Consider the following 115,343-nt stretch of genomic DNA (forward strand, 5'->3'; position numbering starts at 1 on the left):
AAGAAGTTCTTCCCAGCGGATTTGATAGTCAAACAGAAGTAATTGTAACTCCAAATGGAACGCTTTACGGCACCGTAGATATTTTTGGAGGCGAAAATGCAGGTTTCTACACTTCGCAAGACGGTGACACCTGGACAAATATTACTCCAGAAGGGATTTTTCCAGCTTTTGGGAGAACGGTTATGGCCTATGACCCTTCAGATGAAAACAGAATCTATTTCTTTTCATATGATTTAAGCAATTTAGGCGAAGCGTATTTATGGAGATATCAAGCCGATGCTGCAACTCCTGAGGAGCAATGGGTTGACCTTACCGCCAACCTTCCCACTAATATTGGAGGAAGAGCTGGCAATCTAAATCTTCAAGGAGGGTACAACATGATTATTAAGGTTCATCCAACCAATCCAGACCTGGTATTCTTGGGTGGCACAAACCTTTATAGATCTACAACTGGTTTTACAACACCAACCGGGTTTGAAGGCTGGATCGGAGGTTATACTATTTTCAGCGATAGCTTTGCTGTTTACCCTAACCACCATCCCGATCAGCACAATCTGGTCTTTCTACCTTCCAATCCAAACAAGGCAATTTCCGCCAATGATGGAGGGGTACAGGTTACAGAAGACATCACCACAACTGCTGAGCCCGTCAATTGGACTTCTTTGAACAACGGATACCTTACCACACAACCTTATGCAATCTCCATTGATCCCGAAGGGAACAGTCAAGATGTGGTAGCCGGTTTTCAAGATAATGGAACTTGGTTTACCGATTCTACCAACGGAAACGACCCTTGGATTGAGGATTTTGGTGGGGATGGATCATTCAATGCGATAGCTGATGGTGGCCTTACGCGATATGTTTCATCCCAATTTGGAAATGTATATCGGTTCAATTTCAATGAAACAGGTGATTTTATTTCCTTTACCCGGGTTATTCCGGCAGGCGCCAGTGGTTTTGATTTTGTTGCTCCTTTTATACTAGATCCGGTTAATGACAACATTATGTACATGCCGGCAGGAGATCGCATGTGGCGGAACAACAATCTGGATGAAATTCCACTCTTCTCCAATGCTCCGGCTACGGTGAATTGGGTAGAGCAAAGTCAAACTGCAACGCCAGATGGTTCATTGATCACCGGACTTGATGTATCCAGGTACCCTGTGGCCAATAGACTCTACTATGGTACTTCAAGTGGTATGATATTTAAAATGGAAAATGCCAATATTGATGACCAACCTGCTGTAGATATTTCATCTGGAAAAGGTCTTCCAACTGGAAACATCAATCAAATCTATGTTAACCCGAATAATGCAGATCAAGTTTTCGCGGTTTTCTCCAACTACAATATCAAAAGTCTTTTCATGAGCAAGGATGCTGGAGAGACCTGGGAAAGTATCAGTGGTAATTTGGAACAGAATAGTGATGGAACCGGAAACGGACCTTCCGTTCGGTGGTTTGCCATCAGTGGAAACAATAACATCTATTTTGCAGGAACAAGTACGGGGCTTTATGCTTCCTTCTATTTGAATGGGGACCGAACCCGTTGGTTCCGCGAACCTGCCATTGTGGGTAACGTAGTGGTTCCACAGGTAAGAACCCGAAAGGATGGTTTTGTAGCCGTGGCCTCTCACGGAAATGGAATTTACAATGCGAAGTTTTACGCATCGAAATCTCCAAAATCAAAATTAAGTGTTGCCTATCTTCTACCCGACATGCTGTTGCCGATTGGTAGTGCAGACAAAGAGGTTAATGTAAAAGATCTTTTTGTACACTCTAGAGGAAGGGATATTTCAATAGAATTGACAAATTCCAACCCAGATTTGGTGACCGCCGTTCTTGAGGATGACACGATCCGCCTTTCTTTTGCTCCGAACATGGAAGGTTCTGCAGCCATTGGATTGATTGCCACATCTGGAAAGGAGCAAGTATCTGAAGGGTTTACCGTAACCTTGACAGAATTACCAATCTATGAACAAAATGAAGGCATTGTAAGTAGTGGCCCTTCCCAGTTGTTCCTAGATTTTGGTGGTGCATTGGCACAATCCGCAGATGACTTTGTGGTACCAACCGGAAGTCAGTGGACCGTTAACAGTATTGTAGCGTTTGGAGGGGCCAACAACAGTCCATCCCTTACGAGTGCATCTGTTGTGATTTATGAAGACAATGGAGGTTCTCCTGGGGCAGTGGTTTACGATAGTGGTGCATTTGCCCCATCTTCAGAGCCCAATCAGGCCAATCTTAGTTTAGATCTTCCTGAAGCCGTGGTGCTAACAGAGGGCACGTATTGGCTATCTGTTTATGTAAACCTAAACTTCTTGCCCGATGCAACTCAGTGGTTTTGGTCTACCCAAGCAGGTTTGATCGGCTATGAGGCTAGTTTTAGGGATTCCGGAGATTTGTTTGGTGCCGGAGCTGTAGATTGGACATCAAGATCATTAGTTTTTGGCGGCCTTCCGGAAGACCAGGTCTTCCAGATTTTTGGAAGCGTAGACAATAGTTCTACGATGGACACTGCGGTTGAAATAGCTCCGTCGGCATCTTCTGACCAAGTTGCACAGAACCTGGCCACCGTGGAAACGAATGTTATCACTGCTGTCTGGCCCAATCCTTCAGCTAGCGAATTTTATTTTGCACTCAAGGATAGCGAAGACGCTAAAGTAACCACACAGATTTTCAACATGGTAGGGCAAATGGTTTTTGAAAGCAAAGATTCAAGCAGTTCAGACCCTATTATCTGGAATGCTTCAAATAGTCCTTCAGGTATCTATTTTGTGAAAATCATTGGAGCTAAGACCAATGAGAATTTCAAGGTTATTAAAAGATAATCAACTACTCAGTTAATATATAGGGCGCGATACTATCGCGCCCTTTTTTAATCCAACAAGCTCATTTTCCCGTATATACATAAATGTATATCCCCATGAAACCTTTTATCATGTTGCTTTTCCTTATTTTGACCCACTCCTGTAGCGATAGTGATCAAATAGCGATTACCGAATCCGTGCAAGAGGAAACCAAAGGAGATGAAAACCAAGAAATAATTGTAGATCAGCAGCTATTGGGACCAAACGAAATTGTACTTAGAATTAAAATTCTTGGCTCCGCTTCCCAAGGCAAAGAGATATGTGGACTTTCCAAAGAACACGTTTTTCATGTTGAGGTTATTGAAGTTGTAGAGTCTGGGGGAAGTGTATCCCAAAAAATTTCCAAAAACCATCAAATGGATGTCGCCTTTCTATTTCAACCTGAGCAATTTGAAGCCGACATCTCCTTGGAGGTAAAGGCTAAGGAAGGCTTGTGTCCAGATGCCTCTTCAACCTATTTCACAATAATTGAACACAAAATTTTGGAGTAGCCCACTTTTTCTCCTTACATTGGAATATTCAATTGTTCACTCAAAATGAGGAAAGTATTCTGTGTTGGGGAGTTACTAATAGATTTTGTTGCGGAAAAGCAGGGCAATGATCTTTCCAAGGCTACTGAATTCACAAAAAAAGCTGGCGGAGCCCCTGCCAATGTTGCATGCGCTATCTCAAAACTTGGAGGAAAAGGTGTTTTTATAGGCTGTGTTGGAGAGGACCCTTTTGGACAGTTTTTATTGGACACCTTAAGAAAAGAAGGAGTGGACATCTCACTTGCGCAGCGTTCCAAAATATTTACCACGCTTGCTTTTGTTTCGTTGGCAGAAGATGGTGAGCGGGATTTTGTCTTCAGTCGGGGTGCTGACAAGGAATTGGTTTATGACCCAACCCTTAGGAAGGGTTTTAACGGCAATCTATTGCATTTGGGTGCAGCCACTGCTCTTTTGGGAGGCTCTCTTGAGATGGCTTATGGAAAGTACCTTTTTGATGGTCTCACCAAAGAAATGTTCATAAGTTTTGACCCCAACTTTAGGGGAGATCTTTGGAAGGACAACGAGCCTCAGTTCATTAAAAAATGCATGCCCTTTGTTGAGAAATCACACCTCTGCAAATTCAGTTTGGAAGAAGCTCAATTGCTTTCTGGGAAAAAAGACCTTAATGAAGCCTGTGACTTCCTTCATGAGGTTGGCACCAAAATCATAGCAATCACTTTGGGGAAAGAGGGAACACTGGTCAGTGCAAATGGTCAGAAACAAATTGTCCCGAGCATAAAAGTTGCCCCCGTTGATACTACAGGGGCCGGAGATGCCTTTATCGGATGTCTTTTACAGCAAATTGCGGACCTTGGTAACTTTAACCGGGTGTTGGAAGATTTTGATCTCTTGACTAAAATGGTTGAGATGGCGAACAAAGCAGGGGCAATTACCACCACCGGCTACGGAGCAATCAGTGCCTTGCCCACAAAGGTACAATTAGAGGCCTAAAAACAAGCATTAGTTATACCTCACTTTCCTAAGGATTCTTTGTGATTCCTTTAGGGACTGATACACTTTTTCGCTGTGACCTTTTAATAACGGTCTTGCTTTTTCCATTTGCTCTTTGGCTTCTTCAAAACCATTTAGATAGCATATTAGGTACGTGGCAGGTAAATGCGTAAGATCCATCTGTTCCGATTCATTGAGCGCTATACTTTTTTCGAGCTTTTGCAAGAGCGTGTTGTTCGTATTGAATACGTGGTAAAGTGTTTTTTTATCGTACTGTGGAGGCTCAAAAACCAAATTACTACTAATAGTATACTTGCCGTTTTCTGAAAATGTAATTATCATTTCTTCCAATGGATAATACTTTTGCTGTGATCCCAAGCCCAACTGAACGTACTCCAGTGTGGTAAAAGAGTCATCATCATAGGTAATGGTGATTTCATCCAATGCTGAATAAAACAGTTTCACCTGCTCATTGATAAGTTCAATGTCCACTCTTGAATAGTAGATTTTGTTTCGTACTTTTTTTTGGTTACCGGCCCAACATACCACAAATTGCTCTTTAAAGACTTTATAGTCGCTGGTAAGGTCTGGGTGACTGTTGTTGATAAAATCGATTACAGCATCCAAGGTCATTTCAATATTGTTCTTGGCATGCTTCTCTATGGTGGCTACCGCTTCAGAATTAATGTCCTTGAGTTGAATATCAAATGCTTTGGGCAAGCTGATGCTTCCTTCCCTGAAGAAGACGGCACCTCCATAGTATTTCCAAATGTTCTTTCGAAGTGCGCAAACCTTTCCATTTGAACGTATAGTGACCAAGCCTACTACCTTTCCCTCAGGTAAATGGGGAAACGGAATGTTTTCATAAGAAATCAATGGCGGGTTATCCAAATACGCATTGACCAGATTCTGGATCTTACTGTCATCAAAGAAATCGACTCCAACAATTTTATTGTCTTCATCCTCTACACCGATTACAATAAACGAGCTGTTCTTTGGATTGCTGTTTGCGAGTGCGCAAACGTGTTTTAAGAATTTAGCCTTGCCTTCTTTTTCACCTATGGAAATAAATCGCTTTTTATCATAAAAGCTGTTCTCATCATTGTGCGCCAATAGATTTTTAACCAGTAGGCGTTTATTGATCATGGCTCTTTCTTCACAATGGTGCTACTGGCCTGCGCTGTTGGCATGACTACCAAATCGGCTATATTTACATGATAGGGTCTGGTGACCGCAAAAAGAATAATATCTGCTATATCTTCAGGCTTTAAAGGCTGATATCCTTTGTACACCTTTCCGGCTTTGTCGGCATCTCCTTTAAATCTAACTTCACTGAACTCGGTCTCTACCAAACCGGGATTTATAGCACCGACTTTTATGCCGTATGCATTTAAATCTATTCTCATTCCCTGGTTAATAGCATCCACGGCATGTTTGCTTGCACAATACACATTCCCTTTGGGATATACCTCTTTTCCCGCTGTGGAACCAATATTTATAATGTGGCCAGATTTGCGTTGAACCATTTGCGGCAAGATGGCTTTGGACATATACAACAATCCTTTTACGTTGATGTCCAGCATGGCATCCCAATCGTCTAGACTCCCTTGGTCAATGGGGTCCAATCCGTGGGCATTCCCTGCATTATTGATCAAGATATCAATTTCAGAAAACTCTTTGGGAAGGTTCTCCACAGCTAAAAAAACAGCTTCTCTATCCCTGACATCAAAATTGAGGGTATGGACTGCCTCTTTTCCCAAATTCTCTTGTAGTGCATCTAGTCGCTCTTGTCTGCGGCCACATAATATCAGGTTATATCCTTCTTTTGCAAATAACTCTGCGGTTGCCCTTCCAATACCACTGGTTGCCCCAGTAATCAATGCCGTTTTTTTCTTTTCCATATGTTTCCTTTCTAAGGCACCTCATGGCCCTGGCTAACAGCCAGTAAATCAAACCAATCTTGCAATTCCAAATCTATTTCAGATGCCTTGATGGACAATAAAATCCTATCCTTATTTGCCGTTCCAATAACGGGGTGGACCATTGCGGGATGTTTAAGCATCCAGGCCAAAAGAATTTGACTTTCCTCGGCTTCATATTTGTGAGCGAGATCCCGTAGCTTTTCCTTGATTCGCTTGGTTTGAAGATTTTCTTCGCGATAAATACTTCCAAGCGGGCTCCAGGCCATAGCCATGCGGCCATTGGCAATGCAGTCATCAAAAGCACCATCATACATAGGGGTATCATGGGTCAGGGAAAATTCCACCTGATTTGCGGCTACTGTAACGAATTTTTCCAACATTGCAATTTGCGATGGGGTAAAATTAGACACCCCAAAACGCTTTATCTTTCCACTTTCAACCAGGTGGGCCACCGCTGCCGCTATCTCTTCGGGTTCCATGAGCGGACTGGGCCTGTGCAAAAGAAACAGGTCCAAATATTCCGCATTTAATTTCTTGATGGACTCCTCGGCCGACCAAATTATGTAATCCTTGCTATACTCATAATGCTTTAGGCGATTCTTGCGCCCTGTTACCATCTGAATACCACACTTTGTAACCAACTGGACTGTCGATCTCTCAATTCCACTTTCCAAAAAGGCTTTGCCAAAATCACCCTCTGTGGTATAGTCCCCGTAAATATCGGCATGGTCAAAGGTAGTGAGACCGTGTTCAACACAATAGTTCATCAAATCGGCCATTTCCGGCCCGGAAAGCTTCTTCCCCCAACTTCCCCACGTCATGGTTCCAGAAATAATTCTGGAAAAATTATCAGTTTGCTTCATATGCGCTCAAAGTATAAAAATAACCCTTAAATCCTTCATAAAACTGGGGTTTCACGGATTTTTTTAACCATTAATTAACAGACCGTTTTTAAATTAATTTTCATTTTGCACTTCCTATAAAAATGCTCATATTAACACTTTACAATAAAGCTTTATATGGAAGAAAACACTACTATTGATATTAGTGCTGTGAATGAAAAAATTGCCCAGGAGAGTGCTTTTATTGATTTGCTCACAACGGAAATGAACAAGGCCATTGTTGGTCAAAGGCACATGGTTGAGCGATTGCTAATTGGACTGTTGGGCCAAGGACATATTCTTTTGGAAGGTGTGCCCGGGCTAGCTAAAACATTGGCCATTAACACGTTGGCAAAGGCCGTTAAGGGAAGTTTTAGCAGAATCCAGTTTACCCCGGATCTTTTACCGGCCGATGTCATTGGAACTCTCATCTACAACATGAAGGAAAATGACTTTTCGATAAAGAAGGGGCCCATTTTTGCCAATTTTGTGTTGGCTGATGAAATCAACAGGGCACCCGCAAAAGTTCAATCTGCTCTGTTGGAAGCCATGCAGGAAAAGCAGGTGACCATTGGTGATGAGACTTTTAAACTGGATGCGCCATTTTTGGTTATGGCTACCCAAAATCCCGTGGAGCAAGAAGGAACCTATCCGTTGCCCGAAGCACAGGTTGACCGTTTTATGCTGAAGACGATTATAGATTACCCAAAGCTGAACGAGGAGCAATTGATCATACGGCAAAATCTTAAAGGTGCCACAGAGCCTATTAAACCTGTGGTGACCCTTAAGCAGATACTAAGTGCCCAGCAAGCGGTGCGCGAGGTATACATGGACGAAAAAATTGAAAAGTATATATTGGATCTTGTGTTTGCCACGCGATATCCAGAGAAATACAATCTTGAAAATCTTAAGCCCCTAATCAGTTTTGGTGCTTCGCCTAGGGGAAGTATCAATTTGGCCAATGCCTCAAAATGCTATGCATTTATTAAAAGAAGGGGATATGTTGTTCCTGAAGATGTAAGAGCCGTTGTTCACGACGTCTTAAGACATCGTATCGGAATAACATATGAGGCAGAAGCTGAAAACATCACTTCAGAAGAAATCATTAACAAGATTGTAAACGAGGTAGAAGTGCCTTAGGGTTCAATATTTCTTGTTAGAGCGACTGACCAGCTTAATTTATAACAAGAGTACAATATTCCTTGAACCAAGATGGATACAAAAGAACTACTTAAAAAAGTACGTAAGATCGAGATAAAGACTCGCCGTCTGTCCGATCATATCTTTGGTGGCGAATACCATTCCGCTTTCAAGGGCAGGGGAATGACGTTCAGTGAAGTTAGACAATATCAATTTGGGGATGATGTAAGAACCATTGATTGGAATGTTACCGCGCGTTACAATGAACCTTATGTAAAAGTTTTTGAGGAAGAACGGGAACTCACCATGATGCTTATGGTGGATGTGAGTGGGTCTGAGCTCTTTGGAACCAACAAACAGTTCAAAAAAGAGGTAATCACCGAAATATCCGCAACTCTTGCTTTTTCCGCTCTACAGAACAATGACAAGGTAGGCTTGATTCTATTTTCTGATGAAGTGGAATTGTTCATTCCGCCAAAAAAAGGAAAAAGCCATGTGTTGAGAATCATTAGGGAGCTATTGGAGTTTTCACCTAAAAGCAGTCGCACCAATATTGCTGAAGCTCTTAAGTTTTTAACCAACGTACTTAAGAAAAAAGCAATCGTTTTTGTTCTGTCGGATTTTATTGCTGATGATTATGACAACACATTACGCATAGTGGGCAACAAACATGATGTTACGGGCATTCGAGTTTATGATGAGCGAGAAGAATCAATTCCAAATTTAGGAATGGTACAAATGGAAGATGCCGAAACAGGAACATTGCAACTTGTAAATACACGTTCCAAAAAAGTAAGGCTGGCCTATGGCCAGTTCCATAAAGAAAAAGTGGAATACTTTCAAGATTCGTTCACCAAATCGGGAAGTGGTGTAATTCATTGCCGGGTAGACGAAAGCTATGTAAAAAAACTATTGGGTTACTTCAAAAGAAGAGGATGATAGGGATAGAACGCATAAGATTATTTTTAAGACTGAGTGCTTTGCTTCCAAAGCAAGTTGCACTTTTGTGCCTTTTCCTTATCCCATTTCTTGGTGTTTCACAAAGTGAGCCCAGAATATCATCAGAAATAGATACCGCATCCATAAAAATTGGAGAGCAGGTTCAATATAAGATTACGGTTGAAGCTGATTCTACCGACTTGGTACATTTTCCAGAAGGACAAACTTTCTCTCCCTTGGAAACGGTTGAGGCCCTAATGATCGATACCACCAAAAACAATGACCGTGTCATCTTACAGCGAATCTATGCCCTAACCCAGTTTGACAGTGGTGCTTATACTATTCCTCCCCAACGTATTTCCATCAATGAGCAGCCGTTTTTTACTGATTCTTTTCGGATAAAGGTCGCCGACGTCGTGGTCGATACTACAAAACAGAAAATGTTCGACATAAAGCCGCTCATTCAAGTGGAGCGCAGTTACGCAAAGCTTTGGATGACGTTACTATGGGTTTTCTTGGCCTTGCTGATCGTAGGGGGACTGCTTTATTGGTTCGTTTTCAGGAAAAAACCTTTGACCGAAGAAGAAAAAGAAGCCTTGCTCCCTCCATATGACAGGGCCCTTTTGGAGCTCAAAAAATTGGAGAACTCAAGATACCTCATCCAAGATGAATACAAAAAGTACTATTCAGAACTTACCGGTATCGTTCGTTCCTATCTGGAGGAAGATGTAAATGTCTCCGCTTTGGAAAGCACCACCTCACAATTGATCACCAAACTGGAAATGCTCAAGGACGCTGGAGAACTCAATTTAGAGGATGATACCATAGAACAGTTTCAAAAAATTCTACAAACCGCGGATCTTGTAAAATTCGCCAAATCAAAACCTGCCCTCACAGTAGCGGAACAGGATAGAAAATTGGTGGAGCAAATTGTAGAAAAAACGCACGATGCGCTCCCTGAACCAACTGATGAGGAGCTCCTACAAAACGAAGAATATCTGGAAGAGCTCGCCCGGAAAAAACAGCGTAAAAGAATATACTGGGCCGCAGCCATTTTTGCCGGTTTGATTTTTCTTGGAGGTGGGCTTTCAATCGGCTACTATGGATATAAGCAAGTACGGGACACAGTCTTTGGTTATCCGACAAAAGATTTGTTGGAAGGGGAATGGGTAGCAAGCTCCTACGGATACCCTCCAATTGAATTGGAAACCCCTGATGTGCTTGTTCGGCAAGAAATAAAATTGCCTCCAGAGACCGAAGAGTTAATCAAAGAACTACAGACATTCAGTTATGGTAGTTATGTAGGGGTGTTTTCTGTGGCAACAAGTTCTGTTACGTACAAAGAACAGAACGAACCCAATTTTGAAGCTGCCATTGGGTCAATATTGACCACATTTGAGGGTGCTGGCGTTAAAAACATTATCACCAAACAGGAAGAGTTCGTTACCAAATCCGGGGTAAAAGGCCTAAAAACCTTTGGTACGGGGAACTTAAAGACTCCTTTGGACAATGATTCAAAAAAGGCCAAATACAATATCCTCACCTTTGGTGGAAAAGGCTTCATGCAGCAGGTGGTGATTACATGGGAAGAAGGTGATGATTATGCAGAAAAAATGGTGGCCAGGATATTGAACAGTTTAGATGTAAAAACACAGGTATAAATGTTTGAAAATATAGAATTTGCAAATCCTCAGTTTTTCTGGTTGCTATTATCGCTTCCACTGGCTTTGATTTGGTATCTTTTCAAACATAAAAAAGAAGTAGCTTCCTTAAAAATTTCAAGTGTTCGGGGGTTTTCAGTTAGTACGTTGGCGTCAAAATTAAGACCAGTACTTTTTGCATTGCGGCTATTGGCTTTGGCTTCCATCATTACCGCATTGGCCAGGCCCCAAATTGAAGATATTTCAACACGAACAAAGACCACCAAGGGTATTGACATAGTAATGGCCATTGATGTATCCTCCAGTATGTTGGCCCGTGATCTAAAACCCAATAGACTTTCCGCTCTAAAAGACGTTGCTGCCGATTTTATAAAACAACGCCCAAACGACCGTATTGGACTTGTCGGGTATGCGGCAGAGAGCTACACTAAAACCCCCATTACCAGTGACAAATCCATAGTATTGAATGCATTAAGGGAAATCACATACGGCGAATTGGAAGATGGCACCGCTATAGGCATGGGACTAGCCACCTCTGTAAACAGATTGAAAGAAAGCAAGGCAATCAGTAAAGTAATCATTCTCTTGACCGACGGAGTCAATAACTCTGGTTTTATTGAACCAAAGACCGCTGCAGACATAGCGGTGGAATATGGAATAAAGACCTACACCATTGGGTTGGGCACCAACGGAAACGCGCTCTCTCCTGTAACCTATAACAGGGACGGGACATTTCGTTACGGCATGCGCCAAGTGGAAATAGACGAAGACCTCCTCAAAGAGATTGCTGAGGTCACCGGAGGAAAATATTTTAGAGCTACCGACAATGAAAAATTGGAGGAAATCTATGATGAGATCAATAAGTTGGAAAAAACCGAAATAGAAGAGTTTAAATATTACAAGTACGAAGAAAAGTTCAGGCCGCTTATTCTTTTGGCAGGGGCTTTGTTGTTAATAGAATGGGCATTGCGAAATTCCATCTTTAAAAGCTTTATTTAGCATATGATTCAGTTTGATGAGAAAATATACTTTTACCTCCTGGCCATTGTTCCAGTAATGGTACTTGCATTTTTCTTTTTTCAGATCTGGAAGAAAAGAGCCCAGCGGCAATTTGCCGACTCAAGATTGCTGCGAAGATTGGCACCAAACCGGTCCAGTTTCAAATCGGCCGTTAAGTTGATTTTCCTTCTGGCCGGGCTTACCTTTCTTATAATCGGACTTGTAAACCCGAAAATTGGAACGAAGTTGGAAACCGTAAAGCGTGAAGGCGTGGATATCGTCTTTGCTGTGGATGTTTCCAAAAGCATGTTGGCCGAAGATATTGCACCCAACCGGTTGGAGAAGTCTAAGAGATTGGTGTCTGAAATCATCAATCAATTGGCAAGTGACCGAATAGGAATAATTGCCTATGCAGGACAAGCCTATCCCCAACTGCCTATTACCACGGATTATGGTGCGGCCAAAATGTTTTTGCAAAGCATGAACACGGACATGTTATCTTCACAAGGAACCGCAATTGATGCAGCCATAGAACTTGCCAGTACCTATTATAACGATGATGAGCAGACCAATAGGGTGTTGTTCATAGTCTCTGATGGGGAAGACCATTCAGAAAAGTCCACTATTGCAGCTGTTGACCTCGCCATAGAAAACGGCATCAGGGTCTACACCATAGGTGTAGGAAAGCCTAAAGGCGCTCCTATTCCTATCAAAAGAAATGGAGTGGTGGAAAGCCTGAAAAAGGACAGCCAAGGTGAGGTGGTCATAACAAGACTTAATGAGGCGGTTCTTTCAGAAATTGCCGATGAAGGAAATGGAGAGTACATTGATGGTTCCAATACGGAAAGAGCCGTAGAGTACATCAAAGAGGAATTGAACCAAATGGACAAAAAAGAATTTGAGGCCAAACAATTTGCCGAATACAAAGATCAATTTCAATGGTTTTTAGGTGCGGCGTTTTTATTTTTATTTTTGGACATTTTCGTTTTGGACAGAAAAACCCAATGGTTGAAAAAATTGAATCTATTTAATGAAAGCCATTATGAATAGATATAGATTGATATTGGTTTTACTTTTTCCCGGGCTTTCTCTTTTTGCCCAAGAGGAAATTGTTGATAAGGAGGCCGAAAAAGCTTTAAGAGCTTCAACAAACCTTACTTGGGAGGCAAACAAGGAGCTTTCATCCAACGATTTCACTACTGCTGAGTCTGAATACAGAAGGGCTATTTCCAAAAGCTCTAAAAATTCTACCGCCCCATTCAATCTGGGCAATGCCTATTACAACAGGGAGAGTTATGGCGAAGCATTTGGTCGCTACAAACAAGCTGGGGAAACAGCCGAGGAAAAACCGGGCAAGCACAAGGCCTTCCATAACATGGGCAATGTGTTCATGAAGAACAAGGAATATGAAAAGGCCGTTGAAGCCTACAAAGAAGCCCTTAGGAACAATCCCAAGGATGAGGAGACCCGTTACAATTTAGCTTTGGCCAAAAAAATGCTGGAAAAGGAACAGGACGAACAGCAGAATGACGATAATGAAGGGGGTGAGGACAACAAGGACCAGCAGGACCAAAAAGATCAGAACCAAGACCAGAATAATCAGGGGGACAATGAAAAACAGGATGAAGGAGAGCAAAATGAGGATGAGAACAAGGATAAGGGAGATGAAGGAGAAAACGGTGAAGATGAGCCTGAGGAGAATCAAAAAGGAGACGGAGACGAGAAAAAAGAACAGGAAAAAAAGCCAAATGAAGGCGACCAACCAGAAGATCAAAAACAGCAGCCCAAACCCAATGAGCTTTCAAAACAACAGATTCAGAATCTGTTAGAGGCCATGCAAAATGAAGAAAAGAAGGTGCAGGAAAAAATGGAGGCCAGAAAAGTTAGGGGTAAAAAAATTAAGAACGAAAAGGATTGGTAATGCACATTTTGAGGGGCAAATTCTTACTTACATTATGTAGCATCCTGCTAGGGTTTCTATCCTATGCCCAGGATGAAGAAGTTTCCTTTCAAATGAACCTGAGCAAAGAAAAGCTGGGAATCAACGAGCGTCTCAGGGTGGAATTTACCATGAACAAGGATGGGGATAACTTCAGCCCCCCTCCGTTTGAAGGTTTTAAAGTTGTCATGGGGCCCTCACAATCCATTAGTTCCTCATGGATCAACGGAAAACGTAGTTTTTCAAAGACCTATTCCTATATTCTTGTTCCAACGGCAAGAGGTAGATTCAACATTAAGCAGGCCACTATAGAAATTGAGGGTGAAGTATATAAAACCCTTCCAAAATCCGTGGAGGTGACCGCAGCAGTTGATAAGCCAAATGACCAAAAAACAGTGGACGATGTTGCAGATGAAAGTCTTCATTTGGTTGCCGAAGTTTCCAAAGGAAACCCTTATCTCAATGAAGCGGTAACCGTTATATACAAGTTATATGTTAGTCCCAGCATCAGTGTAACCAATTACCGCCCGTTGGATAATCCCAGATACAACAACTTCTGGAGCCAAGAAATTCCGGTGACCAAGCATACCGCACAAAATGGAACATACCAGGGAAAACCCTATCGTTTTGTGGTTTTAAAACGTGTGGTTCTTTATCCCCAGAAACCGGGGAAATTGGAGATTGAACCATTGTCTTTGGAAATTTTTGTGGACGTTCCCACCAACCGAAGGGATTTCTTTGGAGGGAGAATCTACACCCAAACCAGTAAGAATGTTTCGGCCGGAAGACGCACCATCAATGTAAAACCCCTTCCAGAAAGTGGAAAACCTGCAAATTTTGGCGGTGCTGTTGGCGATTTTACCTTTTCTGTTAACGCAAGCAAGGCACAGCTGAATGCATCAGAATCGCTTCAGGCTAGGGTAGAGGTGTCAGGAAAAGGAAATCTCAAGCTTTTCCAATTGCCAGAACCCGAGCTCCCCAGCGCACTTGAAGTATATGACCCTGAGTTTGAAGAAAGTGTGCGCACCTACAGCTCTGGAATGGAGGGCAAGGTGGCAAATAAATACACCATAGTACCCTCGTTCAGGGGAAAATATCCGATTCCTAGCATTTCATTTAGTTATTTCAATCCAAAAACCAGAAAATACGTCACCCTCAATTCTGAAGAAATCAATATTGAAGTGCTTGAGGGTCCAACACGTTCGTCTGATGACACCAATTTAAGCGGCACACCGAATAAACAGGTTGTGGTACAAGCCGGAAAGCAATTTCATTTTATAAAGCTGCGGCCCAATCTGACCAACATTGGGACAGATTACTTTTTTGGATCTAAAACGTTCTATTGGTTGTTGTTTGCTCCATTGCTGTTAATCCCACTGACCATTTTCTCATTTAAAAAGAGAGAAGCAATTGCTGGAGATGTTGAGGGAAATAAAATCAAACAAGCCAACAAGCTTGCCAAAAAATACCTTTCAACCGCCAAGAAAGAATTGGGTAACAAAGAGGCCTTTTATGTTGCCTTGGAAAAAGGACTTCATAACTATCTGAAGGCAAAATTAAAAATAGAGACTTCAGAGTTCAGTAAGGAAAAAATAACCACAATCTTGACGGAAAAAGGTGTTGGAGAGGAAGATGTGGAAGGGTTCATTGCACTATTGAAAAGCTGTGAAATGGCACGCTATAGCCCATTTTCCAATGTGCAAATGCAAAACGACTATGACAAGGCCAGTGAGGTAATTTCTAATTTGGACAAGAACTTATGAGCATGAAATCACTGATCGTACTTATTTTTTCCTTCTCATCGTTCATTGGGTTTTCCCAAAACAATGACTTGTTCACTAAAGCTACCGAACACTACAACCAGGGAGAATTCTCAAAAGCTATAGAAAACTACGAGCAAATCCTTAAAAATGGAAAACATTCTTCAGAACTCTACTTTAATCTGGGGAATTGCCATTATAAGCTCAATGCAATAGGACCAAGTATTTACTACTATGAAAAAGCCCTGTTGTTAAGTCCTAATGACAGCGAAATTCTAAATAATTTAGGCTACGCCCAGAACATGAGACTCGATGCCATTGACAAATTGCCCAAAACAGAAATTGCGCAGGCGTATAGTAGCTTGGTTAATCTTCTGTCTTTTGATCAATGGGCCTATTCGTCGGTTGTTCTCGTTGTTTTGTTTGTGTTGGGTTATCTAACATACTTTTTTCTTCGCAATGCCAATCAAAAAAGAATTGCGTTCATCGGCAGTATATTCTCTTTGGCCTTGGGTACGTTATGTGTTCTCATGGCTTACCTGCAATACCAGGAATTCAAAAATTTCAATCCCGCCATTGTTTTTAGTAAAGAAGTAAAAATCTCATCTGAACCAAATGATAATAGCGAGGTCATATTTTCGCTTCACGAGGGCACCAAAGTCAACGTCATGGACCAATTGAACGAGTGGAGCAAAATTAGAATCGCAGACGGACAGACGGGCTGGATGAAAAACAACAACATTAAACTGTTGAAGTCCTTTTAAATATTATTTAACAATAACTAACAGCTTTACTATTATTTTTGTCACAAAACAGACCAATGCTTAAGACTTTTGCATTTCCTCTTGTTGCACTCATGCTAATATTTTCCATATTGGCTCCTTCCATTATAACCTTAGTGGATAGGGATTGTGCAATTGTTGCATTGGTGGACAAGAATGATGAAGAAAAAAAACAAGACAAAGAATCTGAAAAGAAGTTCAGTGAAAAGGACTTGTTTTTAGGCAAAATAGAAACTTCAAGCAATTACTTTCTTCAAGGGAAGAAATCGGTACAAAAAGGTTACATTCTCAAACATTCCGATTACAAAGCGGAAATTCTACTCCCTCCGCCAGAACAATTGATTTAACAGCCAGACTTAATTAAAAAATCAATTTTTCACTCGTCTTCAACAGAAAAAAATAGTTGAGGGCATATTTAATCTTTTATCATGTTCAAGTATATAAAAAATGACTTGCCAGCCAGTATTGTGGTATTTTTTGTTGCGCTACCACTCTGTCTTGGTATTGCACTTGCCAGTGGGGCACCATTATTTTCAGGCTTAATCGCCGGAATTATAGGTGGAATAGTAGTTGGAGCCTTAAGTGGTTCCCAAATTGGGGTCAGTGGTCCAGCTGCTGGACTTGCTGCTATTGTATTGACAGCCATCGGAACACTTGGAGGTTTTGAGAACTTCTTGGTCGCCGTAGTGCTTGGAGGTCTCATCCAAATTTTGTTCAGCATATTGAAAGCCGGTATTATCGCTTACTATTTCCCGTCATCTGTAATTAAGGGAATGCTTACGGGTATTGGTATCATAATCATCCTGAAACAAATTCCGCATTTTTTTGGTTATGATTCAAATCCTGAAGGAAGTTTTGCATTTATGCAACTAGATGGAGAAAACACTTTTAGCGGAATTATTAGCACTTTTAAATCCATCAGCCCTGGAGCAACGCTTATTGCCACAGTGGCCTTGGCCATACTTATCCTTTGGGATAAAGTACTGACCAAAAAAGCTAAAATATTTACATTGATACAGGGGCCATTGGTAGCAGTGGTACTTGGAATTTTATACTTTGTAATTACCAAGGACAACGAAGCGCTGGCCATTTCCAAAGACCATTTGGTCACTGTTCCAATTCCAGAAAGCATGGAATCTCTTGGCACATTGTTGAGCTTTCCAAATTTTGCTGTTATCGGAAACTCCGAGATTTGGGTCACGGCCTTCACCATTGCATTGGTAGCCAGTTTGGAAACCTTGCTTTGTGTAGAAGCCACGGATAAACTAGACCCCTACAAAAGAACTACACCAACCAACAAGGAGCTATTTGCCCAAGGGGTTGGAAATACCATTTCTGGACTGGTCGGGGGGCTTCCTGTAACCCAGGTTATTGTTAGGAGTTCCGCAAACATTCAATCTGGAGGAAGAACCAAAGCCTCAGCCATTATCCATGGATTCTTTTTGTTGATTTCTATTATCCTTATTCCAAAATTGCTAAACATGATTCCGCTATCAGTATTGGCGGCTATCTTATTCATTGTAGGATATAAATTGGCAAAACCTGCCCTTTTCAAAAAGATGTACACTCTTGGATGGAAGCAATTTGTTCCCTTTGTGGTAACAGTACTCGGAATAGTTTTTACTGACCTTTTGGTTGGAATTGGATTGGGATTGGGAGTTGGTATTGTGGTCATCCTTATCAAAAGCTACCAAAACTCACACTTCCTTCATATTGAAGACAAAAGTAATGGCGTTCATAAAATCAATATGACCTTGGCCGAGGAAGTTACTTTCTTTAATAAAGGTGCCATCTTAAAAGAGTTGGATAGTCTTCCTGAAAATTCATATCTTCAGTTGGATGTGAGAAAGACCCGATTTTTAGACAATGATATTGTTGAAATCCTTGAGGATTTTTCCGAAAAGGCTAGAAATAGGAACATCAACATCAAGCTGATATCAGAACGTGGGGAGGTAGAAAACCCAGACAGTTATATCAAATTTTTCAAACTAAGACCAAAATCTGCTTAAAACAATATATTATGATTACACAAACAAAAGAGACCCAGGCGGCGTTAACTCCAAATACAGCTTGGGAACTACTAAAAGAAGGTAACAAACGTTTTGTTGACAGCAATCAAGCTGATCGTAACTTGTTGGAACAAGTCTCGCAAACAGCTTCCGGACAATTTCCATTTGCTACCATATTAAGCTGCATTGATTCCCGTGTATCCGCCGAACTTATCTTTGATCAAGGGGTTGGAGATATTTTTAGTGCCAGGGTGGCCGGAAATATTGTGAACGAAGATATTTTAGGAAGCATGGAGTTTGCATGCAAACTGGCAGGAACCAAAATCATAGTAGTCTTGGGGCATACCGCTTGTGGAGCTGTAAAAGGCGCTTGTGATGATGCCAAAATGGGAAATTTAACTGAGCTTTTGAGCAAGATAAAGCCTGCGGTCAATGCCGTTTCTGAACCTTCAAACGAAGAAGAACGGAACTCCAAAAATATTGGGTTTGTAAACGCTGTTGCTGAAAAAAATGTACAGCTGACCATTGATAATATCAGGGCTCAAAGTTCTGTATTAAAAGAAATGGAAGACAACGGAGAAATCCTGGTTGTTGGGGGCATGTATGATATTTCTACAGGAAAAGTGCATTACATGTAACTAAATCCATTCTTAATAGAACAAAAGGCCAGTGTTTAACATTTCATTGGCCTTTTTTAGTTTTTTAAAATTGCTATCTTAACAGCACTACTATTAAAAACCGCTCTGGTATGTTTAAACATTTTAGAGGTGACTTATTTGGGGGTATCACCGCAGGAATTGTAGCGCTTCCCCTTGCATTGGCTTTTGGTGTAAGTTCAGGGCTTGGACCAAGTGCCGGACTCTACGGGGCCATCTTCATTAGTTTTTTTGCTGCCCTTTTTGGCGGAACAAATACACAGATTTCTGGACCTACAGCTCCAATGACCGCCGTAAGTATGGTAATCATCGCGGGAATATTGGCTGTGCACGATGGGGACATTCCAAAAGCACTCCCAATTATATTGGCCGTGTTCCTTTTGGCGGGACTAATGCAGATCGGATTGGGGCTAATCGGTTTGGGAAAGTATATCAAGTATATTCCATATCCTGTGGTTTCTGGTTTCATGACAGCAATTGGAGTTATCATCTTGGTTACACAAATTCTTCCTGCTGTTGGATACTACCCAAAAGAAGATGTTGAGTATGTAAGCCAGTTTAAAGCAATCGCTGAAGAGGAAATCTTGGAAAATATCCTAAAAGAAGAAGCTGGGGAGGGTATTCTAGTATTGGAGGATTTTGAAGAGACCATAAGAAGAGCTGGTCAGATTACAGAAGAAGATATGCAGAAAGAAGCCAAAACTTTAGCAGCCAGCGATGCTTCTGGAGTGATTGGCACCATAAAAGTATTGCCTAGGGCACTACAAAATATAAATTGGTTAGAACTAGGACTGGCACTGGCCACGATAATAATTATCTATGGGTTTAAAAGAATTACAACAGCAGTGCCAAGTACTTTGGTGGCCTTAATTGTGGTATCAGGAGTCGCCTTTGGATTTGGACTTGACTATAGGCCTATTGAGGAAATCCCAAGTGGGCTTCCTATTCCAAACCTTGAAATTTTTACAAAATTTAGTATTGCATCCATTACTCCATACTTCTTTACAGCACTTACCCTTGCTTTGTTGGGAGCAATAGATTCTCTATTGACCTCCGTTGTGGCCGATAATATGACCCAAACCAAACACAAACCTAATAAGGAGCTTGTAGGACAGGGAATTGGTAACAGTATTGCAGCCTTTTTTGGTGGAATTCCAGGTGCTGGGGCCACTATCCGAACTGTTGTAAACATCAATTCTGGAGGTAAGACCAGGCTATCCGGAATGATAGCAGGTATTTTGTTGCTGGTCATTCTTCTAGCGTTGGGACCTGTGGCTTCTCAAATCCCGGCAGCCGTACTGGCGGGAATTCTGGTTACCGTAGGTATCGGTGTAATGGACTATAGAGGCCTAAAGGCAATTCCGTATCTCCCAAAGGACATCAAGCTGGGGCCATTAAAACTCAGCTCAGAGGTCATCATTATGTTGGTGGTTCTTGTACTTTCCTCAGTATGGAATTTGGTTTATGCGGTGGGAATTGGTTTAGTGATAGCCTCCCTTATGTTCATGAAAAAAATTGGAGATCTTACCGCTAAACGTTCCGATGTGAAACCCTTAAACGAAGAAGCATGGGCGGATGAGAAGGATTTCCCGAGGAAATTGAAGGAAGAGGTCTTCATCAAACACATTAAGGGGCCATTATTTTTTGGTTCTACCAGCGAATTTCAGCAATTGGCAGAACAAATACCAGATACGGCCACTCATGTAATCATAAGAATGGACCGTATGCAGTACATGGACCAGTCTGGTCTTTATGCCATGGAAGATGTGCTTCAGGATCTAATCAAAAATAATGTTACCATACTAATGGTAGATATTCTGGACCAGCCAAGATATATGATGGAACGTATCGATATTATCCCTGATTTGGTTCCTAAAGAGCATATTTTCCCCGATTTCAAGGGTTGTATGGACTGGGTCGAGGAAAATGTGGAAGATATTTATCCTTGATCAGCTTAAACATCAACCTTGAACCGAATTCTATTTCTGCAGAAGTTCCCCAATGATTCTGGTCCAATCTATTTGGAGACCTTGGAGGGAAGGTTCCCGGTTGAACCTTTTAACACCTACAGCAACTTAGTTTTTCTGGCCATCATAATTTATTGGGGCATCAAGGTTTACAAAAATCCAAGACAACATATTTTCCTGGCCTGGGTAATTCCTGTTATTGCAATTAGCTACGTTGGAGGAACCATTTATCACGCCACCCGAAGCCATGAATTTTGGTTAAGACTGGATTGGATGCCCATTATGTTATTGTGCATTGCACTAATGATATACTTCATATTTAAATTAGTGGCCATATGGTGGCAAAGAATACTGGTTATCGTTCTTTTACTGACCGCTTCCGTCGTTCTGCGTATGCTCCCAATCCCAGCTTCTCTCAGGATATCTATAGGGTATACCATTACTGCCCTTACCATACTCTTCCCAATAGGCTGGTATCTTTATAAAACTAAGGGAGAAGGGCTTCTATGGGTAGTTATGGCCTTTAGTTTTTTTGCAATGGCGATTTATTTCCGGTCCATAGATCTTTCACAAACTTCCTTTCCCATGGGAACGCATTGGTTATGGCATTTCTTTGGTGGTGTTGCAGTACATTTTCTTATAGCCTACATATTCAGGGACAATTTGTTAAATTTGCCTCCCAATAGCTTTGACAATGATCGAGACGATAAAAGAACATTTGGCTGAAGTAGAGCAATTCACTTCATCCTCTAAGGATGAAATTGAGGCCTTCCGAATTAAATATTTAGGAAAAAAAGGACTGCTCAACGAATTCTTTGCAGAGTTCAAAAACGTGCCAAATGGGGAGAAGAAAGAGTTTGGACAAGTAGTAAACCAACTTAAGAATGCGGCAACCGAAAAGGTAAACTCGCTTAAGGCTGCCTTGGAGAATCAAGCTGGATCAGCTGGCAAATATGGTGATCTTACACGCCCTGGAGAGCCAATTCAGTTAGGAGCCAGACATCCTATTTCCATTGTTAAAAACCAAATTATTGATATTTTCTCTCGTATTGGGTTCAATGTTTCTGAAGGACCTGAAATTGAGGATGATTGGCATAATTTCACTGCTTTGAACCTACCTGAATACCATCCAGCAAGGGACATGCAGGACACTTTCTTTATACAGACAGACCCGGATATCTTGCTCCGGACGCACACCTCATCTGTTCAGGTGAGGTACATGGAAAAAAACAAACCGCCAATTAGGACCATTTCTCCTGGAAGGGTATACCGGAACGAAGCAATTTCTGCCCGCTCCCACTGTTTCTTTCACCAGGTGGAAGGTTTATACGTGGACAAGAATGTTTCCTTCGCAGATTTGAAGCAGACATTGCAATATTTTACCTCCGAAATGTTCGGAAAATCCAGGATTCGCCTACGCCCCTCCTACTTCCCATTCACGGAACCCAGTGCCGAAGTAGATGTGTACTGGGGCCTAGAGACCGAAACGGACTATAGGATGACCAAGGGAACAGGCTGGTTGGAAATCATGGGGTGCGGTATGGTGGACCCCAATGTGCTTAAAAATTGTGATATAGATCCAGATGTATATTCAGGTTTTGCCTTTGGTATGGGGATAGATCGAATAGCGCTGTTGCTACATCAAATTTCTGATATCCGTTTATTGAGTGAAAACGACGTAAGGTTTTTAGAGCAGTTTAAATCCGCTTTTTAAGCTCGCTTTCTCCTTATTTGCTTATTAAATGATTCAAGAAACGTCCAAGCGTTAAGTATACGTTGGATTTCTGTCTTCCCAAACCTTTTAGTTCCTCTATATCGGGTTCAAGGTAAAGCGTCTCTCCTTTCACAATTGAAACAGGGTTATAAAGCGTATTCATATCAGTCAATGGGTTGTCCTTCACAATTACCATTTCTGCTTGTTTGCCTATGGCAATAGATCCTATTTCATCATCCATTTGTAATGCTTTGGCGGCTTCAATGGTACCAGACTTTATAATATCCAAAACCGGAATATCCAGGTCATTTAGGATTTTAATTTCGTCCAAAAGGGTTAATCCAGGTACCGTGAGGCTGGGACCGGTATCGGTTCCCAATAATAGATTTACATCTTCTTCATGAAAAACTTGGGTAAGTAATGCCATACACTTGTATTTTCCAACATTCCAATCATAAGTTCCTTTATTACAATTTACCCATTGTTGTAATTGTTTTTGACCGATGAACTCTATAAATGGATTGATTTTCTCCTCAGGCAAACTGCTAAGAAAATCATCTCCCTCAACCGTGGTCCTATAAATGTTGCGAAAAGGGGACATGGTAATGGTCAACCTTGCATTAGCTGCTTTGAATTTTTGTGCAATTTTTCTCCCTTTTGGAACGCTCAACTCATATTCCAAGGGTCCTTGAACAATCTCCTCTATATGCTCAAAGGAATTGAGATTGAATGACAACAGTGTATCTATACCTATTCCATGTGGAGGGTGACCGGCAACATATAGATCATTTGCGTTCGCTGTCTGCATTACAGCAGTAAACTGATCGTAGTTTAGCCCATCATAGATTTTGATGAAATCGTACCCTTTCTCTTTATAATCAGTAATGGCTTCTACAGCTTCTTCGGGGGTATCTATATTTTTATGAAAAGGTCCCGTATCGTTACCAGAGTTGATTGTTGGCGAAGCCGTTATCAACCTTGACCCCGGATAGCTGCCAAGTTCCATCTGTTGTCTCCACCGAAGGTGCATTGGGAACCCCATCATGTTCCTTACCGTGGTGACCCCATGGCCTAGGTACATGGCCAAATCCGAACGGTCAAAAATATGGGTATGCATGTCCATAAGTCCAGGAAGTGCAAAACCACCTTTGGCATCTATTTCCCTATACCCTTTTGGAGTTTCAACCGAATCCGGTAAAATTTGAACAATCTTACCTTCTTCCAGCAATATTTTGGCATTTTTAATCAATGCTCCGGGCGCTTCTGTTGAATCGGCCTCCACGTTGACAATATTTACATGGGTAAAGGCCAATTTGGAAACACGTTCCCCTATTTCTTCTGAAGGGTCTCCAAAATCATATTTGGATATCAACATGGATGAGACAAGGAAGAGGATAATTGCTGCAATTATCCCTAATAAGGTCTTTAAAACAATTCTGAATATTTTCTTTACCATTTCATTTTTTGATTGATGAACGCGGCAAAGCAAAGAAATCAATTGCTGATTTAGGTACGAAAACATGTTTCCGAACCAATTAATGGTACGCTGAAGTTCGGAGATAAAACTAAGAATTGGAATCTCTAAACTGCGAAGGTGTCATTCCGGTATGGTTCTTAAAAAAAGAATTGAACGAAGATTTTGAGCTAAACCCAACATCGTACATAATCTCCGAAATGGTCTCTCCCTCATCCTTGGGGTTTTTTAAACGTTCTTTGGCCAGCTCTATTCTAAACTCATTAATGTATCCAATAAAGTTTTTGTCCAAAAATCCATTTATCAAAAAAGAAAGTCTTCGTGCTGGAATAGAAACTGCTTTTGCAAGCTCATTTATATTGAGGTCAGGGTTGATATAAATTTCTGAACTTCTCATGAATTCATCCAAACGGTTTAGCTCATCATGTTCTTCTGCATTAGGTTTCTTGGGTGTTGTATTGACTTGTTGATTCTGGATAATGTTGACATCATTCCTAGAAATCCCCATGAAAATCTGAGGCTGTTTCAATCCTTTGTAAAACACCCAATTAATGAGAAAAAGCAGCATGAGGTGGATTGATGAAACCCCTTGGGTGATATCAAGCCCAAGTACAAATTGATCTACAATATCCAGCAGAAGGGTAAGGCAAAAAATGACCATGAAATTCTGAAGCCACCTAAGTTCTATCTGTCCTTCTTTGGACTGAACCTGCTTTAGAATGTTGCGATACTTAATAAGCCCTTTTATGGAAACTGCTATGTAGCCTATCAAACTTAAGTACATAATTGCCCCTGCATATTCACATACTGAAATTTTGGACATTGCCATGACAGCTAGAAAACCAAAAGGCAGTAGATGGATTAGTTGCTTGTATTCAAATTCCGATTCTTTATAAATCAGGGACCTTGAATAAAAGTATAGCAAAGGGCCATAGGCAAACCCATAGATGCAGGCCATGGAACCAAAGAATTCCCACTTCATTCCAAAATTTGGGGCCAACAGTCCAAAAAATTGAATCGCCATAACCAGAAAAAAAGCGGCCAGCAAAAAATTGGCTCTTCTTTTAAAACTACTATCACCAAACAATACCAAAGCAAAGATCAGGCTTTGAAAAAGTAGAATTGCAGGAATAATATCTCCGATATAAAACACCATAAAAATCAAACAGCTATTTCAAAAATACTACCTTATTGTGATGAGTTGGCTGTAGAGCCATCTCCAGATTGAATAAATTTTTATCGTTCTTATTACAGGCTCTGCACTAAATCAAAAAACCGGACTCGGGGTTTCAGTTCTCCTGAGTAGAAATTTTATACGTTGCATTGGAAATCAAAGCTACACTTAACCAGTAGGTACTTAAAATAATAGGGCCAGCCAGTGTGAAGGGGGATTTGAATTTGTTTACTGCAATCATAGAGTCAGAAAACATAAACAACACCACCACCAGAGCTATCAACGCATAAGCATGTCGTTTTTTCTTTAGAAAAAGACCTGTCCCCTGCCAAGCCATAAACAGGATGACCGCAATATACAGACCTACAGGTATTAAAAAACTCCCCAAATCGGGTTTTAGCCAGAGAAATAGAATCAATCCAATCGCCAGGAACGCAAAAAGAGAAATATAGTTGAAATAAAATCCTTCCAGTCTTATAAATGCCATGGCAAACAGTAAATGGGCCATCAAAAAAGAACCTAATCCAAAGACAAAGTATCCCTCAAAAAGAAGAAATACATCTCCCAACAAACAAAAAATCAGCGCGATAAAAACAGTATTCTTAAACTTTGGTTTTGCTGTTTTTGAAGCAAAAAACAAGATGGAGATTACCAATATCGTGGTCAATGGCTTCAAAAACAAATAAAGCATTCTATAGCCAGAATATTCAGAATATATAGCCAGCAGAGCAGAAAATGCTATCAGGATGTTGATGGCTCTCACCATTCCTTAAAGGGCTTTTTACTAAGCTGCGAGTTGTAATATTTTGAGATCCCTGTTACTTCCTCCCCCAGCCATTCAGGTTTTTGAAAAACCTCATCTTCATGTTCCAGTTCCAGTTCTGCTATAACAAGACCCCTATTCTCTCCCATGAATTCATCCACTTCAAAAATGTGATTGCCATGGCGGACTTCATAGCGAATCTTTTCCAGGATAACGTCTTCACAGAGATCAATGAGATTTGTTGCTTCTGTACCTTTAATTTCTGTTTCCCACTCGAACCGAGTGGTCCCGGAGTCGCTGCTACTCCCTTTTACGGTCAAGTATCCTTTCCCGTCCTTGATTCGGACTCTCACGGTCCTATCCGGATCCGTATTCAGAAATCCCTGGACGATTCGTGTGCTTGACGAGGCTTCCTCCTTATAGTCGTTTGATCTGACCAAAAATTTACGTTCAATTTCCAAGTGTTCCATCAAACTAAATATACCCTAAATTTGAGTATGGACTTTGATTTTCCCTTAAGAAAAATCATTCATGTAGACATGGACGCGTTTTACGCTTCGGTGGAGCAACATGACAATCCTGAATTAAAGGGGAAACCTCTTGCCGTTGGCGGTGGGTCAAAACGAGGTGTGGTTTCCGCAGCAAGCTACGAAGCCAGAAAATTTGGAGTGCGCAGTGCCATGGCGGGTTACATTGCAAGGAGAAACTGTCCCGATCTTATTTTTGTTAAACCACGTTTTGACCGATACAAAGAGGTTTCCATGCAAATCAGAAAAATCTTCTTTGAGTACACGGATTTGGTGGAACCCCTATCACTTGACGAAGCCTATTTGGATGTCACTGAAAATAAAAAGGGAAATCCTTCGGCTACATTGATTGCCAAGGAAATTAGGGAGAAAATTTTCCAGACCACTGGATTGACAGCCTCTGCCGGTATCTCCATTAATAAATTCATTGCAAAGGTTGCAAGCGATTACAACAAGCCCAACGGGCAAAAAACAGTGAACCCGGAGGAAGTAATACAGTTCTAGGAAGACCTGGACATAAGAAAGTTCTATGGGGTTGGAAAAGTTACAGCCGAGAAGATGTACAAATTGGGCATTTTTACAGGAACTGACCTGAAACAAAAACCGCTTGAATTTTTAAATGAGCAATTTGGTAAAAGCGGAAAATACTACTACTATGTGGTTCGTGGCATCCATAATAGTCCGGTTAAGCCACATCGCATTCCAAAATCTGTTGGTGCGGAGCGTACTTTTTTTGAAAATTTGAGCAGTGAAATCTTTATGCTGGAAAAGTTGGAGAATATTGCCGCTGAACTGGAACGTAGACTCCAAAAATCTAAAATTGCGGGCAAGACCATCACCTTAAAGATAAAGTACAGTGATTTCACGCTCCAGACCCGGAGCAAAACGTTGCAGTATTACATTTCCAACAAAGAATTGATTCTGGAAACAGCAAAAGAACTGTTATATCAATCAGAGCTTCAAAACTCCGTACGGCTTCTTGGAATTTCCCTGGCCAACCTAAATACCCATGAGAAAAAAGAGGAAATCAAAAAGGAATCTGTTTCGGTACAGCTAAAATTTGATTTTTGAGGGTAACAAACTATTGCCCAGGCAATTATTTCTTACTTACTTTGTAGATATGCCACGCCCCAAATTGCACCAACATATCATAACCACCGCTGGTAATCTTTTCTACACCAATGGGTACAACTCCACGGGAATAAATGAAATCATTGAAAAGTGTGGTATTGCCAAAGCAACGCTTTACTCCCATTTCAAATCAAAGGAAGATATCTGTATAGCCTACCTTACCCAACGCCATGATAGTTTTATGGAGGCTTTGAAGGGCTATGTCTCCAGAAGAAAAAAAGGGAGTAACCAGTTGTTGGCCATTTTTGATTATTTAAGGGATATGTACCGTGAAGGTAATTTTCATGGATGTTGGGGATTGAAGATGTTGGGGGAACTGGCCCCGGGACAAAAGAAGATTCTGGAGGTAATTCAAAAACAGAAAAAGGAACTATTGCTGTTCTTGGGGGAAGTGGTGAACGACAACATTGTGAACATTTCCAAAGCGGAAACGGAAAAAATATCAGGAGGTATTTATCTGCTATATGAAAGTGCCTTTACGGAAAGTCATCTATTTAAAAATGACTGGCCCATTTATACGGCCAGGAGTATTGCATCCTCACTTTTTGCAAACTCGGAGTTGGTATAACCAAAAAGAGCCCCTTAAAAACAGGAGCTCTCTTATACATAAATCTTCTTACTTACTTTACAACCAAAGTATTATCAGTTGACGTAGGGTTCAGCGGACAGAAATAAACATACTCGCCTTTTACCAATTTGGTGGGCTTGGATGTTTGGGACGCTCCCGTTTTTACCGGCTTAATCACATAAGCAGTCTTGATATGGTTTTCGGGCTTACTCACGTCGTGTCCCTTTTTTACCAATACAAAACCAACATCATGTCCAACACCATTGTTGGTAATATCGAACACATATGTTCCTTCGGAAACAGTGATTTGTTTTTGAGTGAATTCACCCGAAGTCTGTTCCAACGCTAAGGTTCTTACCGGTGCTTCCTTCATCATTTTGTCTTGTGCGCTTGTTGAAAACACCACACCGACAGTTAATACTAAAATGGCAATTGTTTTTTTCATTTCTATTTAATTATTGGATTAATAATTTTTTAGGCTTCAACAGCCTGCAAGGGTTGTGCTACCGGAAAATCCACAGGAATCTCCGTAGTATTGTTGATATAGTTGGAAATGGTTTTGTCCCCAACCAAAACAATCGTATCGATCAAGTTCTCCTTGCTCCATCCGGCTGCAAAGAAGTTGTCCAAAACATCAGCATCTGTCGCTCCTCTGTTCTCGGTCATGTTTTTGGCCAAACGCGCCAAGGCATCCAACTTGTTATCAAAAGAGGCCTTACCAGATCTTAGTTCTAAAATTTGGTCATCTGTAAATCCGTTCATTTTTCCAATGGCGGTGTGGGCAGACAAACAATAAAGACATCCATTGACTTCGCTTACAGCCAAATTAACAGCTTCCTTTTCTTTGGCTTTCAAAGATGTCTTGGCATTGCTAAAGGTTAAGTAGTTGCCTAGTGCATTTTCAGAATAGGCATAGGTTGCATATAGGTTTGGTACAAACCCTAAGGCTTTTTCAAGATTATCAAAAATTGCCTGGTTACCGGAACTTACTTCTTCTTTCTTGGGTACATTAAATGTGCTCATAACTTTAAATTTTTATGTGTTAATAATGATTAAATATGTTCTACAAAAGGTTTTTCTGCTTCGCAGTAGAAATCATGATGATACTTTTGATCGCAATGGTCCATGGCCATTAACGCTTGCGTTGCAGGTTTTCTGGAGGTTCTAAAAATTTCAATTAGATTGAAAATGGATTTTTCCATGGTCTTTACCTTGTTTTTAAATTACAGGGCAAAGATGTTGTGAAAATCAGAGGAGGTGTTAGGAGCAATTTCCCGACCGCTTGCCGAACTTTCCCTTAGGCCGGCACCAATAGGTTTTCTCTATATTCCGAAGGGGTCATCTGGGTCATTTTTTTGAAAAACCTGCTAAAATGGGCAGGGTCGTTGAACCCGAGTTCATAACCAATTTCCTGATTTTGCTTATCAGTATAATTGATGAGTCGCTTAGCTTCCAAGGCAATCCGTTCCAGAATTATTTGTTGTGGTGATTTTTGTTTGTAAATAGAGAAAAGGTTAGAAAGCGTCTTAGGGGATTTAAAAAGCATCTCAGCATAGTCGCTCACCTTTCTTTTGGTTTTATAATGAAGGTCTACCAAGAAATTAAACCTACGGATGGTATCAATTTGATCATTGTCCAAACTCTTTACCATATGTTGTTCTTTGGCCAAACGGGTACTCATAATAATAAGCCGCTTCAAGAGCATTTGTAGCATATCTCCCTGAATGTTGTCCGGAGTGGCAAATTCCTCAACAAATACATCGTACCACAGATTGAACTTTTTCAACTGCCCTTCGGGGATGGTGATAATGGGAAGGTCCTGGGTTCCAAAAAATAAGATGCCATTACAGGATACTTCAGTGTCATGGTCAAAAATGCAATAGAATTCGCGATTGAACAGAATTGCCGAAAGAGGAGATGCTGTTTTTGAATAAGAAATGTGCTGAAGATATGTTACCGTTATCATCTGGTTGGGTAAGATATCCAGCTCTAGTCCATCAACCGTTATGGTTATGGATTCTGCATTTCGGTTCCAGAGGAACTTGATGGTGTTTGCGGTAATAGAAAATCTTTCCTCATCCTTTCTGATGTCGTTGGTCAACCCTAAAATAGACCCTAGTTTATCATCTTTATATTCGTATCTCATCTGCAGCTGATCTGTAAGTTCTTGCTAAAAAAACATCATTTTCGGAGGTTTAGTCATCTTTATTTGTTGATACTTACACCCAGTTAACTGGCTTTTAGACCTCTAATTCTTGAACAATACTGTTAATAAATTGTACGGTTTTTAATGTTTTAATAGTATTGGTGTATGGAAAAGTTGAGATTTTACGATGAAGCGGCATCTAATTTTTACTCTGGGGAAAAAATTACTTGCTTTCCGATAACCTCCATGGATTTTTACGCCCAGCGCTTCCAAAAGGTTTGCAAGAGCCTTCATGATGTCAAAAACCTTAGCGATTTGGCTGAAAAGGAAAAATGGGGAGGTATTATTCCTTTTGAGGATGAAATTCTGGATAAAGAGCATGTGGTGGTGGTTACCGATGCGGAACTCAATATTGTTTATGCCTCCCAGAACATCACCCATATGAACGGATATCGGCCGGATGAAATCCTAGGTAAAAAGCCAAAAATGTTTCAAGGTGATGGCACTTGTAAGCTAACCACCCAAAAAGTTTCAGAAGCCATAAAGAAGCGAGAAGCTTTTGAAGTTGTGCTTACCAATTACAGAAAAGACGGAACTGCCTATCAGTGTTGGATCAAGGGGTCTCCCGTTTTGAACAAAACAGGTAAGGTGGTCAACTTTATTGCCTTTGAAAAGGAGGTGGCTTAACGGCTTCTCTTAAAAACTACAGGTTTCTATCTCAGTAACCCTGAGTGTGTTCACCATACCTTTATCCTTTATAGGCATAGCGGCCAAACTGATCAACATATCTCCCACATCCAAAAATCCTTTCTTACAAGCAATTTGGTTTACATCCTCTATGGTCTCATCCGTGGAAACGTACCTATCATAATAAAAGGCTTTAACGCCCCATAATAGGTTTAACTGGGTTAAAATTCTCTTGTTGGATGTAAATACAAGAATATGTGCACTGGGTCTCCAAGCAGATATCTGAAAGGCAGTATATCCACTATTTGTCAATGTTGAAATGGCTTTTGCTTGAATTTCATTCGCCATCAAGGCTGCATGGTAGCAAACAGATTTGGTGATATATCTTTTGGTACGAATATGCGGCGGGGTCTGGGGAACCTTGATCAAACTTGATCCTTCAACACTGGTCAGGATACTGGTCATTTTTTCAATGACCTGGACCGGATAATTCCCTACCGAAGTTTCTCCGGAAAGCATTACGGCATCCGCACCATCCATTACCGAGTTTGCCACATCATTCACCTCTGCTCGGGTGGGAGTAAGACTGGTAATCATGGTCTCCATCATTTGGGTAGCAATGATTACAGGAATCCTGGCCTTTTTGGCACGCAAAACCAACTTTTTCTGAATCAATGGCACCTCTTGAGCAGGTATCTCCACACCCAAATCTCCCCTAGCTACCATTAAACCATCGCAATAGGCTACGATCTTGTCAATATTTTCAACCGCTTCGGGTTTTTCTATCTTGGCAATAATTGGAATCTTATGGTCTGAGTGTTCATTGATCAGGTTTTGAAGGTCCATTAGATCCTGACTATGACGAACAAAGGAAAGTGCAATCCAATCGACCTGTTGGCCAATGGCAAAAATGGCATCTTTGATATCCTTCTCCGTTAAGGCCGGTAATGAAATATCAGTGTTTGGAAGATTAACCCCCTTTTTGGATTTTAAGGGCCCTCCTTGAACCACAGTGGCCATTACCTGATCTTTTTTGTTGGTGGATTTGACCTCAAAAATCAGTTTTCCATCATCAAGAAGAATTCGTTCTCCAGGATTTACATCCTTAGGAAAGCTTTCGTAATTCATGTAGACCCGCTGGGCAGTACCCTCAAAAGGTTCTCCCGTTGCGAATGTAATTTCGTCTCCAGGAGAGACCACGGCCTCACCTCCCATAACTCCTACTCTAAGTTTTGGGCCCTGCAAATCTGCCAATATCGAGGTGCTTACCTCCAGTTCTTCATTAAGCTCTCGTATTATCTTGATGCGCTCAGCAACATCATCATAGGAAGCATGCGAGAAATTTATTCTAAAAACATCTACTCCTGCCCTGATCATCTCCCTTAGGGTCTCCTTCTTGCTTGTTGCAGGTCCGAGTGTTGCTACAATTTTCGTCTTCTTTCTAGTTGGCATTTCTAAAAGATTAAATTTCTTTTCGATTTTAAGGTTTGCACATCAACAGGGTATGCAGTAATAACTTTAGCAATCGTATTGATTGCCTTTACCTTGGCCACAACCATGGACTCGCATACACCATCCATTTTAAAAAAATAGTCAACTTCTTTATGTTCATCCACTAAATGGTCTGTCCTGAACACAGTACTGTTTCCAAAAAAACCCTCCGATGGAACTACTTCCTCCACGGTGCATTTATTGGAAATAAGTGTCCAATAGACATCATTTAGCTCATCGTCCCAATCAAATAATGAAAACATCCTGTTTTCACCAGTCTGAAGGTCATTGGGCATCCTTTTCAGATGCAGCCTACAACTGGAATTTATGGCATATGTAAGTGCATAATCCTCCAAATTGCTATGTATGGCAATGAGCTTAAAACTGTCATCGTAAAAGTCAGCTGATATCTTGTGCGTTGTCAACATCTCCTTAACACGAAATGTAAATATAGGTTTAATCCCAATGACAGCCTAGCTTTAATGGGACAATGCTCCTTTAAAGGCTACGAAAACGTTTTAGTTTACCTTTATTTAACTTACTGATTTTCAATTTTGCTCTGCAAAGCAAAATAGGCTCTTTTTGATGCTTTTTCTTCGGCCTTCTTTTTGGAAGTTGCCCTAGCCTTGGCCATTACCCTATCTCCAATGGTGAGTTTCACGGCAAAATGTTTTAGTTCATCATTCCCAGTGTCCTCATACACATCATAATTGAAGGTCTTTTTTTGCTTTTGGCACCATTCAATCACCAAACTCTTGTAACTGATTACTTTGCCTTCGAGCTGTTCAATATCCACATAAGGCTCTATAACCCTTTCATTGATGAATTTTTCGCAATAGGAATAGCCCTTGTCCAAATAAATGGCCCCCACAAGTGCTTCAAAAACATTTCCATGGATATTCTCTCCAAAATGGGATTTTGGAATCCTACTTTCCACATATCGCAAAAGATCAAGATCCTTGCCCAATTCGTTGAGGTGCTTTCTGCTCACGACCTTTGAACGCATCTTGGTAAGGTATCCTTCATCACCCTCTGGAACCTCATTATAAAGGTGTTTGGATATTATGGTTCCCAGCATGGCATCGCCCAAAAACTCCAATCGTTCATAGTTCATTGGGTTACCCTGCTCATCCCTTTTGTTCACGGATCGGTGAAGAAAAGCTTTTTTGTAGATTTTGAGGTTTTTTGGTTTGAACCCAAGGATTTTCTTCATCCCCAAAAAAAAATCCCCATCCGTTTTTGGATGGGAATTGAATATTTTTGAGGTGAGTTTCATGTTACAAAACTACCCTATTTTTTTGAACAAAATACAAGCATTGTGGCCTCCAAAACCAAAAGTATTGCTCATGGCCACATTTACTTCTCGTTCCTGAGCCTTGTTCAAGGTCAGGTTGAAAGAAGCATCTATCTCTTCATCCACCGTACTATGGTTGATTGTTGGCGGCACCAAACTATGGTGCATGGCCAAAATTGAAGCAATGGCCTCAATGGCACCTGCTGCACCGAGCAAATGACCTGTCATGGACTTGGTAGAATTGATATTGATGTTTGGGGCATGTTCCCCAAATACCTTGGAAATAGCCTTCAACTCGGCCACATCTCCCAATGGAGTGGAAGTTCCGTGCGTGTTGATTGCATCAACATCCTCCGGGCTCATTCCAGCATTCTTTAAGCAATTCTCCATAACTTTTACCACACCAATACCATCTGGATGTGGAGCGGTCATGTGATATGCATCACTGGATAGACCTCCCCCTACAACTTCGGCATATATCTTGGCTCCTCTTGCTTTGGCATGCTCATATTCTTCCAATATAAGTGCACCAGCACCTTCACCTAAAACAAATCCGTCCCTAGTGGCATCAAATGGTCTTGAAGCAGTTTCAGGACTATCGTTTCGGGTTGATAGGGCATGCATGGCGTTAAAACCACCCATTCCAGCAATGGTCACGGCAGCTTCACTACCACCGGTTACAATAACATCGCAATGGCCCAATCTGATGTAATTTAATGCATCGATCAAGGCATTTGCAGAAGAGGCACAAGCGGAGACCGTGGTATAGTTAGGTCCCATAAATCCATGTTTAATGGAAATATTTCCAGGTGCTATGTCCGCAATCATTTTTGGGATAAAGAAGGGGTTGAAACGAGGAGTTCCATCTCCATTGGCGTAACCAATGACCTCGTTCTGAAAGGTTTCAAGACCGCCTATTCCAGCTCCCCATACAACACCTACCCTGAACTTATCCACTTTTTCCAGATCAATCCCAGAATCTGCTATGGCTTCATCGGAGGATACAAGTGCATACTGGGCAAACCTGTCCAGTTTTCGCGCTTCTTTCCTATCAAAATAATCCTGTGGATTATAGTCCTTTAGTTCACAAGCAAACTTTGTCTTGAACTTTTCGGTATCAAAATACGTGATGGGCGCACAACCGCTCTTACCGTTCTTTAGTCCCTCCCAATAAGCTTCCAAATTGTTTCCAATAGGTGTTAACGCACCCATTCCGGTAACTACTACTCGCTTTAACTGCATTGAACTATTTTTTTACCCGTTAGAACCTAAATTATAAAAAAAATATCCATGTGATCATCATCACATGGATAATTTAAAATCTTTAGTAAAATATCATAGAATTACTTCGCTTCTTCTATATAGCTAATGGCTTGGCCAACAGTTGCAATGTTCTCCGCCTGATCATCAGGGATCTGAATGTCAAATTCCTTTTCAAACTCCATGATAAGTTCAACAGTGTCCAAGGAATCCGCCCCAAGGTCGTTGGTAAAGCTTGCTTCTGCCACAACTTCATTTTCATCTACACCTAGTTTATCAACGATGATTGCCTTTACTCTTGATGCAATGTCTGACATAATTATATTGGTTTTAAAAATTTAATCGTTGGCAAAAATATAAAACTTTGGATTAAATACACCATTTGTCGATAAAATGTACCTTAAAATAAACCTCTTAAGGCCCAGTATATTACTTTAGCCGTCAGAAATAGGTCGCAAAACACACCTTTTCTTTACAACATGAAACGAATTGTTATTCTAGCTTCCGGCAGTGGGTCCAATGCAGAGAACATTATCTCTTTTTTTGGAGATAGCACCGAGGTAGAAGTGTCCGCTGTGCTCACTAACAAAAGCACCGCCGGGGTACTGGAGCGCTGTAATCGGCTCAATATACCGGCTTTTTATTTTAATAAAAAAGCCTTCACTGGTTCGGACACTGTTATACGACTGCTGAAAAGTCTTAAGCCAGACCTCATTGTCCTTGCTGGGTTTCTTTGGAAAGTTCCCATTTCAATCATTGCTGTTTTTCCAAACCAGATTATCAATATACATCCTGCTTTGCTTCCCAAATATGGTGGAAAGGGCATGTATGGGGAAAAAGTGCATCAAGCCGTGAAAGAAAATATGGAGACCGAAACGGGAATTACCATCCATTATGTAAATGAGAATTATGATGAAGGTGCGATCATCTTTCAGGCTAAAACCGAACTCACTATACATGATAGTGCAGAGACCATAGCAAACAAGGTACATCAATTGGAATACGAACACTTTCCAGTAGTAATAGAAAAACTTCTTTTCCCAAATGGCGAAAAAAAATAAGTTCTATGTGGTATGGAAGGGCAAAAGACCTGGCATTTTTGAAAGCTGGGATGATTGCAAGGCCCAAATAGAAGGTTTCAAAGGTGCCCAATACAAATCTTTTTCAACCTTTGCCGAGGCCAAAAAGGCTTTTAACGGCAACTATCTGGAATACAAGGGCAAATCCAAAGGCAAAACCGAACTATCTCCAGAGGAATTATTAAGAATAGGTGAGCCCAACCTCAATTCTATAGCTGTTGATGCAGCATCTAGCGGAAATCCTGGAAGAATGGAGTATAGGGGTGTGGACACCAAAACCAAAAAGGTTCTTTTTCATCAGGGTCCTTTTCCTGAAGGAACCAGCAATATTGGTGAGTTTTTGGCACTTGTCCACGGACTGGCCTTTTTAAAGAAGCAAAAAAGTGATAGGATCATCTATTCAGATTCCCGGATTGCTATTGGCTGGGTGCGAAAAGGGAAGTGCGGCACCAAATTGAAAAAAAATCAAAAGAACTCCGTTCTATTTGAGCTCATTGCTAGAGCTGAAGACTGGCTAAAGAAAAACCGTTATAACACTCCAATTGTTAAATGGGAGACCAAGGCATGGGGAGAAATTCCTGCAGATTTTGGAAGGAAATAAGCTCAAGTGAGACAAATTATATAAATAGTGCAAAATGGAATTGCTAAACCGTATATTTGCACCAAAATTTAGGTAATGGGCAAGCTGCTGATCGTTGGGTCACTTGCATTTGATGCTATTGAGACCCCGTTTGGAAAGACAGGCAAAATTTTGGGAGGTGCTGCAACATTTATTGGCCTGGCCGCCACACAATTCAGGGTAAAATCTGCCATAGTATCTGTAGTAGGGGATGATTTTCCCCAATCTTATCTGGATTTGCTTGAAAACAGGGATATTGATATCTCGGGAGTGGAAGTTGTAAAGGGAGGCAAGACCTTTTACTGGGAAGGCAAGTACCATAACGACCTCAATTCCAGAGATACTTTGGTCACCGAACTCAATACATTGGCCGATTTCAATCCAATTGTACCGGATGATTTTAAAAATGCCGAAGTGGTCATGTTGGGCAATCTACATCCCAATATCCAGATGAGTGTCATCGAGCAAATGGAAACCCGACCTAAACTTGTTATTCTTGACACCATGAACTTTTGGATGAACAATACTTGGGATGAGCTGATGGCCGTCATCAAAAAAATTGATGTCATTACCATCAACGATGAAGAGGCCCGTCAAATGACCGAAGAATATTCCTTGGTCAAAGCGGCTGCCAAAATCCAAGAGATGGGACCCAAATTTGTTGTGATCAAAAAAGGTGAACATGGAGCTCTTTTGTTCCATGATGGACACATATTTTTTGCCCCCGCTCTTCCTCTGGAAGAGGTTTTTGACCCCACTGGAGCTGGAGACACTTTTGCAGGTGGGTTTTCTGGCTATTTGGCAGAAGCGGGGAACATTACGTTTGAGAGCATGAAAAATGCAATTATTCAAGGCTCCAACTTAGCATCTTTCTGTGTGGAAAAGTTCGGAACCGAAAGGATGGTGGAACTACAGAAACATGAAGTGGATGCTCGATTGGTGCAGTTTAAAGAATTGACACAATTCAATATTGAATTAACATAAATACCTGCCCTGAAAAATTTCAGGGCTTTTTTTATTTTGGTCTGTTATGAGTGATTCGATTAAGCACGAATGCGGAATATCACTGATCCGTTTGCTTAAACCTCTGGAATACTACAAAGAAAAGTACGGTACAGCTTTTTACGGAGTAAACAAAATGTACCTGATGATGGAGAAACAGCACAACCGGGGACAAGATGGTGCCGGTTTTGCAAGTATAAAACTGGATATGAGTCCAGGGCAGCGGTACATGAGCAGGGTACGTTCCGCAAATCAACAACCTATTCAGGATATTTTTGCCCAAATCAATGACCGCATCAATACCGCTCTTTCCGAAAATCCCGAATATGCAGATGATGTTCAGTTACAAAAAAAGAACATTCCTTATATAGGGGAGTTGTTAATGGGCCATGTTCGCTATGGAACTTTTGGAAAAAACAGCATTGAAAACGTGCACCCCTTCTTAAGACAGAACAACTGGATGCACCGTAATCTGATTGTTGCCGGTAACTTTAACATGACCAATGTTGACGAACTCTTTGGCAACCTGGTAGAACTGGGTCAGCACCCAAAGGAAATGGCGGATACCGTTACCGTAATGGAAAAAATCGGGCATTTTTTGGATGATGCTGTTGCCAAACTCTATAAGGAGATCAAAAAAGAAGGCTACAATAAACGTGAGGCTTCACCCTTGATCGCGGAACGATTGAATGTTGCAAAAATCTTGAGAAAGGCTTCAAAGAACTGGGATGGTGGTTATACCATGGGAGGTCTTTTAGGGCATGGGGATGCCTTTGTGTTTAGGGACCCATCTGGAATACGGCCAGCCTATTACTACCAAGATGATGAAGTTGTTGTGGTCGCTTCAGAAAGACCAGTGATCCAAACCGTTTTTAATGTAAAGTTTGATGATGTGCACGAGCTGGATCCCGGCCACGCCATGATCATTAAAAAAGGGGGCGGTGTTAAACTGGCCGAAATACTGGAACCAAGGGAACGTAAAGCATGTTCTTTTGAACGTATTTATTTTTCAAGAGGTAGTGACCAGGAAATCTATCAAGAAAGAAAAATGTTGGGAAAACTTGTTTTTCCACAGATACTAAAGGCCATTGACCATGATATGGCAAAGACGGTCTTCTCGTACATACCCAACACAGCGGAAACATCATTCTTTGGTCTGGTCAAGGAGGCTCAAAATTATCTGAACCGAAGAAAGGAAGAACAGATTCTTGCATTGGGACCCAATACAACACGTGAAGAATTGCATAAAATCCTGGATGTACGTCCTAGAATAGAAAAAGTGGCCATCAAGGATGCGAAACTCAGAACCTTTATTACCCAGGACAGTAGTAGGGATGACCTAGTTACCCACGTTTATGATGTCTCCTACGGGTCGGTGAATAAAAATGATAACCTTGTAATTATTGACGACAGTATTGTACGAGGTACTACATTGAAACGTAGTATTCTCAAAATTTTGGACCGCCTCTCGCCAAAGAAAATCATTGTGGTTTCCTCTGCCCCCCAAATACGATATCCTGATTGTTATGGGATAGACATGGCCAAATTGGAAGACTTTGCTGCGTTTAGGGCAGCAAAAGCACTCCATGAAGATCATGGAACCACGCATGTCATCAAGGAAATCTACGAGAAATGCATAGCCCAGACAGCGAATAAGGACAAGGATGTTGTAAACTATGTAAAGGAATTCTACGCGCCATTTACGGCAGATCAAATTTCCAAAAAGATAGCTGAGATATTGAGTCCTCCAGGAATCAATGCGGAGGTTGATATAATCTATCAGAGTATCGAGGGGCTTCACCAGGCCTGTCCCCAAAACCTTGGGGATTGGTATTTTACCGGAGATTACCCCACACCAGGAGGGAATCGGGTTGTCAATCGGGCCTTCATAAACTTCTACGAAGGCAAAAACCAAAGGGCGTACTAATTTACATTTCTATAATCTTAAGTTAACACATGCATTTCGTCGATGATATGTGCAGATTACCGTGTTTTTGCGTGGCAGGTGAATGTCAAACTTACTTTAGTATTGCCATAGCATAAGTAGGTTAAGTTCATGGTAAGATTTGGGGCAAAAAAGGTGGAAGCTATTCCACCTTTTTTATTTTAAGCTATTTCGTGTCTTCCTTTCCGTAATCCTTTTCCTTAACATTAGTACTCACAAACGGCAATCATGGCAATTCATCCAAATTAAAAGGGTTTCATCTAAAAAGCTTTTTCAAAGGCACCCCCTTGGCGTACATTTGGAGGACCATAGCATAAGTAGGTTAAGTTCATGGTAAGATTTGGGGAAAGAAGGCGGACAGTGTCCGCCTTCTTTATGTTTGAATCCCAAGTATTTAAGTGAATTTGTGAGATAAATCTTCTTTTCATCTCGCTTTCAAATCCAAAAAAAAATTCAAAACCTTTTGTTATTTCTCACAATACCAGTATTTTAGTCTCGCCATAGCATAAGTAGGTTAAGTTTATGGTAAGATTTGGGACGAAAAGGGCGGGGGCTTCCTCGCCCTTTTCTATTGTACCCTTTTTGAAAAAGAGAAGGGCGCCATTGGCGCCCCCACAATAATCCTAAACCCTAAAAAAAAATTATTTTACGAAAATGGATAGTCCTAACGATTCACCTGTTCCATCTATATCCATATCTAGAACTTGAACAATTTCTCCGCTGTCCTTATTGATCTTCCATACTTTTGCTACTATCATATCAAGACCAAAATCAATTTCCACTCCTGTAACAAAAACATCATCCCCAAAAACCTGAATTGACACAAACCTTGTAATGGATTCTTCGTTTAGGGTAACCCATTCTACACCATTTTTCCAAATCATGCCCTCTACTCCTTGATGACCTGCCACATAGATATCCCCATTATCCACTGCTACTGATCGAGCCTCTGAATCATCCGCTCCATTGCCCAGAACTACACTTTCCCCTTCACCACCGGTCCAATATTTTGCTACGTCCACTCCATCGGCATTTTCTTCATATCCCACGACCAGATATCCTCCATTGCCATCAGGTTTTATAGAAAATGCATCGGCATAGTATTCGCCACTGTTCAGCAAAACTGGTGTTTCACCTCCATCCCAGACCATTACATGTCTAGTAGGCCCATCGCCCATTCCCAATATATAAGTTCCTGTTTCATCAACAAACATATCAGCACCTCTTGTATTGGTATGCATTCCAGAAGTCAAATTGACAGGAGAACCATTTTTCCATGCAATGCCTATTTCATTTTCTTTAAACTCCTCTACAATACTACCAACAACCCAAACGTCCTGCCCATCAATATACACAGCATTTCCTCTACCATATCTTATAGGAACGTTGTTTAAAACCTCCTTTGTCCCATTTTTCCAGAGCCTAGGTTGCGAATCACCCTCAACATATTCGTGCCCTGTGGCAAATATGTCCTCTCCATTGCCCACAATAGAGCTTACCCCGGCATCCCCCGCTCCATTCAAAAGATATAATATGTTTCCATTTTTCCAGACTGTGGCAAAGTTATCGCCTTGCCTAATTATTTCTCCTCCAACATATATGTCCGGGTTAACGGTTACTGTAATTTTAGCTGTAAGCTCTCCAATGGTAGCGGTAACCTCTATCGTGCCCACATCTACAGCAGTTATGGTTCCCTCACTATCGACCGTGGCTATGTTTGCATCACTGGTTTCCCATTCTGCCGTCTCTTCAAAGTCATCAATATTGTTTATGAGTATTGTTTCCGTGTCCTCGCGAAAAAGGACCAAACTGGTCTTGTTCAGTTCAATAGCGGAAGGCCCCTCTTTGGTGACCACAAAATCCGAAGCACTGGTAGCGGTCTTGTCACCCACCTTTACCGTGATCTTGCCCGTGGTGGCTCCATCGGGAACGGTGACCACCAACCGTGTGGTGCTCGCGGTTTGGATCGTGGCCGCCTGTCCGTTGAACTTGACCGTGTTGTCCCCTTTGGCGTCTCCAAAGTTCATTCCGTCCAAAACCACGGTGGTGCCCACCGGCCCAGTGTTTGGTTCTACCTTCTCTATTATTGGGACTTTGGTCTCTGGGGTTTGGGAATCATCGTCCTTTCCGCAGGAAAGGAACAGCAATGTCATTGACAATATCACCACCACCAAATATGCAATTTTTTTCATGGTTTAAACTTTTATGGTTTAGACCTTAAAGGAAAAACAAGGACGGCAATTAGGGAGAGGGGAATTTATGGATGCCCCTTTTCAATTGACGGATGGAAAAATTGAGACATAAAAAAGCCGGGGCAATCCCCGGCCTTTTTTGATACTAAGATTGTTGTGGTTTACTTATTCGCCATATAATCTTCTGAAACTTTGTCCCAGTTGATCACATTATAGAATGCCGAAATATAATCTGGTCTTCTGTTCTGATAATTTAGGTAGTATGCATGCTCCCATACATCCAAACCTAAAATAGGGTATCCCCCACAACCTACTCCTGGCATAATGGGATTATCCTGATTTGGAGTGGAGCAAATCTCAACCTTACCTCCTTTTTGTACACACAGCCAAGCCCATCCAGAGCCAAATCTAGTAGCCGCAGCTGCGCTGAATTTCTCCTTGAATCCATCAAATGATCCAAAGGCTTCATCAATGGCTGCAGCTAAATCTCCGCTTGGGGTTCCACCGCCATTCGGGGACATTGCTTCCCAGAACAGGCAGTGGTTGTAAAAACCTCCTCCATTGTTTCGTACCGCTCCATTGGACATGTCCAGGTTAGACAAAATGTCCATTATATCCTTTCCTTCCAAATCGGTTCCCGCTATAGCACCATTTAATTTTGTAGTGTATCCATTGTGGTGCTTAGTATGGTGGATTTCCATGGTTCTTGCATCTATATGTGGCTCCAAGGCATCATATGCATAGGGTAATTTTGGTAATTCAAAAGCCATAATCGTATTGTTTTTAAGTTATTAATGACGATTGTAAAAATACGGCTTTATCGTTTATATTTTGTGTTGTTGTCATTAAGTTAAAGTTGGTAATCCGTAATTTGCGTAAAAATGGTTTTGGAGGATTCCTATTTTAGAATATATAGCGCTTCGGCAGGTTCGGGCAAAACCTATGCCCTTACCAAGGAGTATCTCAAACTCCTATTGTCCAGTAGTTCTCCGCTGAAATTCAGACAGATCTTGGCCATCACTTTTACCAACAAGGCGGTAAATGAAATGAAAGGCCGAATTCTGGAAAATCTCTACGCTTTTGGGAAAGACCAAACTCCAAAGAAACAACTTTCCTTGTTCCAAGAGCTCTGCCAAGAGCTTTCTTTGGACCCTACTGAGCTTCGTAAAAAATCCAATGCCATACTCAAGCGGATATTGCACAATTATTCCTTTTTTGAGATTTCCACTATTGATAAATTCAACCATAAGATCATCAAGACTTTTGCCAGAGATCTTCAGATATCCCAAAATTTTGAAGTGGAGCTGGACACAGAACTTCTATTGGAGGAAGCGGTTGGAAGGTTGTTGGAACGTGCTGGAAGTGACAAAGAACTTACGGAGGTGCTAATAGCCTTTTCTCTTGAAAAGATAGATGACGATAAAAGCTGGAACATTGCTTTTGACCTTGTGGAAATTGGGAAGCTGCTCTTCCAGGAGAACCACACTGGCCACATTGAGCCACTACGCACAAAATCCATCAAGGACTTAACACAGATAAAACAGAACATTGCCCTTAAAATCCTTTCCAAAGAAAAAACGATTGTAGCATCTGCCGAAAATGTGCTCTTGGAATTAGAAAAAAGTGGTTTTGAGTTTTCTGATTTCCCTCGACAAACACTTCCCAATCACTTTAAGAAAATTGCCGGAGGTGAATTCAACCCAAAAAATCTCTACAACAACAAACTGGAACAAAATCTGGTCGAGGGCAAAATTCTAAAAGCGAATGATAGTAGAGATGTTTCAAAACTGTCAACAGCATTGTTGGAAGCGTTTTTAAGAATCAAAAAACATATCTATGCCCGAAGTTATTTGAAGAATATTTATGGAAATATTGTTCCATTGACCGTGCTGGCTGAGATTGCCAAGGAAATCAAGAATATTGAAATCGACAGGGACATAGTCCCTATAAGTTCCCTAAACACCATCTTGTCCAAAGAGATCAAGGACCAACCGGTTCCTTTTATTTATGAACGAATGGGGGAAAAATACCGTCATTATTTTATTGACGAGTTTCAGGACACCTCACAGACCCAATGGGAAAATTTGATTCCACTTATTGGTAATGCCCTCGAAAGTGAAAGCCAAAATAATGAACGGGGGTCCCTCTTTTTAGTGGGTGATGTAAAACAGGCCATCTATAGATGGCGAGGTGGAAGGGCAGAACAGTTTCTGGATCTTATAAACAAAAAAGAGCTTCCTTTTGTAGTTCCTCCAAACATCCACTCATTGGACACCAACTGGAGGAGCCACGACCAGATTGTAACCTTCAACAATTCCTTTTTTGCCAATGTTGCCCCCGTTCTGCAGAACGAAGATTACCAGCAATTGTTCTTGAAAGACTCTTACCAAAAAACCAACAAGAGGCCTGGTGGTTATGTACAATTGACCTTTTTGGATAGCGATATTTTGGACAAAGAAGAAGTCCATTGCGGTCATGTCCTCGATACTATACAATCTCTTATCTCCAAAAAATTCAAGTATTCCGATATCTGTGTTTTGGTAAGAGACAATAATAAAGGAATGGCACTGGCCCATTTTCTGGCTAAAAACAACATACCTATTATTTCGTCGGATGCGCTTTTGCTTCAAAACAATCAAAAAGTAGCTTTTTTGATTGCGCTGTTAAAGGTGGTTGAAAATGCAAAGGACAAACAAGCGGCCTACGAGGTCTTACTATTTCTGTCCGGCGAAGAAAACAAAAAACACGAATTTATTTCGCAACATCTTGATTCCATCCAGGAATTTCTGCATAGAGCCTATGGTTTTAACCTGATGAATTTAAAAGGACAGCCGGTATCCTCAATTTTGGAAGCGGCCATCATCCTTTTTGAGCTTGCCCAAGATGCCCCGGCCCACCTTACCTTTTTAATGGATGAAGTACTGAATGTTGAAAAGAGTGAAGGGCCAAGCATTCATTCGTTTTTGAAATATTGGGAAATCAAAAAAACCTCGCTTTCCGTTGCGTCCCCAGATAATCTGAATGCGGTAAAAATAATGACCATTCACAAAGCAAAGGGGCTCGAATTTCCCTTTGTCATATTTCCTTTTGCCAATTCGTTGTTGGATGACAAGCGAAAGAAAAAGAAATCATGGGTCCCGGCCCCACAAAGTGAAGAATCCTTCGGTTTGGATCAATTTCTCGTCAATACAAATAAGGAAATGCTAGAGTATTCCGAATCAACATCCATATTATATAAGGATGAAGAGGAAAAATCGGTGCTCGATGCCCTAAATGTTTTGTACGTGGCACTTACCCGCGCAGTTTTGGGGCTTTATGTGATTACTGAAAGAGGAAAAGAATTGGCTGCCGTGGCCCAAGCATCTTCCTATTCTGATTTGTTCCAGTTTTATGCTCAGAGCCAAAACCTGGCCCAAAATGAAATAGGTGCCTATTCCATAGGCTCCATACCCGAACTAGAAGATTCCGAGGATGAAATGCCGATTGCAAAGAACCCAATTTCGTATATAACCCGACCAAAACAGGACCACGGCTTTAACATTTCCACTTCTTCCATTCGTCTTTGGGACGATGAAAGAAGAGCCGCTATAGATATGGGCAACTTGGTTCATTTTGCCTTGAGTAAGATCAAGACGGCCAAAGACATCCAAGAAGTGATGAGCAATCTCTTGGTGTCCGGGCACGCTCAAAAAGAGGTTTTGGATAAAATCCAACAAAAGATTCTTGATGTGGTGAATCACCCAGACCTCATAAAATATTTTGGAGAAGATCTGGAAATCATGAACGAGCAAGAAATTTTAACTGCAAATGGATTGGCCTTGCGCCCGGATAGAATTATGATTTCAGGAAACGAAGCCTCAGTTATTGATTATAAAACTGGGAGTCCTTCTCCATCCCATAAGGCACAAATCCTTCATTATGCTGAAATTCTAAAACAGATGAATTTTAAAATCAAAGATTCCATTATTGTTTATATTGATCAAAAAATTAATCCCGTTTTCGTTTAAACTAAAAATACTATGTACGGTAAAATAAAAGAACACCTGAGCAAGGAGCTGGAAACCATTAAAGAAGCCGGTCTTTTTAAAAAGGAACGTATTATTACCTCTCCACAGGGTGCAGTCATAAAAATCTCAACTGGGCAGGAAGTCATTAACTTTTGTGCAAACAATTACTTGGGACTTTCGTCGCATCCAGATGTAATACAAGCTGCAAAGGATGCTATGGACACCCATGGATTTGGAATGTCCTCGGTACGATTTATTTGTGGAACCCAAGACATCCATAAAGAGCTGGAAGAAAAAATCGCAAGTTTCTACGGTACAGAGGATACCATATTATATGCAGCCGCTTTTGATGCCAATGGAGGCGTCTTTGAACCGTTGCTTACCGCAGAAGATGCCATAATTTCTGATTCACTAAACCATGCCTCCATTATAGACGGAGTGCGTTTATGCAAGGCAAAGAGATATCGTTATGCCAATAATGATATGGGTGATTTGGAAAAACAGTTGAAACAAAGTGTTGAAGATGGTTCTCGATTCAAAATCATTGTAACTGATGGAGTCTTTTCCATGGACGGTCTGGTTGCACCTTTAGATAAAATCTGCGATTTGGCGGATAAGTATGATGCCCTAGTTATGATTGATGAGTGCCATGCTGCAGGATTTATTGGGGAAACCGGTAGGGGAACCTTGGAAGAAAAAGGCGTGATGGACCGAATAGATATCATTACCGGAACCTTGGGAAAAGCCTTGGGTGGAGCCATGGGAGGCTATACCACAGGAAAAAAGGAAATCATAGAAATGCTCAGACAACGGTCCAGGCCATATCTCTTCTCCAATTCCCTGGCTCCTGCAATTGTTGGGGCATCCATTAAGGTTTTTGATATGTTGAAAAAAGACACTTCCCTACGGGATAAGCTTCAAGAAAATACAGAATACTTCAAAAAGGGTATGAAAAACGCTGGTTTCGATATTATAGATGGTGATTCCGCAATTGTACCCGTGATGTTGTACGATGCCAAACTGTCCCAAAATATGGCAGATATGCTCTTGGAAGAAGGAATCTATGTCATTGGCTTCTTCTATCCGGTGGTCCCAAAGGGAAAAGCCCGGATTCGTGTGCAATTATCCGCTGCCCATGAAAAACATCATTTGGACCATGCGATAAATGCATTTATTAAGGTAGGAAAAGCACTAAAAATCGTTTAAATGCGCAAAAAGTTCTATGTAATGCGTTAAAAAAAAAGAAAAATTGATTTTGTTAATAGTTCTTAACAACTTACATTTGCAGCTGATAAACACTTAAACTTAAAATTTTGAGCATGAAACATCTTAGCAAATTATTGGTTGTTGCCCTTGTCTTTGTAGGGTTTAACAGCATACAAGCGCAAGACGAGAATAATCCATGGCAGATTAGTTTTGGGATAAACGCAATCGATACGTATCCTACTAATGACGAGAACAATCCTTTCGCAAGCGAAACTTTGTTCAACGAATACTTCAATGTCTCTGACCACTGGAACATCTTGCCTTCAGTTTCATATGTGTCTGTTTCCAGATATATAGGAGATGGTTTCTCTGTTGGTGCCAGAGGTTCTTTGAACAGAATTGAAAAAAATGGTGACCAAGATGTTGACGACCTTTCTCACTATGCTATTGATGGTACTATTAAGTACAACTTCCTAAAGAATACAACTATCGATCCTTTCGTTGAAATCGGTGGTGGTTATACTTGGGTTGATGAAATAGGTGCCGGTACTGCAAACGGTGGTGTTGGTGTAAACGTTTGGTTCTCTGAAAACATTGGTCTAACTGTACAGACCAAGTACAAGCATGCTTTCGAAGATTACCTAGTAAGACATTTCCAACACTTGGCTGGAATTAGCATCAGATTTGGTGGTACTGACACTGATGGTGACGGTATCTACGACAAAGATGACGCTTGTCCAGAAGTTGCCGGTTTAGAAGCTTTCAACGGATGTCCTGATTCTGATGGTGACGGTATCGAAGATGGTAAGGATAGCTGCCCTAACGAAGCTGGTCCAAAAGAATTGAACGGTTGCCCAGATGCTGATGGTGACGGTATTGCTGATAAAGATGATGCTTGTCCTAACGAAGCTGGTCTAGCTGCTTTGTCTGGTTGCCCAGATGCTGATGGTGACGGTATTGCTGATAAAGACGATCAATGTCCTAACGAAGCTGGTCCTGCTGGAAACAATGGATGCCCTTGGCCAGATTCTGATGGTGACAGCGTTCTTGACAAAGACGATCAGTGCCCACAAGTAGCTGGTACTGTTGCTAACAACGGTTGCCCAGAGGTTACTGAAGAAGTTCAAAAGCAATTGAACGATTACGCTAGAACTATCTTGTTCGATACTGGTAAGTCTTCTATCAAAGCAGAGTCTACTTCTGTAATGGTTGATATTATCCAAATCTTGAACGAGTATCCTAACGCTAAGTTTACAGTTGAAGGACACACTGATAGTGTTGGTAGAGAATCTACTAACCAAAGACTTTCTGAAGAAAGAGCTAACGCAGTAAGAGATTTCTTGATTGACAAAGGAATTGGATCTGATAGATTGTCTGCTGTTGGATATGGTGAGGCTAAGCCAATCGCCACTAACAACACAAGAGCAGGTAGAGCTCAAAACAGAAGAGTTGAAATCAACTTGATAAAATAAGAAGAAAACTAAGTTTTCTTTTCAAAAAGGCCCTGCATAAATGCAGGGCCTTTTTTATTTTTATTGCATGCACAAAAGTTTTCTTGAATATGTTCTGGACGATTTGCAAAAACAGGAAACAGATTTTGCCACATGCACCTTTGTATTACCAAGCAAACGATCTGGAACTTTTTTAAAAAAATACCTTTCCAACATACTGGATCAAAATATCTTTGGGCCAGAGGTGTTGTCCATTCAAGATTTTGTCAGTCAAATCTCAGGACTAAGTCCCGCATCCAACATAGACCTCCTATTACTACTCTTCGATGTCTATAAAAAATCCAAGGTCGATTCCCATGATGATTTTGCCTCCTTCCTAAAATGGGGCAATACCCTACTCCAGGATTTTAATGATATAGATGGCTATTTAATCCCCCCAGGGGACATTCTAAACTATCTGTCCGCAATAAAGGAAATAAACCATTGGTCAGCACAAAAGAATCAAACAGACCTCATAAAAAACTATCTTCAGTTGTGGAACCAGCTGGAATCTATATACAATGATTTCAATTCTTGTTTACTAGCTCAGAAAAAGGGCTATCAAGGTCTTATTTCAAAGACTGCGGTTGACAATCTCAATATTTTTGCCAAGTCTCACAAAAACAAGCCCATCATCTTTGTGGGGCTCAATGCACTTACCAATGCAGAGTCGCAAGTGGTTCAATACTTCTTGGAACAAGGTAACAGTAAGGTCTATTGGGACATTGATTCTTATTTCTTTAACGACCCCGTGCACGATGCCGGACTCTTTATTAGAAACTATAAACACACTTGGGGCTACTACAAGGATGCCAACATTGCACCCCAGAACAACTTTCTTTCCCCTAAAAACATCTCCATAACCGGAGTTCCTAAAAGCATTTCGCAAACCAAATATGTGGGGCAGCTATTGCAAAAGCTGAAAGTGGAGGGACTTCTGGATGTGAGCCGTACAGCACTTGTTCTAGCGGATGAAACACTTTTGCCACCCATGACCAAAGCAATCCCCTCTTCTATTACCGGTGTTAACATTACTATGGGACTGCCACTTGAAAAAACAGTACTTTATTCTTTCTTTCTTTCGCTTTTGGAGTTAAACTCAAATCCTAGTGATAGAGGTTGGTTCTATGAGGGAGTATTGAACTTTATGTCAAATCCCTATACACAGTTTCTTTCCACATCTGAGAAGACGGATTTTGCCCGCTCGCTGACTAAAGAAACAAAAGAAAAAAACTGGCTGTACATTACTAAAAAGGAACTTAAGGGCTTTATGGAAACAAGCAATGTGCTTGAGTTTATATTTCCTGAAAAAGAGATTTCTTCCACCCAATGGATCGACAACTGCCTTCAACTCATACAGCGGCTTAAACAACTATTTGAAAAAGAAGAGAACCCACTGGAACTGGAGCAACTATACAGATTCTTTACTCTTTTCAACCAATTAAGGACATTCACTGCAAGTGTAAGCTATGTTAGCGAACTCAAATCCGTGAAAAGTTTGTTCAAGCAACTTGCATCCATGGAAACCCTGGATTATATCGGGGAACCTCTAACAGGCCTTCAAATTATGGGAATGCTGGAGAGCCGAAATCTGGATTTTGAAACGGTCATCATCACTTCTGTCAACGAAGGGATTCTTCCTTCAGGAAAATCAAACAACTCTTTTATTCCTTTTGATGTTAAACGAGATTATGGACTGCCCACCTACAAGGAAAAAGATGCCATTTACACCTATCATTTTTATAGACTGATTCAAAGAGCTAAAAACATTCACATCATTTACAATACAGAACCGGATGTTTTGGAAGGAGGTGAAAAAAGTAGATTAATAAGCCAGTTACTAACCGATGAAAACCTCGCTCCATACATAACCCACACCGTTACTTCACCTGAAGTATCCATTGAGGCCGCTCAACCCATAGAGATTGGTAAAAGTCCACAGCTAATGGAAGATATCAAAGCCTTTGCACACCGTGGATTCTCTCCCACCTCCTTAACCAACTACATTAGAAATCCCATTGAATTCTATACCAGAAATATCCTTAACATAAACGACCTGGAAGAAGTAGAGGAGAATATTGCGGCCAACACCTTCGGAACCATTATTCATGATAGCCTAGAAGAACTTTACACCCCGCTTATAGGGAAAATTCTAAATTCTGAGCATCTCCAGTCGCTTAAAAGAAACATTCAAGATGTGGTACAATATCAATTCAGGAAAAACCTTCCTGGAACAGATATTACTAAAGGAAAGTTCCTTTTGGTCAACAACGTAATCATAAAGTATCTGCAAAACTTTCTTTCGTTGGAAGAAGGACTTGTTCAAAAACATCAAATAAAGATTTTGTCCTTGGAAAAGAAATATGAAACCCTTCTCTCCATCCCAGAATTAGGATTCCCTGTAAAGCTCAAGGGTACCCTGGACCGTGTGGACGAAATTGACGGAGTTCCAAGGATAGTGGACTACAAAACAGGGCGGGTGGAACCAAGGCACGTAAAAATTTCAGACTGGGATGATCTAATTGCTAATTACGACAAAAGCAAGGCTTTTCAACTGCTGTGCTATAGCTTTTTATATGCCAAAGAGTATCAAACCGACAGCGTTGTGGCCGGAATATATTCCTTCAAGAATCTTAAACAAGGTTTTTTAGCTTTCAACAGTTCCAATTCTTCCTTTGTTGAAAGTGAAACCCTTACCTTATTCGAGACCTATCTGAAGCGACTCGTTTTGGAAATCTGTGACGTCAATATTCCATTCGTGGAAAAAACCGATAGCTAGCTACTTCAAATCAGGGCGAGATGGACGCACCTCAATCTTACTGGGCAACGTTCTAGGGTGCATCAGCAATAGGTCCACTACCAATTTTCCAATATCCTCAGGCTGTATCTTCCATGTATCTTTATCGGAAGGTTCATTATTGTTGAAATGGGTCGATACGGAACCGGGCATAATGGTTGTGGCCTTAATGTTGTACTTTCTTAAGTCCAGCATAGCTGCTTGGGTAAATCCTACCACTCCATACTTGGTGGCATTATATCCTGCCCCTTGGGCAAAGAAATTAGTGCCAGCCAAGCTTGCAACGGTCATATAATAGCCTTCGGTTGTTTTCAAAGCTTCAACGGAGGCCTTTAAGGTGTGGAAAACTCCATTTAGATTGGTGTTTATCATTTGGTGCCAAGCCTCTTCTTTCATTTCATCAATTGGGGCAAAATGGCCCACTCCGGCATTGGCAATTACTACATCTAAACGGCTCCAAGTTTTCAATACTTCCTTGATGGCTTCTTCCTCATCTTTCAAAACTGAAACGTTAGAACAAAGTCCAAGAACGTTCTCCTTGTTGTTCAACACCTGAACTGCCTTTTCAACACCCTCTTTGCTTCTTCCGCTTATGGCCACCTTCATTCCTTGCTGAAGCAAACTTTCCGCTATTCCAAAACCTATTCCCTTTGTTCCTCCTGTGATGTACGCAACTTTCCCCGCTAATTCCATAATGTTTTCTCGTTTTAGTGACTATTTGTCGTCAAAATTAATAGTGCCAAACAAAAAACCATCCAAAATTGGATGGTTTTTGCCTTGAAGAATATCAAATTCAAAATATTCGCAATGGGAACTTCTTATTGCTTAATTACGTTTTTCAAACCAAAGGTTTTTTACCCTACCGTTAGATACCAATGCTCCTGTAATAACCCCTTTCTCATTTCTTTGGATTTTCACAATATTAAATGTGCTTTTTCCTCTTAGCACATCCTTCTTGATCATATCCATTTCAAAATCCCCATGACGCAAATGGTTTCCGGTTATCTTGTTGCCCTCTGTTGAAATGTAGTAGCTTGTTCTTATCTCAGGACTGTAATATTCTCCCGCGTAGGAAAGTAAAAGTTCATCAGAATAAACCTCCGGTTCGAAAGCTTCAAAACTAGTGGTCAAATGGGAATCGGTATTCAATACCATAATCTTTCCTCCGTTCTCAGCCTTTTTAAACCTGACCCTACTGGATTCATCGAGTAGAAATTCATCTTTACTTAAAGGAATGAGTACACTTTTGTTGTTTTCACTACGAACATATCGGAGCGTATCCTTCTCTAAATAAATTTTACGGTGGATATTGTTTTTGTCATCCCAATAATCACCTACATAACCATTCAACACTTTGTTTGAAAGTTTCCTGGGCCTCTTCTTTGCGCTTCCAGCTTCAGTTTGATTCCGAGCGGCGCCTTCAAGCAACAGCTTGGCAATTTTGTCTGCTTTTTCGGATGGTGAAGAGGTTGAAAAATTGGTTATGATGGCAATATTCAATTTCTCTGAGGGAAACGCGCATACAAAAGACCGATATCCTCCGATGGAGCCTCCGTGCTTAATACGTTTTATTCCCTTTAGCGAATCAACTTGAACACCAAAAGCGTAGTTGCTATATGACCCATCATTCAGTGGGTCAAGAGTCTGTAGCATTTCAAAGGCCTTTTCCCAGCTTGGTGTCGGACTGGAAAAATTCTCCAACCATTTCAATAAATCTTCGGTTGAAGAATGCACATTACCTGAACCCACATATCCCCAAAACTCTATGGCCCTTTTAAAACCATCCTTTTCCTTATGGTAAGAAGTGGCATTATTGGGAACTACATTATCATAACTTCCTTCCACATAGGTGTTAGTCATCCCTAGCGGTTCAAAAACAGAAGTTTTCATCCATGCTGAAAATTCTTCACCAGTTACTTCTTCAATAATCTTGGCCATATACATATAACTTGTATTGCAATAGAGATATTCGTCTCCTGGTACAAAGTTCAGGTCTCGCTGGTCTTTCATTATCCTATAGAGGTCCTCATTGGTACGGGAATCATCCTGTCTCCATCCTGCCAGTGCAAACAACGCATGAAGGCTTCTCAAGCCACTCGTATGATGCAGCATATGCCTAATTGTTACCTCATCGGCAAATTTGGAAAGTTCAGGCACATATTTTCTAAGGCTGTCATCAATTGAAAGCTTTCCCGAAAGATGAAGCCGAATAATCCCCATGGCGGTCAATTGTTTGGATACCGAAGCTACATTAAACCGCATTTGGGTAGTATTGGGCATCAAATACTCCAGGCTTGCCAACCCGTACGCTTTGGAAAAAACTACCTCACCATCTTTCATGACCCCAATGGCTCCTCCAGGGTGATTTGGGGTATTCCAAGAGACAAAAACACTGTCGATTTTCTGGTATTGAGAAGTTGATAACTGTGCATGCCCAAACTGAAAGCATGCACCCAATAGTAGAATCAATATTTGGCTTCTAAGTCTTAGCGGTGATATTAATCGGAACAACACAAATGCAAGCTTTCCCATATTAAAAAGATTCAATCAATTGCTGGATGATTCCAAGATAAGTTTAACCAATTTGCCAAATTCTCCGTTTTCCACACGATTGTTTTCCTTGTCCGTATTTACCCTATGCACAATAACCATGTCGTATTCGGGAATCACCAGCACATAGTGCCCGCCCGATCCTCGAGCCGAGTATGTTCCCTCTTTTAATTCTACTCCAGGCAAGTGCGGGTATTTGTTATAATCCTTGGCCACCCACCACATATAACCATAACCATCCGATGCGTATAAGGTCGCATCTGAATGGTAAGATGTACTTTCTTCTACCCAATCTTTTGGAATTAATTGTTTCTCTTTCCACTTTCCTTTGTTAAGCATCAACAGGCCAAAACGGGCCAAATCCCGAGCAGTTACCCTAAAAGGGTAAGCGCGGTGAATGGATTCTGCCCCGGAAACATAGTGGCCGTCTTCTGGCGAGTAGTCTTCCATCTGAATAGGGTCGGCAATCTCTGCTTTTATGGATTCAAAAATATCCTTACCCGTAAGCTTTGTGAAAATGGTACCTGAAACATTGAAATCCCAATTGTTATAATACCAATGTATGCCGGCCTTTTCGGTAAATCGTTCGGGTTTAAGGGCTTTCATTCCTGCCGATTCATACAAAGCTGGATGGTATATACCTGATCTGGCTTTCAGGCAATCACGAATAGTTGCTTTTTTTTCTTCTTCCGATAAAGGGGGTTTGTCATCGATGCCCAGCTGTTCCATAGAAAGGTCCAAGTCAATAATGCCCTGTTTTACATAGTTGCCATAAAGTGCACTTAGAAAACTCTTTCTTATGGAGTGTGTATTGTATTTAGTTTCTACACTCCCCCATTCGTATAGTATTTTTCCCTTTACCACAATAATGACCGCTTCGGTATTAATACTTTCTGAATAGGTTTTTGCTTTTTCCAGATCTTTTATTGAATACCCCAAATCCTCTACATTCTCTACGTAATCCCAATGTTCTCCTGGGAAATTGTACGTTCCCTGCTGGGCCGAAGAGGTGTATACCACCCCTAGGACAAAAAGAATACTGCAAAGGGATATAAACGAAATTTTTGATTTTATCATCATGTGGGCTTTTAAGGTTTAATTTTCGTTCTTTCTCAAAACTTTACCTGCTTTTATATTCTGAAAAGTCCCGTTATCAATTGACAATTGGCCATTGATCAATACATAAAATATCCCCTCCGGGTATTGATGCGGTTTTTCAAAGGTTGCCTTATCGATTATGGTTTCAGGATTGAATATTACAATATCGGCCTTCATTTTTTCTTTGATGAGCCCTCTATCACTCAAACCAAGTGTAACAGCCGGAAGCTTCGTCATCTTATATATTGCTTCAGACAAGGCAAGGGTTCCCTTCTCCCTAACATAATGCCCCAAAACCCTTGGAAAAGTTCCGTACCATCTTGGATGAGGGTGACCCATGCCAGGCTGGACAAGTCGTCCATCTGAGGCAATCATTGTTTGGGGGTGTTTCATGATCCTTTCCACATCTCCTTCATCCATGGCATGAAAAACGCAGGATGCCCCTCCATTTACCTGAGCTTCAATTACCAGGTCGGCACCGTTTTCTACTGTAGGTTCCAACCCTTTTTGTTCGCACCAGTACTTTAACGTTTTGCCCTCCAGTTCGGGCATCCATTTTACTTTGGCAAACTGTACCCTGTTTAGGTCACTTCCACCTCGATCATTTAGAATATTAAAGACAATCCCTGACTTTATACTATCCCTAAGTTGTGGGTTCCTAACCCTTTCCTTAAAGGCTTTGTTTCCACCTGCTCTTGCCCAACTGGGAATAAGCACAGAAATACCAGTGTAGCTTGCATTGTAAGGATATTGGTCTATTTTGATGTCAAGTCCCGCTGTCCTGGCAGAATCTACCATGGCCAATGTTCTTGTACTCTTTCCCCACATAGGTTTGCCAATGACTTTATGGTGCGTCAACACTACGGGAATATCTGCTTCTTTGGAGATAACAATGGCCTCCTGGACAGCATCGAACAAGCCAAGACCTTCTTCCCTTAAATGTGATGTATAGATTCCTCCTTCAGCAGATGCTATTTTTGACAGTGCTATCACCTCATCAACTTTTGAAAAAGCACCTGGCAAGTACTTCAAACCGGTAGAGATTCCATAAGCTCCATCTTGCATAGCCTGTTGAATTTGAGCTTCCATCTCAGACAATTCTTCTTCAGTGGGCGCCCGGTTCTCCAGTTTCATCACATTTCTCCTCACGGTATTATGTCCAATAAGATATGCAACGTTCATTCCAACTCCGATTTGATCCAATGTATCCAAATACTTGCCAAAAGGCCAAGGGCTGGTACCATCGGGCCCTCCTAACGAAGTAGTAACCCCTTGTCTGACATGGCTTTCACAATTGGAAAGTTCAAGAATTGGGTCCAAATGAGCATGCACATCAATAAAACCAGGGGTCACTGCTAAGCCACTGGCATCAATGATTTGTGTTGCCTCAGCTTTAGAAAGGTCGCCAATTTTTTCTATGACATCGCCTTTTATGCCGATATCGATTATCATCGGATCACCTCCCGAACCATCATAGACGTTGCCATTTTTAATAATGGTATCATACTGCTCTGGCGAGGCACAGCTCCATGCCAGAAGCACTATCAGAAATGAATAAAACAGATTCTTACAACTCATACTTATGGTATTATTTTGCCAATCCTGCTTCGGCAATTGTTAGTGAAAAAGTAACAATAAAACTGTTTACAAACACGTGTTTTACTTTCATCATTCAGGTTTTTAGGATGTTAATGTAATTCTTTTCTGATTTTACTTCAGCTGGGATAATGCCTCTTGAAGTCTTTTGGTTATTTGGCCAACATCATCATTGGTGTAATACAAATGGTCGTCTATTTGCTTTACTGATGCTATTTGAGTGGTTGTACCGGTCAAAAATGCTTCATCCATGTTTGCTATTTCCTTTTTTGAAATGGCCTCTTCCCTAACCTCTACGCCAATATCTTTACAAAGTTCAATGGCAATTTGGCGTGTAATCCCATCAAGTATATGCTCATTGGCAGGATGTGTATAGACCACATTATTTTTCACAAAAAAGATGTTGCTATGGGATCCTTCTGTAATGGCTCCCTCTCGTGAAAAGATTACCTCATAGTCTCCTTCTTTGGTGATTTCGGTATTTGCCATAACGTTAGCCAACAAAGACACAGATTTTATATCGCATCGGTGCCAACGAAAATCATCCATTATTCTAACACTGGCCTGTTTTTGATTGATATCCGGAATTTCAAACGGCTTTGCATACATCATTAAGGTAGGCATGGCTTTCTCCGGAAAAGCATGTTTTCTCGGAGCAACGCCCCGAGTAATCTGAATATAGACCAAACTATCTTTTTCATGTAAGTCGGAAGCTTTGAGCAAAGTCTCAATTTTATCGGGCAAGGATGCCAAATCAAATTCTAAATGAATTGCAAGAAGGCTTTTTGACAATCGGGCAAGATGCTCATCCCCATAAAAAAAACTGCCATTTATCTGAAGCATAACCTCGTACACCCCATCTCCAAACAAAAATCCCCTATCAAATACAGAGATTTTTGCATCCTCATGATTCAGGATCTCTCCGTTTAGATAGACTTTTTGTGGATAATCGTGCATCCTTTATTTCAATTTAGGTATCCCGGTACTGATACGGTTGACATAGTATGTAATCCTGGAGTGGCTTTTAATATGCTTTTCAGGCTATTAACGGTTATGGCACAAGTTGCAATGTCGCCGTTTATACCTCTATCAATTTCCGAAACAAATGAAGGTACTCCTTTTATGGTAACCCTATCAAAAGATCTTGGTTCTCCAATTGCAGCCTTAAAGTGCATTTTAATTTTACAAGTTCCGTCTACATACCCATGGGATATCTGTTCTACCCCCCGGGCATCACCTTTCTTTATATCCATTGACGAAACACTAATGTCTTCTTCGGCCAGAACGGGATTGAGGTCTTCGGTTACATTGTCTAGTTTCAAACCGATACACTGGGCCAAAAAATAAACAGATTCTTTTAATCCAACATGCCTTAACGTGCCTGTTTGCTCTTTCGCCTTAAAAGCCTCTAAACTTAGTCCGGCACCGATTTTTTTCTGGAAAGGAATCCTTCTTGGTGTAGCATCTTGAAAACGCTCCACAACGACCGAATCAATGTCCTTGCATACAGAACTCAAAACAGATGGAAGATAGTCCATTAAAAACCCCGGATTTACACCTGTTCCAAGACATGCAACATTGTTTTTCTTGCAAATAGCGTCAATCCTATCACTTAACTCTGGATGTTCTGTCCACGGAAAGGATAATTCTTCGCAAGTTGACACAATTGGTATGCCGTGTTTTACTATGTTTTCAATTTGTGATTCTAATTTTTTTACACTGGACACCGTGGTCAATATGGCAACGTCCGGTTTTTTTTGAAGATTCTCCAGAGCATCTTCAATAGAATTTTCAATGAGGACCCCGGATGTTTCTCCAACAGAGAGCTGTCCAAAATCCTGCCCCTTTAAATCTTCGCTAATGTCCACTGCAGCAATTGTCTGGACCTGGTTTTTATCTGCTATATATTTGCCTATTTGCTGACCCAAGGGTCCTAAGCCTATTTGAATAACATTGATCATCTACGATTTCGAATTTAATTTGGTTACTGGTTTTTGTGTTTAATTATAAAGCCAACGTTCTAGCTCAGTACCTTGCAAATTATAATACAGTACCCTAATTTAGGCATACCAATTTTTTCATTTGAGACATAACAATTTTGAAGAATAAACTGAACAGCCTTCTTTTTTCCAATGGTTTTAATTACCAAAAAGACGGGCATAGCATTTACGTTAAGCTATCCAATTCAATTGCAAAGGCAATTATTGAGAAAAAACTTGTGAAGGGATACAAGTTGCCCCCAACTCGAATCCTTGCCAAGGATTTGAATTTATCTCGGAGTACCGTAATCAAAGCGTATGAAATCCTTTGTGATGAAAAATATATAAGTTCCAGACAAGGAGCTGGATATTTCGTGTCCAAAACCAATACTAAGAAGTTCAAATATCGTATTGGGTCAAATACTGAATTAAGTACAAGTACACTCCCCGATATCTCGGAAAGGGCCCACCAGTTCGGAAAATACGTAAATGCTATGAACAGGGGAGGACACAAAGGAATTGCATTTAGGCCAGGATTGCCCCCTCTGGATATCTTTCCCGTAAGACAATGGCAAGGCTTGACCAACAATTATTGGAAAGATGTTACTTTTTCGGACCTGTCTTATAGAGATACTCTTGGGTTGGATAGTTTGCGAAAGAACATTGTTACTTACCTAAAAATCTATAGAAACATTCAATGTGATTATAAACAGGTGGTTATTGTAACCGGGTCACTGCACTCGCTTGCAATCCTTGGGGATTTACTCTTAGATGAAAATGATCAGGTAATCGTAGAGAACCCAACATATGCCAATGCCATAGCGCTCTTTAAAAGCCTAAGGGCCAAAATTGTCCCTGCCGAAATAGATGCCGAAGGGCTATCAGTAAAAAGCATCAAGAGTTCTAAGCTCAAACGGCCCAAATTGATTTACACTACACCCTCTAACCAATACCCGACCGGTGTTCAGATGAGCCTTAACAGACGATTAGAAATCTTGGAATGGGCGCGTGAAAAGAATGCACTGATCATAGAAGATGATTATGACCATGAGTTTAGCAATTGGAACAAACCCATATCTTCCATTTTTGGGTTGGATAAGGGCAACAGTGTAATTTATTTAGGCACTTTTAATAAACTCCTGCACCCATCCATCCGATTGGGCTATTTAATAGTGCCCCACCACTATGTAGATCCTATCAAGGCCATGTACGAACAATCATTACGGTTTGTTTCCCCGGTAATTCAAAAAGTAATGTCCGATTTCATCGAAAAGGACTATTTAAGTCAACATTTAAGAAAGGTGGTCAGGGAGTCAAATGAACGAAGAGCTTTTTTTGTACGCTATTTTAAGGAGCTTTTTGGGGACAAAGTTCAGCTGCACTCATTGCATAGCGGACTTCATTTAATTGCAAAACTTCCAGACCATGTTGATGATGTAGAAGTATCCAATTTCCTAGGGGAAAATGAAATCGTCTCGTTCCCTTATAGCAAGTATTTTATCAAGGGTAAAAAAGGAAATGGACTGGTAATGGGATTTTCCTCCGTAAGTCAGCCGGTAATAAAGCAGAAATTGGAAAAAATGGCCCGCTTGATGTCAACTATTATCTGACCCAAGTACCAATACTTTTGAGCATTAAAAAAGCCTTCACTTAAGTGAAGGCCTATTTTATTGTGTGGAGAATACCGGATTCGAACCGGTGGCCTCTTGCCTGCCAGGCAAGCGCTCTAGCCAACTGAGCTAATCCCCCAGAGAGCGCAAAGGAAATACTTTTTGGTAAAGTTTCAAAATTTGTCGGCTGTCCTTAATCTTTTTTAACGCTCAGCACCAAAACCGGTATGGGCACATAAAACTCAGACTTCGGAATAATGTTTTTCTCCCAGAGTTTTTTGAAGAAGCCCCTTTTCCTTCGGAACACACATAGCAAGTCCGGCTTTTTGTTCTGATAATGTTCCAAGACCCCGTGATAGGTGGTAACATTTTCGGTCATTGTCAATTGGGTGCTAATATCCATAAGTGCGGTGTTCACTTGAAGGTCATCCTCAGCATACCCAGGTCTTTTTACCAGAAGCAAATTGATTTCGGACCGAAACTTATCCTTGATCGCCTCTAACGGATTCAATACCCTGGATCTCTTTAGAATTCCAGACCCAAAAGCGGTCAAGACCTTTTTAATTGGTTTAAATTCGGTTCCTTTTGGAACAATCAATGTGGGAATGTTGGTCCTCTTAACAATTCTTCCCGAGGTATGACCCAAATACAGTTCTTCCTTTATGTCATTGCTTCGGGGAGCAATAATAATCAGGTCTATCCCCAATTCCTTGTTTATGTCCTTAAGCCCATCTATGATGTCACCGTTGTATGTGGCAATCTTTATTTCAACACCCTTGGTCTCAACTTGATCTATAACCCCCTTTAAATGTTCCTTGCTGCTTTCAGCTACTTTCTGCTCAACATTGGCCAAGCTTCCCGCTCCAGAAGAGACGGAGAAAACGTCCATTAAAAAAACCTTTGCTCCAAAATTGGCTGCAAAGTCAATGGCATACTGCAATGTGTCGCATGCATTTGGAGAGGTTCCTATGGGTACAAGTATATTATTCATTCTATGGCGGTTAAGATTATCGCTTAAATTTACAATTTAATTGAAACGAATCCATGATCAGACTTGCAAAGTTATCCGAAATAAAGGATATCCTAACGATTACCCAAGCCTGCGCTTTTAAAATGCAACAGAACGGAATTTATCAATGGAACGAGCATTATCCCACAGAAGAACCATTTATTAAAGATGCAGAGCGAAACGAATTGTATGTAAAAGAGGACAATGGAGAAATCATTGGTGCTATTACGATTTCAACATATATGGATCAGGAATATGTTCCGGTGACTTGGTTGACACCGAATGGAAACAGTACCTATATTCATCGACTTTGTGTTCATCCTGATAATCAAGGAAAAGGAATTGCTCAAGAACTGATGCATTTTGCAGAAAATTATTCCAAAAATCATGGTTTTGTTTCCGTGCGCTTGGACACCTTTTCACAAAACAAACGAAACCAACGGTTCTATGAACAACGCGGCTATCAAAAACTTGGGGATATTTACTTTCCAAAACAAAGTGAGCATCCCTTTCATTGTTACGAATTAGTGCTGTAACTTGCGTTGGTTTTGCGAACCGAAATCAATTTTAAGTCCATAAACCAACTGGCCATTCCTGCCACTATTTCAGGAATTGCGGAGCCCATTCTCTCCATTACAGACACGGCCATTGTTGGAAACATTCCTGTTGATGGTTTGGAGTCTCTTGCCGCTGCAGGAATTGTAGGCTCTTTTCTTTCCATGCTAATTTGGGTATTGGGACAGACCAGAAGCTCCATTTCGGCAATTATCTCGCAGTATTTGGGGGCAGGAAAAATAGAGGAGGTGAAAAACCTTCCGGCCCAGGCCATTTTCTTTAATATCCTACTCAGCATCTTTGTGCTACTATCTACCATTTTTATCATTGATGAGATTTTTAGCCTGTTCGAGGCTTCAGGTAAGATTCTAAAATACTGTATATCCTATTATTCTATTAGGGTTTGGGGCTTTCCATTGACCTTGTTCACCTTTGCGGTCTTTGGTATTTTCCGTGGTCTTCAAAATACATTTTATCCCATGGTCATTGCCTTGATCGGGGCTGTTCTGAACATAATTTTGGACTTTATACTAGTTTATGGCATCGATGGTCTTCTTCCAGCCATGTATTTGGAAGGCGCAGCGTGGGCAAGCTTGATCTCTCAGGCAGTAATGGCCATTTTGGTGTTTTTCCTATTGATTAAAAAAACCGACATAAGTTTAAAATTGGTGTTCCCACTTAACAAAGAGTTGAAGCGATTGGTATTCATGAGCCTAAATCTTTTTGTTCGTGCCCTGGCCCTAAATGCAGCTCTGATATTAGCCGTCCGGGAGGCCACCGCTCTGGGCGATCGCTTTATTGGAGCCCACACCATAGCCATCAACCTCTGGTTGTTTGCTGCCTTTTTCATAGACGGTTATGGCGCAGCAGGAAACAGTATGGGGGGCAAGCTATTGGGTGCCCATGATTATAAAGGGTTGTGGAAGCTCGCCAAGAAAATCATATCCTACGGGTTGATAGTTAGCTTAATACTCATGATTGTAGGCTTTGTCTTTTACAGACCAATTGGCCGTCTTTTTTCAAATGAAACCATTGTTCTAGAAACATTTTACAGCATCTTCTATATTGCTATTTTAGGTTTGCCCATGAATACTTTAGCTTTTGTGTTTGATGGACTTTTTAAAGGACTCGGAGAAATGAAGTATCTAAGAAACGTATTGCTCACAGCAACCTTTTTAGGTTTTATTCCGGCCCTATATCTAGGAAAGTATATGGGATGGGGATTCTACGCCATCTGGATTGCCTTTGTGGTCTGGATGCTGATAAGGGGGTTGGCCCTGGTCTGGAAATTTAGAAGAAAGTTCGGGCCCTTAGCACAAAACGTTTAAATTCGTATGCATTGAAAACCCTTGAATTTATACTTAAGTATTATGGCCACTGATAGAATCAACGGAAGTCTTTATACCAAAATTGAAAATGGAATAGCCTTCGTGGAATTTGGTCATCCCGCAAGTAATTCCTTTGTTTCGGAATTGTTGGAACGCTTGGCCAAAGAGTTTCACACACTATCTGAAAACAAAGAGGTTTCTGTAATCGTGTTGAAATCTGAAGGAGACCGGGCCTTTTGTGCAGGAGCTTCTTTTGATGAGTTGGTGGCCATCCAAGACCTTGAACAGGGTAAAGCTTTCTTCAGTGGATTTGCCAATGTTATAAATGCTATGCGTGTTTGTACCAAACCTATTGTGGGAAGAGTCCAAGGAAAAGCTGTTGGGGGTGGAGTAGGATTGGCAGCATCCTGTGATTATGTCTACGCAACAGAAGCTGCTTCCATTAAACTTTCCGAAATCTCAATAGGAATTGCACCCCTGGTCATTGCCCCTGCGGTAGAACGAAAAATTGGAAAATCCGGTCTTGCAGAGCTCTCCCTTAATCCCACCGAATGGAAAAATGCATACTGGGCCAAAGAAAAAGGATTGTTCTCCAAGGTATTTGACTCTATAGCAGAAATGGACAAGGAATTGGATTTTCATATTCAAAGACTGGCCACATACAACCCAGAAGCATTAGCAGAAATGAAACGCGTCCTTTGGGAAGGCACGGACCATTGGGAGCATTTGTTATTAGAACGCGCGGAGGCCTCTGGAAGATTGGCGCTTTCACCCAATACTAAAAAAGCATTGGAAAAATTCAAAAAAAATTGATCTATGGATATTCTTTCATTCTTGAACAGTGACATTATTCTTCCCATGTTGGCCGTTTTGGTCATTGCGGTATATGTTATTACAAGATATCGTAATAGAAAACGATTTAAAAGATAGCCTCAATGGCCGCTAAAAGATATACTATGTGGTTACTTTTATATGGCGGTTTTTTTGCATTGGGACTGCTCCTGTCCTACTTCGCGGTCCAGCAATATAACAAGACCCAAAATCTACTCATGGACGGGATTCGGACCACAGCGGTAGTTACTGAGCTCCAGACCAACTATGATAGCGACGGAACTACTTATACCCCTATTTTTGAGTTCAAGGACCGTACCAATGCCCTTAGGGAGTATATTAGCCCAATTGCCTCCAGCCCTCCCTCATATCAAGTAGGTGATAAGGTAAAAATAGTCTATGATAGAAAGGATTTTGGTAATGTAAAAATTGTAGCCTTTTGGGGGCTTTACAGAGCTAGTGTAATATTGATGATGATAGCTTCACCTTTGTTGGTCATTGGTGGTTCATATCTGTTATACACGTTAAGATAAACCCCAAACCTTTCTAAATACCTCCTTTAGTTGACTATCTTTGCCCCCTAATAACATTGTTATGGGAAATATTAGGATAACCAAGCAATTTACTTTTGAAACAGGTCACGCACTTTACGGCTACGATGGTAAATGTAGGAATGTCCATGGCCACAGCTATAAACTGTCGGTAACAGTTATTGGCTCCCCCATTACGGATGTAAATCATGTAAAACTGGGTATGGTCATAGACTTTGGTGACCTAAAGAAAATTGTGAAGGAGGAAATAGTGGATAGATTTGATCATGCTACCATTTTCAACAAGAACACCCCCCATGTTGAACTTGCGAACGAACTTGAAGCAAGAGGACACAATGTTATTTTGGCGGATTATCAGCCAACCAGTGAGAATATGGTGATTGACTTTGCCAAAAAAATAAAATCAAGGCTTCCCAAAAACATTCAATTGCACTCCCTTAAATTGCAAGAAACCGAAAGTTCCTATGCAGAGTGGTTTGCGGCCGACAATTAAAGTGTCCAAATCCCAAAGCAGGTTATTCTTATCTTTACAAGTAAATGAAATCCATTACCCTTCCAGCAGGAAAGAAAGTCTACTTTGCAAGTGACAATCATCTCGGAGCACCCACCCGCAAGGACAGTCTGCCGAGAGAAAAAAGATTTGTAGCCTGGCTGGATTCCATCAAACATGACGCCCATGCCATTTTTTTGATGGGGGATCTATTCGATTTTTGGTTTGAATACAAGACCGTAGTGCCCAAGGGGTTCACCAGAACCCTGGGAAAACTGGCCGAACTTTCAGATATGGGGATTCAGATAACCTACTTTGTGGGTAACCATGATCTTTGGATGAATGGTTATTTTGAAGAGGAGCTAGGTATTCCTGTTTATCACAAACCGCAACAATATTTAATCAACGATACTTCATTTTTCATAGGCCATGGAGATGGTCTGGGCCCTGGCGATAAGGGCTTCAAACGAATGAAAAAAGTGTTTACCAATCCCGTCGCCAAGTGGTTTTTTAAGTGGTTACATCCTGATTGGGGCGTTCGTTTGGCTCAACACTTATCGGTCAACAATAAAATTATATCTGGAGAGGCGGATGCCAAATTTTTGGGCGAGGACAAGGAGTGGCTCATCCTTTATGCAAAACGAAAACTGGAAATACAACATTTTGACCATTTTGTGTTCGGGCATCGCCATCTTCCCATGGAAATTGAGCTAGGTGAAAAATCAAGATATACCAATCTTGGGGATTGGATCCAGTATTTTACCTATGCAGTTTTTGATGGAAACGAGCTTTCACTGCTTACCCAAAATAATGTGCCCCAGCCCAATAAGAAAAATCACTGATCGGACTGGAGCACTTTCGTGGATATGAAAAAACCTGTATTTCTATTTAATGGCAGCTTGTGCTGCTGCAACTCTGGCTATAGGCACCCTAAAGGGTGAGCAACTAACATAGTTGATTCCTGTTTTATAGCAGAATTCCACTGAAGTGGGTTCACCTCCATGCTCACCACAGATACCCACTTTAAGTTTGCTATTGGTTTCCCTTCCTCTATTGGTTCCCATTTTCACCAACTGCCCTACACCATTTTGATCTAGAACCTCAAATGGATCCGCGGGCAATATTCCTTTCTCCAAATAAACAGGCAAAAACTTACTGGCATCATCTCTTGAGTAACCAAAGGTCATTTGGGTAAGGTCATTTGTTCCAAAGGAGAAAAATTCAGCCCTTTTCGCAATTTCCTCAGCCATCAATGCAGCCCTCGGCACCTCAATCATGGTCCCAATTTTAAACTCTAGCGTGTCTTCGTATTCTTTGAAAACAGTTTCGGCAGTTTCTCTAATGATTTTTTCCTGTTCAACATATTCGCTTACCGTTCCTACCAGAGGTACCATAATTTCAGGTTTGGAAACAATTCCTTTGGCTTTTAGGTTCAAGGCCGCTTCTATAATCGCCCTGGCCTGCATCTCTGTAATTTCTGGATAGGTATTCCCCAAGCGGCATCCTCGGTGTCCCAACATTGGGTTAAACTCTTCCAACTCTGCCACTTTCGATTTTACAGCTTCCAAAGAAATATGAAGATCTTCAGCCAACTCTTTCTGAGTTGCCAACTGGTGCGGCACAAACTCATGAAGCGGAGGATCCAATAGACGTACAGTGACGGGCAGACCTTGCATGGCCTCGAACATTTCCTCAAAATCTTTGCGTTGCATAGGCAATAACTCTTCCAATGCTGCTTTCCTTCCCTTGACCGTGCTTGCCAAAATCATCTCCCGCATAGCTTTGATTCGGTCCATTTCAAAGAACATATGCTCTGTTCTTGCCAAACCTATTCCAGTCGCTCCAAAACTCCTTGCAACTTTTGCATCTTTGGGAGTGTCGGCATTGGCACGTACCTCCATGGTCATGAATTTATCGGAAAGTGCCATGATCTCGGCAAATTCACCTGCCAACTCTGGTTGTATAGTGGCTACTTTTCCTTCAAAAACATTACCTGTAGACCCATTTAGGGAAATCCAATCCCCTTCGTGGTATACCTTACCATCAACTGTCAATGTTCTTTTCTTATAGCTGATTTTCAAAGCACCAACACCAGAAACACAACATTTACCCATTCCCCTGGCAACAACTGCTGCGTGGGAGGTCATCCCTCCTCTAGCGGTCAAAATCCCTTTGGCCAAGTTCATTCCCTCCAAGTCCTCCGGTGAAGTTTCCATACGGACCAAAATGGCATTTTTGAACTTATTGGCCTCATCAGCAAAAAATACAATCTGACCTGTAGCGGCTCCTGGCGAAGCAGGTAGTCCTTGTGCAATTACATGCGCTCTTTTCAATGCTTTTGGATCAAAGACCGGATGCAGTAACTCGTCCAGCTTATTGGGTTCTATCTTCATCAGGGCTTCCTTCTCATCAAGTAGGCCTTCTTTTAATAAATCCATGCCTATTTTGACCATGGCAGCCCCTGTACGTTTACCATTTCTGGTCTGAAGAATCCAAAGTTTTCCATCTTGAATGGTAAACTCCATATCCTGCATATCTCGATAATGCTTTTCCAACAATTCTTGATAGCCAAACAGTTCCGCATAGAGTTCGGGCATGATTTCCTCCAGTGAAGGATAATCTTTCAGTCTTTCCTCTTCATCTATCTGTGCCAATTGGGCCCATCGAATAGAGCCTAAATGAGTAATTTGTTGAGGCGTACGTACCCCTGCTACCACATCCTCTCCTTGGGCATTGACCAAATATTCGCCATTGAACTCATTGGCCCCAGTGGCGGCATCTCTGGTGAAGCACACTCCCGTTGCAGAACTGTCTCCCATGTTTCCAAAGACCATTGCCTGAACGTTCACTGCAGTACCCCAATCCGCAGGGATACCATTAATTTTACGGTAATATTTTGCCCTGTCTCCATTCCAGCTATTAAAAACAGCTATTATTGCTCCCCATAATTGATCCCAAGGATCAGTAGGGAAATCATGTCCGGTTCTTTTCTTGACAGCATCCTTAAAGTCATATACCAAATCCTGAAGATCCTGGATGGTAAACTGGGTGTCGTGCTGTATGTGTCTTTTCTCTTTAAGGTGATCTATAATTTCTTCAAAGGGGTCTTCATCTTCTTTGGTCTCGGGTTTCATCCCAAGAACAACACTCCCGTACATTTGAATAAAACGGCGGTAAGAATCCCACGCGAAACGTTCATTATCGGTTTTTTTAGCCAAACCCAGAACAGAATCGTCGTTCAATCCTAAATTAAGGACGGTATCCATCATTCCCGGCATGGAAACACGTGCTCCGGATCTAACGGACAACAAGAGTGGGTTTTCATTGTCGCCAAAGGAAGTCCCCATACTTTTTTCAATGTTCTCAACTGATTTTGCAACATCTTCTTGCAATAAACCTATGACAGCGTCCCTGCCTAGATCGTTATATTCTGTACATACTTCCGTAGTAATTGTAAATCCAGGAGGGACAGGGATTCCCAGTTTGCTCATCTCCGCTAGATTGGCTCCTTTGCCTCCCAGCAGGTTCTTCATTTCGCTGTTTCCATCGGTTTTTTTGTCACCAAAGGAATACACCCTGTTCTTGATTTTTGTCAACGTGTCCATTGAGATTAGTCTTTAGAATAATAAGTACCAACGAAGGTAAGGCCCTTATTAGAGGCGTTTTATGATTAAAGTCATGAAACGGGTGTGCCAGTATTTGAGGCTTCACCATCAGCTTTTCAAAAAAACTGATGCCGTTCATAAAAAAGAAATCCCGAGAATTGATTGAAAGATGTTGTAAAACAATTCTACCTGTTCACCTAGTAGTTATTCCTTCTGTTGGTCTTCGACATCTTTTGATAAATCCAGTTTCCTGAATGTTGGAGATACGAGGGCCGTAGTTCCAACAGTTAACAGGGTCATACACCCTCCAAAAACCACAGCAGGCACCGTACCCAAAAGCTTGGCGGCCAATCCACTTTCAAAAGCCCCCAGTTCATTGGATGATCCAACAAATATGGAGTTAACGGAGGCAACCCTGCCTCTCATATTGTCCGGAGTCTTAAGTTGTAATATGGTTTGGCGAATAATCATAGAAACTCCATCTACCGCTCCACTAAGGAACAGGGCAATCACAGAGAGCCAAAACAGTTCGGAGATACCAAATACGAGTATACAAATTCCAAATCCGAATACAGCCCACAACAGTTTTTTACCTGCATTTTTATGTAACGGAAATCGAGTTGATCCCAACATGGTCAATGAGGCTCCAACAGCGGGGGCTGCACGTAAAATTCCGAATCCTTCCGATCCCACATGCAATATGTCCTGGGCATAAATAGGTAAAAGAGCCACTGCGCCACCAAAAAGCACCGCTACCATATCCAAAGTCAACGCTCCAAAAATAGCTTTGCTTCCAAAAACAAATCGTAGTCCGTCTTTTAAGCTTTGAATTACTGGTTCCCCAATTTTTGGATTTAAAATGGGTTTTTGAGGAATTTTGAACAAAAAGAGAAGTGCAATCAATGAAAATGCAAAAATCAAGCACATAGACCAGTGTACTCCTATCCAGCTAATGGAAAATCCGGCAATGGCCGGACCCAAAACAGAAGCCAACTGCCAGGTAGAACTACTCCAAGTGGCAGCATTGGGATAAATTTTCTTGGGAACAATCAACGCAATCAGTGAAAAAACCGTAGGCCCGATAAATGCCCGTACCAATCCTCCTAGGAAAACCAGAAAATAAATGGCATAAAGAATCTGGTTCTGCGGAATAGAAGCTTCCAGACTGGGGTCACTTACCAAAAAAAGCCCCAAACTAATTATGGAAAACCCAATGATACATTTAATCAGGAGGTTCCTCTTTTCCTTTTGATCCACTACGTGTCCTGCAAAAAGAGCCATGCCCACTGCCGGAATGACCTCCATCAATCCTATAATCCCCAGAGATAGTGGATCTTTGGTAAGGGAATATACCTGCCACTCAATAACAATGAATTGCATGGACCAGGCAAAGACCATGGCAAAACGCACGACCAAAAATATATTGAATTCCTTATAGCGAAGAGCAGCGTACGGATCCATAGGTTTTAGCGAATATGTCTCATTTTAAGTTGAAGGCTTACGGTTCCATTCCATTCATTTTCTTCCAAGGAATACACCAAATCAAAGCTTTTTTTGTTTTTGACTTTATCCAACTTATCTCCTAGGTTGAATCCGATGGCACCAATGGGCGGGGTTCCATTTTGGTAAGCAGAAAGTTTCAAGTGCCTTTTAGCTTCACCAACTGCCTTTGCATAACCTGTATCCTGAACATTTTCGGTCATAAAAACTGGGGTCATGTTCCCTGGGCCAAAAGGGGCAAACTGCCGTAAAATCCGCATTAATTTTGGATTGATCACATTCAAGTCTACCTTAAGGTCAACCTCAATTTCGGGTTGTAGTAAACTTGGGTCAATAGTGTCCGCTACAACTTGTTCAAATTGCTTTTTGAAGGCTTCGTACCTTTCTTCCAACATGGTTAGTCCAGCCGCATATTTATGTCCCCCAAATTGTATCAAATGCTCAGAGCATGCACTTAGGGCATTGTAGACGTCGAACCCTTTCACCGATCGTGCCGAAGCAGCTAATTTGTCTCCGCTTTTGGTGAACACCAATGTAGGACGATAATAGGTCTCGGACAAACGTGACGCCACAATGCCAATGACTCCTTTGTGCCAATTTTCATTGTAGACCACAGAGGTAAAATCTTCCTCTTCTTCATTTTCTTTAATTTGAAGCAGGGCCTCCTGTGTAATCTCCTGGTCTAAACTTCTTCGTTCCGAGTTAAATTCTTCAATTTCTTTGGCAAACTTCTGGGCCGTTCCCCAGTCTGTCTCTGTTAAAAGGTTAACTGCATGCTCTCCGTGCTTCATTCTACCTGCGGCATTTATTCGTGGGGCAATAACAAAAACCACATCTGAAATGGTCAGGGTTTTCTTTTTAAGTTGGGCAATGATTGCCTTGATTCCAATTCTTGGACTTCTGTTGATCACCTGAAGCCCATAATACGCCAAGACCCTATTTTCGCCGGTCATTGGAACAATATCAGCGGCTATTGCTGTGGCCACCAAGTCCAAATAGGGAATCAAGCTCTCTAAGTTTCTACCTTGTCCAAGGGCCAATGCCTGAATCAGTTTAAATCCTACCCCGCATCCACAAAGCTCTTTGTATGGGTACCCACAGTCTTCCCGTTTTGGGTCTAAAATGGCAACCGCGCTGGGTAACACATCCCCTGGGCGGTGATGATCGCAAATGATAAAATCAATTCCTTTTTCCTTGGCGTAATTGACTTGTTCAATAGCCTTTACCCCACAATCCAAGGCAATAATTAGAGAAATATCATTGTCCGCCGCATAATCTATTCCTTTTAAGGAAACCCCATAACCTTCCGAGTATCTGTCAGGAATATACGTGGCCACATTAGGATATTCTTCCTGCAAAAAGGAGGACATGAGGGCCACCGATGTAGTCCCATCCACATCATAATCACCATAGACCAATATATTCTCTCCAGCTTCCATGGCCTGCTCAATACGTTCCACCGCTTTTTCCATATCCTTCATTAAGAAGGGGTCGTGCAAATGATCTAATTCTGGTCTGAAGAAGGTTTTTGCCTCATCATAATTGGTGATGCCACGCTGTAGCAGCAGGTGGGCGATCAGCTTGTCTACCTTGAGCTCGGCAGAAAGCTTTTCAATAGCTTCGGGTGTAGGTTTTGGTTTTATGGTCCATCGCATGGGCTAACGTTCATAGGTTTTAATTGGTGGTTGGGGTAATTTCAAATTTTTTGATCAATGAAAAGGTGATGCAAATATGGGCAAGATAGTAGGTAGGGGTAATTAGAAAATCGAACATGTGGAAGTCCAAAAATTCTTTGAAGGCTATAATCGTGTCCGAAAATAGAATAAGGATAATACCAAATACGTAACTCCATTTGGCAGAGGGATTTCCTTTCATCCCCATTGACGCGCCCAAAGAAAAACAAGAAATAAGCAGATAAATCAAGGATGCCACCATGAGTGCCATATCCGTGAAAGTAGGGTAAAGCACCCAAAAGAAAAATACGAGGTAAGCTGCAAGCAAGATGATGGTAAACTTCCATTTTATCTTGCCGTTCATCAACGCATAAAGTAAATAGCCCACGTGGGCCAAAAAGAAAAGGGCTATTCCTTTTACAAACATGAGGCTGTCTCCGTTCATATTGGACAAAAACCAATCGCCAATAATGGAAAATAGAAATGCGCCAATGATCATCCAAACATCTTTGGACCGCCTACTTGCTCCAAAATTGAGGGCTGCCAGAATGATGATTCCCATTCCTGCTGTGCCCGATTTAAATATGAAGTTAGCTGTTGTTACTCCAAGAATGGCAAGTATTATTGATACAACCAACAACCCATAAGCCCAATTTTTCTTATGTTGCATATTGTTTTTCAGTTTTATGTGTTGATCATTTATTGATCGTGGTTTTATCGGAAAAACCATTGTTTCAAAAAAGGACCGGAGGTTGTTTTCTAAAAGCCCACCCTAGGTATGGTGGTATAGAACTTTGATGTCCAACTTGGCAAACCTACGAAACATCTCCATAACGCCACAGTACTTTTCCACGGATAGATCCACCGCCCTCTGAAGCTTATCCTCTTTGAGATTAGAGCCATGAAAATGATATTCGATAACCACTGAATCATAATATTTGGGATGCTCATCTGTAAGATTGGCAATGGTCTCTATTTGAAAATGGTCTACATCCAATTTCATTTTTTTGATCAGCATTGCCACATCCAATCCGGAACAACCCGCCAAACCTGAAAGCATTAAGGCTTTGGGTCTCAATCCATCGCCTTCGCCTCCACTTTCTGGACCGGCATCTATCTTTAAATTATGTCTAGATGGATTGTTACTTTCAAATGCCATTCCTCCCAACCATTTGGTGGTAACGTGATTTGTATTTGCCATAAATTTCGTTTCTTGTGAAGGATAAAAATACAACAAAATAGACCTATAATGGCATTAGTAAACCCACTACATCCAGATCATGATCCAGAAACTAAAAAACTATCCGAATTCTTCAACGAAACCTTAGGTTTTTGTCCGAATTCAGTATTGACTATGCAGTACAGACCGGCCATTTCCAAGGCATTTGTCAATATCAATAAGGCGGTTATGGCCAATGAGGGCAGGGTCACTTCAGCTTTAAAACGAATGATTGCCTGGGTGAGCAGTAATGCCACCGGATGCCGCTATTGTCAGGCCCATGCCATACGAGCCGCCGAACGTTACGGTGCGGAGCAGGAACAATTGGACAATATTTGGGAATACAAAACCCATCCGGCATTTTCTGAAGCGGAACGCGCCGCATTGGATTTTTCCCTTGCCGCTTCGCAGGTTCCCAATGCCGTTGATGCAGAAATCAAAGAAAGATTGTACCAACATTGGAACGAGGGCGAGATTGTAGAAATGTTAGGGGTAATCTCTTTGTTTGGGTACCTCAACCGATGGAACGATTCTATGGGAACATCCATTGAGGATGGTGCAGTTGAAAGTGCCGAACAATACTTGGGCAAGACCGGATGGGAAAAAGGGAAGCATGATGGGTCTAGATATTAGATTGTTGGAATTCTGAAGAACGCTTTTTGACACGAATGTCACCAAGGCTCACGAATGTTTTCTTTTTCGTCAAACTGAACCCGTCCGAACGGCACGGGCGGACTTGTTTCAGTTTCTCATGACCATAATAAGATTCTGAAATAAACCTGTCTGCCAACAGGCAGGTTCAGAATGACACTTTTTTGATGTCAATTTCACCAATGGGACTAATACCAGATATCATTATTTCTTGATTTACATCAACATCTGTTGACTTTCGAAACCTGAACTTTGCTGTAACAAAAAACGAACAGTTATGGCACGCTTGATCTTAACATCGGAAAATCAGATTCAACGGCTCAACGGAATCTTGGGAAAGGTTGAAAAACTCCAGCAGTTGCCTTTGGATAGATTGACCATGTCTCCTCATGAAAAGTCTTGGTGCGTTGCTGAGGTGCTGGAACATTTAAACATCGCATATCGGCTATATTTTGATAAAATCAACCATGCTTTGGAACAGCTGGATGCCATTGATTCAGATTCCAAAGAATTTAAAGCCCGGGCCTGGCAAAAAATGGTCATTGAAATGCAACGCCCAAAAAATGGCAAAAGAAAGTGGAAAATTAAGACCATGAAGCGCTTTGAGCCCGTTTTGGAGGTGAGCTCACTAGATCAGGAACAAGTAAATGTGGTTTTTGAGAATTTTTTCTCACTTCATGCCCATCTTAAGGATGCTATTCTGCAAAGCAGGGGCATGGATGTAAGGGGAATCAAAATCACATCGGCCATAGGACCAATTGTCAATTTTTATTTGCCCGAAGCTTTTGAGTTTCTGCTATGCCATTTGGAACGGCACCTAGTGCAGATTGATAAGGTTTTGGGGTAAGACAATAAATAATTCTTGCAACTTGGTTGACTACATACGTTTTAGAAATAGTTAATTATTATTCAAGTATGCAATATGAGTTTTGGCCAATATTTCGTTTCTTAAATCAAATTTTTCGTGACTTCCATCTTTCCATACGTACGTTACGGTCTTACCAGTTATAAGATCCAATAAATTGACAATTCTTTTCACATGTGGCAATAAATTATATCTAATCATATAATCATTGTCCTCTTTTCCAGATTCCAAATGCGCCAATTGTTTATGTCTTCTTTGGGTTTTTAGAGGCCTTAGTCCCGTTGTGAATTCAATCAGTTTTGATTTTATTTCAAAAATATCTTTATGAGAGTTTAATTCTTTTACTAGATTATGCAAAGAATGTGTCTTTTTATTTTTATCGTCAAACTTTGATATTCTAATGACCAAATCATTTTCCAAAGCTTTCATGGAAATAATCCTGTCAACAAAATGTGATCTGCTAATTTTATCAAAGTCCTTTTTTCTGAATAATCTTAAAAGAGCAAAATAATATCGAAGGATCATTAAGGTTTCTTGTTGTAAGGCATCAAGATGTTGTTTTCCTTTTAATGTCATTTCACATCTTTTTTATATTCATTGATAACTGGGCATATAAAAACTGTTTCAATGGTTTTTAGGACCCGATAAGTGAAGTTACTGGTTTTTGTCCAAAAAAATCAATCTCAACCGCTCCCCTCCACTAAAGTGGAGACCTCTCTATTAGAGCGAGGAACTTTATATCTTATTTTTGAGGAAAATAATCTTCCATATGGATGATGAAACTTTTCTTCGCCTAAAGGCGTTCTTCCCAGAAGTGAACTTAGGCTCTGATGATGAGACCTTTTTTAGATCCCTCTGGCACCCTAAATCATTTAAACAATATGACCTCATCACAGAAGCGGGAAGTACTGAGCGCTATTTCTATTTTGTGCTGGAAGGGGTGCAAGCCATTTATTTGCTCAATGAAAAGGGTGAAAAGGTGGTGTTGGGGTTCTCCTATTCCGGAAGTCCGTCCGGGGTATTCGATTCGTTCATTGCCCAAGCGCCAGCACAAACTTTTTTAGAGGCCTTGAAACCTTCAAAGCTTTTGGCCATATCACATGCCGATTATTTGGAGCTTTTTAAAAGGTGTCCAGAGTTTCATCAATGGGGGCATGAGTTTTTTCAGAATATATTGTTCGGACGGTTAAGCAGGGAAGTGGAACTCTTAACGCTTTCTGCCGAACAACGCTATGTTGCCTTTATGCAACGCTGCCCCGAAGAGCTAAAAACGATACCACAAAAATACCTGGCCTCTTATCTCAACATGAAGCCAGAAACGTTTAGCAGGCTTCGGTCCAATGTTTCTTACTGAATTTTTAAATGTTCCGAAACCAATTGCTTTAATTGGGGAAGCACCTCCTCTTCAAACCAAGGGTTTTTGCTCAGCCAGAATCGGTTTCTAGGAGATGGATGGGGCAATACAAAGTATTGGGGAAGGTATTTGTTATGATTTCTGACCGTTTCGGTCAAATTCTTTTCCATTTGTCTTGCTAAATAGTGTCGTTGGGAGTACTGGCCTATCAAGATGGTTAGTTTTAGGTTGGATAGGTTGTCCAAAATAGGTTTGTGCCACTGCGGAGCACATTCCGGTCTGGGTGGTAGGTCTCCAGATTTCCCTTTTCCCGGGTAACAAAACCCCATGGGCATTTGTGCAATTTTGGTCTCGTCATAAAACTCCTCATCGGTTATACCCATCCATTTTCGCAATTGTTTTCCACTTTGATCATCCCACGGAACCCCTGTTTGGTGCACCTTGGTTCCCGGTGCATGCCCTATGATCAAAATTCTTGCGCTTGCTGTTCCCGCCACAATGGGTCTTGGTCCCAATGGTAAATGCGGAGAACAAATGGTACAGTTTCTTATTTGGGTGAAAAGGGTTTCCATTTTGCTGAATTAATAACGTAAAATAATGAGAAATACCCCAACAAACTAGTTGCCAGGGTATTTCAGCACACAATCAATCAGGAGTAATTTAATTGTAAGTGCTTTTCAACTTCTGCCAGTTGGAGTTGGCCTTTTTAATAAGTCCACTGTGGTTGTTTTCTGCCAACCAAAGTTGCTGTGCATCCAACTCTATATTATATAGGTACAAAAAGTACTTTCCATCCTTTACAATAAATTTGTTGGGGTCTGGTCTAAACTTGGCTCCTGCGTACACTCCAAAGGCGCAGTATCCGCCATATTGTGGCAAATATTTGCTCGGGTTTTTGTCAAACTTCTTTTTCTGCTCAGCATCGGTGAAGTAGTAAACCACTTTGTTGTGTTCCGATTTGAACTCTTTGATCCCCTTTTGGGCAATCCCCAAATCCAAATAGGAAACTGGGCTGTAGCCCTGAAGGGCGATATTACTGTTGTCAATGTTATTTGCTTTTTTGTCTTGTGAAAATGTTGTTGTTGTAGCCAACGCAGCTACCAATAAAATTGCTATGTTCTTTAAAGTTTTCATTGTTTTTGTTTTTACTAGTTATTATTTACTTGCACTTAGTGAAACCACCAAAAAGACCACGGTGGCGTTGAACCAATAATAGATGGCATCTATTCCTGAAAATCCGAATACAAAGGGGGCCACCATAAAGGTTACAGCAACCACCAAGTCTATGGCCAAATGCCCTTGAAAAGGGATCAACCGGTACGCGCTCAGTTTGTAATCTGTCAACAAGCTGGCTGCAAAAACAGCCAGACCCGTAAAAAAGGAAAACCAAATTGCCATACTTGAGGATTCTCCGAGATTCAACAGAAAGGGAGCGACCACAAGGCCCAAACCGGCAGAATAATCTGCAACTCCATGTAATGTTGGGGTAATAAACCTAAGTTTCATGTTCTTGTTTTAAGCGTTAAAGTATTCTTCATGAATTACTTGGCCCTGATCATTCCAAACTCTCTTAATGATTTCGTGCCAATACACTTTACTGTCATCCTTCATCAAAAAATCAAATGTGAATTCTGAAGCGGAGACATTTCCGTCAACAAGGGTCCTGTGCAGCTCTATACCGTTTATTTTGGCAATTGCACCTAAAAAGCCCTCCATTTTCTCCACCATCTGGGCTTTTCCCGTGGTGGTCACGTTGTTATAGTCCGAAGTATTCACGTCTTCCGCAAAGTACTTCTCCACAGCATCCACAATTGCGCCTTGCGCAACCATGCTGTCCATTTCTGTAGCTAGGGTTCTAATATCCATTTGCTATGCTTTTACTGATTAAATAAAATTTAGTTTGTAATTACATGGCAAATCTCCCCCTACTTTGGAAGAAGGTTGCTACAAAAAAGGAGTGTTCTCTTGTACTTTTTCTTTTCTGAATTGGGAAGGGTTTATCCCCGTTTGGTGTTTAAAGAATGTGGAGAAGTGATTGGGCTCTTCAAAACCCAGTTGGATGGAAACTTCTTTGATTGGGATATCCTCAACCAGGAGTTTTTTTGATGTATTCAGAATCTCATTTCGGATAAGTCTTCCCAGGGATTCGTTCATGCGGTCCTTGGTCTTTTTCTCCAATGCTTTTATGGAGAGGTTCATTTTATCGGCATAAAAAGCTAATGATCGTTCGTGTCCATGATGGTCCCGGACCAACTGGATGATATCCTCAACAAAAGGGTCTTTTCGCTCATAGTCAAAATTCTCCCGAAACTGCGTGGGTGAGTAACCCGTTCGTTTTTTAAAGACCCTATTGAAATAGGCAGGATCCTTAAATCCCATGTCATAGGATACTTCTTGAATGCTTTTGTCGCTGAACACCACTTCCTTTTTGCTCTCCACCAACCTCTTACTGTCGAGCATGGTCCTCAGGGTTACTCCCAATTTATCTTTGACCAGGGCATGTGCCTGATATCCATTGTTTCGGAACAAGGCCGCCAAATCTTCGTTGTTCAGATGATTGGGGAATTCTTGGTCAATGACCTCTTTAATGTCAAAAATAACCTGGTATTCATTTTTACTGGCATTGAACGGATTTTGCCAAAACCATTGCTTCAAGGAAGCATCAATGATCTCTTTCGTGTTGGTCTCAAAAACTGTTTCGGAAAGATATTTTTGACAGTCCGTGCACTCATTAAAATTGATATATCCTAGAGAGATCAGATGTTTGAACAGTACCCGAACATCTCTATTGTCAAAAACATGTTTAGAAGGAAACTCAATGGTCCGGACCACAAAATCATCGGACAAAAATTTAATGTACTGCCCTTTTTCCAAATAAATGGCCTTGTCCATCCAGTCCGTGTAATTCTTAAAATCAACCTGAATACTCCCTGATCCAGAAAGGATATGGAAGAGGGTATATTTATTAATGAAATAGACCTTGTTGAACTCGGGTTTGAACTTTTTGACCATCCCAAAGTTTTGGTTGTAGGGTATTGGTCGTATTTTTTTGGCAAGCTGACAGTTTATTTCTTTCCGGCCACCACAATTACAAACTCTCCTTTGGGAGCTTTTTGATTGAAGTGGTCCAAGACTTCGGATAAAGTTCCCCTTACGGTTTCTTCATAGAGTTTGGTAAGTTCCCTGGATACCGAAGCGGGTCTATCCTCCCCAAAGTGTTCCACAAAATTTGTGAGTGTCTTGACAAGTTTATGGGGCGATTCATAAAAAACCATGGTGCGGGTCTCTTCGGCCAATTGTTGCAAGCGCGTTTGTCTTCCTTTTTTAATCGGCAGGAATCCTTCAAAAACAAAACGATCGTTTGGTAGTCCACTGTTTACCAGCGCAGGTACAAAAGCTGTTGCCCCGGGGAGGCATTCAACTTGAATTCCATGCTCCACACATGCCCTTGTTAATAAAAACCCGGGGTCTGAAATTGCTGGTGTTCCTGCATCGGAAACCAATGCAATGGTCAATCCAGATTGTAATTTTTCAATCAATCCATCCAATTGTTTATGCTCATTGTGCATATGATGGCTTTGCAAGGGGGTGGTAATGTCGTAATGTTTCAATAGCTTTCCGCTAGTGCGGGTATCTTCCGCCAAAACCAGATCTGCCTCTTTGAGTACATTGACCGCTCGGAAGGTCATGTCCTCAAGATTACCTATTGGAGTTGGAACCAAATAAAGTTTTCCCATGGACCAAAGTTACGGCCTTACTTGCTTTCCCGTGAAATAAGAGATCAAAACAAAGACAAGTCCCATCGCGGCTCCCATTTGACTACCGTCACCAATCATGTAATGGGCAAAAAAAGCTAGGAGGGTATTAAAGAAGAATCCGGCATAGGCCCACTCTTTTAACCATTTTGAGAAATTGCCCCAAATGGCCAATAGGCCCAACAGTTTTGCTATGGCCAATGGATAAATAAGATAAATGGGATAGCCCATAGCTTCAAAAAAACCTTTTATGGCTTCATAGTTGAAAAAATAATTATAGACGGAAAAGAACATTAATGCCGTCAATAAAGCAGTGGACAGCCAAAAGGCAATCTTAGTAATTTTCATGTTGGTGTTCTTGGAATGAGTATTCCTAAAAATATAAAAAGTAATCGAAAATGAGCTCCTTAAGCAAACCTGCGTTCAATCAAGGTCGTAAAGCGCTGTTCGTATTGCTCTTTGCCTTCCCAATTATTGTACTCTGGTTTTACCATGTTGTGGATGAACGCTATTGATCTCTCTTCGGTATCAATGGTGTTCAATTGGGAGATTACACGCATGTAATCATCCATATTGTTGTTGAACAAATGTTTTACAAAAGCAAGCTTATCGTTCAATCCAATTTGAAGCTCCTTTACCAAGGTGTCGTTCAAGGATTTGGACGTGGCTTGTTCCGATTTTATTTTTTCTTCGGAAGGAGAAATGTTCTCCTTGTCGTTTTTCATATAATCAGGCTTGGCCACAAACTCTGTAAACACATGTTCAATGGCCATTTCTGAAGGCATTTCAGAAACCATATCCTTGATGGTGTCCATGCCTGGGGTCATAATGTCCTCTTCATGCGGATTGTTTTCTGGCACCGCAATATTTCCACTCAATACCGCATTTGCCATCTTCTCAAATCTTGATGCAATCACATTCTTGGATACGTCCACCTCAACATCGCTCAGTTTTTCGTCAATAAACTTTAAGACCGCCAATTTTTCATAAATTTCTTTGGCCTTGTCATAAAGCTCTGTCAATTCCTTATCCTCCCTGGAGGTAATGATGTCTGTGGACAATTTAATGAGTTCCTCCCTTAATTTCCTTATCATCGCTTCGCTTCTTTACTATAAAAATAAAACCATTTTACATATACCCCTACGAACAAAAGGTTAAATTTTAATCCCCAGTCAAGGTATATTTTTTTAGTAGTTTTGTGCTTTCCCTTAATAAAACGAAAAAATCATACATTTTCGTTTAAAGTTACAATATGTTTCTCGAGAACACGGTCAACCATAAAGAACAATTTGGATGGATAGAAGTCATCTGCGGTTCCATGTTTTCTGGAAAGACAGAAGAATTGATCAGAAGGCTCAAACGCGCACAGTTTGCAAAGCAAAAGGTGGAGATTTTCAAGCCAATTGTGGACACTCGCTATCATGAGGATATGGTGGTCTCGCACGATTCCAACGAAATCAGGTCTACTCCCGTTCCGGCCGCGGCCAATATCCGATTATTGGCAGATGATTGTGATGTGGTAGGGATTGATGAGGCACAGTTCTTTGATGATGAAATCGTAACGGTTTGTAACGATTTGGCCAATAGAGGTGTACGAGTGGTGGTAGCTGGACTGGATATGGATTTTAAAGGAAACCCATTTGGACCTATGCCAGCCTTGATGGCTACTGCAGAATATGTTACCAAGGTACATGCGGTTTGTACACGAACCGGAAACTTGGCCAATTACAGCTTTAGAAAATCCAACGATGACAAATTGGTGCTTTTGGGAGAGACTGGGGAATACGAACCTCTTAGTAGGGCTGCTTTTTATAAGGCCATGCTCAAGGAAAAAATAAGCCAACTGGACGTTGAAGTAGAAGAGGTGGATACAAAAAAGAAAACGGCCGATGGATAAAGTGGGTGAGACTACCTTGCAAATAGACCTGAATGCGTTGGAACACAACTACAGGTATCTCAAATCCAAGATAAACCCAAAAACCAAATTTATGGCCGTGGTCAAGGCATTTGCCTACGGCAGCGATATGGTCACCATTGCCAAAAAACTTGAAGCCCTACAAGTTGATTATTTTGCTGTGGCCTATGTAAAAGAAGGGGTATTGCTCAGAGATGCCGGAATTGAGACTCCCATTCTAGTATTGCACCCACAACCGGTTAATTTTGAAGAGCTCATTGACCGATGCCTGGAACCCAGTATATATTCCCCAAATATTCTTAAACAATTTCTTGAAGTTGCGCAAAAAAAGCAACAAAAAGGATATCCAGTGCATGTTAAGTTCAATACCGGACTTAACAGACTAGGGTTTTGGGAAAATGACATTGATTTCATCTCAAAACAACTGGAAGAAAGGCACGAGCTCAAAATCGTTTCTATTTTTTCACATTTGGCCGCTTCAGAGGATGCCAACGAGAAAGAGTTCACCCAAAACCAGATTGCTGCTTTTGATAAAATTACGGGAGAATTCGAGGAAAAATTCGGGTATACTCCAATGAGACATATTTTGAATACCTCCGGTATACTAAATTATGATGAAGCTCAATTTGAAATGGTCAGAAGCGGTATTGGACTATATGGATATGGAAATGACAAAGCAATAGATTCCCAATTGAAACCAGTGGCCACTCTAAAGACCATCATTTCTCAAATCCATAAAATAGAACCCAACGAAACTGTGGGCTATAACAGAGCCTATACCTCAGCAGGTTATCGGCAAACTGCAACTCTCCCTCTGGGACATGCCGACGGTATTGGCAGGCAATACGGCAATGGAAATTCCTTTGTGGTCGTACAGGGAAAAAAGGCTCCCATTATCGGTAATGTCTGTATGGATATGATCATGATAGATGTTACGGGTATAGAGTGCAAAGAAGGTGACGAGGTGCTGGTTTTTGGAAGTGAAAATTCCGCAGAAACCTTTGCTTCTGGAGCCAATACCATATCCTATGAAATCCTTACCGCTATTTCGCAGCGGGTAAAAAGAGAGATTGTTTCCTACTGATTCTATCCCTTGTTCATGGAAAAACCCCCTTTTTTAATTACATTGTTGGGGTATTAACCAATTACTAAACTATAAAATGGGATTTTTAAAAGAGTTTAAAGACTTTGCAATGAAAGGAAACCTGGTGGATATCGCCGTAGGTTTCGTTATGGGTGCCGCTTTTAATAAAGTGGTAGGTTCTTTCACCGGGGGAATTGTTTCTCCACTCATCGGGTTATTGTTCAATGCCGACTTCAAGGAGGTGAAATACATCATCAAGGAGGGCACTGTCAATGATGCAGGTGAAACTGTAGGGGAAGTTGCCGTTCTTTGGGGCGAGTTCCTTACCAATGTAATCGATTTCATTATTGTTGCTTTTGTAATGTTCCTGATTGTAAAAGCTGTCAATAAAATGAAAAAGCCTGAAGCGCCGCCAGCTCCATCCGGACCAACTACCGAGGAACTGCTTGCCGAAATCAGGGATGCATTAAAGAAATAAAATACGTTTTCCCAATTTTTTAGGGAGACCGCTACACCACAATAATCCAAAAGCCGTCAATATGCTTCGCAACATATTGGCGGTTGTTTTATTTATAACATCTTGTTATTTTTTAATTATCCATCATAAAACTGCTTGTATAAATCATTGTCTGAAGTACCTTTGTCATCACAAATAAATTGAAATGAAAGTAGCAGTAGTAGGAGCCACTGGAATGGTAGGCGAGGTTATGTTAAAAGTATTGGCAGAACGTGATTTTCCAATATCGGAATTGTTACTGGTGGCCTCGGAACGGTCCATCGGGAAAAAATTGACCTATAAGGATAAAGAACATACGGTAATTGGACTAGCTGATGCTGTAGCTGCCAGACCTGATATTGCCATTTTCTCTGCCGGAGGAGGAACTTCTTTAGAGTGGGCTCCAAAATTTGCCGAAGTCGGCACAACGGTAATCGATAATTCTTCCGCTTGGCGTATGGACCCTACAAAAAAATTGGTGGTTCCCGAAATCAATGCCCATGTGCTTACCTCAGAGGATAAAATCATTGCCAACCCCAACTGTTCAACAATCCAAATGGTGATGGCTTTGGATCCATTGCACAAAAAATATGGTATGAAACGGGTAATCGTATCAACCTATCAATCTGTTTCCGGTACGGGAGTAAAGGCAGTGGAACAAATGGAAAATGAAGCTGCTGGAGTTCAGGGAGAAATGGCCTATCCGTATCCTATTCACCGAAATGCCCTACCCCATTGCGATGTGTTCCTGGAAAATGGATATACCAAGGAAGAAATGAAATTGGCCCGTGAACCACAAAAAATATTGGACGACCGTACTTTTTCAGTTACCGCTACCGCTGTGCGGATTCCAACCGCAGGGGGACATTCAGAATCAGTAAATGTGGAGTTCTATAATGATTTTGATTTATCGGAAGTTAGAAAACTGCTAAGTGAAACCCCAGGTATTACCGTACAGGACAATCCTGATACCAATACCTATCCCATGCCCATTTATGCCAATGGCAAGGACGATGTTTTTGTAGGGCGTATTCGCAGGGATGAAACCCAGCCCAATACATTGAACATGTGGGTGGTTTCAGATAATCTTCGCAAGGGTGCCGCAACCAATGCGGTGCAGATAGCGGAGTATTTGGTAGAGAACAATCTAGTTTAAAGCTATTTTCTTAAGAGTTTATTTTTAGTAAGCAATTTCAAAACTTCATCCTTTTTGGTTCTTCCAATGGGTATTTTGTGTGTGGAAATAACAAGCATATTACCGCTTATGATCTGAACCTTGTCCAAAGCAACAATGTACGATTTGTGCACCTGAAAAAACTTAGTTTTGGGCATCATCTCAAATGCATTTTTAAGCGGTAAATGTGCGGTATACATTTTAGACTCTGTATGAATTTTGATATAATTCTGCATCCCTTCAATAAACAAAATATCCCTGTATTTGATTCTGACCAATTCTTTATCAATTTTCACGAATAGATACTCTTCATCCATTTCCCTTTCAGCAGTGTTGTCTTTATTTTCTTGATTGCCAACAATCACAGAAAAGGCTTTGTTACATGCTTGAAGAAACCGCTCCATGGAAATGGGTTTCACCAAATAATCAACTACATCATATTCAAAGCTCTCAACCGCATATTCGGTATAGGCCGTAGTAAATATGACTTTAGGTGGGTTTTGCAATGACTTTAAAAAATCCATCCCTGAGATCAAAGGCATTTCAATATCCAAAAAAACAAGGTCAATAGACTCAGTTTTTAAAATAGTGTTGGCTTGGATGGCGTTCTTGCACAGGCCTTTGAGTTCCAAAAAATCAATTTCCTGCACATAGGCTTGCAACCCTTTTCGTGCCAATGCCTCGTCGTCTATTATTAAACAACTAATTTTCATTTAGATCAATCATTAGGTCCACCTCAAATTTATGCTCGCTTGAAACTATCTCAAGTTCATGCTTTTTGTCTGGATAAATCAAATTAAGTCTGCGCTTTACATTCACAAGCCCGATGCCGCCATTGCTTTCCGGTTTCTTCTTGATTTTTGGATCACAACTATTCACCAAAACCATTCGAAATTTATTTTCACCGTCAATCATCATTTGCATTCTGACATAGTTCTTGGAGCTATCTGAATTATGGCTTAAGTATTTAAATGAATTTTCCAAAAAAGGTGATATCAGCAACGGTGCTATTTTGAGAGGTTTCAACTTTTCATCTTCATCAGGAAACTTTATATCAAACATGGCATCTTCTCCTTTTCTCACTTCTTCAATCTTGACATAGCTCTTTAAATAATCCAATTCCTTGGTCAATGGTATAAAACTAACATTGCACTCATAGAGCTGATACCGCAACAACCCCGAAAATTGCAACAAAGTCTCTTTGGCCAAATCATTATCGGCACCTATAAGGTGATAAATACTGTTGATGCCGTTAAACAAGAAGTGCGGATTGATCTGTGCTTTTAAAAAACCAAGCTCAGAGCGCAGTTTGTCTTTTTCCAACTGATTCTTTTGTCTTTCATTCTCAATCCAATCCTTTGGAAATCTATACGCAAAAGCAAAAATCCAACAGGCTACGTTGGCCACAGTTGTGTTTGCAAAAACCCATACAAAAGAGACCCAAAAATCTCCTTGTCCCTCAGCTCCGTTTTCTTGGGAGCCATGTCTGTAGGTCAACACAGAAATATCAATGACCGTTTCCAAAAGACAGACAAGCAGAACCAACAAAAAGCCATATGCCCAATATTTGAGTTTCTTGTTTTGGCTAAAGAATTTTGGAATCAAATGATATAGGTTCAGATAAAAAATAACAGCTCCTAGTGCGGTTCCATACAATACTGGAAAAAAAATGGACCCATCCGCACGGGAAAAAAACCCCCAGATTAGCCCAACTGCTTCACTGCTCGCTAAAAGCACAAAAATGCTCCATGGCAACAAATGCATTAAAAACTTTGGTATGCTGTTCCTCTTGAAAACAATCATAATGCCTAAAAATCAATAGCTAACCAAAAGGTAGACCTTCCCTTTAAAAGGTCCAAAGATGTTTTACCAACTCAATGAATTTGTTGACCAACTGCGAAAAATTGACAATTCTATTAAAAATCGTTGTTGGTCAACACTTGTTTAGCAATGGTCAACAAATTTTTTAAAAGGCAAATACCGGTTCTTCCTTTGTGGCAATCTTTTAAAATTAATGATATGAGAGCTGGATTTTTAATATTACTTGGTTTTTTTGGAATGTCACTCGTCGGATGTGATAAAGATGACCATAACCCTATAGAGCCAACACTGGAAGTTGGCGTAGCGGGAGATACTTTGTTAGAGCCAAACATGAAAAAAATACTGGAAGATTATTCTATCCCTGGTTTGGCATCTCTAACCCTCGATTCAAATGGTGTGGTTGAAGAAGTTGAAATTGGGATACAATCGATAGACGGAGAAAATGAAATAATTCAAAACAGTAAATGGCACCTTGGTTCCATTACAAAATCCATGACCGCTACTTTGGTGGGCATTTTAGTGGACCATGGTTATTTATCTTGGAACACTACCATTGGAGACGTAGCTTCTGAAGGTTATTTAGAAGATTACAAAGATGTAACCATGGTACAACTGCTTTCACACACTGGTGGAATACTGGCAGAAGATTATCCCGTGGACCCATCGGACACTAGAGATGTTTCAGAAATCAGACAAGAATGGGCTCTTGCTGTACTGAATCAGCCACAGGGACAAATAGGGACCTTTTCCTATAGCAACAACAGCTATGTAGTTGCCGGTGTTATGTTAGAACTAATTACGCAAACTTCATGGGAAGAACTTATGGAAACCTTTTTGTTGGCGCCTCTAGGCATGACACAAACTGGTTTTGGTGCTCCCGGAAAGAATGGAAACGCCCACGAACCATGGGGCCATCATCTTGAAGGTGGGGAATGGTCGCCAAAGAACCCTACAGATATTTTTTCGGATAACCCCATGGCCCTAGGTCCAGGAGGAACTGTACATACTACGCTGAATGATCTAACAAAATACATTGACCTGCATTTAGGTGAGAGTAGCATTATAAATGCTTCCACCTTAGAAATGTTGCATACTGAAGTGAACGATTCCGGGTACGCACTTGGATGGAACATCAACGAAAATGGTATTTTCCATTCTGGTAGCAATACCAATTGGTTTGCTCAATTGTACATTGACCTGGATAATAACTTTGTGAACTTTGCCGTCACAAACTCGTATGATCTTCAAGGAGAAAGAAGTATTCCTGCTATAATGGAAACTATGCGCGTTATGGGAACACGCTATGCCAACAGTCAATAATCATTAAAAGACAAACAATGAAAGGTTTCAATTTTGTTGCAGTTGTTATATGCTCGATAATGTTTGCAAATTGTTCAAGTCTTCAGAATACCACACAACAAACTGTCAACGGCCGAATCGTTGAACATGTGGTAAAGGGAAATGGCAAGGTCAGTATTGTTCTAGAAACAGGAATGGGGCCTACAATTGATACCTGGCGTAATATCTTGGATACACTTTCAACAGTTTCCAAGGTTTATGCCTACAATCGACCCGGTTACGGAACCAGTTCCCTGCATAATCCTCCCTTCACGGTTACGGATGTGGCAAAGCAGTTGCATGACAACCTTAAGTCAAGCAACATTCCTCCTCCCTATCTTTTAGTTGGGCATTCTGCCGGCGGACTCTATATCAACATGTTTGCAAGACTGTTTCCAGATGAGGTTGCTGGGGTTATTTTTCTGGATGCGTCGCACCCCCAGCAGTTTGAGTATTTTAAAAATGAACAGCAATTGCTCTACAACACGCTCACCCTCTCCATTAAAAAGAGTACTAGAAAGTATGAATTGGATATCGTCAAAAACACATTATCAGATTTTGAGAAGGCCCCTCCTTTTCCAAAGGTGCCCATTTCTGTACTGACGGCCGGAAAGAAATCATCTTTTTTGGAGAGTAACGAAATGAGACAGCAATGGCTCATCTTTCAAAAGGAATTGTCGCAACTTTCACCCAAAAGCAACCACATTATTGTAGAAGGTAGTGGACATTACATTCATCAAAACAGACCCGATGTGGTCATTGAAGAAATCAAAAGAATTCTGGATAATAAATGATTCCAAAAAGGGTACTTGATAATAGTTAAACGTTTTTTGTTGGGAGCCGTGAAAACATTTTTTATGGTATTTTTATCAGAATCAATCTGAAAAAAATGCGAAAATCTATTATGTTGATTGCAACCTGTTTTTTTGTAGGATGTGGATCATCTTCAAGATTATTGAAAAATACAAACCGAATTTTGAATTATCCCATTACACAAAAAGTTGATACAGTTGACACCTATTTTGGAACCCAAGTTGAAGACCCATATCGTTGGTTGGAAGATGACCGAAGTGAGGAAACTGAAGCCTGGGTAAAAGAACAAAACGCCTCTACATTTGGGTACCTGGACAAAATCCCCTTTAGGCAAGACCTTAAAAACCGATTGGAAAAGCTTTGGAACTATGAAAAACTGGGTTCCCCATTCAAGGAAGGGGACTATACCTATTTCTATAAGAACAATGGACTCCAAAACCAATATGTAGTTTACAGGCAAAAAGACGGGGGCGAGGAAGAAGTCTTTTTAGACCCGAACTCATTTTCGGAAGATGGTACAACCTCATTAATGTCCCTCAGTTTTACCAAAGACGGTTCCAAAGCCGCTTATCTCATTTCTGAAGGCGGCAGTGACTGGCGCAAGGGAATAGTGATTGACGCTGAAACCAGGGAAATTGTTGAGGACACTTTGGTGGATATCAAATTCAGCGGTATTTCCTGGAAGGGAAATGAAGGCTTTTTCTACTCCAGCTACGACAAACCTGAAGGCAGTGAGCTTTCCGCCAAAACGGACCAACATAAACTGTACTTTCATAAATTGGGTACGCCACAATCCGAGGATGAGCTTGTTTTTGGAGGTACTCCAGAAGAAAAGCATCGATATGTTTGGGGTTCAGTATCGGAAGATGCCAAATATCTGTTCATCTCCGCCTCGGTTTCTACCTCGGGCAACAAACTTTTCCTTAAAGATTTAACGAACCCGGACAGCGAGCTTGTCACTATTTTGGATGATACTAATTCTGATACCTATTTGGTGGACAATGAGGGCTCCAAATTGTTCTTGGTGACAGATAGAAATGCCCCAAACAAAAAAGTGGTAGTGGTTGATGCTTCCAGTCCATCCCCCGATAATTGGAAAGATTTAATTCCAGAGACCGAAAATGTTTTAACGGTTGGTACTGGCGGAGGTTATTTCTTTGCCGAATATATGGTGGATGCCATCTCCAAAGTGCTCCAGTACGATTATTCGGGCAAAATGATTAGGGAGGTTGAACTACCAGGCCTTGGGAGTGCCAATGGTTTTGGTGGAAAAAAAGAAGAGAAGGAGTTTTACTTTTCCTTTACCAACTACAACACCCCGGGTTCTTCGTACAAGTACAATGTTGAAACGGGTAACTACGAACAATACTGGAAACCCGAGATTGATTTTGACCCTGAGGCTTATGAATCCACCCAAATATTCTTTACCTCCAAAGATGGCACAAAAGTGCCTATGATCATTACCCATAAAAAAGGATTGGAACTTAATGGTAAGAACCCTACCATCCTTTATGGCTATGGAGGATTCAACATTAGTCTTACTCCTTCTTTCAGCATCGTAAATGCCGTTTGGATGGAACAAGGGGGTATTTATGCCGTTCCCAACCTAAGAGGGGGAGGAGAATATGGGAAAAAATGGCATCTAGCAGGTACCAAACTCCAAAAACAGAATGTTTTTGATGATTTTATTGCCGCCGCCGAATATTTGATTGAAAACAAGTATACTTCCAAAGAGTATTTGGCTATTAGGGGAGGCTCCAACGGTGGATTGTTGGTTGGTGCCACCATGACCCAAAGACCAGATCTAATGCAAGTAGCATTACCTGCAGTTGGAGTTTTGGACATGCTCCGCTACCATACATTTACTGCCGGTGCTGGTTGGGCATATGATTATGGGACTTCAGAGGAAAGTGAAGAAATGTTCAACTACCTAAAGGGATATTCCCCCGTTCATAATGTAAAAGAAGGTACAGAGTATCCGGCGACACTGATAACTACCGGTGACCATGACGATCGAGTGGTGCCTGCCCATAGTTTTAAGTTCGCTGCGGAACTTCAGGAAAACCAAACAGGAAATAATCCTACGTTGATTAGAATAGAAACCAATGCGGGACATGGCGCAGGAACCCCAGTAAGCAAGACCATTGAGCAGTATGCAGATATTTTTGGTTTCACTTTCTTTAATATGGGCTTCGACCAGCTTCCCAACCAAGCGGTGCTCAAAGAATTTAAGGACTAAGGAAAGAGGACAGAAATTCTGTCCCATTGTTGAGGTATGCTAAAAGTAGACATTGAATCTTTCTGTTATCAGGACCGAACCGTTCTTGAGGATATTTCCTTTCAGGTTGCCCAGGGAGAACACTTGGCTTTGATGGGTGAAAGTGGTTCCGGAAAAAGCACTTTGCTTAAAATTATCTATGGGCTTCTGCATGTAGAGAATGGTTCTGTTTCTTGGCAAAATGCTGCAGCTCTCGGGCCCAATTTTAACCTGGTTCCGGGGGAATCCTATATGAAATACCTCTCCCAAGATTTTGATTTAATGCCCTTTACCACCGTGGAGGAAAATGTAGGTCAGTACCTTTCCGTGTTTGAACGTGATAGCCATCCACAGCGTATAAAAGAACTTTTGAAGCTCATAGAGCTGGAAGACTTTGCCAAAGTCAAAGTAAAAAACCTCAGTGGAGGGCAACAGCAACGCGTAGCACTGGCACGGGTCCTTGCCCTGGAACCTGAGGTTCTTTTGTTGGATGAGCCCTTTGGGCACATCGATAATTTTAAAAGGAGTTCCCTGCGAAGAAACCTTTACGCCTATTTAAAGAAGCAGGGAATAACCGTGTTAACGGCAAGCCATGATCCCAACGATGTTCTGCCCTATACCAACCGTACCCTAATCCTTGAAAATGGAAAAATGGCAGCTCTTGACGACACCAAACTTCTCTTCAACAACCCGCCCAACTACTATATAGCTTCTTTGTTTGGCGAAGTCAACAAAGTCCCTATCAGACTTTTGAAATCCTATGCCGAAATTGACAGGTCCGTACTTGTTTATCCCCATGAGTTTAAGGTTTCTAAAACCACCGGCCTAAAAGTTGTGGTCAATAATTCCTTCTTTAAAGGAACACATTACCTCAACGAAGGGGTTACAGAAGAGGGTTCGGTTTTGTTCTTCAGTACTTCCAATGAATTGACTAACGGCGAAGCCATTTTTCTTAATGTATCTTTGGAAACCATTAATGCGAGACTTCAGGTTGAACAAAGAACAAATACATAGAGAATTACAGTTTAAGGCAGTTAGAAGTGGAGGAGCCGGGGGACAACATGTAAACAAGGTTTCCACTAAAGTGGAACTCTCTTTTGCCATACTTTCTTCCGAAGGACTTTCTGATGCTGAAAAGGAACGAATCCAGCTGAAGTTAAAATCAAGGTTGAACAATGAAGGGGTATTGGTCCTGAAGTGTGATGAAGCAAGAAGTCAACATAAAAACAAAGCTCTTGTAGTGAAGCGTTTTTTTGAAATCTTGAAAAAGGCGATTGAAGTTCCCAAAAAGCGAAGACCTACCAAGCCCACCAAATCTTCCGTGGAAAAACGCCTGAAAACCAAAAAAAGGGACTCTGAAAAGAAAGCCGGCCGTAAGAAACCGGATTTGGATCAGTAGTTAATCTGATGCTCCCTCCACCTTCCAAATAAGTTCCCGCATTTGGTCCAAAAGAGCGGCTTCCTCAAAAGGAATGAGTTGGGCCGCCATCTCCAAAACGGTCTGGACGTGTACACGGGGCTCCTTTATGTTAGGGTGGTCCTCGGCGTTGGGGTTGCCCAGGGCCAAAGTACAGACATTGATCAAGGCTTCCAGATGGAACAGCAGGTCTTGGTAGCCCTTTACATGAAAATGCTCCACTCCAAAACCCCCTTTTTGTGGCCGCAATGACCTAAAATGTTCCTGGGCCAAAAATTCCAGCCCCTTTAAAAAGGCATTTTCGTTGTTTTTCATGGTCAAAGATTTAAGTTTTCACCAAATGTAATCAAAACTATCCTTTTTGCGGATTTACGTCCGCATTTTTTATGCGAAGAACTCATTCCTTTGTTCTGAGATGGATATAAATCGAACTATTTGCAATTATATAGCCAAGGAATGGGTTGCAAAAGCAAAATCTAAAAGAGCATTTGCGATAGACCATAATATTGATGAAAAAATTGTTCGAAAAATATCTCAACCGAAGGGTTATAACATTCCTATAAAAACCCTGTACAAAATCTGTGAGGCAAGGGGAGTAAAACTATCCCAACTTTTTAAATCGATTGATGAATACCTAAAACCAAATTTGGATTAGTTTTCATGCGACTTCCAAAATGGTTTGTTCCTGTCCGTTAAAATAAAATGCTTCGCCCATTTCTTTTCCCATTAAATTTTGTGCTATGGGAGAGCCTGCGGAAATGCAGAAAACAGTTAGGTCCTTTTGCTTGAACACTTCGCTTGAGATGGCTACAAAATAATTGGCCAGATCAGTCTTCACCAGACTGCCCAAACTAATTTTGTCACTCTTCTGGTTGACATCTATTCGAAGAAGAACACTTCTGGTCTTTTCCAACTCCAACAATTGCCTGGACAATTTTTCCTGCTCCAATTGTACCATCGCCCTCCCAGTTTCGTGCTTATCGCCAGCGCTACTTTTGGTTTCAGAGCTCAACGAATCTTGAAGGGTCTTCATTCGGTCTTGCACAGTTTTGAACTTAAGTTCAAAATGCTTCCAACAATGTTTTACCAAGTCTTCTTTGTTCATACTAGTTCGGCCAATTCTTTTCCCACCAAACTACCAAGGGCAACCCCCATTCCTCCCAAGCGAACTCCACAATAGATATTGTTGGACACCTGCTTTACAATAGGAGTCTTCTGCGTTCCTACCCCCATTATTCCGCTCCATCTATGGTCTATTTCCACTTTTTGGTTAGGTAGAATTACATCGGAAAGTAATTCTTCCAATCTATTCTGAATAATTTGGGTCTGTCCAAATTCCATGGTCTCTTCTCCTTTAACGTCCAAATTCCTTCCTCCACCAAACAAGATACGGTCATCCACATTTCGGAAGTAATAAAACCCTTCATCAAAATGAAAAGTACCCTTTATTTTCAGATTCTTTATGGGTTTGGTAACAAGGACCTGCGCTCTGGCCGGAAGGATGGTCTCATTTTTAAGGAGTTTTGAGGCGAACCCATTGGTTGCCACACAAACACGGTTGGAATTGAATTCAAAATTTTCAGTTACCACAGTTGCTTGTTGGCCACTTTCCTGTATTGCTGTTACGTGGACACCATTCAAGATAGGAATGCCCTGTTGCAAGCACTTTTGCAGCAGGGAGTACATCATTTTACCAGTGTCCAATTGACCTTCGAATTTGTGGGTGATGTAATGGTCCTGAACCTTTCCAAAACCAAAGCTGTTTTCCGTTTTTACAAACGGATTATCTCTAAAAACGGGCTTGAGCAGTTTGTTTAAACGCTCCATTTCAGCACAACAATCCTCATAGAGCTCTTGATGACCTGATAGGAAAAGCTCATGTCCTCCGTGCTGCCCAAATCCAATAGAGCCATCTCCCAGAAGTTGTCGCAAAGCTTGAATTCCCTGCAAACGTTTCTGAACCAAGGCCACTACCTCTTCTTCGGCATGAGTTTTTAAGTCCGATAGGATTTCCGAAATGCTTCCGAAACAGGCAAACCCGGCATTTTTGGTACTCGCACCTTGGGGCAGACTACCTTTTTCCAACACCAAGATTTTGCTTTTGGGGTATTTTTCCTTCAGATGAAGGGCACAGTTAAGACCGACTATTCCGCTTCCAATAATGGTAAAATCCACATTGGAAAGCCAAGTTTTATATTCCCAATAGCTTAATCCCATAAAGTAAAAACCCCGATTTTCATCGGGGTCATTTTTTAATCTAAATATTTCGGGTCCATTTCAAAATCCTCCATGAACTTAGTGGTGTAGTTCCCCGCTAAATAATCGGGGTGATCCATAAGCTGTCGGTGAAACGGAATTGTAGTATTTATTCCCTCGATCACAAACTCATCCAACGCTCTGCGCATCTTATTAATGGCCTCTTCCCTTGTTTGGGCCGTTGTAATAAGCTTGGCAATCATGGAATCATAGTTTGGTGGAATTACATAACCACTGTACACATGGGTGTCCAAACGCACGCCATGGCCTCCAGGTGTGTGCAGTGTTGTAATCTTTCCTGGGGAAGGCCTGAAATCATTATAAGGGTCTTCCGCGTTAATTCTACACTCTATAGAGTGTAGTTTTGGATAATAGTTTTTACCAGAAATAGGCACTCCTCCAGCAACTAGAATCTGCTCACGGATCAAATCATAGTCCACAACCTGTTCTGTAATGGGGTGCTCTACTTGGATTCTGGTATTCATTTCCATGAAATAGAAGTTTCGATGCTTATCCACCAAAAATTCTACGGTTCCGGCCCCTTCATACTTAATGTATTCTGCAGCTTTAACCGCCGCAGCTCCCATATCTTCCCTAAGGGAATCGGTCATGAATGGTGATGGAGTCTCTTCGGTCAGTTTTTGGTGTCTTCGCTGCACCGAACAATCTCTTTCAGACAGGTGACAGGCTTTGCCGTACTGGTCGCCCACTACCTGTATTTCTATATGACGAGGTTCCTCAATCAACTTCTCCATGTACATACCGCCATTCCCAAAAGCTGCTGTGGCTTCTTTGACGGCACTTTCAAAGTTACTCTCCATTTCTTCCTCCGACCAAATGGCTCGCATTCCTTTACCACCACCACCAGCTGTAGCTTTGATCATTACGGGATACCCCATTTTTTTGGCTTCTTTCTTGGCATGGCTTACATCCTTTAGCAAACCTTCAGATCCTGGTACGGTCGGCACCCCAGCCTTTCTCATGGTCTCCTTTGCGGTGGCCTTATCTCCCATCTTGTCAATCTGCTCTCCAGAAGCTCCAATGAACTTAATGTCGTGCTCTGCACAGATTTTTGAGAATTTGGAGTTTTCTGAAAGAAACCCATATCCTGGATGAATGGCATCGGCATTGGTAATCTCCGCTGCTGCAATGATGTTCGGTATTTTTAAATAGGATTCATGGCTCGGTGCCGGGCCAATGCAAACCGCTTCATCTGCAAAACGAACGTGAAGACTTTCTTCATCGGCCTTAGAATAGACCGCTACGGTCTTAATTCCCATTTCCTTGCAGGTTCGTATAATCCTTAAGGCTATCTCCCCTCTGTTTGCAATCAATATTTTCTTGAACATAGAATTAAATTTTAAATTTTGAATTCTAAATCTTAAATGGTTTTAAACGACTTTAAGATCAGTCACTTAAAATTTAGCATTTAAAACTTTCTATGAAGGGTCTACCAAAAATAATGGCTGATCAAACTCCACTGGTGAGGAGTCCTCAACCAGTACCTTAACGATTTTACCGGAAACCTCGGACTCAATATCGTTAAATAGCTTCATGGCCTCAATAACGCAAAGTATGTCACCCTGATTGATGGTGCTTCCTACCTCAACAAACGGTGGTTTGTCCGGAGAAGGTTTTCTGTAGAACGTTCCAATAATTGGAGACTTTATGGTGATGTATTTTGAGTCGTCTTCGCCAGAACCTGCATCTGGAGCGGCCGGAGCAGCTGGCTCTTGCGCTACAGGAGCCTGAGGTTGAATAGGGGCCGCAGGGGCCTGTGCTACAGGAATCTGTTGTACGATTGTGGTCTCAGGAGCGCTGGAAGCCTGTCCCGTGCGAATGGTGATCTTCACATCCTCCATTTCCAATTTCACCTCGCTAGCGCCAGATTTGGCCACGAACTTGATTAAACTTTGAATTTCCTTAATGTCCATCGAATATGATTTAGTTAGTTGTGCTATTTTGTATTGTAGGCCCACTTTAAATAAATGGCGCCCCATGTGAATCCACCGCCAAATGCGGCAAAGATTAGATTATCCCCTTTTTTGAGTTGTTTTTCATAATCGTTTAACAACAAAGGTAAGGTGGCCGAGGTCGTATTTCCGTACTTGTGAATATTGATCATGACCTTATCCTTTTCTAGGCCCATCCTGTTGGCGGTAGCATCAATGATTCGTTTATTGGCCTGATGTGGCACCAACCAATTTACGTCCTCTTTTTCCAGATTGTTCCTTTCCATAATCAATGCCGAAACATCGGCCATGTTGGAAACGGCAAACTTAAAGACAGATTTTCCGTCCTGAAAAACATAATGCTGTTTGTTCTTTACGGTTTCTTCCGAAGCAGGTAAAATTGAACCTCCCGCCTCAATCTTCAAAAACTGTCGGCCTACACCATCTGATCGTAAATGTTCATCCTGAAACCCTAATCCTTCCTCATTGGGCTCAAAAAGTACTGCTCCAGCACCATCTCCAAAAATAATGCAGGTGGTTCTGTCGGTATAATCAATTATAGAAGACATTTTATCGGCTCCTATAAGCAATACTTTTTTATACCTGCCAGATTCTATATAACTGGCCGCGGTTGACATTCCATAAAGAAAGCTAGAGCAAGCAGCTTGCAGGTCATAAGAGAAAGCATTGACAGCACCTATTTCCGAAGCAACAAAAGCTGCAGTAGCAGCAACCGGAATATCCGGTGTTGCGGTAGCCACCAAAACAAAATCTATTTCTGCAGGGTCCACCCCACTTTTTTGCAACAGGTCCTCGGCTGCTTTAATGGCCAAATATGACGTCCCTGCTCCTTCTTTTTTTAATATTCTTCGTTCCTTGATACCGGTTCTGGTAGTGATCCATTCATCGTTGGTATCTACCATGGTCTCCAAGACTTTGTTGGACAAAACAAAATCAGGAACATAGCCCCCCACAGCTGTAATTGCTGCTGTTGTTTTTTTCATATTGGTGTCTTTTTTTGTCAAAAACGTTAAGATTTGACCCAAAAGCGGTGAAAATTAGTCATTTTATATGACTTATTTATGAAAACAGGGTCGATTTTAATGATTGGGTATGGCCCATAAAAAAACTCCCGTTACATCAAAAACGGGAGTTGTTAAATCTTATAGGGTTTACATTTAAGCCGCTGTTTCTTCTTCGGTCTTGTCAATCAAAACCTGTCCTTTGTAGTACAGCTTGCCTTCATGCCAATGTGCTCTATGAAACAAGTGCATTTCACCAGTTACAGAATCTTTGGCGATTGTAGGCATTGACGCTTTGTAATGGGTTCTTCTTTTGTCCCTTCTGGTCTTTGATGTTTTTCTTTTAGGATGTGCCATTGTAAACCTATTTGTCCGTTAGTAACTTTTTTAAGTCATCCCATCTGGGATCTGTTTTTTCTGATTGTTCTTTGGTCTCTTTTGGTTGTAACTCTTCGAGCTTGTCCAAGATGTCTGATTTTAAGCTGCCGTCCAGAACACCTGGATGAACCCTTTTCTGCGGAACGGCCAAAACCAGCATTTCATAAACATACTGGGCTATGTTGAATTGGTGTTCTCCATGGGGAATAATCAGAATTTCATCGTCTTCATCATTATATTCCTCTCCGAACTTAACGACCAAATGAAGTTCTGAATCCACACTTTGATCAAAAGGCTCCCCTGTTAAATCACAATCCACGTCTACCGTTCCTCGGGCCTCAATGTTCAATTCCATCATATTGCTCATCTTTTCCAATATGGCGGTTATCTTTAATGATGCCCCATTAAACTCTTGGTAATCAAAAGATTCAAAGAACGTATTGTCTATTTCGTACTCAAACTTGTGCTTTCCCTGCTTTAAACCAGAAAAAGGAATGAAAAACTCCTTCAACTTCATCATTTCAACACTTAAGGTTTGTGTACCAGCCTTTAAAGGCGGGTGCAAAGATACTACTTATTTATAAATGTACAATTACTTGCACAGAATTATGAAAACGCCCCAACAAAATCTACCCTGCCTTTTTGACCCTCTGCTTTTGCAATGGGTTTTTGGTCAGCTCTAAATATTCATTTCTGTTCTTGAACACCTTCAAAGCTGTAAAAACTGCTTCCTTAAAAGAACTTGGGTCAGCTTTTCCTGTCCCTGCAATTTCATACGCAGTGCCATGGTCCGGTGAAGTCCTGATTTTTTCAAGTCCGGCGGTATAGTTTACTCCTTTTCCGAAAGACAGTGTTTTAAAAGGAATTAGTCCCTGGTCATGATAGGCAGCCAAAACGGCATCAAAGTTTTGATGGCTGTTAGAGCCAAAAAAACTATCTGCAGAGTATGGTCCGTACACCAAAGTTCCCTTGTCAAAAATCTCTTGGATAACCGGTTTTAAAATCTTGTCATCTTCCTCTCCAATAGTTCCATTGTCCCCACTGTGTGGGTTTATCCCCAACAAAGCTATTTTTGGGCGGCGGATGCCAAAATCCATCTTTAAGGATTTTTCCATGATGTTTACCTTATCCCGAATCAATTTTGGGGTGATGGCCTGGGCCACGTCCTTTACAGCAATATGGTCGGTCAACAAACCTACACGCAAATCATCTGTCACCATAAACATTAGGCTTTCTCCTTTGAGCTCCTGGGCGAGAAAATCTGTATGTCCCGGAAATTTAAACTCTTCGGATTGTATGTTGTTCTTGTTGATTGGTGCCGTGACCAAAATATCTATTTTCCCATTCTTTAAAGCTGCAACCGCAGCTTTTAACGACTTAATAGCAAATCTTCCTCCTTCTTGTGTAGCCTGACCAAACTCTACCTTTGGAACTTCTTTCCAAACATTTACGATATTGATCTTTCCATCAACGGCTTGGGCCGCATCCTTGACCCCGTTGAAAGCTATATTTATCCCCAAATCTGATTTCTGCTGGGAGATTGCCTTGTTAGAAGCAAAAATGACCGGGGTGCAAAAGTCCATCATTCTGGAATCCTCAAAGGTCCTCAATGCCACTTCGCATCCTATTCCGTTTAAATCTCCAACGGAAATTCCAAGTTTTATTTTTTGTTTTTCTTTCATAAAATCAGCGCCGATATGGCTACTTTTACAGTACAAAACTAGTCAATAAAAAAGACACATGTTTACAGGTATTATAGAGACATTGGGTAAAGTTGAAAAACTGGAAAAAGAAGGGGGCAATCTGCATATTACATTGTCCTCAAATATTACTTCAGAATTGAAAATAGATCAAAGTTTGGCCCATAACGGGGTTTGCTTAACGGTTGTTGATTTGAATGGCAACAACTACACTGTTACTGCCATTGCGGAAACCCTTAGCAAGTCCAGTCTGGGAGATTTAAAGGTGGGAGACATTGTAAATTTGGAACGTGCCATGGTCTTGGGTGCCCGTTTGGACGGCCATATTGTTCAGGGGCATGTAGACCAAATTGCGGTTTGCTCTTCTGTAGAGGAAAAAGATGGAAGCTGGGTGTTTGGTTTTGAATATGATCCTGGTTTCAACAATGTAACCATTGAAAAGGGTTCCATTACCGTGGACGGTGTGAGTCTTACCGTGGTCAATTCCCAAAAGAATACGTTTAGTGTGGCCATAATTCCCTATACCTTCGAAAATACCCGTTTCAACATGTATGAAATTGGCACCAGGGTAAATCTGGAATTTGATGTCATCGGTAAATACGTGGCCCGTTTGATGGAGATGACAGCATAAGCCCTTCACTCAATCAAACCTTTATAAAAATCTTTCTTTTGTAAAGGACATAGGCCAGAAAGCAATAAAATGATACCACGCTAAGGCCATATAACAGGGAAGAAAATTCCAGGGATAAAAAATCTTGGACATATATGGTGTTGAATAGCCATCTGTGCAATGAGGTTCCTTCCTCTACCTGAATCATGTAAAACAGCTTTGTGATAAAGCTGGACAGGAAATAAACAACAATGGCGTTGGCACCAGCATACTTGAAAACACTTCCAAATTTGATTCCTTTAACATCGGTCAAATAATAGATGAGTGATAATACAATATTGGCCCATCCCGCCGTGACCAGTACAAAGCTACTCGTCCACAATGCCTTGTTTATGGGGAATACTATATCCCAAAGGTGTCCTACTATCAACAAGCTTCCTCCCAGACCAAATAGAATTGTTGTTTTCTTTTCTTGGTTGGAGGTCAATATCAGTCCGGTAAAAATTCCTAAAAGAGAGCTAACAAGGGCCGGAATGGTGCTGAGAAACCCCTCGGGGTCATAGTCAGGTTTGTAATTGTGCGTGCCAAAGATTTTTACATCAAGATAATTGGCCAGATTGTTTGGAGCTCTTTCCAAGGTAGATGCTACTCCTTCCACGGGTACAAATGTCATCAAAAGCCAATATCCAACCAATAGAAAAATTGTAGTGCCGATTAATTTTTTCCAATCCAAGTTCAAAAAAAGAATGGCTGCAAAAAAGAACACCACACCGATGCGCTGAAGCACTCCTGGAAATCTAATTTGGGCGAATTCCTTTATAAAAGGAAAGCTTATGGTGAAAGCTCCAAGAAAAAGTCCCAGTCCAATAAGTTTTAATGCCCTAATTGAAATCTTTTTATAGGTGGCAGTATTCGCTTTTTTGTTTTGATAGGCAAACACAATGGAAGTCCCAACAATGAAGAGAAAAAAGGGAAATACAAGGTCAGTTGGTGTATAACCGTGCCATTCTTTATGCAACAAAGGGGCATAAACATTTGACCAGGTTCCCGGGGTATTTACCAAAATCATCAAAACGATGGTCATGCCCCTAAAAATATCAACCGAAATAACCCTTTTACCCAATCCCATTATAACACCGATCCTTTAATGTTGTTCCATACCCGTACAAGCAAAAATCCTGAAATTATGACCACAACAGTCAATATTATAGCGCTTGTAGTTTTACCGTAGATCCAATATCCTGTTGCAAACATGGTTGAATAAATCAATACACAACCCAACAACATGGCCAAGATGCCTGAAGGCACGCTCCATTTTTCCTTTTTGACATCCAAGGTCACATTATCATTCTTTGCCTGCTCCATTATCTTGTTCCAACCAGGCCCACCGGGTCTTATCTTCTTATAAAAATCATACAACACCTCCTTGCTTTCCGGTTGGGTAAGGAAAGTGGCTGCAAGCCAAAAAATTGATGTTATAAGCACAATTGCGGGAAGTCTGCTCCAAAATGGGAAAATCCCATCAACAGCTCCATCTCCAAAAAGATAGGTCCCAAGGGAGGAGAAGTTGAAAGCAAAGCTGACAATTGCCGCAGTGAACATGGCAGAGATTTCGCTCCACGCGTTTATTCTCCACCAGAACCATCTAAGAATGTAGACCAGGCCTGTTCCGGCACCAAACTCCAAAATAATGGAGAATAATTGGGTAGCATTGGTCAAGTATAGCGCAAAAATTGCACTAAGAACCATAAGAATCACAGTAGTAAGCCTACCTACGTTAACCAATTCTCTTTCTGAAGCATTTTTATTGATCTGTTGTTTGTAAAAATCATTGACCAAATAGGATGATCCCCAATTTAAATGGGTGGAAATAGTACTCATATACGCCGCTCCCAATGAAGCCAATACAATTCCCAAAAGGCCACTGGGCAGTTTTATGAGCATTGCCGAATACGCCAAATCATGCCCTAGTTTGTCTTCTGGAACATTAGGAAAAGCCTCGGATATACTAGCAATGTCTGGATATATCACCAATGAGGCCAAGGCTACCAAAATCCATGGCCATGGACGTAGTGCGTAATGCATTATGTTGAAGAAAAAAGTAGCTCCAATGGCATGGTTTTCATTCTTAGCGGCCAACATCCGTTGAGCTATGTAACCTCCTCCACCTGGCTCACCTCCCGGATACCATGAACTCCACCATTGAACAGCCAAAGGAATAATCAAAATGGCAATTACATTGCTCGAATCTGAAAAATCCGGAAGTATGGAAAGCTTATCCTTTACATTTTCATGGGTGAGCATTTGTTCTATTCCGCCCACTTCAGGTAAATTGATCAAGTAATACGCAGCGCCCACCGCACCTGCAATGGCCACGAAAAAAAGAATAAAATCAGTATAAACCACTCCTTTGAATCCTCCGATTGCACTAAAGATTACCGTGATGACCCCTCCCATCAGAATAGTCTCCACCGGTTCAAGACCCAACATTATTCCTCCTATTTTGATGGCGGCCAAGTTAACTGCCGAGAGTGCAAGAATGTTAAAAAGAAGGCCAAGATAAATGGACCTAAACCCTCTTAGAAAATGTGCCGGTTTTCCTCCATAGCGCAAGTCGTAAAATTCCAGGTCTGTAAGCACCTCTGATCTTCTCCATAGTTTTGCGTATACAAAAACGGTAAGGAGCCCTGTCAACAAAAATGCCCACCAGCCCCAATTGGCAGAAACCCCACTTTTTCTAACAAAATCCGTCACCAAATTTGGCGTGTCGGTGGAAAAAGTAGTGGCCACCATGGAAAAACCCAAAAGCCACCAAGGCATATTACGGCCTGATAAGAAAAACTCTGAAGTGTTTTTTCCGGATTTCTTTGATACGTAAATTCCTATGAAAAGAACTAAAGCGAAAAATCCGAATATTATGAAATAATCTAAAGTTTGAATATCCATTTGGTTATGATTGGTCTGCTTTTAAAGGTAAAATTTTTTAGAATACCTTTGGTTTTTGTTCGCTAAACACCAATTTTGGTTCTATATATAACTTCTGAACCGTTATGGATGGCGTGGCTTTTGGCCGCTACAGCTACCTTTTTAATGGGCACATCAAAAGCCGGTTTAAAAGGGATGTCCATTTTTAACGTAACCCTAATGGCCCTTGCATTTGGTGCCAGACAATCTACAGGAATATTTATTCCCTTGCTCTTGGTTGGTGACGTTTTTGCAGTAATCTACTACAACAGACATGCTCAATGGAAATACCTGTTAAAGTTTCTTCCCTGGATGTTAATGGGCATTTTGTTTGGTGTTTTTATGGGCAAGGACCTGCCTGAAAAAGAATTCAAATTGGGAATGGTAGTGGTAATCTTCATTAGTTTGGGCATCTTGCTTTGGTGGGAAAGAAGGAAATCTTCCCGAGTTCCTACACATTGGTTCTTTTCTGGATCTATAGGGATTATGGCAGGAATTTGTACCATGATCGGGAATTTGGCAGGTGCTTTTACAAACATTTTCTTTTTGGCCATGCGCTTACCTAAAAATGAATTTGTTGGAACGGCAGCATGGCTCTTTTTCATTACAAACTTGTTCAAACTCCCATTTCATGTTTTTGTCTGGAAAACCATCACCCCGGAAACTTTACTTATAAACTTGCGATTGGTTCCGGCAATATTGGTTGGGCTTTTAGTTGGTGTTTTTATTGTGAAAAGAATCAATGACCGAAACTATAAAAGGTTTATTCTCATTGTTACTGCCATAGGAGCCATAGCCATTCTTTTTAAATAATTGTTGATTCAATTGCATTGACCCCATGACCCCATGTTGCTTTTTGTAGCCGATAATCAAACTGTGGTTTCAGAATTACCAGTGCCAAATCTCAATGTGAATTTAGTATCTTTTGCCTTGCAATCTTAGACAGAACACGCATAAACCTTCTTATAGACTTAGACTTGAAATTTCTTTCAATCATAAACTTAATCGTGGCAGTACAGGCTTTGTTTCTGAGCTTTCATTTCATGTTAAAATCGAAAGGTGTAAGTGTGCTCAACAAGTTGCTGGGCCTATTGTGTTTTTGTTTTGGCCTACTTGTAATGAACACCTATTTAAATCTTAGTGGTTTAATTTCAAGCATCCCTTTTTTTCAGGATATTTCCAACAATTCCATGTGGTTTTGTGGACCTGCACTGTACTTATATGTTATCCATTACGGATATAAAACGAGAACAAATTTAATATTGCTCAATACCCTTCCCTTTCTTATTCCGGCCAGTATAAATATTTTCCTTGAGTGGCCCTGGTTTGAGCAAATAATCCCATTTGTGGCTTATATTCAAATAAGCTTGTATCTGTTCTTGGCACTTAAATTTTTGGTTTTGAACTACTCAAGTGCCAAACAATTCTACAATTGGATACTCCCCTCCATCTTGGTCTTTGCCGTTATACTACTAACAAATTTTGTGTTATCTATATTGCTTTTGGCAGGAATAGAGGTGTTGCCCAATGCGGTTTTACAGAGCTTTACCACATTTTTGGCCTTACCCATATTTTTTCTGGCGTATAAGGAAATGAACGCCAAACACGATTTGGGAATTGTGCCTGAAAAATACAGGTCGACCTATATCTCAAATGAAAAGTCAAGTTTGTATCTAGAAATGATTGAGAGTGCCATGAAGCAAGACAAGCTTTTCCTTCAACCAAAACTTACCCTTCAATCATTTTCTCAGCATTTAAATGTTCCGCCAAAATATGTTTCCCAAACCATCAACCAGAATTTAGGGATAAGTTTCACGGAATATTTGATTGGTTTTAGAATAGAAGAGGTTAAGTCAAAGTTGATGGACCCAAATAATGCTCACCTTACCATATATGGAATGGCCCAGGACTCCGGGTTTAACTCGGCCAGCAGATTCAATTTTCTTTTTAAGAAGCATACCGGTTACACTCCAAAGGAGTTTCAAAAGCTTCATTCAGCCTAAAATCATATCCTATATCATGATATAGCACATGATCTATTTGAGGCCATTAGCGGTTGTGCCTAAGTTTGAGTTTTCAAAATTTCCCTGTTATGACAACTAAAGCTTCAAACATAAAAAATCAACTGCTGTTATTCTTTGGGCTGACCTATGGTATTTCTTGGCTTCTTTTCTTTGTGGGGCACCAGACTCAAATCATACCCATTATCATACTGGGAATATGGGCGCCATCCATAACATCTGTAATACTTACCGGGTATTTTTTTGGTAAAAAGGGGATATCCCAACTATTCAGCAGATTTAAAAGAACCCGTATTAAATGGTATTGGTGGGTCTTGCTCTTACTGCTTCCCGCGGCAATCCATTTTACTGGGCGTTCTTTGTGGCAGCTTTCATATGAGGGAGCGCTAAAGCCAGATATTTTAAATATATCATACTGGATGGGAGCAATTATTCCTTCATTTCTTATTGCCGGTTTTGGCGAGGAACTGGGGTGGAGAGGTTTTGCCCTTCCCAGATTGCAACGGAACTTCTCGCCAGTAACTGCTTCACTAATCTTGGCCACAGTACACTTGCTATGGCATTTGCCAACCTATTGGTTGGGTCAGGGGATGCACAATGTCCCTTTTGTTTACGTCCTGGCCTTTGTGTTCCCATGGACATTTATCTTCAATTGGTTGTACAACAAATCTGGAGGAAGTTTACTATTTGCCGTTGGGTTCCATGCTATTTCCAATGCTTCTCTTTCCATTGTTAGATTTATGCCCTGGGACGGGGATGTGCCGATTACCCCTGAATTATTGACACAAGTATCTTTCCCTGTTGAATATGGAGGTCCGTATTTAACGGTTTGCCTGATATACGTACTTGTTGCACTGGCCGTTATTTTTAAAGGAAAGTTCAATCAAACCAACACGGATATCCCATAGAGGTTCTTAATCGCAAAATGCACTTGGAGGGTTTGTTTTTATGCTAAACCTTTCCCTTGTCCACCATTGCAAAAAAGGCTTCGCGATACGAACCGCTAATGGGCAATTTAGATTCGCCAAGATGCACTCTATTGTTCATGATAACATCTATTCTGGACAGTTGAACAATGTAAGATTTGTGAATTCTGACAAAACGGTCCTGTGGTAACATGTCGAGCGTTTCTCCCATTTTGCCCAAGGCCATCACTTTTCTATCATCCAATTGATAATTGACGTAGTTGCCGGAGCCTTCAAGAAACAGAATGCTGTCCAGATCTATTCGGTCAATTTTGGTTCCGTGTTTTACAAAAATGTGATTTTGATGAAACTTGGCATCGGGTTTCTCATCCGTTTGAATAACATTCTGGTTCTTGGAAACCATCACCCCATGGAGTTTGTCCACACACATTACAAAACGATCAAATTCAATCGGTTTTAAAAGGTAGTCCACAACATCTAATTGGTAGCTTTCAACAGCGTACTCGGAATACGCTGTGGTCAATACAAACTTGGGCTTTTGGTTCAGGGATTTTATGAGCTGTATGCCAGATAGATTTGGCATATTGATGTCGAGAAAGACCACATCGACCTTTTGTTGTTTCAGAAAATCGAATGCCTTGATGGGATTCCTAAAGCTGGCCATCAGGTTTAAAGATTCCATGCGTTGCACATATTCCTCCATGATTTCAATGGCTCGGGGCTCATCATCAACTATAATACAATTGAATTGCATACTACTCAAAATTGAAGGGTTAGCTTCACATGATAATTATCTCCATCATCCTCAACCTCCAGCTGGTGCTTATCTGGATAAAGCAAGGCAAGCCTCCGTTTAACATTCGTAAGGCCTACTCCAGAATTTCTCTCTATGGTTTCGGTATTAAATTTACGATTGGATATATTGAAAACCAACATGTGGTCCGTTGCGGTAAGTGACAAATGAATATAAGATTTATGCTCTATTTGAATTCCGTGCTTAAAAGCATTCTCCACAAAGGGGATAAAGATTATGGGAGCTATCCGCACAGATGGATTCTTAATATCCAAGTTTATTTTTAAATCGATGGGGTCTTCTTCGGAGAACCTAAATTTCTGAAGTTCTATGTAACTGTTGAGGTATTGAATCTCCTTCGCCAAAGTAACTTTTTCCACATTACTGTCATAGATCATATACCGCATCATGTGCGATAATTTGGCGATGCCGTCCGCAACGGTCTTGTCTTCATGTTTTCTGGCTTCTGCATAAAGATTGTTCAACGTATTGAAAATAAAGTGCGGATTGATCTGCGCCTTCAGAAAATTAATTTCGGTATTGAGCTTTTCCTGAATTATCTCGTTTTTGAGCTTTTCGTTCTTAAACCAATCTTTGGTAGATCTATATCCAAAAGCGATAAACAGACAAACAAAATGAAAAAAGAGACTATACCCTATTAAAGCCAATCCTTTTTGTATGGGGTGTTCAAAGAAGGAATTGAGAATAAAATAATTAAGGGAAAGAGGCGCAATTAGCGTAGATACAAACCAAAGTGTAAGACTTATAGTGGATCTGGTCTTATTTTTTGATTTCATCCACGCTGGTATGACCCAATAGATGGCCCCATAAAAAAGAAGGGCTTTAAAAAAGATGTGTAGAAGCGTAACCGCTAAAAAGACCCTGTTGTACTCTTTAAAATAGGAAAAGCCTTCTTCTGTTTTAACTATCCTGATTTTGATACCAAAATTTGAATAGGAAATATAGAAGACAAGTGCCCAAAAAAGGATGTGCAAAAAAGGCTCAATAAACTTTCTCATAGTAAAACAGCTTGCCTGGCTAAAATTATGAATTCAGAATTGTTGCAAAAGTTTATTTGACCAATCCTTGAGTATTAGTTGTAAAATGGAATCTTTCTTATGTGTCGCGGTTCAAACTTTAAAACCTGTAAGTTGAATAATTTCCATAGCAGTTAAAATAAATCATTTGGGGAAAGTTATGGCCTCGACTTCATTTGGAATCGATTTTAACTTAAACCCTATGAAGCACACAAGAAAAAGCATAGCGACCATTTTGGCCCTTGTCTACGGAATTGTTGCATACACACAAGACCTGGACAAAAGCTATGTAAACAAAACAGTGAACAAAATTATCGATGTAATTGATAAAAACTACATCATTCCTGAGCTCAAGACCGAAGTGATTTCCGATATATCGGCCAACCTGGAGCAAGGAAAATACCATAACCTTCCCGACCATAAAAGTCTGGCCAAAACCCTTACAAGGGATTTAAAAGAAAGCAGTGGCGATTTTCATCTGTATGTGGTCGCCAAAGCTTCGGATGTCGAGGAAAAAACTTCACCGGTAAGACAAATGAGGAGGATGTCCCCAGACCCAAAAGCGTTTGAAAACTTGCTGTCCTATACCATACTTGAGGGTAACATTGCCTATCTGAAGATTCCTTTGTTTGCTCCTCTGGAATATATAAAAGAGGACTTGGATGCATTCTTGGAGACCACACTATCAGCAGATGCCATTATTGTGGATGTAAGGGATTGCCCAGGGGGATCTGGAGAAACCTTGGCCTATTTGGCCGGGGGTATAGTGGCAAAGGAAACACATTTGACTACCTACTACAGCAAAACGGAGCAGCAAAGCCTTTATACACCAAAAACCAAGTTTGGCCCTATAAATGATAAGAAAGAAGTATTTGTTCTTACTAATGGCAATACAGGTTCTGCAGCGGAAGGATTTGCTTTCTACCTCCAGCAAATTGGGCGTGTTACGGTAGTAGGGGCGCCTTCGGCCGGTGGAGGAAGGTCCAATGAATTCTTTCCTATCGATGATGTTCTGGATTTATCCGTTTCAACACGAACTTCTGTAACTCCCAATGGAAAACAGTTTCAAGGAGTTGGTGTACAGCCTGCCGTTTTTACTCCTGAAAACAATGCCCTAAAACAAGCTCAAATTCTGGCGCTTCAATCCCTCCAGGAAAAATCCCCTGAGCAGAAGCCCCTTTATAAAAACCTCTTGAAAGAAATTGGAAAAGACCGAATGAAATATCAAAGAGGAGATAAGCAAAACATCACAAAAACTGTTTTGGGCTATTTGGAAAATTTCTTTGAGAACAATACAGAAGAAATGCTCAAATATCTACACCCCCAATTGGCTAAACGTGGAATTTCCAAAAAAAGAGGGGAAAGCGCGCTCTTTTTCCAAGATATGGAGATGGATGAACTAAAAGCCATGTTGGAAAGAAAGCCAGCTTTTCCAATGGAAAAGCAGCAAAACAAGGTAGAAATACAGGATGTTTTTTTCAACTCGGCAAGTGTAAAGGTTACCACTGGCTACCCTGGAAGAATGGAATGGATAGAGTACATCCACCTTTTTAAACTTAATGGCGAATGGAAGATTGCCAACATACTTTGGGATTATTTCCCTCGAAAAAATCAAAAAACGAAATAATATGAAAAAGACACTTTTATGTATCGCCTTTTCAATTTTGGGCGTATACAGCTATGGCCAACGAAGGCCCCTGCACAAAGCAGTGCCGTTCAAAGATGCCAATGCAGCTAAAGCCTATTTGCAAAATCAGGCTGACAGTCTAAAATTCTCGGGGAATGTTTTGGTTATGCAAAATGGAAAGGATTTGATCAAAGAATCCTATGGATTGGCCAGCAAGGAAAAAAACATCCCCATAAACATAGACACCAAGATCAATTTAGGGTCCATCAACAAGGCCTTTACTGCTGTCTGTGTTCTACAATTGATAGAAGCTGGTAAAATCAATTTTGAGGACAAGATAACCAAGTATATCCCAGAGCTAAAAGCTAATATGGCCAATGAGATAAGCATCCGTAACCTCCTTGAAATGAAATCAGGTCTTGGCTCTTATTGGGATTCTCCCATTTTTCTGGATAACTACAAGAATCTCAGAAACCTTGAAGATTATGTTCCTATCATTGCGGCCTATTCACTTTCTTCAAAACCTGGAACCGAACGGCAATACAGCAATTCAAGCTATGAGTTATTGGGAATTCTTGTGCAACGGGTCAGTGGTCAAAACTATTATGACTACGTTCGGGAAAATGTCTACAAAAAGGCAGGAATGGTGAACACTGATGCCTTTGAAAGAGATAAATCCGTTCAAAACCTTGCCCAAGGATATTCCAAATTCAAAGTTGGGGAAGATTTTGAAACCCAATTGCCTCCAGAAAGACAATATGCCTTCAACTACAATGTAAATGACCGTAGCCCGGTAAAGGGAACTGCAGCCGGGGGAGGTTTCTCAACTGTAGACGACATGAAGCAATTTGTTTACACCCTAACATCCAACCAGTTATTGTCCAAAACTTCCACAGACCTATTGATAAATCATTTTAGGGACAGTCCAGACCGTAATCCTGTTTACAACATAAGAGGTGGATCAACCGGAATTAACTCCGTGGTTTTTTACAATGCCTCAAAAGACCTGTTGATCATTGTTTTGTGTAATTATGATCCTCCTGTCGGTTCCGAAGTGGCCAGACGTTTAATTGCAACATTCAATTCATAAATGGATAAAGAGGGAAGGACTCGACTTTGTAAGTTTTCATCAATCAACATGCCAGGTCGGAAAGACATTGTTGACCCCATTATTGGTCAACTGCTTAAGCCCTTCCCCATCCGATCCAATAGTGAATATTTGAAACGTATCTGAATTTCTTTTGGATGAAAAAGCAATTCTTTTACCATCTTGAGACCAAGAAGACCCATAAAAAATTGGTGGGGCTCCCTGATAATAGGGAACAAAAAGGTTTCGCTTATGTGCCTGGTTGCTGGTAAGGTTCCTCCTTTGGCTTCCATCCAAGTTCATAGTATATAGATCAATATATTTTCTCTTAGCGCTGTGATGCAGTACATGGAATGCTATTTTGCTCCCATCTGGAGACCATGAAAAACCAAACTCATCAATATCTGGGGTTTTGGTCAAATTTTTCACATTCCTTCCATCCGCATCCATAATATAAATATCCGAGTTGCCCAATCTGTCCGAACCAAATAGGATTTTCTTTCCGTCATTAGACCACTGGGGTCCAAAATCGGACCCTTTGGTGTTGGAAATGTTTATATCGGACGACCCATCAACAGCCATGATGAAGATTTCAAAATCCCCTTGAAAGTAAGGGGCGCTTTTAGTGTCTACTTTGTTGTAGGCCACTTTCTTGCCATCTGGTGACCAAGACCCAACATAAGTATAGTGCGGCCCCTTGGAGAATTTGCGCTGTTGGCTAAAATCATTGTTGGCAATGGCAATCTTGTACCCTCCGTACTTATAGGTTCCAAAAATCACCTGTTTTCCATCAGGAGAAAATTTGGGGGAACTATTGGCCCTTCTGGGCACGGCATCAAACGTATGTTGCTCCACGTCTGAACCATTAGGGTTCATTGAGAATATTTCAAAGGAAGGAACTCTCTTATTCTCCATTTCTGAATCAAAATAGATACGTTCATTTCCTCGCTCTTGCCCTGAACATGAAGAACTCAGACTCAAAACTATTCCAAAGAATATCTGGTGGATTAATCGCATATGAATTGAAACTTGTTGGAGGTCAAAATACTATCTAATCCTTCAAGGGAATTGCTTTTTGTGATGTACGGTGAAATTGGTGAAAGTCGGTTTAAGACCCGTCTTCAATCCTACGGGTCAACTGTTGTTTTCCTCAAGATAAGATACAATATTAGCCTTGTAAGACCTTCCAGAGGTGAATTCCAAACCCGTCTTTAGCCTTATTTTGTAGTAGGAGTTTCCCATATACCGACATGATTGGATATACCTTTTGCTGAGTATCAAAGATCTATGGACCCGTAAAAACTCCCCGGCAGAAAGCTCTTTTTCCATGGCGCTGATTGTGGCCCTATACAGATGTTTAGCTGAATCTGTGTGCAGTTCCAAATAATTGCCCTCCGACTTAAGGAATATTACATCTTCGGTGCTTATTCGTAGTAATCTTCCGTTCTTTTTTATAGTGAAATCTGTTCGGTGGTCAACGTCCTTTATTTGTTTGATCTCTTTGAAAAGACCGCTCAATTTTTCACCCAGTTCATAGGCTTTGTTTGTCTTCTTTATTTCCTGCATCCGATCAATGGATGCATCCAAGCGTTCTTGGTCAAAGGGCTTTAAGAGATAATCCACTGCATTGATTTCAAAAGCCTTTAAAGCAAAAGAATCGTAAGCGGTGGTAAAAATCACATAGGGTATCTTTTGAAGTTTTTGCAACACCGCAAAGCCATCAAAATCTGGCATTTGAATGTCCAAGAAAACAAAATCGGGTTCCTTTAGTTGTATACGCTCAATGGCCTCCTTGCCATTCCTGCATTCGGCCACGACCAGAATGTTGCGGTGCTTCTCCAACAGTTTAATGATCCGCTGTCTTGCCAAATACTCGTCATCTATTATAATACACCTCAATTGCATCTAAACTGTTTTATAGGGAAGGGTGATCTTGGCATTGAACAGCTGGGAATTGACTCTACCACATTCAAATTCAAACAGATTCCCATAGATTCCTTCCAAACGTTGTCTAATATTTTTGAGTCCAACTCCGGTTCCATGATTTTTTGTTGTTTCGCTATCATTTTCCAACGTATTGGAAACTTGAATCTGGACAAGTTCACTTCCGAGCACTTTTCCCTGTCCTTTTTTAATTTCGATGGTGATTTTACCGCTTTTTACCGCAGGAACAACCCCATATTTAATGGCGTTTTCAACTAGGGGCTGTAATATCATGCTGGGAAGCTTGGCGTCCAGGATATCTTTGGGAACGGTATAGTGAACCTGCATTTTATCCGCGTAGCGGATTTCTTCCAAGTCCAAATAATCTTTAATAAAGTCCAACTCTTTCTCGACTGTGGTCATCTGGTCCATTTCATTTTCCAACATACTTCTTAAAAGGCTCCCGATTTTGGTCAGCATTTTTTGGGCCTTCCGCGTATCAATATCTATCATTGAAGAAATGGAGTGCAGTGTGTTGAACAAAAAATGCGGATGCAATTGCATCTGGAGGGTACTGATCTGAGCTTGAATAAGTGCTTGCTGATTTCTAAGATATTGTTTTTGATAGTTTGCGCCTACAAAGACAGCAACAATGACCAAAAGCTCAATAAAACTGGAAAAACTGCCAACCGCTAAGGACACAATCCCATTGGAGCCAAAAAAATCCTTCATGTACCCTGAATCCAAATAATAAATCACATCATACAATTTAGTGGCCAAGGCCCTGTGGAGTAATGGAATGATCAACAAACTGAGTACTATTCCAACCCAATCCAACTTGGTCTTTCCCTTTTTAAACAATTTGAGCGCCACCCATCCTATCCAAGGAACAAACAACAACCATAGTGTGTAATTGGCAACTATCTTTAAGCTGATGAATCCCCAGCTAAATGGAAAATTGTAGTTGTTCACCAAGTGGTCCGTGTATTCCCGTGCAATGAAAAAACAGCAAACCACCAAAATGGCCACTCCCATCTTTCCAATGGAAATAGGCAAATTTTTATAACTTTGGGAGAGCTGCTTCAGCATACCATCAATTTATCTTTCTAAGGTATAAAATGAATCCGTCAAATTTTCCATTTTCCTAAAGCGATGAAATACGTCCACATTTCCGGTTTGATTCTGATTTTGTTGTTCGTTTCCTGTAAGAACAACAAAAAGGAAGTAGTCTCCGATGATTCAAAAACCGAACAGACCTTAAAAGATATTAGCGAATTGTCCTATCAGGAAATCTTTTATTTGCTTCATAGTGAAGAGGAATATGGCATTGATTATCATGGCGAAGCTTTTGGTCAGGATGCGTCTCATAAAGTCATTTTGGTCAATCTAGCATCTGATGGCTGTGGAAATGGAGTGGCACTACGGAGCACTGAGGATAAAATGACCCTTCAAGCTGCAGTGAAAATCTCTTTTCGTTTCCTTGGGAACCCAGCCAATGAAATGTATAGACTATATTCAGTAAAACCGGAAGAAACCATTCCCGTAGGCCATTCCAAACTTTGCTACAATGGTTCAGAATATATTATCCAAAGGGAAATAGTCTCGGCCGGTTTTGAGGAACAAAATGAAGATTAACTACCAACCTCCGGATGGACCGGGGGCCACACCTTTCAATCTTGTGTAAATTGTACTTTTTCCATGTTCGCGTTGTAGATGGGAAGTCATGATGAGAATCGATTGTAGTCTTGACATTTTATTGCCGAAAAACTCAATCTCCTCTGCAAGATCCTCCTCTTTGAGCTTCTCCATTCCTGAGCGGATAAAAGCGAAAGAACCTTCCATTTGCGATATCACCTCCTTTTTCACCTTGGTTCCCGTTACTGGATTTGGGTCTGGAGAATTTAGTTTGACCACAGAGGCGAATAGGTAATTTGCCCCAGATGTATGTGCCATTTGCTCTGAAAAATCACGTAGCTCAGAAGTAGGTTTAAAGGTGTAGTGCTCTTCGGGCATGGCTTTGGCGGTTTCCACAACCATTTTGGTCATGCTATCCCAAGCTGTTAGCATACTTTCCTTTTTTACTTGTGCTTTTGAAGTGCCGAACGACACTAAAAGCAATAGGGTAAAACACCCTTTGACAATCATTTTTTTCATAAAAAGACGAATTTTGGTTCATTCAAATCTAGACCCACATAGGTTTCTTTTTCAGAACAAAGTGACCGACGTTTCTTTTTGGGACAAATGCAGCATAAAAGTGCTTAGTTGGTCACATTCTAGGCAGTTTATCACAATCCATTAGACAAAACTCCTTCTCCATTCTATTTTCGGATTAAATTCAAAATCCAGAAAAATGGGAGAAATCAAAAACAAGCTAATCTTAGTTTTCTTTATAGGTTTAATGGCAATGTCCTGTCTTCAAAACCCTAAACAAGACAAACAAAATAACCAGCCAAGTGAAAAGGCCACTACTGAAATTGAAGAGAAGGAAAAAGATACAATAAAAGGGACCCCGGACCTGGGACCACACTTTAACCCTAAGGGAAACGAAATTGCTTATTATTCATATGTGGGAAAGGATCAATCGGCCTCAAGAATTTTCATTTCTAACCTTAATGGCAATACAACTAGAGAAGTTTCAGCTTTGGATTCCATAGGATTTCATACGGAACCCAAATGGTCTCCTGATGGAAAAAGAATTGCGTATACCAATTTTCTGGAAGAAGGCGCACGAATAATGTGTATCACTTCAAACGGAGAGGAACTGACCAAACTGGCCACAGTGTCGGAAGACGGATTCCACATGTTCAGTTCGTGGGACTTGGATGGTGAGGGATATTATTTTTTTCATTGGCCCAAGGAAGCATTTACCCCTGATGCATATTACGCAAAGGGCGAAAAAGTGGAAAGGCTAACAGAAAATGGAAGGACAAACAGGCCTCAAATG

At 41.0% G+C, this 115,343-nt stretch carries 112 protein-coding genes, 1 tRNA gene and 1 pseudogene (2 of these 114 running past the window's edge); 55 read left to right on the forward strand and 59 right to left on the reverse strand.

The features are described 5' to 3' along the window. The 3 genes from DX873_RS09835 to DX873_RS09845 form a co-directional block, all read left to right on the forward strand. Positions 1-2,828, forward strand: the 3' portion of a protein-coding gene (locus tag DX873_RS09835) for a T9SS type A sorting domain-containing protein (protein ID WP_181899462.1). It extends 847 nt beyond the left edge of the window; 2,828 of the gene's 3,675 nt are visible here — the last part of the coding sequence; its start codon lies beyond the left edge, outside the window; its stop codon occupies positions 2,826-2,828. A gap of 110 nt (positions 2,829-2,938) precedes the next feature. After that, a complete protein-coding gene (locus DX873_RS09840) occupies positions 2,939-3,358 on the forward strand; it encodes a hypothetical protein (RefSeq protein ID WP_181899463.1) in 420 nt (139 codons plus the stop codon). Between the two features lie 45 nt (positions 3,359-3,403). Beyond that, entirely contained in the window at positions 3,404-4,348 is a 945-nt protein-coding gene (locus tag DX873_RS09845) for a carbohydrate kinase family protein (RefSeq protein ID WP_116184275.1), read from the forward strand. Between the two features lie 9 nt (positions 4,349-4,357). Here the strand turns inward: DX873_RS09845 and DX873_RS09850 are convergent, their stop codons facing one another. From DX873_RS09850 to DX873_RS09860, 3 genes are read right to left on the reverse strand one after another with little or no spacing between them, the layout of a single operon-like run. Further along, positions 4,358-5,494 (reverse strand): ATP-binding protein, encoded by a 1,137-nt coding sequence (locus DX873_RS09850; RefSeq protein ID WP_116184276.1) that lies wholly within the window; start codon positions 5,492-5,494, stop codon positions 4,358-4,360. Then, positions 5,491-6,249, reverse strand: coding sequence for an SDR family NAD(P)-dependent oxidoreductase (locus DX873_RS09855; RefSeq protein ID WP_116184277.1), 759 nt, complete (start codon positions 6,247-6,249; stop codon positions 5,491-5,493). The genes DX873_RS09850 and DX873_RS09855 overlap by 4 nt, the downstream gene beginning before the upstream one ends. A gap of 11 nt (positions 6,250-6,260) precedes the next feature. Beyond that, a complete protein-coding gene (locus DX873_RS09860) occupies positions 6,261-7,133 on the reverse strand; it encodes an aldo/keto reductase (protein WP_116184278.1) in 873 nt (290 codons plus the stop codon). Between the two features lie 156 nt (positions 7,134-7,289). Here DX873_RS09860 and DX873_RS09865 point away from each other — a divergent pair, with 156 nt between their 5' ends. The 14 genes from DX873_RS09865 (at position 7,290) to pheS (ending at position 22,717) form a co-directional block, all read left to right on the forward strand. Further along, a complete protein-coding gene (locus DX873_RS09865; RefSeq protein WP_116184279.1) occupies positions 7,290-8,291 on the forward strand; it encodes an AAA family ATPase in 1,002 nt (333 codons plus the stop codon). 72 nt (positions 8,292-8,363) lie between these two features. Further along, positions 8,364-9,230, forward strand: coding sequence for a DUF58 domain-containing protein (locus DX873_RS09870; protein ID WP_116184280.1), 867 nt, complete (start codon positions 8,364-8,366; stop codon positions 9,228-9,230). After that, the gene (locus tag DX873_RS09875; RefSeq protein WP_232520892.1) at positions 9,227-10,891 is read left to right on the forward strand and encodes a BatD family protein; all 1,665 of its coding nucleotides are present in this window, start codon (positions 9,227-9,229) and stop codon (positions 10,889-10,891) included. Before DX873_RS09870 ends, DX873_RS09875 begins: the two co-directional genes overlap by 4 nt. Continuing rightward, entirely contained in the window at positions 10,892-11,890 is a 999-nt protein-coding gene (locus tag DX873_RS09880; protein WP_116184281.1) for a vWA domain-containing protein, read from the forward strand. Positions 11,891-11,893: 3 nt separating this feature from the next. Then, positions 11,894-12,940, forward strand: a complete 1,047-nt coding sequence (locus DX873_RS09885) for a VWA domain-containing protein (RefSeq protein WP_116184282.1) — start codon at positions 11,894-11,896, stop codon at positions 12,938-12,940. Then, positions 12,933-13,811: a tetratricopeptide repeat protein gene (locus DX873_RS09890; RefSeq protein ID WP_232520893.1), complete on the forward strand. Its 879-nt coding sequence runs from the start codon at positions 12,933-12,935 to the stop codon at positions 13,809-13,811. Before DX873_RS09885 ends, DX873_RS09890 begins: the two co-directional genes overlap by 8 nt. Beyond that, the gene (locus tag DX873_RS09895) at positions 13,811-15,592 is read left to right on the forward strand and encodes a BatD family protein (protein ID WP_116184284.1); all 1,782 of its coding nucleotides are present in this window, start codon (positions 13,811-13,813) and stop codon (positions 15,590-15,592) included. Before DX873_RS09890 ends, DX873_RS09895 begins: the two co-directional genes overlap by 1 nt. A gap of 2 nt (positions 15,593-15,594) precedes the next feature. Beyond that, positions 15,595-16,353, forward strand: a complete 759-nt coding sequence (locus DX873_RS09900; RefSeq protein ID WP_181899464.1) for a tetratricopeptide repeat protein — start codon at positions 15,595-15,597, stop codon at positions 16,351-16,353. A 56-nt stretch (positions 16,354-16,409) separates the two neighbouring features. Beyond that, positions 16,410-16,718 carry a hypothetical protein gene (locus DX873_RS09905; RefSeq protein ID WP_116184286.1) on the forward strand — a complete coding sequence of 103 codons (309 nt, stop codon included), beginning with the start codon at positions 16,410-16,412 and terminating at the stop codon, positions 16,716-16,718. An 81-nt stretch (positions 16,719-16,799) separates the two neighbouring features. After that, entirely contained in the window at positions 16,800-18,380 is a 1,581-nt protein-coding gene (locus DX873_RS09910) for a SulP family inorganic anion transporter (protein WP_116184287.1), read from the forward strand. An 11-nt stretch (positions 18,381-18,391) separates the two neighbouring features. Next, positions 18,392-19,018, forward strand: a complete 627-nt coding sequence (locus DX873_RS09915; RefSeq protein ID WP_116184288.1) for a carbonic anhydrase family protein — start codon at positions 18,392-18,394, stop codon at positions 19,016-19,018. A gap of 110 nt (positions 19,019-19,128) precedes the next feature. Further along, a complete protein-coding gene (locus tag DX873_RS09920) occupies positions 19,129-20,985 on the forward strand; it encodes a SulP family inorganic anion transporter (protein ID WP_116184289.1) in 1,857 nt (618 codons plus the stop codon). An 18-nt stretch (positions 20,986-21,003) separates the two neighbouring features. Beyond that, positions 21,004-21,729, forward strand: a complete 726-nt coding sequence (locus DX873_RS09925) for a ceramidase (RefSeq protein ID WP_232520894.1) — start codon at positions 21,004-21,006, stop codon at positions 21,727-21,729. Further along, positions 21,698-22,717, forward strand: a complete 1,020-nt coding sequence (gene pheS, locus DX873_RS09930) for a phenylalanine--tRNA ligase subunit alpha (RefSeq protein WP_116184290.1) — start codon at positions 21,698-21,700, stop codon at positions 22,715-22,717. Before DX873_RS09925 ends, pheS begins: the two co-directional genes overlap by 32 nt. Before the next feature lie 13 nt (positions 22,718-22,730). Here the strand turns inward: pheS and DX873_RS09935 are convergent, their stop codons facing one another. The 4 genes from DX873_RS09935 to DX873_RS09950 all read right to left on the reverse strand — a co-directional run bounded on the left by DX873_RS09935 (position 22,731) and on the right by DX873_RS09950 (position 26,598). Then, positions 22,731-24,173 carry an amidohydrolase family protein gene (locus DX873_RS09935; protein WP_181899465.1) on the reverse strand — a complete coding sequence of 481 codons (1,443 nt, stop codon included), beginning with the start codon at positions 24,171-24,173 and terminating at the stop codon, positions 22,731-22,733. 109 nt (positions 24,174-24,282) lie between these two features. Next, complete coding sequence (locus DX873_RS09940; RefSeq protein ID WP_116184292.1) at positions 24,283-25,347, reverse strand: helix-turn-helix domain-containing protein; 1,065 nt, start codon at positions 25,345-25,347, stop codon at positions 24,283-24,285. A gap of 133 nt (positions 25,348-25,480) precedes the next feature. After that, the gene (locus tag DX873_RS09945; RefSeq protein ID WP_116184293.1) at positions 25,481-26,131 is read right to left on the reverse strand and encodes a lysoplasmalogenase; all 651 of its coding nucleotides are present in this window, start codon (positions 26,129-26,131) and stop codon (positions 25,481-25,483) included. Then, a complete protein-coding gene (locus DX873_RS09950) occupies positions 26,125-26,598 on the reverse strand; it encodes a CYTH domain-containing protein (protein WP_116184294.1) in 474 nt (157 codons plus the stop codon). Before DX873_RS09950 ends, DX873_RS09945 begins: the two co-directional genes overlap by 7 nt. 27 nt (positions 26,599-26,625) lie before the next feature. Here DX873_RS09950 and dinB point away from each other — a divergent pair. Further along, a pseudogene (gene dinB, locus DX873_RS09955) lies at positions 26,626-27,726 on the forward strand (DNA polymerase IV). Between the two features lie 49 nt (positions 27,727-27,775). Then, complete coding sequence (locus DX873_RS09960) at positions 27,776-28,354, forward strand: TetR/AcrR family transcriptional regulator (RefSeq protein ID WP_116184295.1); 579 nt, start codon at positions 27,776-27,778, stop codon at positions 28,352-28,354. A gap of 52 nt (positions 28,355-28,406) precedes the next feature. Here the strand turns inward: DX873_RS09960 and DX873_RS09965 are convergent, their stop codons facing one another. From DX873_RS09965 to DX873_RS09975, 4 genes are all read right to left on the reverse strand, one after another. Continuing rightward, positions 28,407-28,799 carry a plastocyanin/azurin family copper-binding protein gene (locus DX873_RS09965; RefSeq protein ID WP_116184296.1) on the reverse strand — a complete coding sequence of 131 codons (393 nt, stop codon included), beginning with the start codon at positions 28,797-28,799 and terminating at the stop codon, positions 28,407-28,409. A gap of 29 nt (positions 28,800-28,828) precedes the next feature. Continuing rightward, a complete protein-coding gene (locus DX873_RS09970) occupies positions 28,829-29,377 on the reverse strand; it encodes a carboxymuconolactone decarboxylase family protein (protein ID WP_116184297.1) in 549 nt (182 codons plus the stop codon). Positions 29,378-29,406: 29 nt separating this feature from the next. Further along, on the reverse strand, positions 29,407-29,556 hold the full coding sequence (locus DX873_RS18875; protein WP_181899466.1) for a hypothetical protein: 150 nt from the start codon (positions 29,554-29,556) through the stop codon (positions 29,407-29,409). A 95-nt stretch (positions 29,557-29,651) separates the two neighbouring features. Further along, positions 29,652-30,500, reverse strand: coding sequence for a helix-turn-helix domain-containing protein (locus tag DX873_RS09975; RefSeq protein ID WP_116184298.1), 849 nt, complete (start codon positions 30,498-30,500; stop codon positions 29,652-29,654). Between the two features lie 165 nt (positions 30,501-30,665). Here DX873_RS09975 and DX873_RS09980 point away from each other — a divergent pair, with 165 nt between their 5' ends. Then, complete coding sequence (locus DX873_RS09980; RefSeq protein WP_116184299.1) at positions 30,666-31,187, forward strand: PAS domain-containing protein; 522 nt, start codon at positions 30,666-30,668, stop codon at positions 31,185-31,187. Positions 31,188-31,196: 9 nt separating this feature from the next. On the opposite strand, the gene pyk is transcribed toward DX873_RS09980, so the two are convergent. From pyk to DX873_RS10005, 5 genes are all read right to left on the reverse strand, one after another. Further along, positions 31,197-32,639, reverse strand: coding sequence for a pyruvate kinase (gene pyk, locus DX873_RS09985; protein ID WP_116184300.1), 1,443 nt, complete (start codon positions 32,637-32,639; stop codon positions 31,197-31,199). Between the two features lie 2 nt (positions 32,640-32,641). After that, the gene (locus tag DX873_RS09990) at positions 32,642-33,106 is read right to left on the reverse strand and encodes an IPExxxVDY family protein (RefSeq protein WP_116184301.1); all 465 of its coding nucleotides are present in this window, start codon (positions 33,104-33,106) and stop codon (positions 32,642-32,644) included. 110 nt (positions 33,107-33,216) lie between these two features. Beyond that, the gene (gene rnc, locus DX873_RS09995) at positions 33,217-33,954 is read right to left on the reverse strand and encodes a ribonuclease III (RefSeq protein ID WP_116184302.1); all 738 of its coding nucleotides are present in this window, start codon (positions 33,952-33,954) and stop codon (positions 33,217-33,219) included. Positions 33,955-33,963: 9 nt separating this feature from the next. Then, positions 33,964-35,214 (reverse strand): beta-ketoacyl-ACP synthase II, encoded by a 1,251-nt coding sequence (fabF, locus tag DX873_RS10000; RefSeq protein WP_116184303.1) that lies wholly within the window; start codon positions 35,212-35,214, stop codon positions 33,964-33,966. Positions 35,215-35,315: 101 nt separating this feature from the next. Further along, positions 35,316-35,549 carry an acyl carrier protein gene (locus DX873_RS10005; RefSeq protein WP_009778413.1) on the reverse strand — a complete coding sequence of 78 codons (234 nt, stop codon included), beginning with the start codon at positions 35,547-35,549 and terminating at the stop codon, positions 35,316-35,318. 162 nt (positions 35,550-35,711) lie between these two features. Here DX873_RS10005 and purN point away from each other — a divergent pair, with 162 nt between their 5' ends. From purN to DX873_RS10025, 4 genes are all read left to right on the forward strand, one after another. Beyond that, on the forward strand, positions 35,712-36,293 hold the full coding sequence (gene purN, locus DX873_RS10010; protein WP_116184304.1) for a phosphoribosylglycinamide formyltransferase: 582 nt from the start codon (positions 35,712-35,714) through the stop codon (positions 36,291-36,293). Then, on the forward strand, positions 36,277-36,912 hold the full coding sequence (locus DX873_RS10015) for a ribonuclease H1 domain-containing protein (RefSeq protein WP_116184305.1): 636 nt from the start codon (positions 36,277-36,279) through the stop codon (positions 36,910-36,912). The genes purN and DX873_RS10015 overlap by 17 nt, the downstream gene beginning before the upstream one ends. A gap of 75 nt (positions 36,913-36,987) precedes the next feature. Beyond that, positions 36,988-37,914: a PfkB family carbohydrate kinase gene (locus DX873_RS10020; protein WP_116184306.1), complete on the forward strand. Its 927-nt coding sequence runs from the start codon at positions 36,988-36,990 to the stop codon at positions 37,912-37,914. A 46-nt stretch (positions 37,915-37,960) separates the two neighbouring features. After that, positions 37,961-39,859 carry an amidophosphoribosyltransferase gene (locus tag DX873_RS10025; RefSeq protein ID WP_116184307.1) on the forward strand — a complete coding sequence of 633 codons (1,899 nt, stop codon included), beginning with the start codon at positions 37,961-37,963 and terminating at the stop codon, positions 39,857-39,859. Positions 39,860-40,518: 659 nt separating this feature from the next. Here DX873_RS10025 and DX873_RS10030 read toward each other — a convergent pair. Together DX873_RS10030 and DX873_RS10035 are read right to left on the reverse strand one after the other, a co-directional pair. After that, positions 40,519-42,069 carry an IPT/TIG domain-containing protein gene (locus tag DX873_RS10030; protein ID WP_116184308.1) on the reverse strand — a complete coding sequence of 517 codons (1,551 nt, stop codon included), beginning with the start codon at positions 42,067-42,069 and terminating at the stop codon, positions 40,519-40,521. 161 nt (positions 42,070-42,230) lie between these two features. Next, positions 42,231-42,839, reverse strand: a complete 609-nt coding sequence (locus DX873_RS10035) for a superoxide dismutase (RefSeq protein ID WP_116184309.1) — start codon at positions 42,837-42,839, stop codon at positions 42,231-42,233. A gap of 111 nt (positions 42,840-42,950) precedes the next feature. Here DX873_RS10035 and DX873_RS10040 point away from each other — a divergent pair, with 111 nt between their 5' ends. The 4 genes from DX873_RS10040 to DX873_RS10055 all read left to right on the forward strand — a co-directional run bounded on the left by DX873_RS10040 (position 42,951) and on the right by DX873_RS10055 (position 51,551). Then, positions 42,951-46,076, forward strand: coding sequence for a UvrD-helicase domain-containing protein (locus DX873_RS10040; protein ID WP_116184310.1), 3,126 nt, complete (start codon positions 42,951-42,953; stop codon positions 46,074-46,076). 12 nt (positions 46,077-46,088) lie between these two features. Then, positions 46,089-47,282, forward strand: a complete 1,194-nt coding sequence (kbl, locus tag DX873_RS10045) for a glycine C-acetyltransferase (protein ID WP_116184311.1) — start codon at positions 46,089-46,091, stop codon at positions 47,280-47,282. A 113-nt stretch (positions 47,283-47,395) separates the two neighbouring features. Then, positions 47,396-48,754, forward strand: a complete 1,359-nt coding sequence (locus DX873_RS10050) for an OmpA family protein (RefSeq protein ID WP_116184312.1) — start codon at positions 47,396-47,398, stop codon at positions 48,752-48,754. A 67-nt stretch (positions 48,755-48,821) separates the two neighbouring features. Further along, entirely contained in the window at positions 48,822-51,551 is a 2,730-nt protein-coding gene (locus DX873_RS10055; RefSeq protein ID WP_116184869.1) for a PD-(D/E)XK nuclease family protein, read from the forward strand. Here the strand turns inward: DX873_RS10055 and DX873_RS10060 are convergent, their stop codons facing one another. The 6 genes from DX873_RS10060 to DX873_RS10085 all read right to left on the reverse strand — a co-directional run bounded on the left by DX873_RS10060 (position 51,552) and on the right by DX873_RS10085 (position 58,774). Next, positions 51,552-52,262 carry an SDR family oxidoreductase gene (locus DX873_RS10060; RefSeq protein WP_116184313.1) on the reverse strand — a complete coding sequence of 237 codons (711 nt, stop codon included), beginning with the start codon at positions 52,260-52,262 and terminating at the stop codon, positions 51,552-51,554. It abuts the gene before it with no gap. Positions 52,263-52,394: 132 nt separating this feature from the next. Further along, complete coding sequence (locus DX873_RS10065; RefSeq protein WP_116184314.1) at positions 52,395-54,101, reverse strand: serine hydrolase domain-containing protein; 1,707 nt, start codon at positions 54,099-54,101, stop codon at positions 52,395-52,397. Positions 54,102-54,116: 15 nt separating this feature from the next. Then, entirely contained in the window at positions 54,117-55,199 is a 1,083-nt protein-coding gene (locus DX873_RS10070; protein ID WP_116184315.1) for a serine hydrolase domain-containing protein, read from the reverse strand. Between the two features lie 15 nt (positions 55,200-55,214). Further along, positions 55,215-56,795, reverse strand: a complete 1,581-nt coding sequence (locus DX873_RS10075; protein WP_116184316.1) for an N-acyl-D-amino-acid deacylase family protein — start codon at positions 56,793-56,795, stop codon at positions 55,215-55,217. A gap of 132 nt (positions 56,796-56,927) precedes the next feature. After that, positions 56,928-57,770 (reverse strand): aminotransferase class IV, encoded by an 843-nt coding sequence (locus DX873_RS10080; protein ID WP_116184317.1) that lies wholly within the window; start codon positions 57,768-57,770, stop codon positions 56,928-56,930. 8 nt (positions 57,771-57,778) lie between these two features. Further along, positions 57,779-58,774 carry an NAD(P)H-dependent amine dehydrogenase family protein gene (locus DX873_RS10085; protein WP_116184318.1) on the reverse strand — a complete coding sequence of 332 codons (996 nt, stop codon included), beginning with the start codon at positions 58,772-58,774 and terminating at the stop codon, positions 57,779-57,781. Positions 58,775-58,911: 137 nt separating this feature from the next. On the opposite strand from DX873_RS10085, the gene pdxR reads away from it, so the two are divergent. After that, on the forward strand, positions 58,912-60,402 hold the full coding sequence (pdxR, locus tag DX873_RS10090) for a MocR-like pyridoxine biosynthesis transcription factor PdxR (protein ID WP_116184319.1): 1,491 nt from the start codon (positions 58,912-58,914) through the stop codon (positions 60,400-60,402). A 65-nt stretch (positions 60,403-60,467) separates the two neighbouring features. Here the strand turns inward: pdxR and DX873_RS10095 are convergent. After that, positions 60,468-60,541: transfer RNA gene (locus tag DX873_RS10095), tRNA-Ala, on the reverse strand. Positions 60,542-60,595: 54 nt separating this feature from the next. Continuing rightward, positions 60,596-61,393: a universal stress protein gene (locus DX873_RS10100; RefSeq protein WP_116184320.1), complete on the reverse strand. Its 798-nt coding sequence runs from the start codon at positions 61,391-61,393 to the stop codon at positions 60,596-60,598. A gap of 53 nt (positions 61,394-61,446) precedes the next feature. Between DX873_RS10100 and DX873_RS10105 the strand changes: the two genes are divergently transcribed. From DX873_RS10105 to DX873_RS10130, 6 genes are all read left to right on the forward strand, one after another. After that, complete coding sequence (locus DX873_RS10105) at positions 61,447-61,947, forward strand: GNAT family N-acetyltransferase (protein ID WP_116184321.1); 501 nt, start codon at positions 61,447-61,449, stop codon at positions 61,945-61,947. A 12-nt stretch (positions 61,948-61,959) separates the two neighbouring features. Further along, the gene (locus tag DX873_RS10110) at positions 61,960-63,294 is read left to right on the forward strand and encodes an MATE family efflux transporter (RefSeq protein ID WP_116184870.1); all 1,335 of its coding nucleotides are present in this window, start codon (positions 61,960-61,962) and stop codon (positions 63,292-63,294) included. 42 nt (positions 63,295-63,336) lie between these two features. Then, complete coding sequence (locus DX873_RS10115) at positions 63,337-64,107, forward strand: enoyl-CoA hydratase/isomerase family protein (RefSeq protein ID WP_116184322.1); 771 nt, start codon at positions 63,337-63,339, stop codon at positions 64,105-64,107. 122 nt (positions 64,108-64,229) lie between these two features. Then, the gene (locus tag DX873_RS10120) at positions 64,230-64,658 is read left to right on the forward strand and encodes a DUF3592 domain-containing protein (protein WP_116184323.1); all 429 of its coding nucleotides are present in this window, start codon (positions 64,230-64,232) and stop codon (positions 64,656-64,658) included. 61 nt (positions 64,659-64,719) lie between these two features. After that, on the forward strand, positions 64,720-65,169 hold the full coding sequence (locus DX873_RS10125; protein WP_116184324.1) for a 6-pyruvoyl trahydropterin synthase family protein: 450 nt from the start codon (positions 64,720-64,722) through the stop codon (positions 65,167-65,169). Between the two features lie 44 nt (positions 65,170-65,213). Further along, positions 65,214-66,008, forward strand: coding sequence for a UDP-2,3-diacylglucosamine diphosphatase (locus tag DX873_RS10130; protein ID WP_116184325.1), 795 nt, complete (start codon positions 65,214-65,216; stop codon positions 66,006-66,008). A gap of 42 nt (positions 66,009-66,050) precedes the next feature. Here DX873_RS10130 and ppdK read toward each other — a convergent pair whose 3' ends face one another. The 5 genes from ppdK to DX873_RS10155 all read right to left on the reverse strand — a co-directional run bounded on the left by ppdK (position 66,051) and on the right by DX873_RS10155 (position 73,145). Beyond that, on the reverse strand, positions 66,051-68,771 hold the full coding sequence (gene ppdK, locus DX873_RS10135; RefSeq protein ID WP_116184326.1) for a pyruvate, phosphate dikinase: 2,721 nt from the start codon (positions 68,769-68,771) through the stop codon (positions 66,051-66,053). Positions 68,772-68,975: 204 nt separating this feature from the next. Further along, on the reverse strand, positions 68,976-70,232 hold the full coding sequence (locus DX873_RS10140) for an MFS transporter (RefSeq protein WP_116184327.1): 1,257 nt from the start codon (positions 70,230-70,232) through the stop codon (positions 68,976-68,978). A gap of 5 nt (positions 70,233-70,237) precedes the next feature. Continuing rightward, entirely contained in the window at positions 70,238-71,926 is a 1,689-nt protein-coding gene (gene recJ / locus DX873_RS10145; RefSeq protein WP_116184328.1) for a single-stranded-DNA-specific exonuclease RecJ, read from the reverse strand. A gap of 19 nt (positions 71,927-71,945) precedes the next feature. Continuing rightward, positions 71,946-72,614 carry a lysoplasmalogenase gene (locus tag DX873_RS10150; RefSeq protein ID WP_181899468.1) on the reverse strand — a complete coding sequence of 223 codons (669 nt, stop codon included), beginning with the start codon at positions 72,612-72,614 and terminating at the stop codon, positions 71,946-71,948. A 102-nt stretch (positions 72,615-72,716) separates the two neighbouring features. Next, complete coding sequence (locus DX873_RS10155) at positions 72,717-73,145, reverse strand: OsmC family protein (protein WP_116184330.1); 429 nt, start codon at positions 73,143-73,145, stop codon at positions 72,717-72,719. A gap of 48 nt (positions 73,146-73,193) precedes the next feature. Between DX873_RS10155 and DX873_RS10160 the strand changes: the two genes are divergently transcribed. Continuing rightward, positions 73,194-73,796 carry a carboxymuconolactone decarboxylase family protein gene (locus DX873_RS10160; RefSeq protein WP_116184331.1) on the forward strand — a complete coding sequence of 201 codons (603 nt, stop codon included), beginning with the start codon at positions 73,194-73,196 and terminating at the stop codon, positions 73,794-73,796. A gap of 295 nt (positions 73,797-74,091) precedes the next feature. Then, entirely contained in the window at positions 74,092-74,661 is a 570-nt protein-coding gene (locus DX873_RS10165) for a hypothetical protein (protein WP_116184332.1), read from the forward strand. A 51-nt stretch (positions 74,662-74,712) separates the two neighbouring features. Here the strand turns inward: DX873_RS10165 and DX873_RS10170 are convergent, their stop codons facing one another. Further along, positions 74,713-75,255 carry a hypothetical protein gene (locus DX873_RS10170; RefSeq protein WP_116184333.1) on the reverse strand — a complete coding sequence of 181 codons (543 nt, stop codon included), beginning with the start codon at positions 75,253-75,255 and terminating at the stop codon, positions 74,713-74,715. A 193-nt stretch (positions 75,256-75,448) separates the two neighbouring features. Between DX873_RS10170 and DX873_RS10175 the strand changes: the two genes are divergently transcribed. Then, positions 75,449-76,033, forward strand: coding sequence for a Crp/Fnr family transcriptional regulator (locus DX873_RS10175; protein ID WP_116184334.1), 585 nt, complete (start codon positions 75,449-75,451; stop codon positions 76,031-76,033). On the opposite strand, the gene DX873_RS10180 is transcribed toward DX873_RS10175, so the two are convergent. The 8 genes from DX873_RS10180 to DX873_RS10215 all read right to left on the reverse strand — a co-directional run bounded on the left by DX873_RS10180 (position 76,027) and on the right by DX873_RS10215 (position 80,882). After that, positions 76,027-76,605: a uracil-DNA glycosylase family protein gene (locus DX873_RS10180; protein WP_116184335.1), complete on the reverse strand. Its 579-nt coding sequence runs from the start codon at positions 76,603-76,605 to the stop codon at positions 76,027-76,029. The two genes, DX873_RS10175 and DX873_RS10180, sit on opposite strands and share 7 nt — an antisense overlap. 88 nt (positions 76,606-76,693) lie before the next feature. Beyond that, positions 76,694-77,167 carry a YHS domain-containing (seleno)protein gene (locus DX873_RS10185; protein ID WP_116184336.1) on the reverse strand — a complete coding sequence of 158 codons (474 nt, stop codon included), beginning with the start codon at positions 77,165-77,167 and terminating at the stop codon, positions 76,694-76,696. A 21-nt stretch (positions 77,168-77,188) separates the two neighbouring features. Then, positions 77,189-77,539 carry an SPW repeat domain-containing protein gene (locus DX873_RS10190; RefSeq protein WP_116184337.1) on the reverse strand — a complete coding sequence of 117 codons (351 nt, stop codon included), beginning with the start codon at positions 77,537-77,539 and terminating at the stop codon, positions 77,189-77,191. Between the two features lie 9 nt (positions 77,540-77,548). Beyond that, positions 77,549-77,899, reverse strand: a complete 351-nt coding sequence (locus DX873_RS10195; RefSeq protein WP_116184338.1) for a nuclear transport factor 2 family protein — start codon at positions 77,897-77,899, stop codon at positions 77,549-77,551. 78 nt (positions 77,900-77,977) lie between these two features. Beyond that, the gene (locus tag DX873_RS10200; RefSeq protein ID WP_116184339.1) at positions 77,978-79,045 is read right to left on the reverse strand and encodes an AraC family transcriptional regulator; all 1,068 of its coding nucleotides are present in this window, start codon (positions 79,043-79,045) and stop codon (positions 77,978-77,980) included. Positions 79,046-79,098: 53 nt separating this feature from the next. Beyond that, complete coding sequence (rsmI, locus tag DX873_RS10205; protein ID WP_116184340.1) at positions 79,099-79,770, reverse strand: 16S rRNA (cytidine(1402)-2'-O)-methyltransferase; 672 nt, start codon at positions 79,768-79,770, stop codon at positions 79,099-79,101. Positions 79,771-79,779: 9 nt separating this feature from the next. After that, positions 79,780-80,136 (reverse strand): DoxX family protein, encoded by a 357-nt coding sequence (locus tag DX873_RS10210; RefSeq protein ID WP_116184341.1) that lies wholly within the window; start codon positions 80,134-80,136, stop codon positions 79,780-79,782. 59 nt (positions 80,137-80,195) lie between these two features. Beyond that, positions 80,196-80,882 carry a hypothetical protein gene (locus tag DX873_RS10215; RefSeq protein WP_116184342.1) on the reverse strand — a complete coding sequence of 229 codons (687 nt, stop codon included), beginning with the start codon at positions 80,880-80,882 and terminating at the stop codon, positions 80,196-80,198. A gap of 158 nt (positions 80,883-81,040) precedes the next feature. Here DX873_RS10215 and DX873_RS10220 point away from each other — a divergent pair, with 158 nt between their 5' ends. From DX873_RS10220 to DX873_RS10235, 4 genes are all read left to right on the forward strand, one after another. Further along, on the forward strand, positions 81,041-81,685 hold the full coding sequence (locus DX873_RS10220) for a thymidine kinase (protein ID WP_116184343.1): 645 nt from the start codon (positions 81,041-81,043) through the stop codon (positions 81,683-81,685). Continuing rightward, the gene (gene alr, locus DX873_RS10225) at positions 81,678-82,787 is read left to right on the forward strand and encodes an alanine racemase (RefSeq protein ID WP_116184344.1); all 1,110 of its coding nucleotides are present in this window, start codon (positions 81,678-81,680) and stop codon (positions 82,785-82,787) included. The genes DX873_RS10220 and alr overlap by 8 nt, the downstream gene beginning before the upstream one ends. Before the next feature lie 76 nt (positions 82,788-82,863). After that, positions 82,864-83,265: a large conductance mechanosensitive channel protein MscL gene (gene mscL, locus DX873_RS10230; RefSeq protein WP_116184345.1), complete on the forward strand. Its 402-nt coding sequence runs from the start codon at positions 82,864-82,866 to the stop codon at positions 83,263-83,265. A gap of 184 nt (positions 83,266-83,449) precedes the next feature. Beyond that, a complete protein-coding gene (locus DX873_RS10235) occupies positions 83,450-84,439 on the forward strand; it encodes an aspartate-semialdehyde dehydrogenase (protein WP_116184346.1) in 990 nt (329 codons plus the stop codon). Between the two features lie 2 nt (positions 84,440-84,441). On the opposite strand, the gene DX873_RS10240 is transcribed toward DX873_RS10235, so the two are convergent. Continuing rightward, positions 84,442-85,170 (reverse strand): LytR/AlgR family response regulator transcription factor, encoded by a 729-nt coding sequence (locus DX873_RS10240; protein ID WP_116184347.1) that lies wholly within the window; start codon positions 85,168-85,170, stop codon positions 84,442-84,444. Further along, positions 85,160-86,221 (reverse strand): sensor histidine kinase, encoded by a 1,062-nt coding sequence (locus DX873_RS10245; protein ID WP_181899469.1) that lies wholly within the window; start codon positions 86,219-86,221, stop codon positions 85,160-85,162. The genes DX873_RS10240 and DX873_RS10245 overlap by 11 nt, the downstream gene beginning before the upstream one ends. Positions 86,222-86,476: 255 nt before the next feature. On the opposite strand from DX873_RS10245, the gene DX873_RS10250 reads away from it, so the two are divergent. The 5 genes from DX873_RS10250 (at position 86,477) to arfB (ending at position 92,085) form a co-directional block, all read left to right on the forward strand. Continuing rightward, positions 86,477-87,598: a serine hydrolase domain-containing protein gene (locus DX873_RS10250; RefSeq protein WP_181899470.1), complete on the forward strand. Its 1,122-nt coding sequence runs from the start codon at positions 86,477-86,479 to the stop codon at positions 87,596-87,598. A gap of 59 nt (positions 87,599-87,657) precedes the next feature. Continuing rightward, on the forward strand, positions 87,658-88,410 hold the full coding sequence (locus DX873_RS10255; protein WP_181899471.1) for an alpha/beta fold hydrolase: 753 nt from the start codon (positions 87,658-87,660) through the stop codon (positions 88,408-88,410). 95 nt (positions 88,411-88,505) lie between these two features. Beyond that, positions 88,506-90,668: a prolyl oligopeptidase family serine peptidase gene (locus tag DX873_RS10260; protein WP_116184351.1), complete on the forward strand. Its 2,163-nt coding sequence runs from the start codon at positions 88,506-88,508 to the stop codon at positions 90,666-90,668. A gap of 36 nt (positions 90,669-90,704) precedes the next feature. Beyond that, positions 90,705-91,700, forward strand: a complete 996-nt coding sequence (locus DX873_RS10265) for an ABC transporter ATP-binding protein (protein ID WP_116184352.1) — start codon at positions 90,705-90,707, stop codon at positions 91,698-91,700. Continuing rightward, positions 91,678-92,085 (forward strand): alternative ribosome rescue aminoacyl-tRNA hydrolase ArfB, encoded by a 408-nt coding sequence (gene arfB / locus DX873_RS10270; protein WP_116184353.1) that lies wholly within the window; start codon positions 91,678-91,680, stop codon positions 92,083-92,085. The genes DX873_RS10265 and arfB overlap by 23 nt, the downstream gene beginning before the upstream one ends. Here the strand turns inward: arfB and DX873_RS10275 are convergent, their stop codons facing one another. From DX873_RS10275 to pdxA, 9 genes are all read right to left on the reverse strand, one after another. Further along, positions 92,086-92,418 carry a hypothetical protein gene (locus DX873_RS10275; protein WP_116184354.1) on the reverse strand — a complete coding sequence of 111 codons (333 nt, stop codon included), beginning with the start codon at positions 92,416-92,418 and terminating at the stop codon, positions 92,086-92,088. It abuts the gene before it with no gap. Positions 92,419-92,761: 343 nt separating this feature from the next. Further along, positions 92,762-93,208 (reverse strand): GreA/GreB family elongation factor, encoded by a 447-nt coding sequence (locus DX873_RS10285; RefSeq protein ID WP_116184356.1) that lies wholly within the window; start codon positions 93,206-93,208, stop codon positions 92,762-92,764. Beyond that, positions 93,205-94,320, reverse strand: coding sequence for an NAD(P)/FAD-dependent oxidoreductase (locus DX873_RS10290; protein WP_116184357.1), 1,116 nt, complete (start codon positions 94,318-94,320; stop codon positions 93,205-93,207). Before DX873_RS10290 ends, DX873_RS10285 begins: the two co-directional genes overlap by 4 nt. Positions 94,321-94,355: 35 nt before the next feature. Next, positions 94,356-95,708: an acetyl-CoA carboxylase biotin carboxylase subunit gene (gene accC, locus DX873_RS10295; RefSeq protein ID WP_116184358.1), complete on the reverse strand. Its 1,353-nt coding sequence runs from the start codon at positions 95,706-95,708 to the stop codon at positions 94,356-94,358. A gap of 90 nt (positions 95,709-95,798) precedes the next feature. Next, positions 95,799-96,293 (reverse strand): acetyl-CoA carboxylase biotin carboxyl carrier protein, encoded by a 495-nt coding sequence (gene accB / locus DX873_RS10300; protein ID WP_116184871.1) that lies wholly within the window; start codon positions 96,291-96,293, stop codon positions 95,799-95,801. A 23-nt stretch (positions 96,294-96,316) separates the two neighbouring features. Continuing rightward, positions 96,317-97,315, reverse strand: coding sequence for a beta-ketoacyl-ACP synthase III (locus tag DX873_RS10305; protein ID WP_116184872.1), 999 nt, complete (start codon positions 97,313-97,315; stop codon positions 96,317-96,319). A gap of 174 nt (positions 97,316-97,489) precedes the next feature. After that, complete coding sequence (gene rpmF, locus DX873_RS10310; protein ID WP_116184359.1) at positions 97,490-97,690, reverse strand: 50S ribosomal protein L32; 201 nt, start codon at positions 97,688-97,690, stop codon at positions 97,490-97,492. A gap of 7 nt (positions 97,691-97,697) precedes the next feature. After that, positions 97,698-98,231 carry a YceD family protein gene (locus DX873_RS10315; RefSeq protein WP_116184360.1) on the reverse strand — a complete coding sequence of 178 codons (534 nt, stop codon included), beginning with the start codon at positions 98,229-98,231 and terminating at the stop codon, positions 97,698-97,700. A gap of 109 nt (positions 98,232-98,340) precedes the next feature. Beyond that, entirely contained in the window at positions 98,341-99,393 is a 1,053-nt protein-coding gene (gene pdxA / locus DX873_RS10320; RefSeq protein ID WP_116184361.1) for a 4-hydroxythreonine-4-phosphate dehydrogenase PdxA, read from the reverse strand. Between the two features lie 58 nt (positions 99,394-99,451). Here pdxA and DX873_RS10325 point away from each other — a divergent pair, with 58 nt between their 5' ends. After that, entirely contained in the window at positions 99,452-100,042 is a 591-nt protein-coding gene (locus DX873_RS10325; RefSeq protein ID WP_116184362.1) for a riboflavin synthase, read from the forward strand. Between the two features lie 13 nt (positions 100,043-100,055). Here DX873_RS10325 and DX873_RS10330 read toward each other — a convergent pair whose 3' ends face one another. Next, positions 100,056-101,150 carry an acyltransferase family protein gene (locus DX873_RS10330; protein WP_116184363.1) on the reverse strand — a complete coding sequence of 365 codons (1,095 nt, stop codon included), beginning with the start codon at positions 101,148-101,150 and terminating at the stop codon, positions 100,056-100,058. Beyond that, on the reverse strand, positions 101,150-102,967 hold the full coding sequence (locus tag DX873_RS10335; protein ID WP_116184364.1) for a sodium:solute symporter family protein: 1,818 nt from the start codon (positions 102,965-102,967) through the stop codon (positions 101,150-101,152). The genes DX873_RS10330 and DX873_RS10335 overlap by 1 nt, the downstream gene beginning before the upstream one ends. 108 nt (positions 102,968-103,075) lie before the next feature. Here DX873_RS10335 and DX873_RS10340 point away from each other — a divergent pair, with 108 nt between their 5' ends. From DX873_RS10340 to DX873_RS10350, 3 genes are all read left to right on the forward strand, one after another. Then, positions 103,076-103,798, forward strand: coding sequence for a sulfite exporter TauE/SafE family protein (locus tag DX873_RS10340; RefSeq protein ID WP_116184365.1), 723 nt, complete (start codon positions 103,076-103,078; stop codon positions 103,796-103,798). Positions 103,799-103,992: 194 nt separating this feature from the next. Then, positions 103,993-104,988 (forward strand): helix-turn-helix domain-containing protein, encoded by a 996-nt coding sequence (locus DX873_RS10345; protein ID WP_147296644.1) that lies wholly within the window; start codon positions 103,993-103,995, stop codon positions 104,986-104,988. Between the two features lie 89 nt (positions 104,989-105,077). Beyond that, complete coding sequence (locus DX873_RS10350; protein WP_116184367.1) at positions 105,078-105,914, forward strand: CPBP family intramembrane glutamic endopeptidase; 837 nt, start codon at positions 105,078-105,080, stop codon at positions 105,912-105,914. Between the two features lie 43 nt (positions 105,915-105,957). Here the strand turns inward: DX873_RS10350 and DX873_RS10355 are convergent, their stop codons facing one another. Continuing rightward, complete coding sequence (locus tag DX873_RS10355) at positions 105,958-106,686, reverse strand: LytR/AlgR family response regulator transcription factor (RefSeq protein ID WP_116184368.1); 729 nt, start codon at positions 106,684-106,686, stop codon at positions 105,958-105,960. A 5-nt stretch (positions 106,687-106,691) separates the two neighbouring features. Then, positions 106,692-107,744, reverse strand: coding sequence for a sensor histidine kinase (locus DX873_RS10360; RefSeq protein ID WP_116184369.1), 1,053 nt, complete (start codon positions 107,742-107,744; stop codon positions 106,692-106,694). Positions 107,745-107,964: 220 nt separating this feature from the next. On the opposite strand from DX873_RS10360, the gene DX873_RS10365 reads away from it, so the two are divergent. Further along, positions 107,965-109,389 (forward strand): S41 family peptidase, encoded by a 1,425-nt coding sequence (locus DX873_RS10365; RefSeq protein ID WP_181899472.1) that lies wholly within the window; start codon positions 107,965-107,967, stop codon positions 109,387-109,389. A gap of 1 nt (position 109,390) precedes the next feature. Next, a complete protein-coding gene (locus tag DX873_RS10370; RefSeq protein WP_181899473.1) occupies positions 109,391-110,479 on the forward strand; it encodes a serine hydrolase domain-containing protein in 1,089 nt (362 codons plus the stop codon). A 39-nt stretch (positions 110,480-110,518) separates the two neighbouring features. Here DX873_RS10370 and DX873_RS10375 read toward each other — a convergent pair whose 3' ends face one another. From DX873_RS10375 to DX873_RS10385, 3 genes are all read right to left on the reverse strand, one after another. Beyond that, positions 110,519-111,493 carry a PD40 domain-containing protein gene (locus tag DX873_RS10375; RefSeq protein WP_116184372.1) on the reverse strand — a complete coding sequence of 325 codons (975 nt, stop codon included), beginning with the start codon at positions 111,491-111,493 and terminating at the stop codon, positions 110,519-110,521. Between the two features lie 117 nt (positions 111,494-111,610). Continuing rightward, positions 111,611-112,381, reverse strand: coding sequence for a LytR/AlgR family response regulator transcription factor (locus DX873_RS10380; protein ID WP_116184373.1), 771 nt, complete (start codon positions 112,379-112,381; stop codon positions 111,611-111,613). Beyond that, the gene (locus DX873_RS10385; RefSeq protein ID WP_116184374.1) at positions 112,382-113,488 is read right to left on the reverse strand and encodes a sensor histidine kinase; all 1,107 of its coding nucleotides are present in this window, start codon (positions 113,486-113,488) and stop codon (positions 112,382-112,384) included. A 63-nt stretch (positions 113,489-113,551) separates the two neighbouring features. Between DX873_RS10385 and DX873_RS10390 the strand changes: the two genes are divergently transcribed. Beyond that, on the forward strand, positions 113,552-114,034 hold the full coding sequence (locus DX873_RS10390) for a hypothetical protein (RefSeq protein WP_116184375.1): 483 nt from the start codon (positions 113,552-113,554) through the stop codon (positions 114,032-114,034). Here the strand turns inward: DX873_RS10390 and DX873_RS10395 are convergent, their stop codons facing one another. Beyond that, complete coding sequence (locus tag DX873_RS10395; RefSeq protein ID WP_116184376.1) at positions 114,035-114,553, reverse strand: DinB family protein; 519 nt, start codon at positions 114,551-114,553, stop codon at positions 114,035-114,037. It lies immediately after the preceding gene. Positions 114,554-114,749: 196 nt separating this feature from the next. On the opposite strand from DX873_RS10395, the gene DX873_RS10400 reads away from it, so the two are divergent. After that, positions 114,750-115,343 carry the 5' portion of a TolB family protein gene (locus tag DX873_RS10400; protein ID WP_116184377.1) on the forward strand. Its footprint extends 363 nt past the window's final position, so 594 of the gene's 957 nt are visible here — the first part of the coding sequence; the start codon lies at positions 114,750-114,752; its stop codon lies off the right edge, out of view.

Source organism: Flagellimonas nanhaiensis, from assembly GCF_003382275.1.
GTDB lineage: Bacteria > Bacteroidota > Bacteroidia > Flavobacteriales > Flavobacteriaceae > Flagellimonas > Flagellimonas nanhaiensis.

What these genes read in the sequence shown, in the direction of transcription:
- DX873_RS10060 (WP_116184313.1), bottom strand. Translation starts at nt 52,262, where the DNA reads ATGGAATTAGCGGGGAAAGTTGCGTACATCACAGGAGGAACAAAGGGA.
- DX873_RS09990 (WP_116184301.1), bottom strand. Translation starts at nt 33,106, where the DNA reads ATGTTGACAACGCACAAGATATCAGCTGACTTTTACGATGACAGTTTT.
- DX873_RS10235 (WP_116184346.1), top strand. Translation starts at nt 83,450, where the DNA reads ATGAAAGTAGCAGTAGTAGGAGCCACTGGAATGGTAGGCGAGGTTATG.
- DX873_RS10200 (WP_116184339.1), bottom strand. Translation starts at nt 79,045, where the DNA reads ATGGTCAAAAAGTTCAAACCCGAGTTCAACAAGGTCTATTTCATTAAT.
- DX873_RS10040 (WP_116184310.1), top strand. Translation starts at nt 42,951, where the DNA reads ATGGTTTTGGAGGATTCCTATTTTAGAATATATAGCGCTTCGGCAGGT.
- DX873_RS10125 (WP_116184324.1), top strand. Translation starts at nt 64,720, where the DNA reads ATGGGAAATATTAGGATAACCAAGCAATTTACTTTTGAAACAGGTCAC.
- DX873_RS10365 (WP_181899472.1), top strand. Translation starts at nt 107,965, where the DNA reads ATGAAGCACACAAGAAAAAGCATAGCGACCATTTTGGCCCTTGTCTAC.
- DX873_RS10215 (WP_116184342.1), bottom strand. Translation starts at nt 80,882, where the DNA reads ATGATAAGGAAATTAAGGGAGGAACTCATTAAATTGTCCACAGACATC.
- DX873_RS10335 (WP_116184364.1), bottom strand. Translation starts at nt 102,967, where the DNA reads ATGGATATTCAAACTTTAGATTATTTCATAATATTCGGATTTTTCGCT.
- DX873_RS10155 (WP_116184330.1), bottom strand. Translation starts at nt 73,145, where the DNA reads ATGGCAAATACAAATCACGTTACCACCAAATGGTTGGGAGGAATGGCA.
- accC (WP_116184358.1), bottom strand. Translation starts at nt 95,708, where the DNA reads ATGTTCAAGAAAATATTGATTGCAAACAGAGGGGAGATAGCCTTAAGG.
- DX873_RS10070 (WP_116184315.1), bottom strand. Translation starts at nt 55,199, where the DNA reads ATGATGATAAAATCAAAAATTTCGTTTATATCCCTTTGCAGTATTCTT.
- alr (WP_116184344.1), top strand. Translation starts at nt 81,678, where the DNA reads ATGGATAAAGTGGGTGAGACTACCTTGCAAATAGACCTGAATGCGTTG.
- pheS (WP_116184290.1), top strand. Translation starts at nt 21,698, where the DNA reads ATGATCGAGACGATAAAAGAACATTTGGCTGAAGTAGAGCAATTCACT.
- DX873_RS10360 (WP_116184369.1), bottom strand. Translation starts at nt 107,744, where the DNA reads ATGAGAAAGTTTATTGAGCCTTTTTTGCACATCCTTTTTTGGGCACTT.
- DX873_RS10325 (WP_116184362.1), top strand. Translation starts at nt 99,452, where the DNA reads ATGTTTACAGGTATTATAGAGACATTGGGTAAAGTTGAAAAACTGGAA.
- DX873_RS09970 (WP_116184297.1), bottom strand. Translation starts at nt 29,377, where the DNA reads ATGAGCACATTTAATGTACCCAAGAAAGAAGAAGTAAGTTCCGGTAAC.
- DX873_RS09880 (WP_116184281.1), top strand. Translation starts at nt 10,892, where the DNA reads ATGTTTGAAAATATAGAATTTGCAAATCCTCAGTTTTTCTGGTTGCTA.
- DX873_RS10185 (WP_116184336.1), bottom strand. Translation starts at nt 77,167, where the DNA reads ATGAAAACTTTAAAGAACATAGCAATTTTATTGGTAGCTGCGTTGGCT.
- DX873_RS10025 (WP_116184307.1), top strand. Translation starts at nt 37,961, where the DNA reads ATGAGTGATTCGATTAAGCACGAATGCGGAATATCACTGATCCGTTTG.
- DX873_RS10265 (WP_116184352.1), top strand. Translation starts at nt 90,705, where the DNA reads ATGCTAAAAGTAGACATTGAATCTTTCTGTTATCAGGACCGAACCGTT.
- DX873_RS09910 (WP_116184287.1), top strand. Translation starts at nt 16,800, where the DNA reads ATGTTCAAGTATATAAAAAATGACTTGCCAGCCAGTATTGTGGTATTT.
- DX873_RS10160 (WP_116184331.1), top strand. Translation starts at nt 73,194, where the DNA reads ATGGCATTAGTAAACCCACTACATCCAGATCATGATCCAGAAACTAAA.
- DX873_RS10340 (WP_116184365.1), top strand. Translation starts at nt 103,076, where the DNA reads ATGGCGTGGCTTTTGGCCGCTACAGCTACCTTTTTAATGGGCACATCA.
- mscL (WP_116184345.1), top strand. Translation starts at nt 82,864, where the DNA reads ATGGGATTTTTAAAAGAGTTTAAAGACTTTGCAATGAAAGGAAACCTG.
- DX873_RS10255 (WP_181899471.1), top strand. Translation starts at nt 87,658, where the DNA reads ATGTTTGCAAATTGTTCAAGTCTTCAGAATACCACACAACAAACTGTC.
- DX873_RS10105 (WP_116184321.1), top strand. Translation starts at nt 61,447, where the DNA reads ATGATCAGACTTGCAAAGTTATCCGAAATAAAGGATATCCTAACGATT.
- DX873_RS09920 (WP_116184289.1), top strand. Translation starts at nt 19,129, where the DNA reads ATGTTTAAACATTTTAGAGGTGACTTATTTGGGGGTATCACCGCAGGA.
- ppdK (WP_116184326.1), bottom strand. Translation starts at nt 68,771, where the DNA reads ATGGACACGTTGACAAAAATCAAGAACAGGGTGTATTCCTTTGGTGAC.
- DX873_RS10130 (WP_116184325.1), top strand. Translation starts at nt 65,214, where the DNA reads ATGAAATCCATTACCCTTCCAGCAGGAAAGAAAGTCTACTTTGCAAGT.
- DX873_RS10355 (WP_116184368.1), bottom strand. Translation starts at nt 106,686, where the DNA reads ATGCAATTCAATTGTATTATAGTTGATGATGAGCCCCGAGCCATTGAA.
- DX873_RS09885 (WP_116184282.1), top strand. Translation starts at nt 11,894, where the DNA reads ATGATTCAGTTTGATGAGAAAATATACTTTTACCTCCTGGCCATTGTT.
- DX873_RS09855 (WP_116184277.1), bottom strand. Translation starts at nt 6,249, where the DNA reads ATGGAAAAGAAAAAAACGGCATTGATTACTGGGGCAACCAGTGGTATT.
- accB (WP_116184871.1), bottom strand. Translation starts at nt 96,293, where the DNA reads ATGGACATTAAGGAAATTCAAAGTTTAATCAAGTTCGTGGCCAAATCT.
- DX873_RS10290 (WP_116184357.1), bottom strand. Translation starts at nt 94,320, where the DNA reads ATGGGATTAAGCTATTGGGAATATAAAACTTGGCTTTCCAATGTGGAT.
- DX873_RS09945 (WP_116184293.1), bottom strand. Translation starts at nt 26,131, where the DNA reads ATGGTGAGAGCCATCAACATCCTGATAGCATTTTCTGCTCTGCTGGCT.
- DX873_RS10195 (WP_116184338.1), bottom strand. Translation starts at nt 77,899, where the DNA reads ATGGATATTAGAACCCTAGCTACAGAAATGGACAGCATGGTTGCGCAA.
- DX873_RS10170 (WP_116184333.1), bottom strand. Translation starts at nt 75,255, where the DNA reads ATGACATTAAAAGGAAAACAACATCTTGATGCCTTACAACAAGAAACC.
- DX873_RS10035 (WP_116184309.1), bottom strand. Translation starts at nt 42,839, where the DNA reads ATGGCTTTTGAATTACCAAAATTACCCTATGCATATGATGCCTTGGAG.
- DX873_RS10390 (WP_116184375.1), top strand. Translation starts at nt 113,552, where the DNA reads ATGAAATACGTCCACATTTCCGGTTTGATTCTGATTTTGTTGTTCGTT.
- DX873_RS10330 (WP_116184363.1), bottom strand. Translation starts at nt 101,150, where the DNA reads ATGGGATTGGGTAAAAGGGTTATTTCGGTTGATATTTTTAGGGGCATG.
- DX873_RS10115 (WP_116184322.1), top strand. Translation starts at nt 63,337, where the DNA reads ATGGCCACTGATAGAATCAACGGAAGTCTTTATACCAAAATTGAAAAT.
- DX873_RS10285 (WP_116184356.1), bottom strand. Translation starts at nt 93,208, where the DNA reads ATGAACAAAGAAGACTTGGTAAAACATTGTTGGAAGCATTTTGAACTT.
- DX873_RS10085 (WP_116184318.1), bottom strand. Translation starts at nt 58,774, where the DNA reads ATGATCAATGTTATTCAAATAGGCTTAGGACCCTTGGGTCAGCAAATA.
- DX873_RS10080 (WP_116184317.1), bottom strand. Translation starts at nt 57,770, where the DNA reads ATGCACGATTATCCACAAAAAGTCTATCTAAACGGAGAGATCCTGAAT.
- DX873_RS10240 (WP_116184347.1), bottom strand. Translation starts at nt 85,170, where the DNA reads ATGAAAATTAGTTGTTTAATAATAGACGACGAGGCATTGGCACGAAAA.
- DX873_RS09905 (WP_116184286.1), top strand. Translation starts at nt 16,410, where the DNA reads ATGCTTAAGACTTTTGCATTTCCTCTTGTTGCACTCATGCTAATATTT.
- DX873_RS09935 (WP_181899465.1), bottom strand. Translation starts at nt 24,173, where the DNA reads ATGGTAAAGAAAATATTCAGAATTGTTTTAAAGACCTTATTAGGGATA.
- DX873_RS10275 (WP_116184354.1), bottom strand. Translation starts at nt 92,418, where the DNA reads ATGAAAAACAACGAAAATGCCTTTTTAAAGGGGCTGGAATTTTTGGCC.
- DX873_RS10030 (WP_116184308.1), bottom strand. Translation starts at nt 42,069, where the DNA reads ATGAAAAAAATTGCATATTTGGTGGTGGTGATATTGTCAATGACATTG.
- DX873_RS09895 (WP_116184284.1), top strand. Translation starts at nt 13,811, where the DNA reads ATGCACATTTTGAGGGGCAAATTCTTACTTACATTATGTAGCATCCTG.
- DX873_RS10015 (WP_116184305.1), top strand. Translation starts at nt 36,277, where the DNA reads ATGGCGAAAAAAAATAAGTTCTATGTGGTATGGAAGGGCAAAAGACCT.
- DX873_RS10020 (WP_116184306.1), top strand. Translation starts at nt 36,988, where the DNA reads ATGGGCAAGCTGCTGATCGTTGGGTCACTTGCATTTGATGCTATTGAG.
- DX873_RS18875 (WP_181899466.1), bottom strand. Translation starts at nt 29,556, where the DNA reads ATGGAAAAATCCATTTTCAATCTAATTGAAATTTTTAGAACCTCCAGA.
- DX873_RS10350 (WP_116184367.1), top strand. Translation starts at nt 105,078, where the DNA reads ATGACAACTAAAGCTTCAAACATAAAAAATCAACTGCTGTTATTCTTT.
- DX873_RS10165 (WP_116184332.1), top strand. Translation starts at nt 74,092, where the DNA reads ATGGCACGCTTGATCTTAACATCGGAAAATCAGATTCAACGGCTCAAC.
- rpmF (WP_116184359.1), bottom strand. Translation starts at nt 97,690, where the DNA reads ATGGCACATCCTAAAAGAAAAACATCAAAGACCAGAAGGGACAAAAGA.
- DX873_RS09940 (WP_116184292.1), bottom strand. Translation starts at nt 25,347, where the DNA reads ATGGTGTTTTATATCGGAGATATTATTCCTGCAATTCTACTTTTTCAA.
- DX873_RS10120 (WP_116184323.1), top strand. Translation starts at nt 64,230, where the DNA reads ATGGCCGCTAAAAGATATACTATGTGGTTACTTTTATATGGCGGTTTT.
- DX873_RS09890 (WP_232520893.1), top strand. Translation starts at nt 12,933, where the DNA reads ATGAATAGATATAGATTGATATTGGTTTTACTTTTTCCCGGGCTTTCT.
- DX873_RS10250 (WP_181899470.1), top strand. Translation starts at nt 86,477, where the DNA reads ATGAGAGCTGGATTTTTAATATTACTTGGTTTTTTTGGAATGTCACTC.
- DX873_RS10150 (WP_181899468.1), bottom strand. Translation starts at nt 72,614, where the DNA reads ATGCAACATAAGAAAAATTGGGCTTATGGGTTGTTGGTTGTATCAATA.
- DX873_RS10050 (WP_116184312.1), top strand. Translation starts at nt 47,396, where the DNA reads ATGAAACATCTTAGCAAATTATTGGTTGTTGCCCTTGTCTTTGTAGGG.
- DX873_RS10370 (WP_181899473.1), top strand. Translation starts at nt 109,391, where the DNA reads ATGAAAAAGACACTTTTATGTATCGCCTTTTCAATTTTGGGCGTATAC.
- DX873_RS10375 (WP_116184372.1), bottom strand. Translation starts at nt 111,493, where the DNA reads ATGCGATTAATCCACCAGATATTCTTTGGAATAGTTTTGAGTCTGAGT.
- DX873_RS09980 (WP_116184299.1), top strand. Translation starts at nt 30,666, where the DNA reads ATGGAAAAGTTGAGATTTTACGATGAAGCGGCATCTAATTTTTACTCT.
- DX873_RS09975 (WP_116184298.1), bottom strand. Translation starts at nt 30,500, where the DNA reads ATGAGATACGAATATAAAGATGATAAACTAGGGTCTATTTTAGGGTTG.
- DX873_RS10065 (WP_116184314.1), bottom strand. Translation starts at nt 54,101, where the DNA reads ATGGGAAAGCTTGCATTTGTGTTGTTCCGATTAATATCACCGCTAAGA.
- pdxA (WP_116184361.1), bottom strand. Translation starts at nt 99,393, where the DNA reads ATGAAAGAAAAACAAAAAATAAAACTTGGAATTTCCGTTGGAGATTTA.
- DX873_RS09860 (WP_116184278.1), bottom strand. Translation starts at nt 7,133, where the DNA reads ATGAAGCAAACTGATAATTTTTCCAGAATTATTTCTGGAACCATGACG.
- fabF (WP_116184303.1), bottom strand. Translation starts at nt 35,214, where the DNA reads ATGCAGTTAAAGCGAGTAGTAGTTACCGGAATGGGTGCGTTAACACCT.
- DX873_RS10315 (WP_116184360.1), bottom strand. Translation starts at nt 98,231, where the DNA reads ATGATGAAGTTGAAGGAGTTTTTCATTCCTTTTTCTGGTTTAAAGCAG.
- DX873_RS10175 (WP_116184334.1), top strand. Translation starts at nt 75,449, where the DNA reads ATGGATGATGAAACTTTTCTTCGCCTAAAGGCGTTCTTCCCAGAAGTG.
- rnc (WP_116184302.1), bottom strand. Translation starts at nt 33,954, where the DNA reads ATGAAACTCACCTCAAAAATATTCAATTCCCATCCAAAAACGGATGGG.
- DX873_RS10260 (WP_116184351.1), top strand. Translation starts at nt 88,506, where the DNA reads ATGCGAAAATCTATTATGTTGATTGCAACCTGTTTTTTTGTAGGATGT.
- DX873_RS10395 (WP_116184376.1), bottom strand. Translation starts at nt 114,553, where the DNA reads ATGAAAAAAATGATTGTCAAAGGGTGTTTTACCCTATTGCTTTTAGTG.
- DX873_RS10305 (WP_116184872.1), bottom strand. Translation starts at nt 97,315, where the DNA reads ATGAAAAAAACAACAGCAGCAATTACAGCTGTGGGGGGCTATGTTCCT.
- DX873_RS10005 (WP_009778413.1), bottom strand. Translation starts at nt 35,549, where the DNA reads ATGTCAGACATTGCATCAAGAGTAAAGGCAATCATCGTTGATAAACTA.
- DX873_RS10190 (WP_116184337.1), bottom strand. Translation starts at nt 77,539, where the DNA reads ATGAAACTTAGGTTTATTACCCCAACATTACATGGAGTTGCAGATTAT.
- DX873_RS10380 (WP_116184373.1), bottom strand. Translation starts at nt 112,381, where the DNA reads ATGCAATTGAGGTGTATTATAATAGATGACGAGTATTTGGCAAGACAG.
- DX873_RS09875 (WP_232520892.1), top strand. Translation starts at nt 9,227, where the DNA reads ATGATAGGGATAGAACGCATAAGATTATTTTTAAGACTGAGTGCTTTG.
- DX873_RS10075 (WP_116184316.1), bottom strand. Translation starts at nt 56,795, where the DNA reads ATGAGTTGTAAGAATCTGTTTTATTCATTTCTGATAGTGCTTCTGGCA.
- rsmI (WP_116184340.1), bottom strand. Translation starts at nt 79,770, where the DNA reads ATGGGAAAACTTTATTTGGTTCCAACTCCAATAGGTAATCTTGAGGAC.
- DX873_RS10245 (WP_181899469.1), bottom strand. Translation starts at nt 86,221, where the DNA reads ATGCATTTGTTGCCATGGAGCATTTTTGTGCTTTTAGCGAGCAGTGAA.
- DX873_RS10100 (WP_116184320.1), bottom strand. Translation starts at nt 61,393, where the DNA reads ATGAATAATATACTTGTACCCATAGGAACCTCTCCAAATGCATGCGAC.
- DX873_RS10180 (WP_116184335.1), bottom strand. Translation starts at nt 76,605, where the DNA reads ATGGAAACCCTTTTCACCCAAATAAGAAACTGTACCATTTGTTCTCCG.
- DX873_RS10210 (WP_116184341.1), bottom strand. Translation starts at nt 80,136, where the DNA reads ATGAAAATTACTAAGATTGCCTTTTGGCTGTCCACTGCTTTATTGACG.
- DX873_RS09900 (WP_181899464.1), top strand. Translation starts at nt 15,595, where the DNA reads ATGAAATCACTGATCGTACTTATTTTTTCCTTCTCATCGTTCATTGGG.
- recJ (WP_116184328.1), bottom strand. Translation starts at nt 71,926, where the DNA reads ATGCGATGGACCATAAAACCAAAACCTACACCCGAAGCTATTGAAAAG.
- DX873_RS09950 (WP_116184294.1), bottom strand. Translation starts at nt 26,598, where the DNA reads ATGGAACACTTGGAAATTGAACGTAAATTTTTGGTCAGATCAAACGAC.
- DX873_RS10055 (WP_116184869.1), top strand. Translation starts at nt 48,822, where the DNA reads ATGCACAAAAGTTTTCTTGAATATGTTCTGGACGATTTGCAAAAACAG.
- DX873_RS09865 (WP_116184279.1), top strand. Translation starts at nt 7,290, where the DNA reads ATGGAAGAAAACACTACTATTGATATTAGTGCTGTGAATGAAAAAATT.
- DX873_RS09840 (WP_181899463.1), top strand. Translation starts at nt 2,939, where the DNA reads ATGTTGCTTTTCCTTATTTTGACCCACTCCTGTAGCGATAGTGATCAA.
- DX873_RS09845 (WP_116184275.1), top strand. Translation starts at nt 3,404, where the DNA reads ATGAGGAAAGTATTCTGTGTTGGGGAGTTACTAATAGATTTTGTTGCG.
- DX873_RS10220 (WP_116184343.1), top strand. Translation starts at nt 81,041, where the DNA reads ATGTTTCTCGAGAACACGGTCAACCATAAAGAACAATTTGGATGGATA.
- pyk (WP_116184300.1), bottom strand. Translation starts at nt 32,639, where the DNA reads ATGCCAACTAGAAAGAAGACGAAAATTGTAGCAACACTCGGACCTGCA.
- DX873_RS09965 (WP_116184296.1), bottom strand. Translation starts at nt 28,799, where the DNA reads ATGAAAAAAACAATTGCCATTTTAGTATTAACTGTCGGTGTGGTGTTT.
- DX873_RS09870 (WP_116184280.1), top strand. Translation starts at nt 8,364, where the DNA reads ATGGATACAAAAGAACTACTTAAAAAAGTACGTAAGATCGAGATAAAG.
- purN (WP_116184304.1), top strand. Translation starts at nt 35,712, where the DNA reads ATGAAACGAATTGTTATTCTAGCTTCCGGCAGTGGGTCCAATGCAGAG.
- DX873_RS09850 (WP_116184276.1), bottom strand. Translation starts at nt 5,494, where the DNA reads ATGATCAATAAACGCCTACTGGTTAAAAATCTATTGGCGCACAATGAT.
- DX873_RS10140 (WP_116184327.1), bottom strand. Translation starts at nt 70,232, where the DNA reads ATGGATCCGTACGCTGCTCTTCGCTATAAGGAATTCAATATATTTTTG.
- kbl (WP_116184311.1), top strand. Translation starts at nt 46,089, where the DNA reads ATGTACGGTAAAATAAAAGAACACCTGAGCAAGGAGCTGGAAACCATT.
- DX873_RS10385 (WP_116184374.1), bottom strand. Translation starts at nt 113,488, where the DNA reads ATGCTGAAGCAGCTCTCCCAAAGTTATAAAAATTTGCCTATTTCCATT.
- DX873_RS09915 (WP_116184288.1), top strand. Translation starts at nt 18,392, where the DNA reads ATGATTACACAAACAAAAGAGACCCAGGCGGCGTTAACTCCAAATACA.
- DX873_RS09960 (WP_116184295.1), top strand. Translation starts at nt 27,776, where the DNA reads ATGCCACGCCCCAAATTGCACCAACATATCATAACCACCGCTGGTAAT.